This is a genomic window from Enterococcus sp. DIV0691, from assembly GCF_051711145.1.
GTDB classification, from domain to species: Bacteria; Bacillota; Bacilli; order Lactobacillales; family Enterococcaceae; genus Enterococcus_B; species Enterococcus_B hirae.
Map to the genome: position 1 here is coordinate 2,510,001 of NZ_JBIOLY010000001.1, position 115,343 is coordinate 2,625,343.

Consider the following 115,343-nt stretch of genomic DNA (forward strand, 5'->3'; position numbering starts at 1 on the left):
CGGTTTCAGGTTCTATTTCACTCCCCTTCCGGGGTGCTTTTCACCTTTCCCTCACGGTACTGGTTCACTATCGGTCACTAGGGAGTATTTAGCCTTGGGAGATGGTCCTCCCGGATTCCGACGGAATTCCTCGTGTTCCGCCGTACTCAGGATCCTCCTAGGTGCCTTCCAAATTTCATCTACGGGGTTTTTACCCTCTTTGACTGACTTTTCCAAGTCATTCGACTATCTGAAAGAACTACCATATCGGAGTCCTACAACCCCAATGAGCAAGCTCATTGGTTTGGGCTTTTCCCGTTTCGCTCGCCGCTACTCAGGGAATCGAATTTTCTTTCTCTTCCTGCAGGTACTTAGATGTTTCAGTTCTCTGCGTCTACCTCGAATGCGCTATGTATTCACGCAAACGTAACATCCTATAAAAGATGCTGGGTTCCCCCATTCGGAAATCTCTGGATCATAGCTTACGTACAGCTCCCCAAAGCATATCGGTGTTAGTCCCGTCCTTCATCGGCTCCTAGTGCCAAGGCATCCACCGTGCGCCCTTATTCACTTAACCTTATCAACCTTGCGGTTGGGTTTTGATCTTTCTTCTAGCGATAGAAGTCCGATCAAGAAAATAAGCAATTGAACTTATTAAAAAACTCATTCAACGCGGTGTTCTCGGTTTGTATTACTAATTTACTTCAAATATCCAGTTTTCAATGAACAAAAATATCTCTTTGAGAGTAAACCTCTCAAAACTGAACAAAGTGAAAAACAAACAGTGTAGTCTCCGTAATATTCCTTAGAAAGGAGGTGATCCAGCCGCACCTTCCGATACGGCTACCTTGTTACGACTTCACCCCAATCATCTATCCCACCTTAGGCGGCTGGCTCCAAAAGGTTACCTCACCGACTTCGGGTGTTACAAACTCTCGTGGTGTGACGGGCGGTGTGTACAAGGCCCGGGAACGTATTCACCGCGGCGTGCTGATCCGCGATTACTAGCGATTCCGGCTTCATGTAGGCGAGTTGCAGCCTACAATCCGAACTGAGAGAAGCTTTAAGAGATTAGCTTAGCCTCGCGACTTTGCGACTCGTTGTACTTCCCATTGTAGCACGTGTGTAGCCCAGGTCATAAGGGGCATGATGATTTGACGTCATCCCCACCTTCCTCCGGTTTGTCACCGGCAGTCTTGCTAGAGTGCCCAACTAAATGATGGCAACTAACAATAAGGGTTGCGCTCGTTGCGGGACTTAACCCAACATCTCACGACACGAGCTGACGACAACCATGCACCACCTGTCACTTTGCCCCCGAAGGGGAAGCTCTATCTCTAGAGTGGTCAAAGGATGTCAAGACCTGGTAAGGTTCTTCGCGTTGCTTCGAATTAAACCACATGCTCCACCGCTTGTGCGGGCCCCCGTCAATTCCTTTGAGTTTCAACCTTGCGGTCGTACTCCCCAGGCGGAGTGCTTAATGCGTTAGCTGCAGCACTGAAGGGCGGAAACCCTCCAACACTTAGCACTCATCGTTTACGGCGTGGACTACCAGGGTATCTAATCCTGTTTGCTCCCCACGCTTTCGAGCCTCAGCGTCAGTTACAGACCAGAGAGCCGCCTTCGCCACTGGTGTTCCTCCATATATCTACGCATTTCACCGCTACACATGGAATTCCACTCTCCTCTTCTGCACTCAAGTCTCCCAGTTTCCAATGACCCTCCCCGGTTGAGCCGGGGGCTTTCACATCAGACTTAAGAAACCGCCTGCGCTCGCTTTACGCCCAATAAATCCGGACAACGCTTGCCACCTACGTATTACCGCGGCTGCTGGCACGTAGTTAGCCGTGGCTTTCTGGTTAGATACCGTCAAGGGATGAACAGTTACTCTCATCCTTGTTCTTCTCTAACAACAGAGTTTTACGATCCGAAAACCTTCTTCACTCACGCGGCGTTGCTCGGTCAGACTTTCGTCCATTGCCGAAGATTCCCTACTGCTGCCTCCCGTAGGAGTTTGGGCCGTGTCTCAGTCCCAATGTGGCCGATCACCCTCTCAGGTCGGCTATGCATCGTCGCCTTGGTGAGCCGTTACCTCACCAACTAGCTAATGCACCGCGGGTCCATCCATCAGCGACACCCGAAAGCGCCTTTCAAATCAAAACCATGCGGTTTCGATTGTTATACGGTATTAGCACCTGTTTCCAAGTGTTATCCCCTTCTGATGGGCAGGTTACCCACGTGTTACTCACCCGTTCGCCACTCCTCTTTTTCCGGTGGAGCAAGCTCCGGTGGAAAAAGAAGCGTTCGACTTGCATGTATTAGGCACGCCGCCAGCGTTCGTCCTGAGCCAGGATCAAACTCTCATAAAAAGTTCGAACAATCTTACGATTGTTAAGCTCAATTGTTTGCTAGCATATTGCTTGCTTGTTAAAAATGTTTGTTGTCTTGAATCAATCAAGACGCCCTACACATTTGGTTTGTCTTTGCTTTGTTCAGTTTTCAAAGGTCTACTTGATTAAAAGCTAATCAGTTGAGATTGCCGTAGCAACTTTTATATCATATCAGAGCGACGTTTGTTTGTCAACTCTTTTTTAAAAGTTTTTTGACTTCGTTTTTCAGAAGTGTTTCAGCAACTCATTTATCATAACTCGTCATTTGTTATTTGTCAACAACTTTTTTAAAGTTTTTTTCGATGAAATCAAGCTTCGTAAGCTATTGATTTTTTACGACTTAGTTATCTTATCACCTTAAAAAGTAAATGTCAATGAATTTTTCTAAATAAATTTCACGATCTTTTTCTCTTTTTCAGCGACGTCAATTACTTTACCATTAAAAAAAAGAATGGTCAAGCTAAAAATTAATTTTAGCAGTACCTTACTTTATTTCTCTCTATTGGTCTAACCTACTTTAGTTGCCTATCTTCTTATTTAGACTCATCGGTACTTCAGACGATTACTGCAATGACTAACTATTTTCATGCTCAAACATCAAATATCTCTCATATCTTACTTTCGATACCGCACACCTTTATAAATAGCTAATGGCAAGATCACAAAAAGAAACAAGAGAAGAATATCGATCAGATATTGGTCGCTAAAAACATTTGTTAATGGCTGATTTGTAGTTAAAGAATAAAATGCGGGTAGCAAAATAATCGTGAAAAGATACGAGCCACTGATTTCCCAAAAATCTTTCCAAGAAAATTTTTTGTGTTTCATCGCTCCACCTCCTTGCTTTATATGAGAGAAATTCACTACTTGAATAGACATTTCTACGCTTCTATAATAGACAAAATCAGCTATTATAGCTAGGTTAACAATAATTATTTATTAAACAATGAAAAATAAGCTAATTTTCTATGAGTTATCCCCGTCTGATTTCTTCATACTAAAAAAGCAACGCAAAACAATTTTGTTTTACGTTGCTTTTGCTTGTTCTGGCTAAATTATTTTCTACAACGTTAATTATTCGCTGTATAAATCTCTAACTGGTGTCATGATGATGCGATTCAAGTCATTGATGATCGTGCTGAATTGTTGTTCTTTTTGCATCAAATCATTGATCACTTCTTCTGATTGAATTTTCATTGCCATTTCTTGCGCTTTCATTGCATCTTCATCGCTAAATTCTTGCCCGCTCATTTGTTTTTCTTGCAATTCGATTTGCATCGCTTGGAAATCTTTGAATAGACGATGTGCTTCTTCATTTGCTTTAACTTTTGCATAGGCTTCTTCTAAAGCTTTGAATTCTTGCAATTCGCGAATCTCGCGTTCGATTTGATTTGCGCTATCATAAATATTTGACATAGTTAGCCTCTTTTCTATAGATCGTTTAGTTTTATTGTACCATTTGTTTATCGTTTTTCATAGGATTACTGTCCTTGATATTTCCGCCAGAGATCTTTCGCAGCTTCACCTAAACCTCTTACGCCTTCTTTTACCATATCACCGATATTTTTCAGCCCATCTTTAGCTTGTTCCCCGTATTTATTCAGATTTTCTTTCCATTGTTCTGAGTTCTCATTGGTTTGCGTATTATTATTGACTTGATCAGCAGGGACTACTTTTCCGCCAGTCGCATATGCATCTGCTACAGGGAAAGGCTCTTGCTCAGTATAAGGAAGAATGCCTTCTGCGGCCGATTTGAAGACTTTACCAACCACATTCCCACTTGTTCCTGCTAAATAATGCAATTCACTAGATTCTTCATATCCCATCCAAGTTGAAATCACGACATTAGGCGTATAGCCAACAATCCATTGGTCGTTAGCTTTGGTAGGATCAAAATTGGTTTCAGTCGTTCCTGTTTTCCCTGCGACTGTGTAACCAGCCGGTTTAGCTGCAACGGCTGTCCCATTAGAAAAAGTCCCAAGCAGCATTGAAGTCATTTGATTAGCCGTTTCTTCTGAAATGACTTGTTTAGGTTTTTCATTGGTCTTGTCAACAATTACTGCACCCGTTGAATCCACGATTTTAGTAATCAGATGTGGTTTGTACATTTTACCAGCGTTAGCAAATGCACTGTAAGCTCCAGCCATCGTTAACGGCGAAACTCCCTTAGCTAAACCACCTAATGCTAAACCATAATACTTATCTGATTTCGATAGAGGTAATCCAAATTCTTCTGCTTTATCATAACCTTTTTGAAGACCGATTTCATGAAGCAACCATACAGCAGGAAGATTCAAACTTTCAGCAACCGCCTGATACATCGGTACTTCACCACGGTACGTCCCGTCGTAATTATGAGCTTTATAATAAGATAATGGTTCATCTTTCAAAATACTTGCTGGGGTGTATCCCGCTTCTAACGCTGGCGCATACACACTTAACGGTTTGATCGTTGAGCCAGGAGAACGTTTCATTTGTGTTGCAAAACTGAATCCTCGGAAAACATGTTCGCCACGTCGCCCTACCAGCGCCTCAACTCCACCAGTTTTAGGATCTAATGCGACTGATGCGGATTGAACCATCGCCCCATCCGCAGCGTTTGCCGGAAATAGTGCATTGTTTTGATACGTTGTTTCTAATTGTTTTTGATAATTTTGATCAAGTGATGTATAGATTTTGTATCCTTTGTTCATCACATCTTCTTCATCTAAACCATAATCATTGACTGCTTCATCAATCACGGCATCAAAGTAATAAGGATAGCGATAGCCTGATTCCGAATTATCATACGTATCTTTCACGTATTGTTTGATATCCACTTTGCTTTCCGTTTGGTATTGTTGTTTCGTGATCTTGCCGTTTTCTTCCATGACACTCAATACGGTGTTTTTTCGATTGTTGGCATTTTCTGGGTGATCGATCGGATTATAGATACCCGGACCTTTAAGCATCCCAGCTAACGTTGCCGCTTCTGCTAAATTAACCTGATTAGCATCTACCCCAAAGTATTTCCTTGAAGCATCTTGTACGCCCCATACCCCATTTCCAAAATAAGCATTGTTGAGATACATGGTCAAAATCTCTTCTTTGCTGTATTTCTTTTCAATTTCAATGGCTAAAAATAATTCTTTTGCTTTACGGTCAAAAGTTTGATCAAGTGTCAAATAAGCATTTTTAGCTAATTGTTGGGTAATTGTACTCCCACCTCCACCAGAAGTGCCACCTGAAAGGACCATCCGAACTGCTGCCCGAGCGATCCCTTTGATATCAAATCCATGATGCTGATAAAAATTGCGATCTTCGGTTGAGATAACCGCATTTTGGATATCTGGAGAGATTGCATTCAATTCCACATAAGTCCCTTTTTGAGCATAAAGGGTGCCTGCTTCTTCATTCTTTTTATCATAGATAACGGTAGACTGACTTAGCCCCGATTTTAATGTGGAGACATTTGCCTGTTTTGCTAAAATAAAAAGATAGATACTGACGATCAATACACAGATCAAGCCAATCAATAGGATCAGTTTATTGATATGATACTTTTTCCATATACGTTTTCGCCATCGATGGAATCGCCCTAAATAAGGTTTAATCCAATGCCAAAAACTGATCAAAGCAGCTTTTATTTTACTTAAAATGCTTTGAAAATCCATTTATTCTTCTCCTGTCTATTTGATTGAATCGCCTTATTCTACCACAGGTACGTTCTTCATTCTTCCTGCTTGAGATGTAGGCAAACTGTTTTTTTAAGTTTTGACGATAGTTTAGCATAAGAAGCATCAGAAATTAGTCACTTTTTTCTTAAATAAGTTTTAAAAATGGTACAATAGAGCTGCATTTTTACTAAAAGGAGTATTTTTATGGAAATCACGATCACGTTACCTGACACTCAGCCAACAACCACCATTCGAGAATTATTAGAACAAGAATGGCTCGTTCCAAGAAAAGTCCGCCACTTTTTACGTATAAGAAAAAATGTGTGGATCAATCAAGAACCTGCCTTATTTCATTTTGAAGTCCACGCTGGTGACCATATTACGTTACGTTTTGAAGAAACTGATTATCAATACCAAGAAGTCCAATTGGGTAAAGCTTCCTTCGTCCAACCATTATATGAAGACGATCATTTACTCATTGTCAATAAACCCGCCGGCATGAAAACTCATCCGAATGAACCAACCGAAAATGATACTTTATTGAATCACTTAGCTGCGTATTTAAAGAAAAAAGAGCAACGTCCTTATGTCGTGCATCGATTGGACAAAGAAACAAGTGGTGCAATTTTATTTGCTAAAAATCCCTTTGTTTTACCTATCCTAGGCAGAATGTTGGAACAAAAGAAGATTTATCGACGATACCAAGCACTTGTCTGGGGAACAATCAAAAAGGATTTGATTTTGAAAGACAAAATCGGTCGTGATCGGCACGATCGCAGAAAACGGGTGGTAGATCCTCATAAAGGTCAAACGGCTCTCACACATGTTTCCGTTGATCAAGTAGTGAATGGTCAGACTCAGGTTTACTGTGTTTTGGAAACCGGACGTACCCATCAAATCAGGGTCCATCTCTCTCACATTGGTCATCCCATTGTCGGCGATCCACTTTACCAAACACGGCCTGCGAACCGTCTCATGCTCCATGCGTTAGAATTACACATGTCTCATCCTTTCACGCAAGAAACCATTGTAGCAAAAGCCCTCCCTGGTTTATGGTAAAGACACTATTGTAAGGAGCAATCCACTACTGATCACAATCAAAAAAACGGCTAGGGACACACCTCTAGCCGTTTTTTATTACTATATATAGAATATATACACCTTATTGTTTACCATGTTCTTTTTCTGCTAAAAGCAAGCTGCCAATAATTCCACTCTCATTCGGCAGACCCCAGCGTACAATGTACTCATCTACTTGTGGCGTTTCCATGTACCCACCCATTAACTCAACGAATTGTTGTCGAATTTTATGCAACAAGTGATCTTGATTCATCACTCCGCCACCTAAAATGATTTTTTCAGGAGCTAACGTCAACGTATAATTGATCAATGCTTGAGCAATATAATAGGCTTGGATGTCCCATATTGGATGATCTTGAGGAAGTTCTTGGCCTTTGATTCCAGTTCGTGCCTCAATTGAAGGTCCAGCCGCTAATCCCTCCAAACAATCTTTGTGGTAAGGACATGTTCCTTCATAGGTATCCTCTGGATGACGTTTTACCCAGATATGCCCCATTTCTGGGTGGGCAAGTCCAGAAAAGATATCTCCTTCAAGGACCACACCGGCACCGATCCCTGTACCGACAGTCAAATAAATACAACTCTTTTTCCCTTGTGCGGCTCCTTTTAGCAATTCGCCGTAAGCTGCTGCATTCACATCTGTCGTCCAAGCCATCGGAATTCCGTAACGTTCTTGGATGCTGCCTAAAAAATTGTAGTTGCCCCATCCAGGTTTAGGTGTTGCCAAAACATACCCATAATTATCGGTATTTTTATCAATACCGATCGGACCAAACGAACCGATCCCTAACGCCTCTAGTTCATATTGATCAAAAAAATCAAATACTTGCTTTAGTGTTTCTTCAGGTGTAGTTGTAGGAATACTTACTCTTTCTACGATAACGCCTTCATTTGAAACGGCACAGATGAATTTTGTTCCCCCTGCTTCTATTCCACCATACATTGCTTATTCCTCCTCGAATCCGATTGTCCGAATTTCATAAGGTCTAACGGTCGGAGCAATCGTTTGCTCAACTGTTTCTTCTAGCAGATTCAATAATTCCCCTTGTTTCCCATTTTTAGTGATTTGTAATGGTGAATCAAGACCGGACAGATTAAACCCACGCACCACTACTTTATCACTAAATTTACTTCGTTTCAAAGCAGTAATTGCAAACGTTTCCCCTTCGCAAGTTAAATAGCTGTTTTCAGCTGGCAATGTTCCTGATTGAATCGCCATTTGCGTGGTAGAAAAAGGAATCTGTGCGCTATAAGCATGATGGTAACTAGCAAATTTTTCTTCTGGCTGATGCACTTCGATACTGTAGTTAAAGCAATGTACCCCATGACATTGGGCTTCTGGTGTTGGAAAATATCCCCAATCTCCTAATTCCCCTACACAACGTAGTAAAGTCACCGCAATCACACTGTCATCGATTACTTCATATTCATTTAATCCATAATTGCCAACTGTTACGCCATAATCGTTTCCTTCTAAATGAACGAACGCCTGTTGATGCTGTGGATTTGTTGGATTTTCCCAACTACTTGATACATCATTGGGACGGGTAACCACTTCAAAAATACTATCAGCTTGATGTTGTTTCACATGTAACTTTGTTGGGAACAACACACGTAAGCGATGATCATCCATTTGATTATTCACTTTTGTTTCAAAGTCGATTTTTTTGCTGTCTTTTCTTAAAGTGATAACAGTTGTTACTTCTAACACACGCTTTTCTTTTGAACGACCTGCTTTACGGTGACGAAACTCAATGACCATCTGTTGTTCTTTTGCTAAACGTTCATCAGCAGCTACTGGGATCAATAATTCCTGGGTAACTTTTACTTGTGCTAATTCACTCGTATCAGTAATGACTTCTACAGTACTTTGATCATTTTCCTTTGATAAAATAGGTTGGTCATTTTCAGGCTGTTTGAAGATATATTCATTTCCAATATCCCCAACATCTTCGAATGTCAATAATTCATCTAGTTGTTTGCCCGTCGTTTTGTCTTTCAACGTCAAGGTGCCATTCGATTTGACCTCTAGCCGAACTTGTTGATTTTCTAATACTCGTCCATCGTTTTGGATCATCGTCTCTTTTTCTTCTTTAGCTTTTCCTTCTATTAATACATACGTGTTCCAAGAAAAAGCTGGCATTTCGCTCACTGGTAAAGTGACCGTGATTTTTCTCGCCATGTAAGGAATCCTAAACCGATCTTTTGGCAGATCATAATCAAACGTCACAAATGTTTCTGATAGTAGTGCAGGGACTTCTTCCCCATTGGATGTTTCTACATGGTAGCTTTTTGGTGGTTGCTTTTCTAATTCTTCATATAATTTCTCAGGTATTCCTTCTGCAAAACATTTTCTTTCTAACTCAATCGTTATTTCTGCTTCACCAGTCTTTGCTGATCCAGCGGTGTTCATAACTAAGAAAGGATAGCTTTTTGCTGGTAAGTTGCTAGTGTCGATCGCTTGGGCTAGTTGTTTGATCGCTTCTTCTGCTAAATACTTCCCTACTTCATCTGCTTTTTCAAACCGTGTCATCATTTCTCGATGGACAGAATCAACCGAACACCCGCAAATACTGTCATGTGGATGATTTTGCATCAACGTTTTCCACGCATAATCTAATTGATCATGGGGGTATTTACCAGTAACTTCATAAGCCATCGTTGCTAATGGCTCAGCAATATTTTCAATTTGTCTTTGAACTTTAGTATTCCATTGTTTTAAATAGACACGTGCTGAAGCAGTATTCGCTAACGTATACCAGCCATCTGTTTCCTGACTGGTCAACTCTCCCTCAACGGAACCAAGTTCTTCTGGCAAGTCCTTTTGCACCGCTGCAAGATAATCGACAAAATTGGAATGGATAAATTCATACTCTGGATATAATTCATTCGCTAATTTGATTGCTGCTGTTACATCCTTTTGAACCGGTTGATGATCCACTCCATTCATCATCAACAGATGATTGGTTGATGCGTATTGCTCTGCATCTGCCAGCTTTTGGTCCCAAAAGGCTCTTGCTTTCTCTTTTTCAGCCGGGATCTCATTTCCATTACTGTACCAATTGGCAAACAGTAACCCAAAGATTTCTGTGCTATCTGGTCCTTTCCACCACATTTCAGAATATTGAGAAGAATAATTTTCTGCTTCCAAGACTTGATTATCAAAGCCAATTGGTTTTACGCCTCGTCCAAAAGCAGCAGCTGAAAGTCCTGCTTGTTTCATCATTTGTGGTGTTTGCCCCATATTTCCAAAAGTATCCGGGAAATAACCGAGCATCACAGGCGTTCCCCACTTCTTACTTTCTTCCATTCCAATCAACATATTACGGACATTCGCTTCTGAACTGATCAAGAAATCATCTTGTAAAATATAAAAAGGACCGATCCTTAATTTACCCGCATCAATTGCTCGTTGCACCGCTTCTTTCTTTTCTGGACGTACTTGTAAATAATCATCTAAAATAATCGTTTGTCCATCTAAATGGAAACTATTGAAATCTGGATCGGTTTCAAATAATTCCAAAAGATCATCCATCAATTCGACTAAACGCATATGATGCTGTTCATAAGCCATGTACCATTCACGATCCCAATGACTGTGTGAAATGATATATACTTTCTTTTTCATTTTATTCCTCCTATTTCGCTACTCGAATATCAAAGTAATCCATCACTAATTCACAAAACATCATGTTCGCCCAAGAGAACCATTCTCTGGTGTAGTTGTTTGGATTATCGACATCAAACCCCTCGTGCATCAAATGTGTACCAGCATCTGTCGCAACTAATAAGTCTAAAATCCGCTTTTTCTCTTCTTTATCTTCAGTGGTCATCCCTTCCATCGCTAATGCAATCGGCCAGATGTAATTTTCTGGAGTGTGAGATGATCCGATCCCTTTTGCATATTTCCCTTCATAGAAGTAAGGGTTCTCTTTACTTAGTAACGTTTTTCTCGTTGCCAAATATTGTTCATCTGTGGTAGAACAGTAACCTAAATACGGAGCAGCAATCAAATTAGGTACATTACTGTCATCCATAATAGAAGCGTTTCCTAATCCATCAACTTCATAAGCATAGATGGTTTCTCCTTGTTGGTTTTTAGTCAACGCATGGTCTTCGATTCCTTTTTGGATATCTTCTTTTAAACGTTTGGCTTCTTCAAGGATTGCTTTACTACTTGTTTCTTCCGTGAGAATGTTCGTAAAGATTTCTTCAATATAACCCAGCACTACTACAGCAAACATATTTGAAGGAACGAGGTAGCCATATTGACACGCATCATCGCTTGGACGAAAACCAGACCAAGTCATTCCAGTTGGTGCAACTGCACTTCCACGTCCATCGTTGACTAAGGTATCTTCTTTCCTCGTCGTATCTCTTTCGAAAGTATAAGGAGATTGATTGTGATCTTGTTCGGTTTTGAAGACATGTAAGGCTTTTTTGATTCCTTCAACAAACGAATCATTCAATTGGTCCGTTCGACCAGTGTTCTTATATAATAAGTAAGCTAATTGGATAGGATAACATAAGGAATCGATTTCATATTTACGCTCCCAGATCCAATCATTCATTTCAGTATGGTCACTTTGATGCCCTGCTCCATTTGCTTCTTCATTGAATGCGTTTGCGTATGGATCGATGTTGATATATTCAAATTGTTTTTTGACAAGCCCACTAATCATCGAAGCTAAGTCTTCATCTTCTTTTGCAATGACTAAATATGGACGGACTTGAGCGGTGGAGTCACGCAACCACATCGCTGGAATATCACCAGTTAATAAAAAAGTCGTCCCGTCTTCATGTCTTTTGACTGTCGTTAACAATGTATTGGCAAAGGCAGCAGAGAAATTCGTTGCCCAATCTGCATGCTCTTCCCCACATTTTGCAGTAATTTCATCCATAAACTGTTGAACTGACTTTGGTATATCTTTATATGCCATTTATTTTCCTCTTTTCTTTATTGATATATCATAAAAGGATTATACCTCGTCGCTTTACAATTGTCTACGCTTTCAAAATGAGATTTTTCTTATTTACTTTTAGTGGTTTTATGCTATGATCTTTATATGATATATCTTATAAGAAGGTGCTTTTATGAATCAACCACTATACCAACAAATCTTTCATGACTTACAACAAGCAATTGCTGATGGATCGTTACCTGTTGACAGCCAGGTACCTACCGAAAAGGAATTGTCCACCAAGTATCAAGTGAGTCGAATCACTTCTAAACGTGCATTAACTGAATTAGAACAATTAGGTCTGATTTATCGCGTCAGAGGAAAAGGCAGTTTTGTCAAAGCAACGACTAGTGATCTTAATAGAAACGATGCGATTAAAAATAGTCGCATCCTGTTCCTACTTCCCTTTTTATCTGACCTTTCTGTCGGAGATTTTACAAAAGGACTAAATCCAGTGATGCAAGAAAATCAGTTAGAGGTCATGATGACGACTGTTGATTTTCTGGCAAACAAAACGGCGAAGGAAATCATGCAAGAATTTGACGGAATGATTTATTATGCGTTTGCGACCGATCAACATCTGGATCTGCTCTTTGAATTATCATTGAAACAATTCCCAGTTGTTGTTTTAGATAAAAAAATCTATGAACTTCCTTTTCCAACTGTCCTTTCAGATAATTTCCAAGGTGGTTCTTTGGCTACGGCTCATTTGATTTCAAAAGGGCATAAAAAGATTGCCTATCTTTTTGGTGAACAGGCGCATCCACAATCTGTCCGACAACGATACTTGGGTTACCTGGAAGCTTTGGACAAAGCCAATTTGTCGTTTCATACAACTTTAGATGCAAAAGGCACTACGATTGAAACGTTACTGACCTACATCAATGAACATCAGGTCACTGCGTTTGTCTGCGAAAACGATCTGGTAGCTATTCAAACGATGAATCATTTAAAACAACAAGGCTATCGTATCCCAGATGATTTTTCGATCGTTGGATTCGATGATATCCAAGCAGCCGCTTTAGTTGATCCACCATTAACAACGATTGCTCAAGATTTCCACCAACTAGGAGAACTTGCAGGAAATGCTTTGATCACTTGGCTCAAAACAAATAACATTCCCGAAGATACGAGCCAACCAGTCTCATTTATCAAACGACACTCAACAAAGGAGATTTAACATGAACATTCAACACATTGATACTCGTCACGGTACAGCCAATCAAGCGAACTTCTCAAATGGGAACTGCCAGCCTTATACTGGTGTTCCTTTTGGGATGAACTACTTTGCCCCACAGACAACTGATCAAAAAGGTAGCTGGTGGTTCCATCCTGACGATCACACCTTCCAAGGCTACCGTTTGACCCATCAGCCAAGTCCATGGATGGGTGACTTCAGCTATTTTGTCTTCACTCCGATCAATGGGTTATTACCTGAGAATACCCTGTTCCATGCACAAAGTTCGTATCGTCCAGAAGAAAGCACATTCTGTCCAACTCATTTAACGATCAACCAATTACGTGATGGTATTCGCTCCACGTTGATCCCTAGCATGTACGGTGGTGTCCTAACCATTGATTACCACAAAAATGAGAGCGGTTTACTTTTGTCGTTTCCTGGTAAACATCAATTAGTTCTAAAAGATCCCTATACGATTGAAGGACAAGTCACTCATTTTGCAGGCGCCGAAGATCCTGATTTTACCTTCTATTTTGTCTTACATTTTGAACAGCCAATCCAATCAAAGGAATTGTCACAGTTAACAGCCGATGACGCTGGGTCGGTTCCGATTTATTTTGGCGACGTAAAAAAACAAGTCATTCGTTTCGGTACTTCCTTCATCAGTTCTGAACAAGCTTCATTTAATCTAGAACAAGAGTTACATCAAACACCTGATGACTATTTGCTGAATAGTTCACAACAATGGCAAAACTATTTTGACCGAATCAAAGTCGAGCATCATGATCCGCAACAGTTACGGACGTTTTACCACAATCTCTACCGTGTATTTTTATTCCCACAAACGTTCTATGAAATCGACTCGACCGGACAAAAAATCCATTATGATACCACTAGTCAAAGTGTAAAACCGGGTGTACTTTATACCAATAATGGTTTTTGGGATACTTATAAAACAGTGTATCCACTTTACTCTTTGATTGCTGTCGAAAAATATGAAGAGATGCTTGAAGGCTTTTTGAACAGCTATCGTGAAACTGGCTTTTTACCAAAATGGCTTTCGCCAGATGAGCGTGGACTCATGCCAGGAACATTGATTGATGCAGTGATTGCTGATGCCTCGGTTAAGGGAATCCGTAAAGATTTAATGGCTGAATTTCTCGAAGCAATGAAAAAAGGTGCTACGATCCAAAGTGAAAAACAAAATTACGGACGTCAAGGAACGACTGATTATCTAAAATATGGTTATGTACCAAATACTTACCACGAATCAATCAATCACACCCTTGATTACGCTTATAGTGACTTTTGTATCAGCCAAGTAGCCACCGGTTTGAATGAAGCAGCAACCGCACAACACTATCAAAAGCAATCTTTCAATTATCAAAATGTCTTTGATCCGGAAACCGGCTTCATGCGTTCCAAAGATCCCGAAGGAAGATTCCGTACTCCGTTTTCTTCCACACGTTGGGGTCAGGATTATGCAGAAGGTAGCGCTTGGCAAAGTAGTTTTGCTGTTTACCATGATTTTGCTGGTTTGATCAATGCTCACGGTGGACCAGATCAATTTGAAGAAAAACTGATTGAATTATGTAATCAAGCACCGACTTTTGAAGTTGGCGGTTATGGTTTTGAGATCCATGAAATGAGTGAAATGGCAGCGATCGAGTTTGGACAAGTTGCCATCTCCAATCAACCAAGCTTCCACTATCCTTATTTATTTAGTTATATTGGTAAACCCGAAATGGCACAACCATTGATCAAACAATTGCTGACACAAACATTCGATGATACCCCGACTGGTTATCCAGGAGATGAAGACAATGGGAGCATGGCAGGTTGGTATATCTTTAATAGTTTAGGCTTTTATCCTGTCACGCCAGGAACAGGTGAATATGTCATCGGGATGCCTTTAGTCGACAAAGCTGTGCTTACGTTGTCTAATGGTGAACATTTAACAATCGAAACAAGCCCTAATCACCCACAACAACAATTTATCCATGAGATCACAAGAAATGAAACTAGCTATCGCAAACTCTTCTTTACACATGAAGACTTGTTGACTGGTGGCACGATTGCTTATCAGTTGGGGATCGTTCCTACTAGTAAGAAACGTTCAAAATCAGATCTACCTTACTCCTTATCGGAGGCGAATGTATAACTCTAATTTTTTCTGAAAACGAAGAATCAGTAGTCTAGTTTTCATTGGTGGGAATAAGCAGAAAAAGTGAGGTTTCAATCCTTTGTTGGATGTTAGGCAAGTATGTCCTACCTCCTACTGACAATAAAAAAACATCCTTTGAGAATAAGCATCTCTCAAAGGATGTTTTTTGTGATCGTTCTTACCCTTCATTAAAAATCTCATGACTGATTTCATTGACAGATTTAGCAACCAAGATTGCTGAATAGACATCTGAATGAACATTTAAGATCGTACGCAACATACCAACCAGCCATTCAACTCCTCCAAAAATTGCAATGCTTTCAATGGGTAAACCCATTTGTGGAACGATGATTGCTAATGATACAAGTCCAGCACCCGGTACCACAGCATTTGCCAACGAAACAAAGGTAGCGACAATTGCTAAATAAATCATCTTCGTTAAATCAAAATCTACTTGGTACATTTGAGCGATCGTCATTACCGTCACAGTCATGTGTAGTGCTGAACCATTACTATTTAATGACATCCCTAAAGGTAACACCAGATGAGTGATTCGTTTGCTTAATCCAAGTTTGTATTGTGCTTCTTCTAGTTCCACAGGCAAAGTGATCGCTGAAGAAGTGGTTGCTAAAGCCACTAGCGACATGTTTTTCATGTTACGAATGACTCGTAACGGGTTTAAATGGCAAAAAAGAGTAATGATCAACAGCCAAAAACCTAAAAACAAGATCGTGCCTACACTATAAACCAGTAAATACTTCAACAACGGTACAATCACTTGGATCCCTAGTTGACTAATACTTGACGTGACCAGTGCAAAAATCCCGATTGGAGCCAAGCGCATCACATAATTGATTACTGTAATAATTACTTCGTTAAAATCAATCACCAGTTGGAAAAGCTGTGATTCAGGGTGTTTTTGTAAATAATGATTTAACGCTAAGCCAAAAAATAGCGCAAAAACAATGAGCTGGATAATCGTTCCTTGTGCGAGTGACTCAAAAATATTTTTAGGTACAAAATTGATGAGCGTTTCTTGAAGCGAAATCTCTTGGACTTGAATTGTTTCGTGTGATTCTCTTAAGCTGATTCCTTGTCCTGGATCAAAGAAAACAGCAATTACTATCCCCCAAGCAGCTGCTAAAAAGGAAGAAACTGCAAATGCAGCCATGGTCCTTGCTCCAATGCTTGTTAATTCTTTGAGCTGAATACCTCCGAGTGCTTGAATGATCTGTCCTAAAATCAATAAGGGGATTGCCATCTGCATCAGTCTTAAAAAGATTTCCCCAATTGGCTGCAATACAACGTTACTTTCAGGGAAAATAATTCCCACAATGATCCCAATGAATAAAGCTAGACTAATTTGCGTGATCATGGATAATTTTTTCATCGTCTTCTACCTCATTTGTCGAATCACTGGCATTAAAGAACTCTCCTAGTAGCTCATTTCTCATTTACCTACTATCTATATCGTGTAATGAACTACAAATTCTCCTATTTATCTAAGAACAACCGATTCTTGATGTGACTTATCCTAAGAGCTACTTTAGAGCTATTTTAGAACTACTGTCCCATCTGCGTTGAAAACACAAATTAGTATTTTTCAACCACGACAGACTTAGCTCAACTTCTCCCTTTTTATGATTCACTAGGTAACGTTTCTTCTTTTGCTAAAAATGCAAAGAGAAACAAACCAATGGCTAACAATACACAGGATAAGTAAAAGCCAACTTGCATTGATCCTGAAGTATCTGCTAGATACCCCGTTACATAAGGTGCTAGAATCGAGCCAGACATCCCGATGAAGTTGTATGCACTAAGGGACGTTCCTAATGCCGATTTAGGTGCATGCTTCGTTACGAAAGTTACCATAATAGGATCTAAGGCTAATTTGCCAGTCAATCCATACAAGATCAAGACCGAGATCAACAACGTTCGATTGGTGACAAAAGCAATCGCAAAGACTGAAAGAATTGCCAAAGGAACTAAAAGAAAAACTAATTTTTTTGTAGCACCGGTTTTATCATTGATCCGTGCAAAAAGGAGCGCTCCAGGAATCGATGCCCAAGGTACCAAAGAAGAAATAAAACCAACACTTGCTCCAGTAAAACCACGCTCAGCGATTAAAAACTGTGGTAACCAAGTAAGAATCACAAAATTGGCATAAATACTGGTAAAACAGAGAATGAACGCAGCCACTAAATTACGATTGCTAAAAATTTGTTTTAATGAAATTTTCTCTTTAGGACCTGTTTCTTCTTCTGGTTCTTCTCCTGGACGAATCACTTTTTCTTTTAAGACTGTATAGAACAAAAGCCCCACAATCAACGTGGGTAATGCCATAATAAAGAACGGTTTACTCCAAGATTCACCATTTTCTAATACTAATTTACTGGATAACAGATAACCCCCAGAAGTACCAAAAGCCATGCCGCTATTAATAATGGCATTTCCAATCGTTCGTTTACTTTTGGGGATTGCTTCAGTAGATAACGCAAATTGTGGGCCATAGTAAGCCCCTTGTCCAATTCCTGCAATTGCTCGAATAGTTAAAAACAATACGAAAGTAGTCGCTAAACCACTAAAATAAGTAGCTACAGCTAACAAAAGAAAACCAACCGTAATAATCATTTTTCGACCGATTTTGTCCCCGATTATCCCAAAAGGAATCTGTGCGATCGCATAAGTTAAGAAAAAAATACTATTTGCTAAACCTAGTTGAGTATTACTCAGACCAAACTGCTCACCAACCACTCCCATGATCGGATTGAAAATGGTTCGTGTTGCATACATGAGAATCCAACCGATGAAAAAAATAGCGACTACTTTGATCCAGTAGCTATTTCCTACCCTGACTGCTTGCTGTTGTTTGCTATTCTCCATGTCTCTTCCCTCACTTTTCGTTTTCTATTCCTTGTAAAGCTAATAACAGCCCAAAACATAAATCTTTGCCCGATGTGTGACCAATAGCCATCAATTTTGCGATCAATTGATCTAGTTTTCCATAGTCCGTTTGGGAAAGTGCGAAAATTAGTTGATAAAAGAAAGAATTGCTATAACCTTTCATAGAACTAATGATATAGGCCTTACTGACATCAGTTGTAGCTAATTCAGTCAGCTCAAGGGAACGCATCAAAGCGTCTCCTCGAGCATCTGAACAAATTGTCAACATGAGCAGGTAGGCGATTAAAATGTCATCACCACTTGGCGTTAATCCTTGTCCTCTTCCAATTAAATAGTGAATCAACTCCTGCCATTCTTCCCAACGCCAGTAATGATTTTTTTGACTCATTTTCTCAAAAAAATGACGAGTTCGATTATCAAGCGGAAGACCGATTTTATTTGTTAAGTGTTGTTCTTCTAACCTTGTTTTCAAGGTTACCTGTTGCGCTTTCGTCAACGTTAATTGGGTAAGATCCAAGGAAACGATCGTAGAGGGGATCAAATGTATTTTTTTGACGCCTGCTCGACTATAAATCAGCAATTCCTCTTCACTGATCCTTACTTGATTTCCTTGTTGGATAAATGGTAACAACTCCTGAAATAGGGAGTGAGGTAAATTAATACCAAAGCTAGAAAGATAATCATAGTAATCCGCTATATTGATCAACTGTCCGCCAATCTCAATATTAAATGACCGATTAAAGATACTGTGGATTTTCCCGATTTTCCCAAACTGATGCAACGGAATCAAATAATCACTGATTTTACAATTTTCTCTAGTCAATGATAATCCCTAGTTTCTCAGCATAGGCTTCTAACGCTTTTTCAAAACAAGCAAGTGGGGCTCTAACTGTTCCTGCACCAATTTGACCGACTCCTGGATTTTTATGAGCGATTCCAGTATTGATGACAGGAGTGATTCCAGTTTCTACCACTTTTCGGATATCAATTCCTAAACAAGTCCCTTGAAAATCCCAAGTTGGAATAGAAAAAGTAGCATTATGGGTGGCGCAGATCTTAGCCATTTCATTAGAAGTGGCAAGTGCATCCGCAAACCCTCCAGCACCGACAAATCGTGTCACGCCAGGAGCTGCAACCATCGCCATTCCGCCAACCCCGACCGTTTCCGTGATGGCACTGTCACCAATATCAGGATTCCCGTCTGCTTCACTAAAACCTGTAAAGTACAGTCCTTTAGGGGTATTTACCGGTGCTTTATGCCATGTATCTCCTGTTTCCGCGATTCGGATACCAAAGTCAACCCCATTACGTGTCATGGTGGTTACAATTGTCCCTTTACTGCCTTGCCGTGCACCATCAACCATGGCTTTCCCTGTTGCCATCATGATATTCAAGAAAAATTGATCCGTGTCCGCCAAGAACTTGATGACTTCGTATTTTTGTTTTTCTGCAATAGTCGTTTGGATAATCAATGGTGCGAGCTCTTTCAAAAAGTTCAACGAGGCAGCAATATTGCGTTGATGAAATTCATCCCCCATCGTGATAGAACGTGCAATCAACACATTTAGATTCAACCCATTGTCGGTCAGCGCCAGCGCTTCAGCAATCGTTGGTCCTAATACCTCTTTGATCCAATCAAGGCGGTCCACTACTTCTTGCGAATAGGCACCGAAACGAAGTACCTTGCCGATTCCTTCATTCAAAATACAAAATGCTCGATTTCCTTCTAATCGATTTTCTACAACAAAAACCGGCATATTACCAGAAGTGATTCCTCCCATCGGTCCAACAGCTTGTACATGATGACAAGGTATGAAGCGGACTTCATTCGCCTCAAATAATTTTTTGGCTTCTTCTTCGTCTTCTGCCCAACGTTCAAAGAGTGCTGCTCCAAGACAAGCTCCTTTCATCGGACCGGTCATTCCTTCCCAAGTAATGGGCGGTCCAGCGTGGAGTAACGTTTTCTTTGCTGGCTCATTTAACTCTGGAATCACTGATTTTGCTGGTACTACATCAATCAAGAATGGTTGCGCATTTTTGATTTTTTCTGTTACTTGTTGATTTTCTTCTTCTATTTTTTCGTTGTATTCTTCTAAGCTATCCAAAAGTTTGATCATTTTTTGATTACCACTTGCTCTTGGTCGCCAATTAAATTGAACGGTTTGTCCACCATAAGCAAGGATCGATTCAGTAAAACTTGGCAGACCAACGTTTATGATTCTTGGTTTTGTCGTCAGTAATTCCATGACACGTTCACTCGGTTGAGGAACTTCTACCGTTCTCCCAGTATAAGGAAGTAGTTCTTTATCTACTTCAGATAACGTGACACCCTTTAATAGGAGAGCTAAATGAACAGCTTTCGCATTGCTTTCAGTCACAAATACTCCTGCCTCTTGCAACCGATCTACAGCTGATTGACGATCTTGCGGATCATTGGCCGTGCCACAAACTGTCGCCACAAAATAAAGCAATCGCCCTGCTTTTTCAGCCTGCATTTGTGCTTCTTGGATCGCTGGTAGTAGCGCACCAACCATGTCTTCATGCGCTCCGTAGCCCAAAACGACATCAAGTAAGATAACGCCCGTATCTTGTGCCGAAGCATATTCCTGAATCTTTTGAATCCGCACTTCGGGATCGATCATTGGATGAGGTTTTCCTTGAGTATAGCGATCATCGCCTAAGTCAATCACTTCATACCCTTGCGATTTTAAAACATAGCCTTCCGTTTTCACTAAGCCACCAAGATCCAACGCTTCAGAGATCAGCATTCCTGCCTCTGCAGCTAAAGTCCCACCAGAATATAATCCTTTGACCACTTTTTCTTGTGGTAAAACTGGCACATCGGGTTTTTCTATTGATTGAAAGTAGTTTTTCTTGATTGCTTGCTCATTTGCTAAATCAACAGCGATTTGAGCAGTTTCTTCTAAGGTATGGGCTAAATAAACTTTTCCTTCATGGTTTGTTGGCTTTTCCCCTAGGAAAATCGCAACAACCGGTTTTGTGATGCTCTGTAATAATTGTACGACTTCATCGCGCACAGCTTTTGCAGGTGGCTTGGAAATGACACAGATCACATCGGTAGGTTCATGATGTTCCAAAGCAATAATGGCATCTTTAACGGTAGTTGCTCCGACTTTGTCACTGAGATCTCGCCCCCCTGTACCGATGGCATGGACCACGCCGCCACCTAGTCGATCAATGATCGTCGTCACTTCTTGGATGCCGGTGCCAGATGCGCCTACGACTCCAATATTTCCAGGTGCGACCACATTGGTAAAAGCAATGGGAATGCCAGAAAGAATCCCCGTACCACAATCTGGTCCCATCATTAATAACCCTTTTTGATGCGCTAGTTTTTTCAAACGTACTTCATCTTCAATCGCAATATTATCTGTAAAAGAAAAAACGTGTAAATTATTTTTCAACGCACGTTCCATTTCTGCTGCCCCATATTCTCCTGGAATACTGAACAAAGCAACATTTGCCTCTGGTAAAAGATCCAATGCTTCTTGCCAAGAAGTCACTGTTTGGTTATCTTTCGTAGTACTTTTTGCAGACAAATCAGCTAAAAACGTGTCGACTAGCGGGAGTACTTGATCCATTATTTCTGGGTCTTCACTTGAAACCACGATCATCAGATCATTTGGAGAGGCAGTTTTTGCTTCATCTGTTAACAAATCGGTATTATTTAAAATATCTTTATTCGCATCTGTTCCCATCATGATTTGACTCATGACCACTTGTTCAAGTGAGTTGATTTTGTTTGTTAAAAGCATCAGATTGATTGAATCTTGGTAATTATTTTTTAAAATGACTGTGTTTAACATCCTTCTCCTCCTCTTTCTTTTGACACTATTATTGTAGGACATTAAGAAAGTGTTTTCATCGGACGTATTTCTAAAAAAATGCTATAATTTTTATCCATAAAGGGGAAAAAGGAGGAAACGATGAAACTAAAAGAGCTTTTGACACTAGGTGAATTAAAAAAAGGCGAGATCCTAACTAAAGACATCGGTTTAGACAATGAAGTAACAACAGCGATGATCTTAGAAGCGATCGATATTGAGAATTGGAGTAAAAAAAATCAATTGATTCTCACTTCTTTTTACGCTTTAAATGATTTAACGGAAGCAGAGTTAGAAGATTTTTTTGTTAAAATGTGCCAAATCGAAATCAGTGGGTTGATTTTAAAGACAGACCGTTTTATCAAAACGATTCCTGACCGATTTATCCATCTATGTTTCAAGTACCGTATTCCTTTGATCAAGATTAAGCAAGAGGTCAGTTATGAAAAAATCCTTTTGACGATTTATGAACCTTTGTTAAATACCCAGTCCCATATACTCCGAACGTATTATGAAGTTCGTCAACGTTTCAACCAATTAGAACGCCAGTCTTCCTCTATTGAAACGATTATGGAGGAATTTTATCGAATTATAAAATTACCCTTTTCATTAAAATTGATCGACAAAGGAATCGAAATCAGCGATGGGAAGATTCCTCGAGATGCAATTGTTTTAGCACGAGAAACTTTGCGCAACACTGATTTCACCAAAAATGATTATTCCTTGTTAACACTATATGCCCATACCAACCCTCAAAAACACTATGCGCTTGAAGTAGCGATTTTCAATAATTATTCAGCAAACTGTTTACTTTTAGTCTATCTTCCAGATGATGTCGTCAAAGAAACTGATTTAGTGATTATCGAAAATGCAATTGATGCCCTCCAAGAAAAATTCAATACCGAAAGTCTCTTAAAAAAAGAACGTTACACCCGATTGAACAATTTAGCAGATGCCATTTTACAAAATACGCCTAAAAATCCTGATGAATTAAATAGTTTACTTCATGAAGTCCATATGTTGTCAAAAGATTCTTATCAAACTATTGTATTTCCGACAAAAGATACCCAAACACAATTAATGAAAACCCGGATCATTTCACTACTGCGAACCTTAAAGAAAGAAGCAATCTTCTTTGATCAGCATCACTATTCGGCTGTCTTATATAATTTCGATCAGGCGGATGGACCGATCACAAAAGCTTATTTGCAACGGGTCGTCCAAGACTTTCTCTTAGAAAATCCCTACTTAACTTTTGCGATCAGTAGCTTGAAACCCAAACAAGGAATCAAAGAACTGTTATTTGAATGTCTTGATATTCTGAATTTCAATCGAGATTTTTACAATGGTCCGATTGTGACATTAGCAGATATCGGTATCTTCAAACATTTTATTCAAGAAGAACAACTTCAATCCATCGAAGAAAGTCTTCCTCAAAACTTAGTGGCACTCGCTCAAACAAACTTTGATCTCTTTGAAACCTTTTACTGTTTTTTACAAAATAATCGTAACTATAAACAAACTGCTGAAAAAATGTTTCTCCATTCTAAAACTATTCGCTATCGTTTGCATAAAGTAGAGCAATTGCTCGCCATTGATTTTAACAACGCTTTTCAGATGGTTAACTATGAAATCGGAGCTTATGTAATCAAAATGAGACAGCGCGCACTGGAAAAGAAAGAATAATTGATCAATGAAAATCTGGTTGGTCTTAGAAAAATATCACTTACTAAAAAAGCCTGAACTTTTAATCTCCTTCGAAAAAAGGAATTAAAAATTCAAGCTTTTTTTATTGAGATGATTTGTCTCACTATCAAAGGAGCAGACTCAGCCAAAAAATCAGCCGTTTCACTAGCCTAAGAATTCAAACACATCTGCTCGATCATATAGTTTCAATACTTTCTCACATAAAAACTGAGTGAACAATGCTGCCGCAACTGGGACGACTAACCAGCTCAAAACAACAAGAGCCGGATTTAGACCTGCATCTAAAGAAGCTAAAGGACCAACTAAACCAACGATCCCAAAACCAGCCGAGGCAGGGGTTCCTGAAATAGACAACAAAGCAACTGGAATAGCTGTAATCACTGCACTGATCAGACAAGGAACGAGAATAACCGGTCTGCGAAACAGATTAGGCATCATCATCTTCATCGCTCCTAACGTAATGGCGATCGTCACTCCTGATTTATTGACTTTCCACGAGTTCACGATCAAAACGAAAGTCGTTGCTGCGACACCCATTGCTGCCGCTCCTGCTGAAACACCATCTAGTTGGATCGCCACTCCGATTGCTACGGTGGAAATCGGTGAAATGATCAAGAAGGCAAAAGAACAGCCAATCAAGATCGACATCAGTAATGGTTGTAGTGTCGTGAAATTATTGATGACCGTCCCGATGGCTGAGGTAATATCTGCCACATAAGGATAGAGATAAAACCCGATCACCCCTGCGCCTACACCAACAACGATCGGAGTCAACACAATCGCTACCGAACCAAACCGTTCACCAATCAGATAAATCAACCCAACTGCGATAGAAGCAGTGATCATCGTATTGATGATATCGCCTGTGCCAGCACCAACATACACACCTGTTTCACCAAGCTCAGGAGTAAACTTCACCACCCCTGACCCGACAAATGCGGCACCAGCCACCACCATCATCTTCATCGGTGCAAAACCAAATTGCAAAGCAATCAATCCACCGATAATCAACGGTGTCGCTAATTGGAAGATGACCGCCATTTGAGCAACAGCCATCGCAAAAGAAGAACCACTAAAGTATCTTAAAATCGCCCCTAATACTGCGTTAGGAATCAATCCGATGATAATCCCCGTTGCTGTACCAGCTAGTACTTTGTTCAGAAAAATCTTTGGTGACATGCTTTGTGCCTGTTCCATCAATTATCCCCCTTTATTTTACCTGCAAGCTATCTTCTTTCGCATGGATCAATTCTGTTAAGAAGTCACAATAAGGTGTTGCAATACCATATTTCTTCCCTTTTCTTGAAACCGCACCGTTGATGTAGTCGATTTCCGTCAAGCGGTGATTCTTGATCAAATCTTGATACATGGATGGATAATGTAATCCGATCGTTTCTGGATCGAAACAAGATTCACAATGAGCGATCACTTCTGGGATATCTAAGTGGATATTTTCAGCTTCTGCCACTGCCGCAAATTCACGAACAATCGTTTCCACCATCTTATGCGCAGTCGAAGTTTGACCTAACCCTGCCATGTTCACATCCAAAATCGTGCATAATCCATTCATCGTGCCATTCACACAAGCTTTACGGTAAATGGAATAATGGATGTTATCAGAGAATTTCGCATGTAAGCCTGATTCTGATAATTTTTCAGCTAGTGCTTTCGCTTGTTCTTCTTTGCCTTCTCCAAGATTTTGCAGCTCAATTGAACCACTTCCAAACAGTTTGACTTTTCCAGGTCCTTCTAAGCCCGCCGTCCACATGGTGTTACCAATATAAATGTTTGCCATTGGAACAAATTTTTCAATGATATCTTCATGTCCGATTCCATTCAATAAGCATAATACTTCCGTTTCTTCTTTGATCAATGGACGGATATCTGTTAGCATTTTTTCTAATTGCATCGCTTTAGTAAATAATATGATCAAATCTACCTGATCTTCTTCGCCTACTTCTGATTGAAGAACGACTGGTAACTTCTCAACTACTTCTTTGCCATTGAAATCTGCTTTTAACCCATGCTCTTTGATTTGTTGGACATGATCTGCCCAGCCGTCGATCAATAGTACTTCGTTTCCACCTTGATGTAACATCAGACCGAAACGGCTTCCCATCGCTCCAGCTCCTGCAATTGCAATTTTCATGTTTTATTCCTCCCTTTTGCCTTACATTATACCTATCTAAGATTTATTACACAATTTTATTCTATAGCTTAGCCTTCTTTTTACACTACTTTACGTGAAATCAGCTTGCCTAAGAGAAAAACGGGCAATCCTAAACTTCTCCGTTCAATTGGAAGTTAGTAGAAATAGATTTCAAATTACTTCCTTCCATCACTGCAAGCACAAAAAAACAAAGTAACCAAAAATCACTAGAAAGCTTTCGGCTACTTTGGCAATGATCGATTAGCAGTGATCCCTAAGACAAAAGCGAGCTTTCCTCTCATGCAAGAATAAAACCAACGCCCTCAACATTCACGGATCATTCTTCCGTTTCGACCAACATCTTCATTTTTAAGATGAATTCTGTAAAATTTTCTGCACCCGCTAACAATCGCACATTGATCGGATCAGAAACGATTTCGATAAACATTTCAAAAAAATCATTAAATTCTTTGGCTTCATCTTGTGAGATGGCAACTAAAGCTACGATTTGAACAGGATATTCGTCCCATTTGAGGGTTTCTTGCAAGGTCATAATCGAAAGGGCACTTTTTTTCGCCTGTTGTTCCAGCGAGTGGGGTACTGCGATACCTGATGGGAAACTGGTCGATGACATCGCTTCTCGTTTTTCCATCCTCTGGAAAAATTCTTCCTCCACATACCCTGTCACTAACAATCGATCAAACAATTTTTCTCGAATCATTTTAGGTGTCTGATCGGTCGGATCAAATTGATTAAAATAGAGATCTTCAATAATAAACCGATCAATCAAATGAAACATCTGTTTTCGCCAATTACTTTTTCGCTTGGCAGTCACCCGTTTTTGGATCTTTGCAAAATCTTTACGTGTCAAAATAGGATGGACATATACTGCGCCATTGATTTCGGTCACTCTGTCACGATCAGAAGAGACATACACGTCATTTTCTTGTACGCTTACCTCATGATGATCAACCGCCACGATCTCCACATCTTCCCCTAGCATACTACGAATATTTTGAACGTTTGTTTCTTCAAAATCATGGTAATTGTTGTGATCAACTAGCACTCGCAACTTTGGTCTTTTTTCTTTTTTGCTTTCTAAGTAAGCCCCGATGTGTAAAGCGATAAAAGAAATCTCATCCTCATTAAACCAAATCGCTAATTTTTCCTGTACCAACATCGACAAGTAAACCGCAATGTCATACGTTAACGGATAGGCTGTTTTAATATCTAAAAGGCTGCTATTCCGGGTGAACCGTTCATATTGAGAGCGATCATAAAGATTTTGCAGATGGATAGCTAATTTATTGAAAAAAGCTTCATCTTGTAAATCAATCAAATAGGTTTCTTTGACTTTCTCTAAAACTTCATTTAGTGTTTCGATCACTCGAGCTTCAACAATTTTGGACAAGGATAGCTCTTTGCGATTCGTAAGATATTCATTTTGTAATCCAATAAAAAGTAAGGATAACTGCTTGACTTCAGCATCAGAAAAATAAATGTGATAAGTGTTCGAAAGAAGTTCAGTAATCTCCACACACAATTGAAATTCCGTTGCATCATTTCTTAATGGAAAGTCCTTCACACTTTTCAAATCATTTCCTTGGCGGATCCGTTCAATACTAATCGCAAAATGAAGCACAATATTGTTCATCGAATAGCGATTAATTTTGATTTTGTGTGAAGCTAAGACATCATGGATGGTTTGCTCTAGATCAATAAGCGAAAGCGTACCAATCATATCTTGGACATGGTACTTTAGTTTTTCCTGGTAATCGCCTTCCTCATACAGTAATGAAATCATGTAACGCCTTTTATCACTTTCTGATCCTTCTAAATAAATTTGATTCGCTTTGATCGTTAATTTCAATTGTTTATTTTGAATCTCGTTACGTAAAAGCTGGATGTCATTTTTTAACGTTGACTCAGAGAGAAACATCGTGTCTGCCAGATCATAGAGATCAATGCCATGATTGCTTTTTAACAACGTCAAAAACAACTGTGATTGCCGGTCATTCGTTGTTTGGATCACTTGCTTACCCTGGGTAGGTTGTTTGATCCGATACCCTTGATTACTAGAAATAATTTGTTGCTCTGTCTCATTGATCTTTGTGATTTGATTACGAATGGTTCGAGTCGTACAGTTACAAAATGTTGCTAGTTCCGTCGCAGTGACCCAATGCTGCTGTCGTTTTGCAAGATACGCAATAATCTCTCTTTGCCTTTTCGTTGCCACTTTCTATCTCCCCCACACATGTGTTGCTATCCATTGATTTGCCACACTATCTCAAAAAAAGGTGGATACGAAGATCCATGTCTCGCATCACACCTATTCTTTAAACTGGCGACTTTACAAATTTTCTCCATTCGATTCAATCACATTTTTGTACCAGTAAAAACTATCTTTTTTGATCCGATCACCACTACCTTTTCCTTCATTATCCAGATCCACATAGATAAATCCATAACGTTTTTCCATTTGAGCAGATGAACAGCTGATAATGTCAATCGGCCCCCATGCACAATAAGCAATCACATTGACTCCATCATACATCGCACGTTTCATTTCTTCAATGTGACTAGCCAGATAATCGATCCGATAATCATCATGAATCTTGCCGTTTTCCAACTGGTCATACATTCCAAAGCCATTTTCTGCAATAATAATCGCTTTACCATAACGATCCCAATATTGCGACAGTGAATGATACAACCCTTTAGGATCCACTGCCCACCCCCATGGATTCGCTTTCAAGTTCGGGTTAGGTGTCACCGATGCAGGGTTCAAATCGTTTTTCTTGGAGTCGACCATTTGCGAATAATAATAAGAAATAGCCAGATAATCCATCGTATTCGCTTGTAAAATGGCTTTGTCTTCTTCAGTGATCTCGAGATGGATATTATTTTCAGCAAAATAATTCAACGCATACTGAGGATATTCCCCTCGAAATTGCACATCTGTATAGAAATACTCCATCCGATTACGACGTAAAGCCAAAATGATATCATCTGGATCGCAAGAAAATGGATAGGCAGTGCAATCTGCAACCATCGTTCCGATTTGCATTTCAGGGTTGAGCTTTTTCCCATATTCATAGATTTTAGCACTGGCAACGAACTGATTATGGATCGCTTGATAACTAGCTTCTTCGTAATGATCCACCGTATCATAAGGTATAGCAGTTGAATTGAATGGTTCAAATTGGATCAAGTTGATCTGATTGATGACGATCCAGTACTTCACTTTATCTTTGTAACGATCTAAAATTGTTTTTCCATATTTTACAAATAGATCGATCACTTTCCGATTATGCCAACCACCGTAGTTTAAAGTAATGTCTACTGGTGTTTCATAATGAAGCATCGTAATAATCGGCTCCATCCCTAACTCATGGATCTTATCAATCAATGCATCATAATAAGCCAAACCCGCTTCATTCGGTTTCGTTTCATCGCCCGTAGGAAAAATCCTCGACCAATCAATCGACGTCCGAAACGTTTTAAAGCCCATCTCTGCTAATAGCGCTAAATCTTCAGGATAGGTATGATAAAAATCGATCCCATGGCGTTTAGGATAATAGCCTTGTTCATCTGTCATATTCGCCTTCAACTGAGCCAAAGACATTCCTTTATGTTGCTCTTCCGCAATTTCTGCATTTGTTTTATCCGCATGGAAAACATGTAAATCAGCGAGGCTGATGCCCTTACCATCAACTTGATACGCCCCTTCTGCTTGGTTGGCAGCAATCGCCCCTCCCCAAAGAAAATCTTTTGGCATTTTGTATTCTTTAAACATGGAATACCTCCTATTTAGTTAATTTTTTTGAAAAGTTCCGAAACAACCGCACCATATGTTCACCAATCAATATCTCACTTTGTGCTGTCATCAACGTATCTTGCGCATGACAGAACAACGTAGAATAGCGGATCTGCTCTCCTGAAGCTTCCATTTGTAACGTATCTGTTTGCAATCCGTGAGCAATCACCACTTCTTTATGTGCCGATTGAATCAATTCTTCTGCTTCATCGAACGCCATTTCCTCCAGTGCATTCAGACCTTTTACCAGTAATTCACGAGCATTACCTGCATGGATCAAAATATTCATCGATAATTCGTTTAGGCTATCTGTTTCTTCCACAAACTGTTGTGACATACTACTACCTCCAATTATTGAGCCGTTGAAGCTTGCATTGCTTTCGCTTGCGCCGCTTCTTGTTCTTCAGCAATTTTTTCTTGTTTTAATAATGAACTATCATATGCTTTAAAAAATGGTAAGAAGATAAACCATGTAATAACAAAGATCAACAGACAGACGATGACCGCACGGAAATCTTGAGTGGCTAAATAAGATGTAAATGGATATGGCATGTACCACAACAAGAATGATTGACTAGGAATATTCACGAAGCCCATATTCATCACCACATAAGAAATCGTTGGTACGATCAGTGCGTTGATCCACATAGGAATCATCAAGTAAGGATTAAAAGCAATCGGTGCCCCAAAAACCAACGGTTCATTAATATTAAAGATCGAAGGAATAAAGACCGCTTTACCAATCGCTTTTAATTGTGCTGATTTACTTAGCAGCAACATCATCACAGACAAGGCCAAGGTAGTCCCCACACCACCCATTGATGAAAAAGCATAACAAGTTTCTTGAGTAGCAATGTTCATTGCTTGTCCACCATTTGCAACAGCCTCAGCATTAGCAGCTAATCCAGCCATATATACAGGATAGATAGCCGGCATCATCACCCAACCTGAAATACCGAACGTATATAAAAAGACTGGGATAAAAACGGATAAGACAAAACCTGGGTAAGATTGCACGATTTTTGCCAATGGACTGAATGCCCAAACGACCACTTCAAAGAAGTCAACATTCATTTGTACCGTGATAAACCAACCAACGATCAAGATAAACGTAATCGGCAATAAACTATTAAACCACCCCACCACGAAATCAGGGATCGGTGTATCTTCATCGAAAAATGATCTTTTAGCAGCAAAATTCATCACACAGGCAACAAAAAGACCAGAAATAATCGCAAGAAACATGCCTGTAGCGCCAAACCGAGAAAGAATAAACGTAGCATTTCCTTCAGCAGATACTGTGGGAAATAGTAACATCATGAATAACACTAATCCGGTAGCACCTGAAATCAGCTTTTGACCGCTGTTTCCCTTTTTTTCCATGAGATAATAAGGAATCAAAAAAGAAACAATCAAACCAAACATCCCAAAAGAAAAATTACTAATCATTGAAAAATCAGGTAAACCTGAAAAAATATTTTTTAGCAGAGAAACCACTGTAACTAAAGAACCAACAAAAACTAACGGCAAAGCCGCCATGATCGAATCTTGGATCGCCGAGACCCAAGGATTCTTGACAATTTTATTTACTTTTGGCGCAAATTTGTTCGTCATGAAGTCCATAATTTTATTCATCATTCGTTAGCCCTCCATACTTAAAATCAGATCTAGTGCCTTATCTCCATTTAAAGTGCCATAGGTTGCTTGTGGAATGACTGCTACTTTCACGTTCTTTCCTTCAATTTGTGCTTTGAGGTCTGCCAACATATAAGACAAATGCGGACCAATCAACAGATAATTGATCTCATTGATCCGTTCATCCAATTGCGACTCACTAGCCGCTTTCACAGTTACTTCTTCCCCTCTTTTTTTCGCTGCTTTTCGAATAGCAGCCGCCATAAATCCACTAGAAGCACCCGAACCACAAATCAACAAAATATTTTTTGCCATCTTTACCATCTCCCCTTTTTTTCTTACACGTTTAGTTTAGCTACCGAGGTATGCGCTTTCAAACTTACTTTTTTCCTAGGTAGCGGAAATTAATTAACGTGAGGTTCTCTTTTAGCTATTATAGGGTATACTCCTCTTAGTTACTCCACCAGTTCTGTTGAAAAACGAATCCTGATAGTTAGGCTCATATCATCAGCTGGCTAACATTCCTGTGAATATCCCCACTTCACTAAAAAAGAAAAACGTTCCCACAAAAAAAGAGAGCCTACCAGATTCATTCTGATCACGGCTCCCCCTCTATGCCATTTTTTGATTTATGCTTGTTATCAATAAACTCAGCATCCACTAATCATTCCTACCGTTACCTTAACCCAATGAAATCGGTTGAATATAATCTACCTGCCATTTTTGTTCTTTGTCTGAATAATTAAAATACCAGATCTGAGAAAAATATTGTCGCTGATGCTTGTACCCTGATAAGAGCAGGTTATTTTTTCGATCAATCGTATAATCATAGCAACTAAAATCAATTCGGATCGAGAAACTGTCTTCCTCTATTTGACGATAGTTCCCCAACTGTTGCAGGACGATTTTTTTAGTATGGTTTTTAATACCTTCTGCTTGATTCTTTTGTAAGACTTGTTGATGCTCCAAAAATAATTTTTTCGTATAATAGCGCGAGGCTTTTTCCATTTTTTCATGTTCCCAAGCGTTTTGAATCGCAAAGAAGCTGGTTTCGATCTCTGAAAGCAATCTTTTCTTCGCTTTCTTTTTCCCCGGCATACGAGAAAATAGCTCTCTGGTCACACTGTGCTGTTCTTTCTTCCTTTTAAATAAAGCAAACGCCGCAAAACCACCAACAGACGCCCCCATTAATACATAGTCCTCTACGTCACCGTATGAACTCGATCGATAATACCCTCGTGATCGTCCGATAATTGGCCGATCGTCATAAAAATGATGTCCGACCGAACTACCACCAAAACTTCCACCAGATCCACCGCTTCTCGTTGAGCCACCTCCATGTCCACCCGCTACTGCAAAGCCCTGTACTGGCAAAGCCAATAAAAAGAACAGACACAACAAACAAGCCAAATAATGTTTCTTCATGTTCCCCCACCCCATTCATCTTCTGTTAGCAACAATCTAACGCTGAAATCCCTCATTACTACACTAGCTCGGCAATTTCAGAAGCTATGTTATCAGTCCATTTATTTCATACGTTACTTTACAATAAATTGACTAGCAATAACTTAGTTATGAAAAAAAATTAATAAACGAACAAATGAATGTTGAATCTGGGGTTCTGCTTGTTAAGTGTTAATCAATGCATTAAAAGCAAGACTGCTAGAAGATGATCTATTCAAATTCTGTATTAACCATTGACTGGGTGAAAAAGAATGCTTATAAGCGTAGAATCTCTGTCGAATCTGAAAGATTGCCTTATCCAATAATCATTGATGAAACAAATTAAAAAAAACTGGATTTCTCTCTAAAAATATCAAACCATTTTTTCATTAAAGAATATTCAATTTTATGAATATGATTAACGACTTATATGTCATTTATGAGACTGATAGGCACTGGCAACTGTGAAGAAATAACTGACAGTTAAATGGACGTCTCACCTGTTATCACTTGATAGCTTTTTAAAATTTATAAAAAATGAACAGAAAGCGACTCCTTTTCTGTTCACTAATATGCGTTATTCTTATTTAATACGGTTGGATAGCCAAACCAATTTATTCATTAATATTCTAATAAATAAAAGTCATTCTTGTATTTTCTATTACACATATATTCTACAAAATAGCATAAAATTTCCTAATATAGCTTATACTAATCAATAATCTCAAGTGTTTCTCTATAAGCATATATATTTCTATAATTTTTTAACTCTTGAAAACTTTTGCACTCTGTAAAATCCTTCACTTTAAATGCTATCCTATCTCCCACTTTCATTGATTCTGCTTCAGGAAAATAGTTCGTGTTTAATTGTAACCAGTGATTTTCACCTTCTTTAAAAACTTCTCCTGTAGGAATTAAATTTTCAATTTTAGCGAAAACATATCCTTTGTTCTCCGTTATTTCACTAATTCTTGATTTCCATACTTTATCTCTGGGGATTAAATCTCTTAAATTCTTACAACATATCTCCGCATTATAAGCCAGTTCTGTCTCATTAAATGATAAAAAGCTATCCCTTAGAATATTTCTTACAAAATCTGTTAAACCCTTTTGACAACGGTCATCTCCAGTTAAAAATATCCCTTTGTCTTTACTATTTATACAACAGCTTAAATAGCTATAATGCTTTAAATCAAAATCAGGTAAAAATAATTGTGTGTACTGATTTTGATTGAGCCAAATAGCTCCCATTTCATTTAAACAAGCAGTACTTTCGAAATAGTCATCAGAAAGTAAAAAAACTGCATGTTTTTTTACTTTTATAGTTTTTTCGAGATAGTCAAAAATGTTATTGCCAACTGGTATTTCATTCATTTTATGAGAAGAATACAATAACATATCATTAGGAACTCCACAGCTTACCAATAGGTCTCGGATGAGATCACCATAATTTTTATTTTTAGAACTATGACTTAATAAGACAGTCGGATTACTTAGAGAAATAGTTTTCCCTTTAAATATTTCAAACATCATATTTTCTCCTTCTTTATATACTTAAACAATAAACATCCTTCGCTAAAATCGGATTTCCAACAGCTAAATTGTTTATTTTTATCAATAAACAAAAAGCTACGTATATACTTTTTCCACGTATTTATATAATGCAACCCACTATAAAAATACTAGAAAAATACTATTAAATAACTTTAAACTCATAAAAAGTTCTTTTGCCATCATAATCGTTCAACTTTATTCTAAAAATCAATCACTCGATGTTGTCTATTTTTTCTACTGTCATTCATCATGAACTAAATAAGAATAAAAAAACACCTAGTGATCTCACTAGATGTTTCGGTGTCCCGTCTTTTACAAATAAAAACGAATCTTTCAGTTTTTTGTCCTAGTACGAATATTTATGTTACGCAATTTTTTTCGAAACGAAACATTTGCCGATCAAGAAACGAATAAAAACAAAAAGATAGCTTACTAGACTGACAATAAAAGCAAGAATCATTGTAAAGGGATACTTAGAAGAAACTTCAATTACCGTTGTTCCTGCTTTTCCTTCAAATGTTGCTAATCCTTCATTGTTTTCAATCTTGGTATTTTGCCCATTCACTTTTGCTGTAGTTCCCCAGTAATCAAACATGGGTAACGTGATTTTTTTATCTTTAGCACCTTTGACTGTATAGACTATTTTGGAATCAGAAGCTTTATATGCTGCTGTTTGCCATTTATTGTCTACTCTTATTTCATGCTTTTGCACATGCTCCTTATATTTCATGGCTTCTAGTGGTGCATAGTCAAAGACCCCTCCAACACCTACAGTGATGTAACTACCTAGAGTGTCTTTATTCACCTCTAAATGGTCACCTAGTGTTGGCACTTTGTGATTATAATTGGCTTTAGTGGCTGCCGAAACAACAAACATGAAACAAACAATTGCTGCGATACTAAGTATTCTTTTTTTCTGACCAAATATCATCCTATTAAAAACAATGGATAAAATTAATGAGCCAAAAAGTACCTGAAACCCTAATATCCGCCAAGGAAATTGAAGCAATCGAACGGGTGTATTTTGCAATAGTGCCCATGGGACCAGCTTAGTTGATAATAACCAAGTAGCTACTGCAATCAGGTAAATCACTTTTTCCTTGCTCGTTAGCTTTTTAAAATACACAAGCGGAAGAATCAAGGAAACAATCCCGATAATTCCGATTGTAAAGGAGGCCAAATCATTATTCATGGCCCCAATCAAACTATCAGATACATTGATCGCTTGATTTTGCAGATCTGTTTTTCCTGGCTGATTGATGGATTGATACATGGTTTGCTTGAACATAGGATACCAAAAATAGGCCGTTAAAAGAATCGTCATTCCCACAGCTTTTGACATCTCCAACACCAAGCGAATGGTTTCTTCCTTATTTAGTTTATTCACAATCAGTTTGCCTATGATCATCATTCCAATGAAAAACGCACACATGAAAGTAGAGAGAACATGGGTATAAACAAGCAAACTCATACTGATTGCTAACGGGATCGCAGCTGTTGCTTCCTCATAGATCATTTTGTAAGCATAATACAAAACTACAGGCATAATCGTCAGTGCAATCGCTTCTGCAATCGCTGAACGATGGTAAATATCAATCGTTCGATAACTATAGAATGTATACAGACAGCTAAATAAAAAGGCAGCATCTACTCGCTTTAAAATTTTTTGACCATAATAAAACATCAATAGGATGGTACAAACATTCAACACCCATACGTATAAAATATAACTTACGATCAAATTATTGGTAATCCAATAAAAAATTACCGATGGAAAAAGGGTCAAGTAGGGGTAAAAATAGTTCACACCGCTGCCATAACTATTAAAAGTCGTAAAATTGATTGGTCCTGAGAATATAGAGGATAATCCTTTAATTCTGGAAAGATGAAATGCGATATCTCCTGTCGTAGAAATCGTTTGTGCATGCCTAAAATAATTCACAGAATAAAGACCCGCAATAAGTATTAATATAACAAATAAGAGCAATTTTTTCTTTGTTTTCATTAGTAACTCCTTTCAAAAAATCATAATAAGTATAACGTAATTATTGGAATTTTTCATAAATTTTTCTGTTTTATTTAGCAAATTATCCTTTCAGAAACAAAAAAAAGACTGAGACATCCATCTCACTCTTTGCTCTGGAAACAGATAAATGGTGTTCAAGCATCAGCTCCTTGAAATAAGCCTGAATTTTTCAAAACATGAGGAGCTGTTTCAAAAAATTCTTTCTTATTGTCATCGGAGCTAACCGATGCTTTCACAACCTCTTTTCCAAGAAATTTTCTTTCTAAGTTTGGAAGGACGTCTCCTCTAGCTATTCACAATCCGCTCGAAACCGTTCTTCAATTCATTATTCTCAGTTTCTTTGAAATACAAATAATTGTTTGGGTTTCCTTGATTTTGCTGAGTCACCATTACCTTAGGTTGATTTTGTTGGAAACCAAAGAAATACAAATGAGCTCCAGACGGTTTTGGATGATCGATATCAGAGTAGATCGCCACTAATTCAAATCCCGCTTGTCCTCTGCCATTTTCTGACCATTCTACGGTAACCGGTGTTTGATCAATCACCATAGACCATTGCCCATCAAAAATGTATTGTGGTACTTGCAATCCATAATAATTAGCATTCACATGATCATTGTAGCTTCTATACTGTTGTCCCATTTCCTGACCCCAAGTTGACATAAACGTAGCTAATTCAGTCGCCTTACTCGCATCCCAGCTATTTTTTTCAACTGGCTGACTACTTGGCGTCGCAGACTCTGCCGTTGTAGTTTGAGTTGACTCTGATGTACTCGTCGCCGTGGACTCTGTTTTTCCCTTTGTTTCTGATGAGCTGGATGATTCAGTCTTATCAGATTCTTTCGTCGTTGTTGAACCTGTCTTACTTGTTTTTGTAACAATAGTGTCTGTCGATTTACTTGAAGCATCTTTTGCCTGATCCGTTCCACAACCAGCTAGCACAAACAACAACCCCACAGCCAACAATATCCCCTTTTTCATTAATAAAACTCCTCCTTGATTGTTTCACTCATTCTAACAAACCAAACTTGAGATTATGCCGAAAATTTGAAAAATTATTTCTAACCAATCCCTCATCTGCAAACTAGAAAATTAGTTTAACCGTTACGAAATCAGAATCAGATACTCAAAAAAAGGTTTATGTAGATTTCTAAGGAGTAGTTTGCCATAGAAAATACTGATCAACTATAAAGAGACACGGAAAAACGCAATCCCTCATTTATCAATTATGACTAGTATCAAATACATCTAACTCTTTGTGCAGATATTCTCCGTAATTGCTGTAAATATACAAAACTTAAACCATTAGGCACAAGAGAAACAGCTAAAACAAATAGACTGATACAATTAACAAAAAATCCTCAACGTCCACCTTGTTTCTAGCGGTATCGTTGAGGAATACGATCATTGGTTGCTATTTCAAAAATGGCTGAAAATGGTGTCTCTAATAGACAATTTATTCACCCATGAAATAAAAGGCAACTCTATAAATTTTCTTTCTTTTCACGTTTGTTCTGCACTGCCATTCACTTTAGATCCCTTCATCAGAGGAACATTTTACTTTTTACTAAATTTTTTCTTCTCAGCAAATATCGAATAAAAGATAAATAAAAAAGTTCCAACGCTTGTTAGTAATGCAAGAATCATCGTTGGCGGATAGGTAGAGGAAACCTCAATCGTAGTCGTTCCTTCTTTTCCTTTAACCGCTACTAACCCGTCATCATTTTCTATGCTAGTCGTTTGACCATTTACTTTCGCAACGGTTCCCCAATAATCAAACACAGGTAACGTGATTTTTTGCCCTTGCGCATCTTCCACTGTATAAATGATTTTTGAATCATACGCTTTATGAGAACTATTTTTCCATTCATCCCCAACTTTTACTTCATGTTTTTTCAACTGTTTTTTGTATTTCAGTGCATCAGACGGTGCATAATCATAAAGTCCCCCTGTCCCTGAAGTCGTGTAATGCTTAATCTCTTTTTTTGTCATAATCAGACGACCGTTATAGGATTGGATTTTTTGCGTATAATTTATTTTCGTTACTACTGTTAGTGTCAAAAGCAGGAGGACGATTCCGCCAATCCACCATATACTTTTTTTCTGATCTGGTCTGCATTTCAAAAAGACCATCACCAAGATCAATGATCCGAAAAGCACTTGAAACCCTAAGATTCTCCAAGGAAATTGAATCAATTGGATAGGTGTATTTTGGAAAAGAAACCATGGAAAAACATTCGTCGATAAAAACCACGTAGCTACTGCACAAAAATAAATGACTCTTTCTCTTCGTTCAAATCTTTTCAAAAAGAAAAGCGGAAGGACTAATGACACGACACCAATCGTTCCCATTGTAAATGTCGTCAAATCATTAGTCATCGCACCAAACAAACTTTCAAAAATGTTCACTCCCCGCTCCTGAAGGTTTGTGCGGAAAGGACGATTGATGCTTTGATGCAGGACTTGCTGCAGCATTGGGTACCAAACATACGCTGTTAAGAGAATCGTCCAGCCGACAGCTTTTGCCATTCCAACAAACAAGTCCAAAACATTTTCTTTCTTTTTTCGTTTAGCCAAAAGTGAACCGATAAACAAAAGCCCAATAACTATTACGCTCATAAACGTAAAAAGAGCATGCGTATAAATAAGCAAACTCATACTAACAGCTAAAGGAATCACACAATTCTTCTTTTCAAAAAGAAGTCTATACGTGTAGTAGAGGACTACTGGCATAATCGTCAGAGCAATTGATTCTGAAATCGCTGAACGTTGGTAAATATCGATCATTCGATACCCGTAAAAAGTATAGAAACAACTAAATAAAAATGCCGCATCTACACGTTTAAAAAATTTCCGTCCGTAATAGAAGGTGATGAGTATTGTACACACATTCAGTACCCAAACATATAACATATAACTTAAGATCAAATTATGGGTAATCCAGTAAAAGATCACAGCTGGAAATAGGGTTAGATAAGGATAAAAAAAGTTGACCCCACCACCATAACTATTGAATGTAGTAAAATTGATCGGACCCGAAAATACAGAAGCCAATCCTTTGATCCTGGAAAAATGAAAAGCAATATCTCCTGTCGTTGCGATCTTTTCTGTATTATTAAAAAAGATAAAGGAATAAGTACTTGCAATAGCTATTAGCAGAACAAACAAAATGATTTTTCGATTGAATCTCATAACAATTTTTATTTCTCCTTTCATACGTCACTCTATTTGAAATGACTCAGTGATTATTCATTGGGTGAATCACTCTCATTTTTATCATTTCATATTAAAAGAGCTTGCTAGTTATGTTTATGACATACTTATTTTTCTTAACTAACATGAAATACACTATACCTAATCAGCAAGAAAATATTTTTTCTATTCTCTCACTCATTCATTATTTTTTTCATCTTTTGAATAATGAAAAGGTGTGATTATTTTCAACATATGAGTTAGTTACCTCAAAATCCATTATTAAATCCTAAGCTATCCATTGACGAATAGATGGTTTCATTGATCCCTTCTCGCTTCTAAACGACTGACAGATTTCAATTTATAACGTATGTGATTTTATCAAAAAACAACTAGTTTTGTCATTTAATAACCTATAACATAGACATGAAAAGGCTTCATCGAGTTGATGATTCAAAATATCGTTATTTTTATTTAAAGATTTATTTGGAACCTCAATCTTATCATTCACTCTAAAGCGATATTTAAGCAGTAGTACCTTGAAATAAGCCGAAACCAACAAAAAATAGATCCCTATCTCTAGATACCCATTGATAGACTTTATCGTGCAAATTTCATTAAGTAACGTACTTTCTTTCAAAAAAACGTAAAAAACATTTATTAAGATGTTGGAATATGAGTAAAAAACCAGGTTAACTCGTTCATGAGTTAACCTGGTTTGGTGGGTGGGGTGGTTATGGTGTGGGTATCGTAAATAAATGGTATTTATAAACCACTTCGAATGTGGGAATAGATGTATTTTATCTTCCCAGTTTACTTAGCATAACTTTCTTTCTATTTTAGATAATCAGGCTCCGATCACACCTATTAAACATTTTATTGAATTTTTTGAGAAAAATTGCTCTGACTTCTACTTATTGAAAAGTAGTTTTTAATGCTGTTTCCACCTCTTTGATCTGTTTTACAAATTCAGAATAGCTTGAAACCGCTTGCGGGATAAAAAAACGGTACGTAAATACTTCCCCTCCTAATCCATGTAACATACCTATTTTTTCATATCCTTGTTTTTCAGGACGAGGATCAGAGGTAGGTTGCAGAAAGCCGCCTTTCATTATATCTGCTTGATCTGAATTCATAATATGAATATATGTGACTAACTGATTATAGTCATTTCTAGTATCAAGATGTTTTTTGTATTTTGTATCAATTAGTATATTATTAAATGTAAAATCTGGATATCGTGGGGAACGGTTGGGCTCTTGAAATAAATGCATTGTTGCTAACCCTTTATCTCTGCCATAATGTTTCCACCCAGTGACTTTCCCAATGTATTCTTCCCATAGCCAAGACACATCGATAATGATCCCATGTATCTGATTTTTATCACTTCCAAATCCTGATTTTTCTTCCGATAAAATTTGGATACAGAGTTGTTGAAGAGCCGAATACTCCTCGTAATAGCTGTGTTTGACTTTATGAATAATATTCTCTTGAAGGATATCAGAACGATTGATTTTGGCATAATCAGGTGTGGCTTGTTTGATTAGAGTTACGTTTTCTTTTGTATCCTTATTTCCACTCAGCAAAAAATCGTATTCATTTATGATTTTTTCGATGGTATGGCGAATGAGCTGGGTTAGACGATTATTGTAACTAAACTCTCGTGTTCGATAAGCAACTTTCCCAACGAAAGGGACATTCGATCGAATATGTCTTGCAATGTCAATGTTCCCCTTGATATTAGCATTATTGTATTCTCGTTTAACATATTCTTTGTATAACCCTTTACGCATTGCTTCATTCAAATAATAAGGGAAAAGAAACACTAACAAATCATAGTAGGACATCTTTTTGGATGAGCTAAAATGATAATTAATGACATTATAATTCAAAACACGTTGAAGCATATAACGTAAAAAGTAATCTTCTTGATTCGCTTGATTGCTGAATCTGGAATGAATTTTTAATTCATCCGTTGAATCACTTAAGATACCGACAATATTACAAGTCCAAATTTTTCCATTTCTGGATTGGAATATCAAGTTATCTTCGCTTAGATCCTTGGATTGTTTTAACTGTTGTGGAAAAATAATAAAGTTTTCTTTCGATAAACTATCGAGATCACGATTTACCAAATTCGCAATGATAGGATGCTTTGCAACTGAGTCATTGATTTCTTGATTATCAAGTATGGGTTTCAGCTTCATCTGAATCACCGTCATTAAAATAGACCTCTTCTATCATTACTAATTTTTCTGCAGCCTGATGTTCACCACGGAAATAGTCTTTCAACAATGGATATAACTTAGTATTCCATAATTCTTCCATTGTTTCCTTACCATTATCAACACCTAAAAAATAACTAGCACCAATTTGGTAATCAGTGGATAATCCACCTATTTCTTCGGCAATGATCGCATCATTTAAACGCTTCATAAGCTTTTTCGTTTTCTCTTGAATCAGCATATTTTTTGCTGACATCTCTGCTGATATTTCTAAGAATGTAAACCGACGACGCATAGCAAAATCAAACGTATCCACAGAACGATCAATATCATTCATCGTTCCAATAATATAAACATTGTTAGGGATATAGAACTTTTCTTCAGGATTTGCATGGAGATTCGCATACTGTGTGTAAACACCTTCTTCATATCCACGATAACTTGGATCAATTGAGAAAAATAGTTCACCAAAAATCTTGGAAATTTCACCGCGATTGATTTCGTCAATGATAAATACGTAGTTTTGATTATTCGTAGAATCATTTGTTGAAGATATAAAGTTTTTTAAGCCAAATTCTTCTTTTAAATGCTTTACAATCGCTTTTCGATACGCATCAAATCCACCTTTTGGCGTACCAGGTAATCCGCGATAAACATTATATATTTGGTCATGATTCAAATAAATAGTAGTTTTAGCAGGATAAACTCCTTGAATTGCATTTCTTTCATAAGCTAGTAGATTACGTACCGGTTTACCAGACAATGTTTCAAGTTTATTATATCCCTCTCCCTCTATACTAGCTTCCATCACCGCATCAAAAAAATTAGCCCAAGCTTCTTCAAAATTATCTTGTCCATTTACGCTCTTTGTTTTCTTTGCTTTTTCAACAAAACTTTTAAAGCTTCCATCTTTTAAAGTAAAACTGACAACGCCATCATCTGAAGTTGTGGGACGTAACCCTTCAATAAAATCCGTATAATCATAACTAGGATGAAACTGGACAAACCCAATTCGGCTCTTTTCATCTTCGGTCAATTCATTGATTTGTGTCGTTCTACCATTAGAAACAACATCAGCTGCTATTTTTTTGGCAAGAAATGTTTTTCCTGTACCAGGAGCTCCACGTAGAATAAGGTTTTTAGCCATTACCAATTGATTAGAATAATGGCTTTGATAAGTACTCATCCTTATAACACCTTCTTTAGAATGCGATGGAAGTTTAGCGTCATCCATTACTACATTTCTATAACTCCAAAGAATAGTACTTAACAAATCTCCATCTAGTTCAGGATGCTTATTTGAGATCATAGTAGTAATATCAAAGTTTCGTTTATATGCACCACCATTTTGTTCTGATGAGACAAGCTTCTCCCAAACTTCTTTCTTGTCCTTATTCATATTGATACCAGAAAAAATCGGACCCTTGGAGTAAGCACATAATAGTTTCATTACCATAGATGGTCTACTATAAAAAGAATTATTATAGGTAAACGCATCATCCTCAAAAGATCTTGCTATTCCTGCTTTTATTATTGTAATTAAATCATTTTTTAACTTGGCAAATTTATCATCAAGAACATCTGCCAAAATAATTTCCTTATTCTGGTCACAATATGCTTGATGTTTTTTACTCCAATAAATACCGAATTTCCCCGCACTTCCACCTTTTATTCCAAGGTAGAGCTTCGCATATTTTCCATGCTCTAACTCATAACATAGTGATTTGTTTTGAGGCCCTTTCCCACTTACATATTCATCAAGAGTCATCGTGCTAAGTCTTTCAAGTGGCCATTCATCGAGGAACTCATTTGCTAACACATCATTCTTTTTTTTCCATGATTCGGCGTTTTTCAATAATTCTTCTTTATTCTCAAGATACCATTTAGAGAAATTATCTAAATTTACTTCTTCAAGCAAGTTATTCTGTTGTGTCAATGCATTCACCTCATCATCAATAGCTTCGCTTTAGTTTAATTTATTATATTTTTTAGTTGAAATTTTAACAGCTTTCATCATAACATCTATTTGTTGTCATTCAGTTTCTTTTACTCTTTCCTTTTACCTCAACTCATTCTCAAGAGGAATCAATTCATCATCTAACATTTTACGCCATGCTCGCTTCATTTCTTGTGGATATTTAAAAGGCTTCGCTTCTGGGTGTTTAGCTTTGTATCCTTCGTAATCCTTACTGCTGATAATTGCTTTCATATTAGGGATTTGAGTCTCCCCAAGCATATATTGCATATTCGAAGCATGTAACTCTTTTTCTGAAACAAACCATTCATTAGAAAAAGTATGAATCAACTGATCTCTTGCTTGCGTAAAGTAGTGACGTTTGATAACAAAAATATCATCTTTACTATCTAATGTTCCTAGGTCAAACGCATTTAAAATTTGACGATAAACTTCCTTCACACCTTCAGTTTTATTCAATTTCGTCAAAGCTTTCTCAATTTCTTCCCGGGCATCGGTACTGTTTGCCGCGTAAGTCCCTAGCAATTGATCAATATAAGTAGAATCAATATCGTACAACTTAATCGTATGTTCATTATAGAATTCAATCGTAGAAAAATCTTGGCCCTTGCCATCAGGTACTACCTTTTCTTCCATTAAAGAGCCCTTTATAGTCTCGTATACACCGATTTGTTCTTCTAAGAGTTGAATCTGATTATTCAAAGTCGGGGAGGTTGCCATATCATCATTGTAATCATCATAGGTTACTAATGCTTCATAGGCCCGATTTAATTCCTGAAATGCTTTGACATATTCTACACGTGTTTCAATCGGTGAATGCTCATCAATTGATTCAATCGGCGAAAATTCTTTTAACTTACTATACGCTTTTTTAAATCTTTTTTTCGATTCTTGATAATTTGGATAAATCAAGCCTGATTCTTCTTTTGCTTCTGAATACAATTTTGTTGCACCTGCGACATTCTTCTCCATTGTTGCTGGCTTGCGGAATGTAACGATTAATCCTTTTGTTTTTTCCGGGTACGTACGGTTAGTACGCGAAAAGGCTTGAATCAATCCAGCATACTCTAAATTACGATCCACAAATAATGTTTGAATCGTTGGCGCATCAAATCCCGTCAGTAACCGATCTACCACGATCACTAAATCAATTTGTTTCCCAAATTGTTTGAACTCCGCTCTTTTTCTTGCTAAACGATTATTGATATCCCCGTTATAACGTTCAATATCCGCTAATGACCATGCGGTATGGTAATACTGATTGTATTCCTCGATAATTTTCTGCATTTCCTTTTGTTGCGCACTAGAATCTTGGTTATTTTCCTCTAAAGAATACGTAATAGCGATACGTGGAAAATCAAGATCTTCCATCGTTCGTCCTTCACGAATGGGCTGATCTGGAAATTCTTTTGTTAACCAGTCAGGTTCTTTCGTCATTTCTTTGATCGCTCGATAATATTTTTTAGCCATGTCAATGGAACTTGTGGTTAAGATCGCAGACTTTGTCGGACGACCATTTCGAAAATCGAATTTCGTATAGGCGTTATCTGGACGAAATATTTTATGGATCACTTTCTGGATATGTTCCTCTACTTCAAAAGTAGCTGGTTCCAAGTAACTTTCTTTCTTGATAGGTTCCATTTGATCAATCATCTGATTGATCTGTTCTGGTGAATAGTCCACATATTTATCTACTTCTTTTAATTTACGGTAAATTTTATTCGCTAGCGAAGTTGGCTCAACTGTATCTTCATGCTCTACTTGAAATCCTAAAACGGAACCATCTTCCAGGGCATTCTTGATGGTGTAAGTATGCAACACCTCTCCATATTGATCATGGGTCGTACGTGCCAGTTGCCCTTTTGCTTGCTTCCGATTTTCAGGAAAAATTGGCGTACCTGTAAACCCAAACCAGGTAGAGTTTGGAAACATTTTTTTGATTTCTTCCATATTTTCAGCACTTAACGCCCGATGGCATTCATCGACCACAAAAACGATGTGTTGACTCATCAATTTTTGGAAGCGATTGGTCCCTTTTTTCTCTTCTTGTTTCTTCGCATATTTCAATGCCGCATCCAGTTTTTGACGAGTGGTAATGATCACGACATTCGCATTGGCATCTGCTAATAACGTCTCACTTAATTCTTTGGCGCTCCCCGTTCCTACAATCAAGCTATTCGCTTTGGCGTTTCCTGAAGAAATCCCCGTATTAAATTCCGAAGCAAATTTTGTAAATTCCGTTGTCGTTTGATTATCTAAATCTTTTCGGTCCACTAACATAATCGTCCGATCGATCCCCGATTTTCGTGCTAAAAGCTTAGTAGATACAAAGCTAGTCAATGTCTTTCCTGAACCAGTCGCGTGCCACACATACCCTGATTGATGTTTATTTGCAGCAATAAACAATGCTTGGATCGCATGGACTTGATAAGGATGTAACACCATGAGCGTTTTATTGTCTTGATCTTCACTAACGATCGTGTAATCCGCAATCAATCGATGAGCATCTGGAATATTTAATACTTGCTTACAAAATTCATACAAGTTCTCTACTTTTTTATTATCTTTCGTTCGCCAACTAAATAAAAACTTGCGATGTAAGTCTTTCGGTAATGCGTTCGCAAAATAACGAGTCGTTTGTTCATTTGACACAACGAACAACTGTAAAGTCGAAAAGATATTGTTCCGAAACATTCCTTCTTCTGCATATTTTTTGATTTGGTTAAATGCCTGATAAACGCCATCTTTAGCGGTCACTTGCTTCAACTCAACTTGTACGATTGGCAAGCCATTGATCAGTAACGTGACATCAAAACGGCGATCCCGTGCATCTGCACTACTTCCTTGTTTCGCAATTTGATGTACCACTTCATAGGTAGAGATTCCACCACCAATATCTTGGTTCGAATAAAGAACCAGTGAGATAGAGCCTAACTGCGAATCTTCCCGTTCAATCGTGATTCGTGCCATGCCATTTTCACCTTTCAACCATTTGGCAGCATCAAAAGGTGTTTGTGTTCGTAGTAACAATTCCGTTTTGATCGTTTCAAATTCCCGATCGGTCAAAGGAGAATCATTCAACTCTGCTTGATTGTTAAAAACAATTTTTTCTCGAAGATTCTGCCACAGATCCGCTTCTGATTTTAAATCTGGACGATACGTCCACTGATTATGCCCTTCTCCAAGTACACGAATCAACTGTTCTTCGACTTCCGCTTCCTCACGGTGACTAATTTTCATTTTTCTTCCCTCCTAAACAAACATCTTTTGCAAGAAGCCTTTTTTCGTTTCTTTTAGTAAATCTAACTTGCGTTGATGAAGAGCGATAGTGTCGTCGAGTTGTTTAAAGAAAGTGCCAATTTTTTGTTGTTCTTTTACGTCGGGAATAGTAATTAGAGCTTCTCTAATATCATTTGAATTAATACTTTCAAATGTTGACCCTGTGCTATATCTATTCCAATAGCCATTCTCTTTCATTTTTCCGAGTTGTTGGAAAATAAAATCATTTCCTTTAATGGCTGCAACTCCACGTCCCAAAACTACATCATACTCAGTTTTCCCAATGTCTCCCACTGGAGCGCGAACACTTAAAATCAGATCACCTTTTTCTGCTTGTTTTGTAACTTGAGTAGTCCAAACTCTTGGAACAACTCTATTGTTTTTCATATCTGCATTTCCTTGAACTAAAATATAATCGTTTGGATTATCTGTATAATTTTCTGAATTTGGGGATTGTCCCATAACAATCTGAACAACTTCCCCCAACTTACGCTGTTCCCAATCATCCGTAAATCCAGGAAACCGAATTTCTGGCACTTTTGCTCCGTCTTTAGGGAACATTTTTTGTAGAAAGCCTTTTTTCGTTTCCTTCAGTAAATCTAATTTGCGCTGATGAAGAGCGATGGTATCGTCGAGTTGTTTGAAGAAGGATCCGATTTTTTGTTGTTCATCCGAATCTGTTACAAATAATACAGTGTTCCTAATTGTTTTCAATCCTAAATTTTTAATTGTGGTACCAGTTAGATTATTAATAAAGTGTTTTCTCATCCCCGGTGTTTGCAGGTAAAAGAATACAAAATTTTTATCAAAATCAGACACTGTTAAATATGCAACACTTTTTCCTAACATTACTTTTTCATTGTTATACCAAGCTAAGTTTCCTATAGTACCATTTATAGACATCAAAATAGTATTAGCATTAAGTGATTTATCATCTTTTGATTGATCTGATTCATTAACAAATTTAGTTTCTTTAGTTATGTTTATTTTTCCATTTACAAGATTATTCCCATTTATAAAAAAAACATCGCCATCTTCTCTATAAATAGGAGTTCCATGCAATCCGTCACCAATTTTCGAGATCCCGTCTATCAACTTACGCTGTTCCCAATCTTCCGTAAATCCAGGGAATCGAATTTCTGGTTGTTTATCCTTACTCATGCTTAAACACCTCCAGCGCACCTTGTAACCACGCTTCATTTTCAGGTGTTGTTTGCAGGGAAGAGATAGCTTCTAAAAGTTCTTTTTCTAGCACTTGCTGTTCTTGTCGTATCTTCTTGATGTCATTTCCGACATGAACCATATCAATTGGTTCTTCTTCTTCGAAGGTATCCACATAGCGTGGGATATTTAAGTTATAGCCATTTTCTTTGATTTCCTCAAAGGTCGCTAAATGGGCATATTTCTCGACATCTTTTCTATCTGCGTAGGTTTCGAGGACTTTTTGAATATTCTCTTCTGATAATTTGTTTTGATTTTTCCCTTTGACAAATTCTCGACTAGCGTCAATGAATAATACATCTCGAGTTTGTCGGTTCTTTTTCAACACAATGACTGTGGTGGGAATGGATGTACCAAAGAACAGGTTCGCAGGCATACCAATCACGGCATAAATACTGCCATCTTCTAACAACTTTTGTCGAATGGTCCCTTCTGCCGCTCCACGGAATAAGACGCCGTGTGGTAAGACGATCGCCATCGTTCCTGTTTCCTTCAAATGGTAAAAACCATGGAGAAGAAATGCAAAATCCGCTTTTGATTTTGGTGCTAATTTTCCATAACGATTAAACCGAGAATCGTCTAAAAAGGTTGCATCAGCCGACCATTTTGCCGAGTATGGGGGATTCATCACCACTGCATCAAAGGTGTAAGGTTCATTCGTTGGCCAGTCTTTGTTTAGCGTATCACCATTACGGAGATTCATATCTTCGCCATCTACTCCATGTAGAATCAAGTTCATTTTTGCTAGGTTGTAAGTTGTGGTATTTAATTCTTGTCCATGATATTTGACGTTGTTTGGATGAGTTAAGTAGTTGCGAACGTTTAACATCAATGAGCCTGACCCCATCGTTGGGTCAAAAACGCTAAAGAATGGACGATCTTTTTGATCCAACGTCACGATTTGTGCCATCATATCAGAGACCATATGAGGGGTATAAAATTCGCCGGCTTTCTTCCCTGCTTCAGAAGCAAATTGACTGATCAAAAATTCATACGCATCACCGATCACGTCTCCATCATGTCCTAAAACATCTACGTCGTTCAATTTCTTGATAACTTCGGTAATCGTGACATTTCGTTGTTGCTCATCTGTCCCAAGTTTTTTCGATTGGAGATCCACATCATCAAATAACCCATTGAATTGGTCATAGGTCGTTGAAAGTTGTACAAATGCTTTATTTAAATCATTCAATTGAAAAATTGCTTGTTTTGCTTGATCTGCTAACACATTGAAAAGATACTCTGGTGAGATCGCATAACCTAAAATATCCACGATCGTAGCGATCAAATCTTCCTTTGACTCCTCATCTGAGAGTAACTCACGGTACAACTTGGTTTGTTTGGTTACGGTGTCATATTCTTTTAAGGATTCATCTGCTAAAAGGACTACTTGCTCCAACAAACGATCGGATAAATATTTATAGAAAATCAACCCCAACAAATAATTTTTATATTCTGACGCATCCATTTTGCTACGGAGATTATCTGCCGCACTAAATAATTTTTGATTCAATTCTGCACCCAAAAAGATACACTCCTATCTCTTGATTAAAGTATCTATACTATAGCTATATACCCTCCTATTTTAGCATACTCGCTTTTAGAAAACCCAAAAACTAAAGGAATAATCTTGTTCTTGTTAATAGGACACGTGAGGGATGTCTCTAACACAAAAATAGCCCATTCATCTGTATCAAAATGATTGGGCTTTATGAATATAATCTATTAAATTCATTACTTTTATAACTAATAAATTAAAGATACCGTTCTTATTTTCTGAAATTTATTGAGTGCTAAATACTTTTCTGTGACATACAATTAATTCTATTTCGAAAGTATGTTTTGTTTAAGTGATATAAATTCTTCTTCAGTAATAATTTTTTGTTCCAATAGACTATGTGCCTTTTCTATTTGTTTGATGATAAATTCACTTTTCATGCTATTTTCTGATAAATTAGATTCATTGACGATGATGTCTTCAACGTTTAAAATTTTCAAATCTTGTTTCAAATTTTCTTCGGAATAATTGATGCCTTTTCTCAATTCATTTTTTAGTTTTGTAGCCATCGGTTTCATTGAAAAATAGTTCAAACCTCCTGATACTACCCCACCTACAACAGGCACCATTTTGGAAACACCTTTTGCAAATGTTGCTTTTGTTAGTTTGGTCCCAAATACTGCAAGTACTTTCTTTATTACTGGATAATAGATGGTTTTTGTTAATGCTTTTTGCGGGATCTTTTTCAAAGCCTGTACCGATAGTTTTCCTGATAATACCCTAACAGCAGAGCTAGCAGTGGATACGCCTAACATGATACCTAGATATAAAATCAGCGTTTCCTTAGCTTCTTTAGTCAATTCACCTTGTTGATTCCAAATATCTTCATAACCATAGATGTAAGAAACTTCTTGTGCCAATTTTAAAGAATATCCGTAAAACTGTGTGATATCTGCTGGTATTGTTGCTGCCATAGCTATTCCTCCAGGTAATCCTGTAGCAAATGACAATGTACTAGATTGGGCAACGATAGAATAGATTCGATTATTTGCAGCTCGATCTAAATCATCTATAGATAAAAATGCTTGTGGGCCCTCTTCAATTAATTGATTAACATCTTCTACCTTGTCACCAAATACTTTAACTAAAAATTCTGAACGATTCACTTTTACGATAGGCAATTTTAGCGATTCATTTACTACTCTTAATGCCAAACTTTCATTATTTTCCAAACCTATTCCTTCCTCTCATTTATAAACAGTTCTTAGATAAACATATCTTTGTATATCAGATTCAGTTTCTATTTCCGATGAACATATTATATACCTCTATCTCGAATAAATTTATGAAAATATAAGCTAATTTCACTAGTGATTTTTCCTTTTAAATATCTCCTCACTTATGATAAGGCGCACCCGCATTGATTCGAAAAGCACGGTAGATTTGTTCGACGAGGATCAAGCGCATGAGTTGGTGGGGGTAGGTCATTTTTCCAAATGAGATTTGGGCGTTGCTGCGTTTCATGACGGCTTCGCTTAAGCCGAGTGAGCCACCGATGACAAAAGTGATCTGGCTTTTCCCTTGGATTCCTAGTTGGTCGATTTCTTTGGCGAAAGCTTCACTGGTTGGATTTTTCCCTTCGATTGCTAGTGCGTAGACGTATTCTTGTTCTTTGATTTTGCTCAAGATCCGCTCGCCTTCTTTTTCTTTGACTTGGCGCATTTGAGCTTCACTCAAGTTCTCAGGTGCTTTTTCATCAGGGACTTCGATTCGTTCGATTTTAGCGTATGCTTGCAGCCTTTTGACGTATTCATTGATTCCTTGGATCAAGTATTTCTCTTTTAGTTTACCGACTGAAATGATTTTGATATTCAATTGCTTTACTCCTTCATTTTTCCTCTTCATTGTTCGTTGTTCGTATTTCCTTCTTTTCTATTATAACGAAATGTTTGCTAAAAGAAAAAGCGAGTTATTTTTTATTTATTTAAAGATTCCCACATAGTTATGCACATCATCCACAGGTTTATCCACAGAAAAGGCGATGATTCTGGCTTATTTTATAAGTATTTCTTAAGCAAACGTATGTTTTGCACCGATTTATCCACGTTGTCCACATCTTGTGGATAAAAAAGGGTATTGTTTTTCTGCGAGTTTTCCGCTGATTTCTACACAGGATTTGTGGAAAACTTTTTTCTTATTTTTTCATCTGAACGCAATGATTTTTCCTAAAGTTTTTCATAAAAAGTTCATAGTCTCCAAGTAGACTAATCTTAACAAATAAGTCTATACTTAGAGATAGAAGAAAATGATAAATGGAGGCAGATCACATGGAGAGAAAAGATGTGACACCAAAAATGAAAAAGAATAATGGAATCTGGCGTAAGCTGGGTCTAGGCTTAGTCGGTGGAATTATTGGGGGCTTGGTAACGGCTGGTATTTTTTATGCTGTCATGGGTTCTGGAAACGCAGCGTCAAATTCGGGTGGTCATCAAAATTCAGCGGGCGAAACTGTCGTTGAGAATGTCAAAGTCAATGTCGATTCAGATATCACGAATGCGGTCGATAAAGTCCAAGATGCGGTGGTATCTGTTATCAATCTTCAAAGCCAAAATCAAGGGACCAACGGCTTTGGTCAACTGTTTGGCCAACAACAACAAGAAAGTTCTGATGATAGCAATCTAGAGGCTTCTAGTGAAGGTAGTGGTGTCATCTACAAAAAAAGCGGTAATTCCGCTTATATCGTAACGAATAATCACGTAGTGGAAGGCCAACAAGGATTAGAAGTTTTATTAAAAGATGGAACAAAAGTCAAAGCTGAATTAGTCGGGACGGATGCTTATTCTGACTTAGCCGTTTTGAAAATCAGTGCAGATAAAGTGAACAAAGTTGCTTCATTTGGTGACTCTAATTCATTGAAAGTAGGTGAACCTGCGATCGCAATTGGTTCTCCTCTAGGTTCTGAATATGCCAACTCTGTGACTTCGGGGATCATCTCTTCATTGAATCGCCAAGTAACCAGCACGAACGAGTCAAATCAAACGGTCAATATCAATGCGATCCAAACAGATGCTGCGATTAACCCTGGTAATTCTGGAGGTCCATTAGTTAATATTGAAGGTCAAGTAATCGGGATCAATTCAAGTAAAATTGCAAGTACTTCTGCTTCTTCATCAGGTGTAAGCGTGGAAGGAATGGGCTTTGCGATCCCAAGTAACGATGTAGTAAATATTATCAACCAACTTGAAAAAGATGGAAAAGTAACCCGTCCTGCTCTAGGGATCACAATGGTTGACCTTTCAGCCGTTTCAACCCAACAACAAGAACAAATCTTGAAAATTCCTGAGTCTGTGACAAATGGTGTGATTGTTACCAGCGTTCAACCGGCGACACCTGCAGAAAAAGCTGGCTTGAAACAATATGATGTCATTACAAAAATCGATGATACTGATGTTTCTTCTGGTGTAGAATTACAATCTGTCTTGTATCAGAAAAAAGTCGGCGATTCAGTGAAGGTCACTTACTATCGCGGAAAAGAAAAGAAAACAACAACAATTCAATTAACAATTGATCAATCCGCATTAAAACAAAGTCAATCAGAGAACTCTGGTAACTAATAACTAATTTCCTATACAAAAACAGCACGGTTGCTCGGCAACTGTGCTGTTTTTTGCTTATTTTGGAAATGCTTCGCCAATCACTGCATCTTCTGGTAAAACAAGGATCCCTTTTTCTTTCGGTGCATCTGGTAATTGTAATTCTTTCGCCGAACAAATCATTCCGTGACTTTCAACCCCACGTAATGTTCCTGGCCAAATCATCATTCCATCAGGCATCATAGCTCCTGGTTTGGCAACAACGACTTTTTGTCCTGCTTCAATGTTCGGAGCGCCACAAACGATTTGTAAGACTTCCTCTTTACCTACTTGTGTTTCAGTGATCGATAAGTGATCAGAATCAGGATGTGGTACGCAAGTTTTGACGTAGCCAACAACGATTTTTGGTTCATTTTCTTCTGTTAACGTTTCTTCAAAACCAGCTTCTTTGATCAAGCGGTTCAACTGTGCAATTTGTTCTTCTGTTAGTTTGACCTGTCCATTACCTTCGATCGTAAGATGGTCGGAGATATGGAAAAAATTCCAGCCAACGATTTGTCCTGTTTCATCTTTGATTTGAGCAACATTCCATTTACGGATGACCGTATTTTCGGTTCCATTGTCATTTGAGACGATGACCATCAAGGTATCTCCCACGTGCGCTTTATTATAAGCAAAAATCATGTTTTTTCCTCCATTATCCTTTGCTGACATTTATCTTAACAAAAAAAAAGTTTTTGTGCATGCTTTTTTTCATTCTTCAAAAAAAGTGCGAACAACTATTTTCTTAGTTATGGAATCGCAAGAATTTACAATAGCAACGAGCCTGTGAAAGATATCTTGCCCTTCACTCTAAAAAACGAGTAAACAGCATGCAAAAAATCGCTCTATCAGAAAATTTGCCGGAGAATCCCAAAAATAGGAGGAACTATTTTCGGATTCTCCGGCTTATTTCTTAGAGCTAGGCCTATCACTATCTCTTAGTTAACGTATTTAATTGTCGGTGTTGTTCTCCACTTCATCAGAGACAATCAAGACATCACATGGTGCTCGGCGGATGACATAGCTGGAAACACTACCTGTCATAAATCGTTCAACCGCATTTAATCCTGATTGACCGACCATGATCAAATCGATCGCATATTTTTTTGGTAAGTTGACTGCCATTGATTCTCTAACAGAACCATAAGCGACGATTCCTTCGATTTTTTGATAGTCAACTGTTTTTCCATAAGCTTTGCAGTCTTCGATCATTTGTTTCGCTGCTTCTGTTTGTTGGTCAACTAGCGTTTGATCTATTGGGACATAGCCCATGAAATTATAAAATTGTTGGTCGATCACATTTGCTACATAGACGGTTCCGTCGTTTCTTCGAGCAACCTCAACTGCTTTTTTAAAGGCAGAAAGTGCTTGCTCACTTCCATCGATCCCGACCAAAATATTTTTATATTCTTGTTCCATCCTGATCCCTCCTAACAAATATCCAGATGTTAGCCGTTCGTCACACGATTTAAAAAATCCTCGATTTCTTGTTTTGTTTTCCGATCTTTATTCACTAGACGACCTAATTCTTTACCGTCTTTGATCACTACAAAACTTGGGATTCCAAAAATGTTCCACTCAGCGGCTACATCTATGTATTTGTCACGATCGACTTCAATAAAACGCCATGCGGCAAAATCATTTTCTATTTCTGGCATTTGAGGCTTGATAAAGCGACAATCGCCACACCAATCTGCGGTAAAGAAAAAGACACTGTTCCCTTTTTCAACGTAACCTGCTAATTCTTCTAAGTTTTCTGGAATAATCATTGCTGTCCCTCTTTTCTTCTTATATTTAAATTATACACCTTTCTTTAAAAGTCACCAACTCCTAACCAGTCCTCACTTTTGTATTCAAAAAATTCAGATGCATCAACCAAAAAAACGATTCACCGATTTCCCCCGTATTTACTGACTGACGACAAAACAAGAAGACCTAAAAAGGAAGCCCAATAATAGGACTTCCTCTATTTCTGAACTTCTTAACTATTTATACTATCCTTCGCTTATCTCTGTTCCACGATCCATGGTTCTCGTTTCACTTCGTTTAAAGGATGTATTCTTATTTTCCGTAAACGATCGTATTGACAGTCGATTTGTCTAATCCTTTTAATGTTTGGATCAACATCTCTCTTGCTGCTTCAAAGTCACGAATGCTAAACATTGTTTGATGTGTATGAATGTAGCGTCCTACGACTCCGATCACCGTACTTGGGATTCCTTCGTTTTGTGTATGTGCCGCACCTGCATCTGTGCCGCCTTTTGAGACAAAGTATTGATATGGAATGTTGTTTGTTTCAGCCACGTCTAATAAGTATTCACGCAAGCGTGGTAACATGATCAATCCTGGGTCTTGGATACGCATCAACGTTCCTTCACCTAGATGTCCGAATGTCCCTTTTTTCGTTACCGTATCGTCTGCTGCTGAGCAATCGACTGCAAAGAATAAATCAGGTTTGAATTTGTTGACAGAAGCTTTTGACCCACGTAAGCCAACTTCTTCTTGCACGTTTGCTCCTGCGATCAATGTATGACCTAGTTTTTCATTTTGCAGCGCTTCTAACGCTTCTAACACCATTGTACAACCATAGCGGTTATCCCATGATTTACTGATGATATTTTTGCCATTAGCCGTTTTGATAGTTTCAGCGAATGGTACGATCGTATCGCCTGGCAATACGCCAAAGCTCATTGCTTCTTCACGTGATTCAAAACCAGCATCAAATAAGATATCTGTCACTTCCACTGATTTTTGGCCGCTTGTTCCACGTAATAAATGTGGTGGAACAGAAGAAGAAATACATGGGTAATTTTTGCCAGAAGAAGTCTTCAATGTGTAGCGTTGAGCAGAAACCACATACGGATTCCAGCCACCTAAAGGTACAACTTTGAATAAACCGTTGTCCTGGATTTGGGTTAGCATAAATCCTACTTCATCCATATGAGCCGCAACCATCACGCGTGGGGCATCTGCCTCTTCATGTTGGCGTAAGCCAAAGATTCCACCTAAACCATCTAGTTGTAATTCGTCCACTAAGGGTTCCATGTGCGCTTCCATATACGCACGAATGTCTTGTTCAAAACCACTTGTTCCTTGAAGTTCTGTTAACTCTTTGATTCGTTGAAATGTTTTTTCATCCATAATAAAGTTCGCCTAAGATTCAGACTATGCTCCTCTCAAATTTATAGTTGACTGACTAATTTGTATTACTCTTAGTCAATCACTCACATTTATTATAGCTTATTTTAATTGATAGCGGTTATTTATTTCTAAGAAAAACACAGAGTATGGTAGAATAAATGAAGATAATCTTTTTGGACAAAGAAGGAGGTAAGACGTATGTATTCTGAAGAATGTGAGTCAAATAATTTTAAAAACGGTCTTGCTATAGGTATCGGACTTGGTTTAATCAGTGGCATCACTTCAATGGTTTTGTATCAACGTAAGAAAACGTTATCAGCCGATCAAGTCTTAGAACAAGTCAAAGAATCATTCTTAAAAGAAGGCTCCATTGAGGGGTCTTGGATCTCATTTGAAAAAGAACCGACTAGAAAATTTGCGATCCATTCCAAAGCTTATCGTGGAGGGATTTCCCGCCTGGAAGATGGTGAAATCATTTGCTACGAATTTTTAGCGGATGCGTATACCGGCACCGTGTTAGAGATTTCAAGAAAAAAGAATGAATTGATTTAATAAAGCGAAGCCTCAGCCATCACCATTAACATAAAAATAGTGGTTTTATACGGGGCTTTTTACAATAGAAACAAAAAGAAGTGAAAATTCTCTCTAGGTACTAGCATTTAAGAATTTGATACAGTATTCTTAATAGAGATTTTGTTTTCTATGATTTAAGGAGAGTGAAAAATGGAACAACAAGAGAAAATTGCTGTTCTGATTCCTTGTTATAATGAAGAAGCGACGATTTCAACAGTCATTGCAGACTTTAGACGAGAATTACCGGAAGCAGAGATTTACGTATATGACAACAATTCGACTGATACCACCTATGAACTTGCCGTGGCGTGTGGGGCAATCGTCAAAAAAGAACCAAGACAAGGGAAAGGAAATGTCATTCGGCAAATGTTTTTTGATATTGATGCAGATTACTATCTCATGGTGGATGGTGATGATACCTATCCTGCCGAAGCGGTGCATGGATTACTGGATAAACTTCGCTCAGGTGAAGCAGATATGGTAATTGGTGACCGACTTTCAAATGGGACTTACTTTGACGAAAACAAACGTCCGTTTCATGATTTTGGGAATAATTTAGTGAAAAATACAATCACACGATTATATAAAACAAAAATACGAGACGTCATGACAGGCTATCGAGGATTTAATCGTATTTTTGTCAAAAGTTTCCCGATCATGAGTTCCGGATTCCAAATCGAAACTGAGCTGACGATCCATGCCTTAGACAAAAAATTCAAATTGGTCGAATTGCCGATCGATTACCGAGACCGTCCAGAAGGCAGTGAATCGAAACTGAATACATTTTCTGATGGATTTAAAGTGATCATGATGATCGTTAAAATGTGGAAAGACTACAAACCATTGATGTTTTTTGGCATCTGGACCTTTTTCTTTTTTGTATTCGGCTTATTTGCCGGTGTTCCAGTGATCCGAGAGTATATGCTGACTCACTTTATCACACGGGTACCTTCTGCTATTTTAAGTACCGGATTGATGATCCTTGCCTTACTTTCATTAGTTACTGGGTTGATTTTAGATACTGTTGTAACGAATGCCAAAAAAGAATATGAACTAAATCTCTATCATGTCTATCATGAATGTCGAAAGCAAGAACAACAGAAATAACGTAGAAATAACCAAAGAAACTAGCTGGGAAGAATCTAGCTTCTTTGGTTATTTTTTTGCTTTTTGATACGCTAGTTATTTAGCTGTCCGAATCGTCACAAACTTCGCTACTACATATTCTTCCACACCGTAAGTTCCATTTTCCCGACCAAAGCCTGAATGCTTGACCCCTCCAAATGGCGTAGCTGAATTTGAAATAGCTGTATCATTGACACCGACCATCCCATATTGGAGTTTCTGGCTAACATTCGCGATCGTGTGGATATTCGTTGAGAAGAAGTAAGAAGCTAACCCAAAGATGGTATCATTGGCATCTTTGATCACTTCCTCTTCTTCCTTAAACGCAATCAACGGAATCACTGGTCCAAAGGTTTCTTGATAAAAGATGTCCATTTCCTTCGTGACACCATCCAAAACAGTGGGTTCAAAGAAATAGCCATGCGCATACTCGCCTTCTGTCAGTCGTTGCCCACCTGCTAAAATCTTGGCTCCTTTATCTACGGCATCTTTGATTTGTTCTTCTACCTTTTCCACACCTTCTTGATTAATCAATGGACCTGTCGTTGGATCATCTAAGCCATTACCAACGGATACTTGTTTGATTTTTTCGACGATCAATTTCGTAGCTTCTTCTTTGATTGCTTCATGAAGAAAAATTCGATTAGGCGACGTACATACTTGTCCGTTATTGATGAATTTTGTTTTGATCAATTGATCAGTTGCTAATTCTAAATCTGCATCTGGAAAAATAATCAACGGCGCATGTCCGCCTAGTTCCATGGAAACTTTTTTCAACGTTGATGCTGCTTGTTTATTTAAGATTTGACCTACTTCTGTCGAACCAGTGAAAGTGATTTTTTGCACGTCTTCTGATTCGGTTAGAATTTTACCGATCGTTGAGGAGTCTCCAGTCACGATATTGACGACTCCTGGAGGAAAGCCAGCTTGATCAAAAAGCTCCATTAACGCCAATGCAGAAAGCGGTGTCGCTTTTGCTGGTTTTAAGATAACCGTGCAGCCAGCCGCGATTGCTGGAGATATCTTACGGATAATCATATTGGATGGAAAGTTCCAAGGAGTGATTGCACCTACTACTCCAACTGGTTCTTTACGTACTTGCCATTCATTGGTTGCCGGAGAAGGAATGATCTCGCCTAAGATTCTTTGCCCTTCGGCAGCATTCCACCGCAAATTTTCAACATTCGTGTTGATTTCTGAAGCAGCTTGTTTGAGTGGCTTTCCTTGTTCCATCGTCATGATCGTAGCTAAACGTTCACTGTCTTCTTCCACTAGATCTGCCATCTTGTTCATTAATTTTGCCCGTTGAGCAGGAGAAGTTTTTGACCACTCTTCAAATGCTTTCTTAGCGGCTTTGATTGCTTCGTGGGTTTCACTTTCTCCACCTTTTTGAACATTCGCTAAGGTTTCACCTGTTGCAGGGTTGATCACCTCGAAGGTACCTTCTGTTCCTGTCTGCCATTTGCCATTGATATAAAGACGAGTTTCGACTTTTGGTAAATCTCTTTTTGCCATGTGTCTCTTTCCTCCTTCTTATTCGGTACAAATCTACCCTAACACGGTTAAATTTAAAGCTCAAAGCATACGCATCAGATGACTTTCCTGCTTTTTGTTTTTAGCTGATTTCTGAATCTACTGCAGGTGTCATCATAGCTGATTCCCTTTGATTCGCTGCTCCTATCGATTCAGTTAAGCTCGGGATAGTTCCAAATTTCGCCTATCCAAAACCATTATATTTTCCACACTTTTAATGATTTTATTCGAAAATATTATAAGATAATAAAATACTTTATGTTGGAGTGAAAATGTGTGAACAAAGACAGATATAAACAATTGAAACAAGCAGAATTAGGTGCAATCATCAGTATTGTCGCTTATATCGTAGTCTCGATACTGAAGTTGACTATCGGGAATCTCGCAAATTCTGAAGCGTTAAGAGCAGATGGCTTAAACAATTTTACGGATATCCTAGCTTCAGTTGCTGTATTGATCGGTTTGAGAATCTCACGCAAACCTGCAGACACTGAACATCGCTATGGTCACTGGAAAGCCGAAAATATTGCGAGTTTAATCACTTCGTTTATTATGTTATTGGTTGGTCTGGAAGTCTTGTACTCTTCGATTCTCTCGATTACTGACAAAAAAATGGAATCACCTGATATGACCGCAGCCATTGTTGGGATTGTCTCAGCGCTGATCATGTACGGGGTTTATCTCTTTAATAAAAAACTAGCCACAAAAGTCAACAGTCCTGGTTTACTAGCTGCTGCGAAAGACAATCTTAGTGACGCGTGGACAAGTATCGGTACAGCCGTGGCAGTGTTTGCGGCCTCCTTCAATTTGGGTTGGTTGGACAGTGCCGCTGCAATCGTCGTGGGTTTATTGATTTTAAAGACAGCGGTTGATATCTTTAGAGAAAGCTCCTTTTCTTTATCTGATGGCTTTGACCAACAAAAATTAGAGCGCTACAAACAAGCAGTCAATAACATCCCGGAAGTCCAAAGCGTGAAGAGTATCAAAGGACGTACTTATGGTTCAAATACCTATGTAGATATCACTGTTACCATGGACCCTAATTTGACTGTCAAAGAAAGTCATGATATTTCTGATTTGATCGAACATACTTTATTTGAACAATTCCAAGTCCACGAAACGGATGTTCATGTCGAGCCTGTGGAGAAGTCTTGAATAGCTGATAAAAAATGAAAAAAGAATCATTCGCTTTTTTTGAAAAGCGAGTGATTCTTCTTTTTTAGCTTTCTACTAAATCATCTTCCATATCAAATTCTAGTTGTTTGGCAGCATTCAGTTGGTCACTATAATAACTCGCTAGTTCTTCCGCTGATTGTGGGGTCAAATCTTCAAATGAGAAAGTGGTGTAAGCTTCCTGTGTTTCTCGACACACTGAAGTAATCTGCAACCCTTGTTGTTGATCAACAAACATATAGTTTTCTCCTGGAATGAATGATTCCCCACCAGTTCTGATCCGAAAGCCATTAAAACTCATTTGATACATCTCAAAAATTTTCGAATCATAGGATAACTGACGATTGACTGTAATACTTAATGCTTCACTGTCACTTTCGATATCTCGGTTTTTACCGATCGTGATGGCATAAAACAAGCCATAAAGATTATAGACTGACCATACTAACGTAACAATATAACCAAATTCATAGCCTTCCCCACGAATCAATCGGTAAAAAGCAATGATACAAGCAAAAAGAATCCAGCAAAAAAGAACGATATGCGGGAACACCGTACGCCAATCAAATGCGTTACTCCCGACAATTTCTTTTTTCGTTACGTTGAATTTCTTTTGTGGTTTGAAAAATTCTTTTAATAATGCTCCTGTGTGGATCGGTGCCACAAAGCAATCATAAATGTGAGAACTCGTTAGATTTCTTATTTTAGGCACGTATAACCTAAAGGATAAGGTGATCATGACAAACGGCGGTAAAAAGAATAGTAACAATTGATGGTTGTTACTTCTAACAAGAAAAATATCAAAAACCATAAACAGCGTAGGAGCTAATAAAAAAATAATTTTCTGGAAAGAAGTAAACCAATACAAATAAGAGTTGTAATAACATAACTTTTGCATCAATGACAACCCTTTTAACTTTCGTGGCTTGAAGTGGTCAAAAATCTGCTTCGTACCTTGTGCCCAACGCGAGCGTTGGGAAGCTAGTTCTTTCGCTGTATAAGGGGTAATTCCCAATGCATAAGCCTTGTTGATAAAGAGGGTCTCGTAGCCGGCATTTTGTAACAACATTCCTGTCGCCATGTCTTCTGTAATACTATTCGTTGGAACCCCACCGATTTCTTCTAAAGCACTTCTTCTAATAATTGCATTTGTCCCGATATGGATCAGGGCATTTTCTCGAGAAAGAGCTGGCTCCAAAAAGCGCATAAATAATTCTTGCTCATTATAAAAGGAATTTCTTAAAAGCTGAAATGGATCTTTATTATAGAAGGTTTGAGGATATTGAACGAGTGCCATTTTAGGATTTTTGAAATAATTAACGGCTTCAAAAATAATATTTTTTTTGACAATAAAATCTGCATCCAATAGTAGTACGAGGTCACTAGTCGTTTGTGAGAGTGCATAGTTGATGTTGCCAGCTTTCGCATGCTCATTGCCCTCTCGTGATAAATAACCGATGGAAAAACGTTCTGCCATCTCTTTTAATTCCTCACGATGACCATCATCGCAAATATATATTTTTTTATTGGGATATCGTAACGCTTTGACAGCCAAAGCCGTGGCGATCACTAATTTACTATTTTCGTTATACGTACAAATAAACGCCGCAACACTTGGTTGAAAACTCTCGTCATAGGCCTCATAGAGATGTTCATTTGACAATTTATTCGAAAATAGGTAAATAAAAAAACCGTAGACAAATAACCCGATAAATTCTGCAATGTAAAGAATGATCCCAAATATTAAAGAAACAGAACTATCTATTGGTATGGTATAAAACAAACGCCATATCAAATAAACAACTAAAAAAGTAATCGTGATCTTTGAAAAAAGTTGTTTGACAAAATCATATTTTTTTGCCAATAAATACAACAATATAATTATTAAAAACAACCCCGTCAGATAGTACAATTCCACATTATCTCCTCCTTTATGTTTATATTAAACATTATAATGGTTATTATAAAAAACAGTTAGTAAACGGTTTCTCTGAATCATTTAGCTGTTTTTTTAAGATCATTTAGTTATGCACCAAAAAAAACTGTAGTAAAAGACGACTTTCGTCTTCTGCTACAGTCACTTGTTTGCTAGTCCTTTTCAGTTGCATCATTCACTTTTTCGTTCTGGACTTTTCCATGTGCCGCTTCCGTATCCTAAAATCGTTTTGATTGCTGGGATAAAGGTCGTCATGATAGTGATCGCATTGACCATCCAGAATAACAACATATACAATGGGGCAAATAACATATATTTCAATTTTCTTCCTTGATCGTCTACCACCAAAGATGCAATCAGTTGAAGGATGCCTGAGATCATTTCGAAACAAACAAACAGAAAACTGATCGTCAATGTCCGATAGATTTGTTCAAAATTTCCTTGATAAAGATAAATGCCCATTAAAATAATAAAAACGAAAAATGAAATACAAAAGAACAACGACCAAATAATACTAAAAGTTTGATCAATAAACATGAACGTCCTGCCGATATTTTCAAAAGGATGGAAGAGGACTTTTTTAAAATTCGTCAACCAGACTTCCGTCCCCCCTTTTGCCCAACGTTTTCTCTGACGATAAAGCATCGGCAAACTTACTGGAACTTCCATAAAAAATATGATGGTTGGCGCAAACACCGAGATCCAGCCATTCAACTGATGATCCCACGCAATACTGATATCTTCTGTTGCCCGATCTTGACGAAAGCCGCCAACATCGATCAATGCGTCTTTTCGATACATGGTATTTTCCCCACTGTACGCATAAAGACCGCCAAGTACACCTGCTTGTGTTCGTTTGATGATCCCTACGATGCTCGAAAATTCAACAGTCTGGGATTTTCCAAGTAAAGACGTACGATTTTTCACGTCCATATTGGCAGTAACAGCAGAGATATTTCTACCACCAGGGCGAATAAAGTAATTCACATAATTTGACAAAGCATCTGGTTCAGGTACCGTATCCGCATCATTGCTTAAGATCAATCGACCTTTGGCAAAAGCCATCCCAATATCAAATGCGTGAGCTTTTCCCTTATTTTTATCAATGCGGATCACTCGTAATTTGGGGTATTTTTTTTGTAAACGAGCTAATATTGCCGGGGTTTCGTCAGTTGAACCATCATCTGTCACTAACACCTCATAATTCCCATAATTGATTTTTGTCATTAAATAATCGATTGTGTCTTCAATCACCACTTCTTCATTGTGGGCCGGTACCATGATCGTGATAAACGGTTCGACCTCTGTCGGAATCTCCGCCCAATCAATGTGCTTATATTTAAATAAAAACGAATAGCATAATACCCCAATAAACCATGCAAAACTGCCAAGGATTGGATAAGAAACAAGGATAAAATAAATGATCGTAGCTACAAAATCCAGTAGTTCATTACCTGTATGAATGACTCTGACCATTAGAGTTCGACCCCCTCGTTTTTGTAGAGGTTTTCGATCAAATCTTTTTCAAGATTTTGCTCTTCTGATACTACGTAATAGCAAACCGCTTCACGCTCTTCCTTAGGTCCAAAGCGCATGCTGAATTCCGTTTCTAAAATATCTCGACGCTTTTCTAATTTTTCTTCATCATACATTTTTTCACTTCTTAGCATCGTTTGGTAACGACGATTATTCCAACGAGTCATGAATAAGAATAAAAGAACAAAGCCTAAAAAAGCAACCGCTAAAAATAGCAACAAAAAGGAAAACGTTTTCCGTTGTTCCGGAAACGAATGCCATTGCAATCCTCTCCCTTTCATTGAAGCCCGAAACGAAATAGTTACCCAGACGAATGGAAAAATCACGCCACACCATCCTAGAATCGCAACAATCCATTGCTTGATTTTTAACCGTCGATTTCCTTTGGCAAAAAACTTATCCTTAATCAAAAGAGTTGCTACTTCTTCACGTTTTATTCGAGTATTCATTTTTCTCCCACCTTTAAAAAATAAATTTAGTCCCCTTTTATAAAAACCTTTACATTTTTTTGATGATGACAGCTAGACGAACAATTCATCAAAATGACCAACTAGACCTTACTTATACTTTACTTTTATTGTATTTATTTAAATTTGTTTATTTAATAGTAGCTTGTTTCTTGAAATATGTATGAGATTTGATCTTGACGTTAAGGTTTTCTTAATAAATTAAAATAACTAAAATAATAAAAATATAAAACAAGTTATCATAGTGAGTCTCACTAAAGATAACTTGTTTTTTCTCTATTAATCTGTTACCAAAGAAATAACGACAGTTTTCATTGCTCGAGATATAGCCGTGTACATTTGCCTTCTTTCACGTGGGGTATTCGGTTCAGCTGTTAGATAAATCAGTACGTGATCAAATTCGAGTCCTTTAGAAAGACTCAACGGGCGTACTTGGATGTTCAGCTGGTTGTTTTGCTCTACTTTTTGCTGTAACATCGTGGCTTGCTGTTCTTCCAACGTAATGACTGTTAATTGTTCACCTGTGTGCTGTTGTCGTTCATTGACCTGACTGAGCCACTGATCGAAAGTCGCTGCAGTCACAAATTCCGGCTCTTCCCCATAAGGACGAACGGGAACAATAGCGATCTTTTCTTTTTCCCCTGAATATTGGGTAAAGAGAGTCGTGATTGCCCCGCTTGAACGATAACTATTCAATAAATCATATCTCGTCACAGATCGTCCAGCCGTTGAAAAATAGCTTTCAATTGCTTCAAAAGAAGTCGTGGAATTAAAAATCCCCTGATTTTCATCTCCTACGAGTGTAAAGCGAGCGTTGGGGAAGATGTTTAACAAGAGCAAAAGTTGCGCACTTGTATAATCTTGCACCTCATCGATCAACACGAACTTTTTGACTTGGGTGATTTTTTCGATCAGCAGATGGCGTACATGCAAACGTGCGACGCCTTCATCTAATGTACAAGGAGTTGTTCGCTGATACTTATTCCCAGTATAACTTTGATAAATCTCCTCAAATAAAAATTGTTCATCGACCCACGCCATCTGTTTGATTTGTTTCGTTACTGTTCGATATTTTCTTTGAAGCAATTGTTTGCCATAACTGACTAATTTCTCTGGCGATTCATCGGTGATCAACTGTTGGAAATACTGTTGTTGCATCTCTTCTGGTAAGGATAATAATTGATCTTTAATGGCGTCACTACCTGCTTGTTTCAGCAATTGCTTTTCCCAGTAGCGCAACAATCGGTCTTTAGTCGCTTGAAGTTTTTCTCTTAGATTCGGGTAATCGGGCGTGCTATCATAGATTTTTTTGATCACTTCTTTTGAGATCACGATTTTTTCCTTCTTTTTGATGGCTAAAAAGAAATCAGCCTGTTCAGTAAACAAGGAAGTCACTTGCTCGATCTGCTTCATAAATGCCTGACTTCTGAGAACTGCTGTCTGGTCATCCACATCCGTCTGCGTAATCCGTTGAAAATAAGCTTTTTCTGACTCAACATTCCCTAAAAAAAGTTGATCCACCAACTGAAGTATCGTGATATTCAACGGATTTTTTTCACCTAACGAAGGTAATACCTTACCGATATAATCAATAAATTGATGATTCGGCGACAAAATCAGCAAATCATCCGCAGAAAGTTGGTTTCGGTATTGATAAAGCAAATAAGCAATTCGTTGCATGATCGTTGAGGTTTTCCCACTGCCTGCAACGCCATTGACTAAGATATTTTGGCTTGTAGTGTCTCGGATGATCGTATTTTGTTCGGATTGGATCGTAGCCGTGATTGCCTTCATCTCTGACGTCTCACTTTGTTCTAAAGCATCAAGTAAGACATCGTCTTGGATTGCTACCGAGGTGTCAAAAAAGTGGAGCAATTGATCTTTTTTGATGATAAATTGACGTCGTTCATGGATCATTACCTCAATTTGGTTTTGATTCACTAAATAAGAAGACTGACCTAAATCATTGTTATAGAAAAGAGAAGCAATCGGCGAACGCCAATCATAAACCAAGGTTTCATCCTCATCATTAGTAAAGTTAGCCGTACCAATATAAAAAGCTTCGTGACTGTTTTTTCCCTGTGCTTCTTCCTCTAAAAAATCAATTTCGATCTTCCCAAAATAGGGACTCATCAATAGCCGTTCGATTTTTTTCAAAGTCTCATTAGCTGATTGGATCTTGAGATTCAATTGATCGATTTCGCGATTTTTCATCTCAATCAATGAATACGTATCAAGATTGTCTAAATAACTATCAAAATTGATCCGAATATCTTCGGACATCGTTTGTAACGAATCCCGTCCGTACGCACTGGTTTCTTGTAATAGTTGCTGATACTCTTCCTGCTTTTCTAGTAATTGCCGATAAACTGACCCTAGATAGGCTTCTTCTAAATTTCGTGTGTTGACCATACACATTCTCCTTTGATTCGAAGTAGTAGAACTAACCAGTCTAGCGCCATTTTACTAAGAATGCAAGGCAAAGCTCTATTTTTCTGGATAAATCAAGTCTTCTGGACGAACAGCGTGATACAAAGCAAAGGCGCCATCGAGATTTTGGACATGAAAGCCTGCTTGTTTCAAGATACGTTCTGCTAAGTAACTACGCAGTCCACTATGACAGCTGACAACGTATTCTTTCTCATGGTCTAATTCCGCCAATCGACAGCGTAAATCATTTAAAGGAATATTCAGCGCATCTTTAAAAGCACCGTTTTGCAACTCGCCTTCATTACGAACATCGAGTAAGATTTTTCCTTGTGCAAGTGCTTCTGGCAATTCATGCCATTGGATCGTCTCGCTTAGCCCTTCTGCGACATTCATGGCCACATATCCCAACATATTCACTGGATCTTTCGCAGAACCAAAAGGTGGCGCATAGGTAAATTCTAATTCCGGTAAATCAAAAATCGTTAGTTGTCCTTTGATGGCTGTGGCTAAACTATCGATTCGTTTATCAACACCTTTGGCACCGACTCCTTGTGCGCCATAGATTTCACCTGTCTTAGGATGAAAGATCAGTTTTAACAAAATATCTGTAGCTTCAGGATAGTAACTAGCATGGTCTTTCCCAGAAACATGGACTACTGAGAAAGGTAAGTTGGCTTGTTGGGCCATTCTTTCTGTTAATCCAGTAGAAGCGGCAGTAAGGTCAAAGACCCGCACAATTGACGTACCAAGACTTCCTCGATTGTTACGAACGATTCCCGCTATATTATCTGCTGCTTGGCGTCCTTGACGGTTAGCAGGAGAAGCAAGAGAAATCAATGCATCGGCACCTGTAATTTGTTGTTTGACAACGATGGCATCTCCCACCGCATAGATGGAAGGATCACTTGTTTGGTAGTGTTCATTGACTACGATCCCACCACGCAGCCCTGTTTCAAGTCCAGCCATTTTTGCCAATGTACTGTCTGGCTGAACGCCTACTGAGAGGATCGTTAAATCAGAATCGATCGTTGTGCCATCATCTAATCGTAACTGCTTGCCACCATGTTCAAAAGCAGTGACAGAACGTTTTGTTTGGACATGGACGCCTTGTTTAATGAGTTCATTTTGGATATGCACCGCCATTTCTTCATCTAAAGAAGGCAGGACATGTGGTGCCAGTTCTACAATTGAAACTGCCAGTCCACGTTTTTTTAAATTCTCTGCCATTTCCAATCCGATAAAGCCTGCCCCTACTACGACAGCTTTTTTGGGTTGTTCTTCAAGAGCAGTCATTACCATATCAATATCCGGTACATTTCTAACAGTATAAACATTTTTGGCTTCTGCTAATCCTGAAATAGCTGGTCTGACTGGTTTTGCCCCTGGGGAAAGAAGCAATACATCATAACTCTCCTGCCATTTTTTCCCGTCAGATAAAACTTCAACTTTCTTTTCATCTGGATAAACGGCTGTGACTTCATAATTGGGACGCACATCTAATTGAAAACGAGCAGCCAATGATTCTGGTGTTTGTACCAAAAGATTCTCTCTCTCACTGATCTCACCAGAGAGATAATAAGGTAACCCGCAATTGGCAAATGAGACATACGGTCCTTTTTCAAACACGACGATTTCAGCATCTTCTTTTAAACGACGTAATCTAGTAGCAGCAGACATCCCCCCTGCTACCCCGCCGACAATAACAATTTTCATTTATTTCCCTCCTACTGTTGGTTCAAACCATTGATTCATTCCACCACGTACATTGATAACATCATACCCCATTTTCTTCAACTCTTTCGTAGCTTGTTTGCTCCGCATTCCCGATTGACAGATGACATAGACAGGCGCTTCTTGTTTTCCTTTGAAACTTAGAATACGTTGAAGTGGAATATTTTTCGCTTGTCTGATATGCCCCCCTTGGTATTCCGCTGGTGTTCTTACATCGAGCAACTGAATAGAACCATTCAATTTTTCTTTTAATTCCGCTGTTGAGATTGATTTTACTGTTTGAAATAGTGACATCTTGATTTCCACCTTTTTTATTTTTGTAAATACCTTATGGGGTATATTCAACACAAAAAAGAGAGAATTGTCAACTATTCAAATTCTAGTTTTTTTAAATCGTCATAATTATTTACAAAATATACCTACATAGGGTATCATCTCACTAGAAGCATAAAGGAGGTTTTCAAATGGAAATCAATGACAAGAACATCATCAATCGACTAAAACGAACAGAAGGACAAATTCGCGGCATCCAAAAGATGATTGAAGAAGAGAAAGACTGTATGGCAATTATCACACAATTAAGTGCCGTTCGTTCTAGCATTGATCGTGTCATGGGAATGATCGTGGCAGAAAACTTAAAAGACTGTTTGGAGCATCCAGAAAACAGCGCAGAAGAGCAAGCCAAAAAGATGGAACAAGCAATCAACTTGATCATCAAAAAATAAGGAGAGACTCAAATGAAAGTTGTTTTTCATATCGATGAAACGAGAAAGTGGCATGAAACGATGAATAACGTCAAGAACCTATTGAAAATCGCTCCTGAAACGACGATTGTGGTTAGTGTCAACGGTGAAGGCATCACCGGCTACCTTGATCCAGCAAATGAAGAATTTCTTGCTTTAGGGGTTACCTTCCACGCTTGTGCGAATGCGCTACGTGGCAATCACATCAGTACAGAATCCTTGCCTGAAAAAGTCATCGTGGTACCAGCTGGTATTTTAGACCTCATTGAATTACAAGAAAAAGGCTATGCTTATATCAAACCTTAAGACTACTAGCTTCGAGAGTTAAGCAAGGTTCTCCTACAGAATTTAAAACAATGAGCGGAAATCCATCCCCTCATCAAGTAAAAGAACTCAAACCACTTCCTTGGTTTGAGTTCTTTTATTTGTATTTGAGACATTACTCTCTTAATTCAATAGTTTATGATATTCACGGATATACAAAATGAAGGATTGAAGCAAGCTATAAGTGATCAATCCAAAGATCCAATTGACCCAGATCGCAGGAAGTTCGGGAAACAACAGTAAAAGCACCATGCCTGCGTAAATGACCGCAGTTGCTAATTTCCCATACCATTTTGCTCCATCTAATTTCACATTTTTTCTCAATCCAATGATACCAGCAAAAAACATGAACCCTTCTTTGATAAGAAATAAACCGAATATCCACCAAATCATCGGTCGATACCAAGCCATGGAAAGGATCAAGACCAGTTGCGTCAACTTGTCTGCCACTGGATCTAATAATTTCCCCAATTCCGTGATTTGGTTGAACTTACGAGCAATAAATCCATCTAAAAAGTCAGTGATTCCTGATAGAGCAATCAAGATACCGGCAAGCATAAACGATTGCTCTAAAACAAAGTAAAAATAAAACGGCAAAAGAACCACACGAAAAATTGATAAGAGATTAGGGATCGTTCCTATTTCTTTTCGCCAATTCGAAGTCAGTTTCATCCATGACATCTCCCTAAATAAACTTTGTTCCATTTTAACCTAAATCGGTACAAGTGCCAATTTTTTCCCGTTGTCTAAAGTCATGAGTAGACCTCCGGCCAGGCTATTCTAATACTTGGATCGTAAAAACTACTGGAACGACTGTCGAAAAAAGACGAGAGCTATTGGCTATTCCTCTTTAAAACAATGTCTTCATTTAACCCCTAGTCTCTTTTTTCTCGTCGTTCTTTAGCTTCTTTGGCTAATTTTTTATGCGCTTTTTTCGATCCTCGTGCTAGATCTCTTTGCCATTTTCTAGTTTGAAAGTCTGTAAACAAATGGTCTAATTCATAACCGACTGGATATAACTTTTCTGCTGACATCTTTAACGTGAGACGTTTTCGTGGGACATTGATTAACTCTTTATCCAAGAAAATCGTAACCGTTTCTTCTGCTGTATCTTCATAAACTAAGGCTTCTTGTTGGTGGACCGCAGAATATACCCGATCCCCTTTCGAAAATTGCTGCACTTGTGTCTTCGTCCTAGGCACGTTTACTTTCGTTGTCTGAAACACTTTTTTGGTTGTCCGATAAGCTTTATGCTGGATATAATATTGGGCTTGTTCGATTAAGGTTTGCGAGATGTTCATTTTTTGAGCGATCCATAACGCTTGGCTTTCTCCTGTTTCCCCCACTTGAAGAAGGTATTTAGGTTTCAATGCTTCTTTATCAAATGCCATTGCGGCTGGAATAAAATCTTCATGATCATTCGCAAATTTTTTGATTTCGCCATAATGAGTAGTTGCAACGATCAATGCCCCTTGTTCATACATGGCTTCCATGATAGCAACTGCTAGCGCTGCTCCTTCATTAGGTTCTGTGCCACTGCCGATCTCATCAAGTAATACAAGGGTATTTCTACTCACCTTGCGTAACATCTCGGCAATATTTTGCATATGACCAGAAAACGTACTTAACGCATTCTCGATCGTTTGCTGATCGCCAATATCCACAAAAATCTCATCGAAAACAGCTAGCTCTGTTCCTTCGGCTGCCGGAACCTGTAAACCAAACATCGCCATCAACGTCAATAACCCCACTGTTTTTAATACGACGGTCTTACCACCTGCGTTTGCTCCAGTGATCACTAATCCTCGATAGTCTTTACCAAGTTCAAAATCTAACGGAACAGCCTTTCCTTGAATCAGTGGATGCCTCCCTTGTTTGATCTTGATGTATTCTGATTGATTGATCAGTGGTGTCACACCATGGATTTCTCGACTATACTTCCCTCTGGCGAAAATGATATCTAATCTAGTAATCGTTTCGATAATCAAATCGATTGCTTGTTCTTGTTCTGCTAAAGCACCAGTCAAATAAGCTAAAACTTGATATTCTTCTGCTATTTCTTCTGCTTTTAACAATTGATAATTCATACTCGCTTTTTCCACAGCCGTTGGTTCAATAAAGACGGTCGTCCCTTTATTTGACTGTTCAATAATCGTGCCTGGCACTTTATTTTTATAACTAGCTTTGATTGGGATCGTATAGTGATCGCCTTTTTGAACAATCATTGCTTCTTGGATCATTTCTTTGTTATGCGGATGTCTTAGAAACTTTAAAAGACGATCCTGGATTTCTTTTTCTGTTAATTGTAAATGTTTTCGTACTTTTCGTAAATTTCGTGAGGCCTCATCACTTACTTTTTGGTTCTTGATTTGTTGATAAATCAATTCTTCGACCATCGACAAATCAGGCATATTCTTACTATACACATGCAACAAGGGTGTTTGATATTGATTTTTTTCAAAAAAACGACGGATCATTCGACTACTTCTTAAAAAGTCTGCATACTCGATCAATTCAGTTGGTGTCAGTAAAAAGCCTTTTTTCACTTGGGAAGTCAACGCATCAATCCGTGTCAATCCCATAAAGGGAACGTGTTGCTGACTTTCTAAGATTTGTCGCGCTTCTTTTGTTTCTTCTTGGCGATTTTTGACTGTCTGTAGATTAGTTTGTGGGGTCATTTCTTCGATACGCTTTTTGCTATATTGTCCAATAGCTCGTTTTTTCACTTCTTCTTTGATTTGATTAAATTGTAATTTATCGATTGTTTGTTTCATATTCTCTCCTTTTTTGAAGAGATACCTGTCCTAAAATAAATAAGACCTAGGAAAAATAAAAAGATGAGGAACATCTCAAATAAGACGCGCCCCATCCCTCATTAATAGAATTGTTGGTTATGAAATGACAGGTATCATCTATAAGCATGCCAAATAAGCTTACGGCTCTATTGGCTATTCAACTTACTACGTTAGATACCTGCTACACTCATCAAAATACCTCATTCATCTAGGTTTTATTTATTTTCAAGTTCACTATAGCAAGTTTAGCTGACACTGTCAATCAATAACGAAAGCCCTTTTTTCATTCTGGTTAGTTCAATCAAGACCCATGAACAAATCTAAAAAAATTTTCTGGTCATCAGCAAAGCACCCCGTTGGTTTTGCGATCTTCAATAACCCATTTTTTAAAGCGCTGCTCTTTGTCAAGTGCTAAAAAACGGTAAAATAGAAGACCTATTTTACCGTTTTTTAGATTATTTATTAAGGAATAACACACTTTATCGCTTTTTTATACCATCAACATGTACATTCCCACAGCCACGACAGCTCCGACCATTGGCGCTACTACTGGTATCCATGAATAGCCCCAGTCTGAGTTTCCTTTGTTTGCAATTGGCAGAATCGCATGGGTCAGACGTGGACCTAGGTCACGAGCTGGGTTGATCGCATAGCCAGTTGGTCCACCTAGGGAAAGACCGATTGCTAAGATCAAACCTCCGACAGCAAAGACATTTGTACCATCGGCAAATGAGTTTTGCCCAAACGCTAATAATCCTAGTACTAAAACGAAAGTACCGATCAACTCGGTGATAAAGTTCGCTGGATAATTTCGAATGGCAGGACCTGTCGCAAATGTACCTAAAATTGCGCCTTGGTCTTTCGTCACACTCCAATGTGGTAAATACGTCAACCAAACTAAAACAGCACCGACGATCGCACCTAACATTTGCGCAATAATAAACGGAATCACTAGGTTCCAGCCAATTGCACCGGTCATCGCCATCGCTAAAGATACGGCTGGATTCAAATGAGCAGGTCCCATAAATCCGGAAATATAGACAGCCATTGTAACGGCTAGTCCCCAACCAAAAGCAATCACGATCCAACCAGAAGCTTGGGCTTTACTCTTGTTCAAGTTAACCGCAGCACATACCCCATCACCAAGTAAAACTAAAATCATCGTACCAATAAATTCTCCCATGATCTGCGTCATTTCTGCACTCATCTATTTTTCCCCCTTCAATTCACGTAGATCCGACTCTGCGATCAATTCTTCTAAATGAGCTTCTTGACGCTTCTTCTCTTCTGCTGACCAAGCGAAGTAAGACGCAATGGCATCAATGATCGGTTGTTTGATTGCATCAAGTTGATCACGTTCAAACAACAAGTGATTCGTGCGACGAATCAAGTAGTCGCCTGGTGCTAATACCATTTCTTCTTCTAACCCATAACGTAAACGAGCAGATTCAGCTAAACTTAGTCCTTCATACGGTGTCATTTCTTTTGCCAAAGCAAAAATCTTTTTCGCATTGGTTCCATAAAAATCTGCAATGTATTTTGCATCAGCTTCTGCTAAACCAGATTCAACTCCGATTTTTGTCAATTCTTCCACAGTTTCTTCCAGTTTCGTTGGATCAAAATCTCCACCGGAAACGGGATAATGTTTCGAATCGATTTCTTTTACTGACATCCGGTAGTCATCTTTCAACAACTGGCGGATTAATTTTAGTGCGCCCTCTGCCATCTTACGGTAGTCTGTGATCTTCCCACCTGATAGTGTCACCAAACCATCCGATTCACGTTCTAACGAGCTGCCTCGAGAAATCGAAGAAGGGGCTTTTTCATCACGGCTGTTTTCTAAATGATTCAATACGTCCTCTACTTCTAATCGAGAAGCCTTGTTTTCTTTATATTCAGTAACCGTATCAACGACTTTACTAAAGCTTTTATCTGAAATAGAGCCGTTGTCGCCACCGTTATAGTCAGAACCAGAATTACCGATCAATAATGGGCGTAACCCTGCCCAACTTGATTCGATATCTGCGAGGGTGATGTTTGCATCTGGGTAACGATGATTGATGACATCTAATAAATAGTCCACATCTTCTTGCGTTACTTTTGGATCTGTATAGTCCCCTTGATAGTCCGTATCTGTCGTTCCAAAATACGTTTTATTTTCTCGTGGAATGGCAAAAACCATTCGGCCGTCTTGTTTGCCCGTGTCAAAATATGTTGGTTGTGGAACAGGCAGTTTTTTAGCATCTACGACTAGATGAACACCTTTGGTTGGTCGCATCTTAGGTGATACCGCACGTTTGAAATTCAAGTTACGGATTTTATCGACCCATGGACCACTTGTGTTGATCACTATTTTTGCGTGGATTTCCACGACTTGATCCGTCAGCAGATCACGTGCTTTGACACCCACGATTTGATCTCCTTCATATAAAAAGCCAATCGCTTTCATTTTACTTACTAGATAAGCACCATCTTCTGCTGCTTTTTTGATGTTATCGATCACTAAACGTGAATCATTGTTCCGAAAATCTAGATAAACACCAGCGCCCTTTAACCCTTCTTTTTTCAAAAATGGTTCTCGTTCTAACACTTCTTCTGGCGTCAACGTATAGTTTTCATATTTTGTTCCAGTCACATTTGCCAATTTATCGTAGAGATCCATTGCCACTTTGACTGAAAACATATTAAACGTCGTTGCACCCTCATCTTCATAGATCGGTAGTAACATTGGATCAGGTTTTGGAATGTGTGGCGCAATCCCTTGGACCACCGCTCGTTCGCCTACAGTATCTGCTACAACTTCGACGTCAAAAGTTTTAAGATAACGAATCCCTCCGTGTACTAATTTTGTGGAGCGTGAAGAAGTACCTTCTGCAAAGTCTTGCATTTCGATTAGCCCCGTTTTGATTCCTGATGCTGCGGCTTGAAGCGCCACACCAGCCCCTGTGATACCGCCACCAATAATCAGCAGATCCAACTTTTCGTGTTGCATTTTTTCAATACTTTCTTGTCTTGTTCCTCTTGAAAACATGACATTCCCTCCCTTTACTCAAATGCTTGTGTTGCTACTACCGCTTTTTTCCAACCGCCATATAATTTTTCTCTACGCTCTTCAGGCATCTCTACTTCAAACATCTTGCCCGCTTCATAAAATTCTCTGATTTCATCTGTATCTTTCCAAAAACCAACCGCTAAACCAGCTAGAAATGCCGCACCTAATGCCGTAGTTTCCAGATTTTCTGCTCGTTGGATCGGAATATTTAAAATATCTGTCTGAAATTGCATCAAATACTCATTATTCGCTGCGCCACCATCGACCTTCAAGACTGGTATTTTGATCCCTGTGTCTTCTTGCATCGTATCAATGATATCTCTTACTTGGTATGCAATCGATTGTAAGGTTGCTTTGATAATGTCTTCTTTGGTCGTCCCACGTGTCAACCCAAACATCGAACCTCTCGCAGCTTGATCCCAATAAGGTGCCCCTAACCCAACAAATGCTGGCACGACATAGACTTCATCCTCACTTGTGGAACGTTTTGCTGCCTCTTCGGAATCACTTGCTTTTTGTAACATTTGCAACCCATCTCGCAACCATTGGATGGAAGAACCGGCTACGAAAATGCTCCCTTCCAGTGCATAGTAAACCTTTCCATTGATTCCATAACCAATCGTCGTTAATAGATTGTTCTTGGATAGTTGGGGTTCTTCCCCAGTATTCATGACGATAAATGATCCTGTACCATACGTATTTTTGACCATTCCAGGTTCAAAAGCCATTTGTCCAAACAAAGCAGCTTGCTGGTCACCAGCCATCCCAGAAATCGGCACTTCACTTCCATAGAAATGATACCCTTGTGTATAACCATAAATTTCCGAATTAGAAGTCGGTTTTGGCAGCATTGCTCGAGGAATGTTCAAGAGATCAAGGATTTCCTGATCCCAATCAAGATCGTGAATATTAAACAACATCGTCCGACTTGCATTGGAATAATCCGTCACATGTGCTTGACCGTCTGTTAATTTCCATACCAGCCATGAATCGATCGTACCAAAAAGCAATTCGCCTTTTTCAGCACGTTCTTGCGCTCCCTCTACATGGTCAAGAATCCAACGTATTTTTGTAGCAGAAAAATAGGCATCAATCACTAAACCTGTTTTTTTATGGAAAAAGTCTTGGTAGCCTTCCTTTTTTAAATTATCAGCAATTGATGCGGATTGACGAGATTGCCATACCACAGCATGATAAATCGGACGTCCAGTATCTTTTTCCCAGATCACCGTCGTTTCACGTTGGTTAGTGATCCCGATGCCTGCGATTTGATTCGGTTTGATCCCAGATTCAATAAATGCTCCTGCAATGACCGACTGTACGGAGTTCCAGATTTCATTCGCATCATGTTCCACCCAGCTCTCTTTAGGAAAATATTGCGTGAATTCTTTTTGTGAACTACCGATATGTCTACCTTTTTTGTCATAAATAATTGCTCGTGAACTTGTCGTTCCTTGGTCAATCGCCATGATGTATGTTGATTCTGTCATTCTGATCTCCTCCATTATCTGCAAACGCTTTCTAAATTTATCTTTATCTTACACCGATTCATTTTTTAGAAACTGCCAAAAAAACATTTATTTTCTGTTTTTTTGACAGTTTTTAGTTTTTTGCTTTTTTTTCTTCTTCGATTTTTTGCTTTAACCTTGCGATATCATAGCTTGAAGCAAACTCTGATAAATAATAATAATTTTGATGAGGATCTTCTTGATTAAATGTGATCACTAAATCATACTTTTTTCCTGGTCGTCGATTTTCAATCTCAATCCCACTGATTCCTTTTAGTTCTCTTAACAAAAATTGTTGAAATGCCACTCGATAAATCGGTAATGTTTCAATATCGATTCCGATAGTGACCGATTTCGCAATATAAAAATCGATCATCATAAGAATATTGGCATACTGAATCATGAGATAACTTAAAGCAGCTTCTTCACCTTGTTTAGCAGGTAGTTGTGTCAGCGTTGTTTCTTTCAATCGTTCGAGTAATTGACTAAGGGAGCGGCCTAACATCTTTTTCTGTTGTTGCAAGAGATGTTCTGGCTCATAGATCATCATGACTCCTCGAAAAAAATAAAACTCATTATCGATTTGAGCTAATTGATAACCGACTGCTTTTTCTTCCTTGATCTTCAACTTTCGTGGACGATAGTGCCACAACATCGTTTCTCTAATGTACGTATCTAATACAGCTGTTGGTAATTTTTTGCTTCGGGTTAAATCATATTGATAAAAATGTTCTTCTGATAACACAGCAAACGAGACAAAAAAACTGTAAAACATCAAAGGCTCATAGCCACTGATCTCAGCAGCTGTCCGACTTAAATAAAGCGAAATGACTGGATCAAGTGCTTGATACAAACGATCCTTTTGATAAAGTATTTTCTTTTCTTTCAATGTAGCAAACGTCGTTTTTTCACTCAATAGCCGTTTACGAGTAATCCCTAGCCAGCAGGCGATTTTACTAGCTGACTCTTGAGAGAATGTCGTTTCTAAGGCTCGCTCCAATCCTAAAATAAGTGGCGCTTTATCAGGCGTCTGTTGTAAGAAAAGGGGACGTTGTGATTCAGAGATAAATTGGAATAATACATAGTAGAAATAACGAACTTGCAATTCCTCGCCATAGAGTTGGCCATTTTTGATTTGTAGAGAAAATTCTTGCAGTAACTGATTCAATTCTTTGATCTTACGAAAGACAGAAGATTCGCTGATATTAAAAGCTGTCGCTAGACGAACGATCGATGCTTGGTGATGTTCTAATAAATAAACAAGCAGATTGAATTTCAAGCTTTGTTGAACTAAGAATAGAATGATTTTTTCTAAGCTGACATCTTCAGCCAACTCTAATGTGACTTGAAATTCATTTCTTTTGATTGCTACTTTCTTCCCCATCATCATACCGATCATTGGGATTTCTGCTATATATTGATCAAATGATGTTTTAGAAAGATTGACTTGTTCCCTTAATTGATTCGTTCCTACAGTTCCACCATGCAACACCATTTCCCTAAGAATCAGCACTTGCAACTGCTCTTTTTTCTCTAGTAATTGTTCAATCTTCATCGAGCGTATCAACCACCTTTATCAATTGAAGCGGCAACCGATATTCTGGCTGGAAGAATAACTCCCGTTCGAATAATTTCTCTAACGTCCAGCCTTCCTCAATAGCGAGAGTGAATCGATCCAATAAATCGAATATCTCCTCTCGACTTCGCAACTGCGCACCAAGTAATTGTCCCTTTTCATTGCACATCACTTTGATTTTCGCCGTTTCACTATTGGTCGCAGCTAAGCGGGCAAGCAAATATGTTTTACGGACAGTCTGCGGATAAAAAATACTTTCTTCTTCCGTTAGCCCAACACTTCCTAGAAAATAACCAAACCAATGATTTCCAATTGCTCGGTAGGTTCCCGGATCTTTCGTACGTTTGCCACTAATCGTTTGACTGACCACTTGTGCCGTGCGTAGTGCATTATTGACCAAAGAGACATACATTTTTTCTTGAGTCGGTTGGAACGTCACTTGGATCGCATCACCGATTGCATAAATATCCTTCGCTGACGTTTGCAAATACTCATCGACCCAAATCGTACCATCTTCATTTAGCTTCAACTGATCTTGCCAGAGATGATGGTCTGGACGCGTGTGATTCGCTAGCAGAACTAAATCATAGCTTTCTGTTTTTTGATCCGTCACTACGACCACTTGCTCGTTTTCTTCGAGCGTTTGCACTTGTTCATTGAAAAACAATTGGATATGCCGTTGCAATAACTCATGTGTTAACGGCTCAACCATTTCGGGGTCGAAATAACGGAACAACAATGTTGATCGGCTTTCATAGAGATGGATTTCTTTTTGCTGATGATATAACCCTTCTGCTAATTCAAGTCCTACTTGTCCCGCACCAATCACAGCAATCTTTTGTGCCTTCGCAAGACTTTGTTCCAAAGATTCTTTTAAGTGGATATCTTTAACAGAACGGATCTGCGTACTTTTGTTTCCATTTTTGAATTGCTGACTCGAACCCGTTGCAATCACCAATGTATCAAAAGTAAGCTGTCGCCCATTTTGGATAAACACAGTCTTCGTGGCTATTTCAAGTGAAACGACTTCCGTGCGTACTTGAACATCAATTGCGTATAGCGCTCGCAATTCTTCCTTAGTCAACCAATAAAGTTGTTCTTTACTTGTGAGTTGCTTTTTTAACAGTAAATTGAGTCCACTCGGTATAAACCCAATCTTGTCTTGTTTTTCCAAAAGTATGATTTCACTGTCAGGACAACTTTTTCGCAAAGAAATTGCTGCATAGATCCCCGCAAAAGAACCACCAATGATCACGATCCTCATCCATTTCCCTCTTTTCCAATAGCCTATTTGAAGAGTATCATGTAACCGTTAATGTTTCAAAAAATGTACTCAAAAACGAAGCAAATCTTCAATCATAAGAACAGCCGTGGTGTTAGATCAAGTAGGCAACTTTTGCAGAATAAAAAAATAAGTTCGATTTTGACAATAAAAATCAAAATCGAACTTATCTTCTTTTTGAGAAAGAACTATCGTCTCAGTCTCATTAATCTATTATTAACGAAGCATCAATTACAATAAACTTTTTGTACTCCACATCATAGATTGTCCATAAATATGCTCCAAGTCCTTCTCGCCCCCCATTATAATATTGGGTAAATTCATTATTCCAAAGATAGATTTCCAACCTTTTTTTTTCTGGAAAAAGTTGCTGGTTTATTTCAATAAAATCTTCCTTTTTCCCATATAAATTTTGAGGATTATCCATAAACGCATGTTCATATGTTCCTTTTTCTTCAAAAAATTCTTCGACAGATATTTTTTGCTATTCATTAACTCTGGATTTACTTGGATAGGATAACCTTTGACTTCATCAAATGAACGCAAATTAGTGTAAATAATCTTTTCCTCTCTTGTTTCCTGATACTTCTTTTCATATTCCCTACTAGTAAACTTTCCATCTTTTGTTTTAATCGCCCAAATTCTAAGCGCCCACAGTCTATTTTTGTAATTAAGAAAAGCTAATGCAGCTTCTTGATGACTTATTATCTTTTGATAATTCTCTTCATAAAAAAAAGCATAATTCATAGCAAAACCTTTTTTTCTGAAATTCTATGTTTCTTCTTCTAATAATTCCATTTCATCACTCTCCTATACTTCCCCATACTATTTTCCTTTAATTCCATCATAAAACCTTTTTAATTATAAAATTATTTAAAACTACTTTTTCACAAAAAAAGGAAGAACGAACTTCGAAAAAATCATAAGTATTACATTGTCACTGCTTTTCCAGATCTAAAAAGATATAAAAAAGAAACAAATACTTTGCTCTATGAATAATAGTGTCGTATGGAAGAATCGAACCACAAACAAACACCTGATTTCGTTGATTTTCCCTTAAAGAAAAGAGAGCCAAGGAAGTTCTACCCTTAACTCTCCTTTTTTAAACACTTTTTACCACCTATGGAATAATTAGGGCAATATCAATCACTGTAAATCGTTTTCTTTTTTTGTCATAGATTGACCATAGATACGCTCCATCATCTCTTCTGGGTTCGTTATACAAATTGGTAAAATCCGTATTCCATTGATAAATGACTAGCTCACTTCGATCAGGGAACAGAAGTTGATTGACTCGTTGGAAATCTTCGATTGTTCGATGGGTCTGGAGATAACTACAAAAAGCGATTTGGTATTCCCCACCTTTGGCAAAAAAAGTTGTGGAACTGATTTCATCAGCTTTCATCATTTCGGGATTGACCCGTATGGGAAAGCCGTCATAAGTATCAAACGAGGTTTCTTCCATATAAGTAAGCGTTACTTCTTCAGTTCGCTCGTAGAGTTGTGGAAATCTGATCAATAATGCTTCATGCTCTTTTCTAAGCTCTTTTATCATTTGGTAACGCTCTTGTTTGCGTTCTTCATAATCAATTTGTAGCTTTTTGAGATCTACTTTTCGTCCGACGGCTTGAAGATATTTGATTTCTCCTTGTATATCTCCTTTTATTTGGGCATCTACCTCAGCTTCTATTCTTGCTTCGACTTCTGGGGTTAGTGTGACCTCAACTTTTGGCACTTCGGCAAATTTTTGAGTTAACCCAGGTACAAATTTTGGTGTCCAAATGCACCATACCCGATTAAAATACGTGAGAAAGGCCAGTACTGCTTCTTGATGACTCGTAATCCCTTGGTTATTGTCTTCTTTAAAAAAAGCACAATGGACGGGTTCAATTAAATGATCGTTATGCTTATAATAGAACGTTTCTTTTTCTAGCAACTCCATTTCATCATTCCTTTCTTCCTTAGTTACTTTCTATGTATCCGCTTTTATTTTACCATGTTTTTTTACCTCTCATACTCCATAAAAAAATCAATTTTTAGACTTACGTTGTCCATTCTTTTTATTTTTTTATAGAAATAGAGGGCAAAATCTGAAGCGACTCCAAACAGTTAGACTAAAAAATCTAAATTTTGGAGGACGTTTCAGATTCCACCCTCTACTTTATAAAGTTTTCTTCTATTGTTAAATTGGATTGTTTTTTGGCAGACTTACTATAATGCTGTAATAAGAAGGCCTACGTCGGAACTGTTTATTTTCGTTTTTTGCTTAACTTTTTCCCTTAACAACTTACTTCTTCAAAGATTCAACGACTTTGATTCCTAATTGATGCGCAGATTGAGGATTCTGTCCGGTCAACAACTGTCCATCTGCATGTACGACCGCTGTAAAAGCTGGTCCTGCTTGATAGTTTGCTCCTTTTTCTTTCAATGCATCTTCTGTTAGAAAAGGTACTTTTTCCGTTGTTCCATTCGCTGTTTCTTCTTCGTTACTAAAACCAGTGACCGTTTTTCCCGCTAAAATCGGTTGACCAGAAACGTCAACTACAGGAAGTAATCCGACTACACCATGACAAACAGCTGAAACGATTCCGTCATTTTGGTAGATCGATGAAGCAATTTTTCCTAGATCCGTTGCTTCAGGAAAGTCCCACATGGTTCCGTGTCCACCGGTATAATAAATTGCACGATACTCGTTTGGGTCGACTTCAGCTGGACTCAAGGTGCTTCCTAACGCTCGGTTACGGAAATCTTCGTCCTGATAATACGTCCAATCGATTTCATCCATCGCTTCCAGACTCTTCGGCTCCAAAGGAACATACCCACCTTTAGGACTGACAAAATCAGCTGAGATATTATTTTTAACTAAAGCATCGTAAAAATGAGTCAGCTCACTCAGCCACAGACCTGTTGGACGGTCGGTTCCTTTATATTTTTCCACATTCGTTAAGACGATCAATACTTTCATTGTTCTCTCTTCTTTCTTTACTAGTAGATCTTCACTTATCTATTAGTATTTGATTGATAACGGATCTGTAAAAAATTATACAATGGATTAGGTAAATAGAGTTCTTGATATGCTTTTGCAAATGGTTTGGACACAAGTTCTGTATCGCGATTTTCCATTAATTTGACCGCCCATTCGGGATCAACTAATAGTTGCTGCCCGACTGCGACAAGTTCTGCATCAGATAAAACGGCTTCAACATCTTGGCGATTACGGACATTCCCTACACCCACTAATGGTATTTTTCCTTGCACTGTTTCATGGAGATAGTGAAGCATCGATTGCTCATTGTATTGCTCAGAACGAGCAACACGATCATACGTACTTAATGAAACATGAAGGTAATCCAATTTTGTTTCACGTAATTTTTCCATTAACCATATGGTATCTTCAAAACGGATACCAGGCGTTTCAAATTCTTCTGGTGAAAAGCGATAACCTACGATAAAAGGCTTTGTTGCGTATGTTTCGACAGCTTGAAACACACTTTTCACTACTTCATCAATAAAGCGATAGCGATTTTCTAAGCTTCCGCCCCATTGATCTTCACGACGATTAGAATGTGGCGAAAAGAATTGTTGGATCAAATACGTATTAGCACCGTGTAATTCTACACCATCAAATCCAGCTTCGATTGCTCTTCTAGTCGCTTCACCAAAAGCCTTGATCGTTTCTAAGATTTCGTCTTCTGATAAGGCACGTGGTGTTTCCGCATTAGGTCGTTCTGCAGGGATTGCGCTAGCCGAAACAGTTTGTTCGCCTGATAACGTTGCTCGACTCGTCATACGTCCGCCATGGAAGATTTGTACGATCGCTTTTGCCCCATTTTCTTTGATTGCCTTTGCCAAGTCACTGAGCCTAGGTATCATTTCATCATGGGCTATGCTAAGTTCACCGGGCCAGCCTTTTCCTATATCTTGCACATTCGCAGCCCCTGTAATAACAGCGCCTAGTCCTTTCGAACGTTCTTGGTAATACGTGATCTCATCTTCCGTAATCACACCATTATAAAAACTTAATTGGGTGGTCATAGGTGCCATCATCAAACGGTTAGGTAATGTCACACCAGAAGGAAAAGTGATTGTTTCGTTAAAATTTGCCATGGTGATTCCTCCATTCAGTTCTCTTCGTTTATTAAAACATATAATTAGTTGTGCATACAACTAACGAGATTAAAAAAATTTATTTTTTTTGTAGTTTTTCAGTGGCTGAATTGATTGCTTTAGATAAACCTTCACTTTCCGCAGATCCTAGAATCTCTTGATATGCATGATGTAGTTCTTCCCAACTACTATCGATTTCTTTTACAAATTCCCGTCCTTGATCCGTCAGATAAACTAATGACAAGCGTCCATCACTGACTGTTTTGATATAGCCTTTGTATTCCAATTTTTCGACAAAACGAGCAATCGTTGAAGGTGCAGAACAAAGTAATTGGGCGATATCCTTTTGTGGTAACCCATCTTTTTCTTTTAAAATTAATAAAATAAACCCATATGTCGGTGTCAAACCCGTTTTCTTAAATGCTTCATCTGCCATTTTATTCAACAGGCGATCTAATTTTTTCACACTAAAAAACAGACAATCATTTAACGCTTGTTCAATCGGTTTCTCCATGTTTTCTCCCCCTAATATCCGCGTAACATATCATAGTATGATTTTTGTTATTTGTCAAAAAAGGCTGTAGTAACAAGGGAAAACAAGAGCATGTAAAATTCCTAGAAAGAATAATATAACCTGTTTTAGGGGATATAAAAACGCAGAAACAAGATTCAAGCACCTTCAAACAATGAGCTGCACCAAAAATTTGAATAAGATAAGTAGAGAACAGATACGGCAAAAAATTGTCACTAGGTACCGCCGAATAAGAAAAAAATGCGACTGATTGGTATTGTTTATGCGCTGATTGGTTTATACTTTTTTCAGATAAACTACTTTGGCACCTAATAATGAGACACCGATATGCAAAGTTTCAGCAACTGCAGGTACGCTTTCACCAAAAGGCAATACGCTGACACGATTGATAATGACCCCTATGATAAATACAAGAACGGTCAGCCAAGTTCCCTTTTTTACCCATTGCTGGTCACTTTGTCTTTGATAGATTTTTACAGTTTGGGCACGTAACACGCCAAAGATGAACCCCAGCAAAACAGACAAAACAATAAGAATAAGTGTATGGTTAGTCTTAATGATTTCTTGCCAGTTGCTTATGATTAAATAAAGTCCAACTAATACAATGATGATTTCACTTTTCATCGTGTCTTTGATTGCTCTTTCTTTAAGTAATCTCTGTAAAAAAAAGAGAATCAATACTAACACAATGAGATAATTTTGTAGATGTTCCACGTTTTATTCTTCTTTCTTTCCTGAAATTCCTGAATGCCGTGTATTGATTATTTGGATTCGTTTATTTAACAATCGGGCTCGTAAAAAGTTCCTGATGATCAAACAAAGCCACACAATGAAATAGATACTCACAAAGGTTAGCGTGTATCTCTCAAAATGAACAGAAACACTTCCATTCAACAGCACCAACAAGAAATAACTAAAGGCATACGTACTAATAAAATGCAGCAGTATAATCTGAAGATAATTAAGCTTCTCAATTCGCTCGATCAGCGATACTACGCCAATAAAAGCCGAGAGAAAGAAGACAAAAAGAATCTCATTTCTCGTGATCTCATGGGTTTGTGAAACTAATTTGAACAGCAAGAAAGCAAAGCTTCCAATACCAATACTTCTCATCATACGTTGTATCAATTTCATCGGGCTCTCCTTTTCATCTTACCAGCTATCAGGTACATTTATTCTACAAGGTTTCCTTCTTGAAGCTAGTTTGATTGTCATTTCTTGCATTTTTCTTGTCACTTGTTGCGAAAAGTCTGATCGATTTTTTCTTTTAATGCTTTGGAAAAATAACGGCTAACGAGTAACTCTTCTGTATTTTGTAATGTGACATAGAGATTTCCATTTAAAAGCGACGAATTGATTTCTTTAACCATATAGATATTTAAAATAGTCGTTTTCGATATTTGGATAAATGGTTCTGGGAGTTCTTTCATTAACTGAGCTAGTGTCAATCTTCGCTCATACACTTCATTTTCCGTATAAAAGAAACATTTGCGATCAAGGTATTCGATATAAAAAATCGAGAATAAATCTAAATAGACATCTCTTTCTTTTTTATAGTCTCTCACTAAAATAGTTTCCACTTTGTATTTCTCTAAAATATCAGCAATCGAAGTTAAAAATGGTACCTTTTCATGAACTTGAAAAAGTACCATCTCCTCTTGTTTTTTTGGAATCAAATCAAACAATACTTTCATCATGGTCCTCACACTTGTCTAAATTTCTTTTATCATACTCTTTTTTGAGGTGTTCGGACAAGTCATTTATTTGCTCGTCTTCAAAACAAAAGCTTCATAAGGACGTAAATTCAGTTTGCCAGTTGGTATCTGTTTTTGTGGATAGTTTGAAATGACCAGTGTCATCGCTTGATCAGTCAATGTGTATGGCTGATTTTTTTCAGACATATTGCAAACGACTAACCATTGTTCATTATTCAACGTCCGATAATAGGCAAATACGTCATCGGGCGTATCTGTTACCAACTGATAATCTCCCCAGACGATGAGTTCATTGTTTTTCCGTAACTCGATCAATTGCTTATACGTATAAAAAATAGAATCTTTCTTTGCTAAGGCTGTTTTCACATTGATCATTTGGTAGTTTGGATTGACGTGTAGCCAAGGAGTTCCTGTGGTAAATCCAGCATGTTCACTATTATCCCATTGCATCGGTGTACGCGCATTGTCACGCCCTTTTGCATTGATCGAACACAAGATTTCTTCCGGAGTAAATCCTAAAGTTAACCGTTCATGATACATGTTGATCGTTTCAATATCTTGCGCTTCAGAAATATCCTTGATCGGGTAGTTTGTCATCCCAATTTCTTCTCCTTGATAAATATAAGGTGTCCCTTTCATCATATGCAGCAAAATCGCAAACATTTTGCCACTTTCTTCTCGATAATCTTGATCATTCCCCCAACGCGAGATGATCCTTGGCAAATCATGGTTATTCCAAAATAGACTGTTCCACCCTTCATTCCCTAAAGAAGTTTGCCATTTTGATAATACCTGTTTCAACTCAGGAATACTTAATGGTTTTAAATCCCATTTGTCTTTTCCTGCCTGTTGATCCAAACCGACATGCTCAAATTGAAAGATCATCGATAGTTCATTTCTCTTGGGATCAGAATAAAGCTTGGCAATATCCGTGGTTGCTCCCCAAGTTTCGCCCACTGTCATCAGATCTTTGTTTCCAAAAGTAGCTTGATTCATCTCTTGTAAATAGTCATGAAGTTTGGGACCATTACTTGTTATTTCTTGATCAGGTAACTTCCCAATCGTATCGATCACGTCCATTCGGAAACCACCGATTCCCTTGTCGATCCAAAAGTTCATCATCTGATAGATTTCTTGACGTAAATGGGGATTTTCCCAGTTTAAATCTGGTTGCTTTTTACTATAAAGATGTAAATAATACTGACTAGTTGTTTCATCAAACTGCCAAGCAGAGCCACTGAATATCGACCGTAATTGATTAGGCTCATTTCCATTGATTGGGTCACGCCAAATGTAATAATCCCGATACGGATTTCCCTTACTTTGACGAGCTTCGATAAACCAAGCATGTTCATCTGATGTGTGGTTGACGACGAGATCCATAATGATTTTTATTTCACGTTTCTTTGCTTCTGCAATCAGTTCCTCCATATCAGCCATCGTGCCAAATTCGGCCATGATTGCTTGATAATCACTGATATCGTAACCATTATCGTCGTTAGGAGATTCATATACGGGAGATAACCATATCGTATCGATCCCTAAATAATGCAGATAATCCAATCGAGCGATCACTCCTTGTAAATCCCCGACTCCATCCCCATTCGTATCTTGAAAACTACGAGGATATACTTGATAGACAACTGATTGATGCCACCATTTTTTCTCCATACTTTCCTCCATTGGTTAAAGATTATTGATCCCTCGCAAAAATTGTAACGCTTTCAAAAACGAGAGTAAATAGCCATTATTCTCCTTATTTCTTTCACCACGCCTAAACCTTGATGCTATCGTCTTTTACTTTCAGTTGTTACCGATAACAATTTTTTCCAAAAAAGAACCCTGGCATTTGTTTTCTCGCTAACAATAGCGAGTCTTCCATTTGCCAAGGTTCTTTTACTTGTCACACATCAAAAAATTAATCAACTAAATCAAGTTAACTAATGTTCAGTATCCACATGAAGCCAATAAAGACAAAGAATAACAGATACATGATCGGTGATACTTCTTTTCCGCGTTTTGCTGCGATCATAGTAATTGGATAGAAGATAAATCCTAATGCGATCCCATCAGAAATACTGTAAGTTAACGGCATACCGATCAAGATCAAGAAAGCTGGAATGGCGATCTCTAACTTTCCCCATTCGATTTGACGCAACGATTGTGCCATCAATACACCGACAATGATCAGTGCTGGTGCTGTTACTTGTGAAGTCACTACTGATAGCAACGGTGAAAAGAATAATCCGAATAGGAATAAGATCCCGGTCGTCACTGCAGTGATCCCAGAACGTCCGCCAACAGCGATTCCGGCAGAAGATTCAACGAAAGCTCCAACTGGAGAAGTTCCTAATAAAGAACCTGCAAGCATAGCGGTTGAATCAGAAGCTAAAGCTTTCCCGACACGAGGCATTTTGTTATCTTTCATAAAACCAGCTTGATTAGCTAAACCAACTAACGTTCCTGCTGTATCAAAGAACGTAACTAATAAAAAGGTTAATACGACTACCCACATTTGTAGTGAGTTGATGTCTCCGATATGTTTCAATGCAACTAAGAATGTTGGCTTTAAACTTGGTGCAGCCGAAACTAATTGAGAAGGCATAGGAATAAGTCCAGTCACTAATCCAAGAATCGTGCTAGCTACCATCCCGATAAAAATACCTCCTGGAACACGTCTTATCAATAAGATCGCTGTCACAACTAAGCCAAAAATCGTCAACCATGTTGAACCTACGCTTAGTGAACCTAACCCCACTAATGTAGATTCATTTGAAACGATGACTCCTCCCTCATTTAAGCCAAGGAAAGCAATAAATAAACCAATCCCACCTGAGATCGCATATTTTAAATCAGCTGGAATTGCATCAATGATCATTTCACGTAATTTGAAAATCGTGATCAAAATAAAAATCAAAGAAGCAACAAACACGCCTGCTAAAGCTGTTTCCCAAGGAATCCCCATTCCCAAACAAACGGAATAAGCAAAAAAGGCATTAATCCCTAATGCTGGCGCAGTACCAATCGGGTAACGTGCTAAGACCCCCATTAAAATACAGCCGATCGCACTTGCTAATGCTGTAGCCGTAAACACCGCACCTTCGTCCATTCCTGATGCGCCTAAAACTGTTGGATTGACAAATAAGATATACGCCATTGAAATAAATGTTGTAAAGCCTGCAAGTATTTCTCTTCTGACGGTGGTACCTAATTTTTCAATCTCGAAGTAGGAAAGTAGTTTTTCCTTCATCTTTCATCCCCCTAAAACCGAACATTTATAAAAAAGTCCCTCAAAATTTTGAATTATTTAAAAACAACGTGTTTAATCATATACTAAATCAGAACATAAGTAAACAAAAAAGTCGGATTTTAAGCAAAATCCGAACTTTAAGTTTTTTTGATCGTTATGTACTGATTTAACAGTTTTTTTAATAGAAAAGGAGCATTTCAAACAAAATAGCGTACCAAATCGGTTTGCTTTAGCTATTTTTTAGCTGCTCTTTTCCGATGCGTTTTTGTTCTTCAGCAATGAATCCCTTGATGTCACTTTCTGCCGAAAAATATTTACTAATTTCACTAGAATGAGTCAACGAATTCAAGCCGCCATATCCTGTATCTACCATTTTCCCCCAACCTTTTGTTGGCTTTTTCCCTGTCTTCAAGTTTTTCAGACGGATTTTTTCACTTTTTTCTTCTCGTCGTCTCTGTGAATATTCTTCCATTTTTGCGATTAGATTCATGACAGTCTCTCCTTTCCTTCAAAAATTTGTTATTCATTTATTTAAATTCCTTGTCCTGTGCATCTCCTTTTCAAACACCAGGACCTCTTCTGATTTCAAACATTACAACTTACCGATCACAAAATAGTTTCCTTCTGGATCAGAAAAGTTGAACGTCTCTACGCCATTGTTCTCCATGATTTCACCAGCATTCTCTATTTTTTGATAGATCTCCTCAAATTGATCCGTAAAGAAAATGATCGAAGGAGTCGTACCTAACACTTCTGGCGAAAATCGTTGGACAAAAACTTTTGGAAAAATCCCTAATTCAAATTCTGGTGAAAGTTGCACGATCGTACTTTGAAATTCTTCTGGTAACTCAATCGTTTCACTAACTGTTGCGCCTAGAGTTTCGACAAAAAATTGACTAAGCACTTCAACATTTTCTGCATAAAGCATGACTCTGGTTTTACCGATCATCTCTGATCCTCCTTTGATGGTGTTGATCCTTTTCATTAAGTATATCATGAAAGCGGATAATCAAAGAATTCTCGGTTTAAGAATCGAAAAATCCGACAAGATTTGACAGACTGTGACGATTCTTTGTCAGTTTGTCTTGTTTTGATAAGATTTGATGGCACAACAGCGAAACGAAACCATTCAAAACTACACTCGTTAGAGAAAATAAGATCACATAGAAAAATCCCTCGTTTTTCTATGTGATCTTATTGGTGGAGCTACTTTTCATTCCTACGTTTCGTTCCTACTTCAAATGTTCATTTCTGGATGTTCCATTGTTAGCGTAAATGTTTTCCCTTCTACGCCAAATGTTTGTTCCACGCGTTTTTTCAATTCTGTCATTGCTTTTGCGCCACGTGATGCTTGCTCTTTTGTGACTGATTCAATAATCAAAATGGCTTTAGTCGTGTCTTCCGTCAACATTGTCCGTTGCGCTTCTCGCCAGTTGAAACTGCGACAGATTGCTCCTTCGTTATCGTAATAAATGATTTCTTCTGGTAAAGCTGGTGCATCAGCTTCTGCTCCTAGAGGTAAAAAACTTTCACCACCATGAGCTTTTCCTAGATGAAGATCCCCTTTGATTTTTTCTTGATCTTCTCCTCCACATGGCACACCAAATGTTAGAGAAATACTGTTATAGATATCGACTAATGGGTTGATAGGGAAAAATTCACGTTCTTGGCTGGCTCTTTTTAATAACGCTTCAATTGATGAACGGGCTCCTTTTTTGGTTTTAAAACGTGAAAAAGCTTGACGCCATTGGGCAATGACTTCATTTTGACTGAATGTTTCTTCTGTCAAATATCCTCTTGCTTCTTTCGCTGCATCATTCAATAGTTGATGGAATTGTTCTTCTTTGGCTTTATCTACATGATTATCGATACCTTCGACTACCAAAACTTCAATTGTTGCTTCTGGAAAGACTTCCCAAAAATTTTGTTCTGCGATGATTTTTTCCATGTTTCTGCTCCTTTTATTTCTGTAAATTTTTGACATATAGATAATCTGTCTGAGCATCATCTCCCATATAAAAAATATGTTGGCTATGATGTTGGAATCCATGTTTTCTATAAAAAGCTAAGGCAGGATAGTTATGTTCCCATACTCCTAACCAAATCGCCTCTTTTTGTTTTTCTTGCGCTTTTTGCACAGCAAATTCGATCAATCTAGATCCAATCCCTTTAGATTTAAATGGCGATCGGACATAAATACGTTCAATCTCTAAAAATCCTTCTCCCATTGCTTCTGTTTGTGCTTGCCCTATATTTAATTTTAGATAGCCAGCAATCCGGTCATCTAGTACTGCCCAATAAAATTCTGACTGTTCCTCTTGTAGTTCTCGCCTCAATTTATCGAGCGCATAAGCTTCATCCAAATAGGTCGTCATCAATTCTTCACTGTTGTGTTCACCAAAGGTAGCTTGATAGGTCTCGATACTAATTGCCTGTAATTTTTCTACTTCCGTTTCTTTGATCCCTACGATTTCGATTGTTTTCACCGCTCCAGTCCTTTCAATAAATTCTTTTGTTTCCTTTTTTTATATAATGCCAATCTTCACTCACATTTTTCCGAACTTTTTGCAAAAGTGTGTGTAATTGCAAAACTTCTTGCTGGGATAACCCTTTGACAGCTACTTGATTGGAATAATGATGCTCTCGAAGGATAAACGGATAGACTTTTTTTCCACGATCCGTTGGGTAAAGTTTTTTTATCTTTTTATTGTTTTTATCTGGCATGCTTTTTATCAGGTCTTTTGCTATCAATTTTTTCACCGCACGTGCCGTTGTTGTTCGGTCAACGTTGATCATCTCAGCTAACTTTTCTTGAATAATGCCAGGATGTTCACAGATTCGTACTAAATACAGGTATTGTCCTCTTGTCAAATCAACTTCTTGAAACTCAATGTTACTAATCGAGTCCAAGGCACGGGCAATTGCTCCAATCTCTCGAATGATTTCGTCCATTTTAGCCCTCCCTTACCTAGCTTTAGTATGATTTTACTCTTTTTTATTGCATTTGCAACAAAAAATCACTAAAAATAAAAAAACTACCTTCCCTGATCAATCGCAATAAGGCAAGGTAGCTTTTTCTAAAATCAATAGTTGCTCTTTGGTCGTACGTTTCAGCGAGAGTTTTGGTAAATCATTTAAATGGAAGAATTTCATATTAGAAGTTTCATGGTTTGCCACAAACGTACCTGACAAGATAGCGCAAGAAAAAACAATTTTATAGTACTGAAAGGCTTGAGGGATGTCTGTGCGCAGATTCGTATCAAATATCGCTAATAATTGACCTACTTCTACCTCTAACCCAGTTTCTTCTTTGACTTCTTTACGTATATTTTCTTTAGGAGACAAACCAACTTCTGCAAATCCTCCTGGTAATGACCATTCTTGTGTTTTTGTATCTTCGATCAATAGAATCTTCTCGTCTTGTTTGATCCATGCACGTACGTCAACTTTTGGTGTTGGATATCCTTCATGCGCTTCTATTAGGCTTGTCCATTCTTCCTTTGTTTCCAATCCCACTTCACTCAGCAGCTTCAACGAGATTTCTTGCAGCTCTTCATATCGTTCTTTGTCAAACACGTCTTTCCCATAAAGCAATCCAGCTTGAGCAATCGCTAGTAAGCGGCGATAATCGTTTAGTCTGTTTTCCATTCTACTCACTCCTCTCACATAACTATCTTTTTACTTATTTTAGTATAAGTCAAATTTTTTAGCTAACTTCTACTTTAAATAAACGACGGCTGATTGAAGTAAAAAAATCCAAAAAACTCATCCTTTATTTGATATTGTGCCTTTTTTCATTATACTAATGGTAAGCGCTATCTAAAATAATCAGGTTTCATTATGAAGATACGGCGAAACGAGTGTTTTCCTCACTTGTCATACTTAACAAAGAAAGGTTGATCCAATGTATTCTTTAATGAAAAAAATCATTACTGAAAAAGATATCAAACGCCAAGTCTCTTTAGTGGAACTATTACTGAATCACTCGCAAATAACTGTGAACGAATTGGCCGAAGCTGTCAATACCACAGAGCGTACGATTTTTTCTGATCTTCAAACAATCAAAACTCAATTACCTAAAGGCTGGCTAATCAATAGTGACCAATCAGGGATTCAACTAAAAAACGAACAGAATCTCCTGACAAATGAACTGTGGGAAATTTTTCTGACACAGTCGATCAGTGTCCAATTATTGAAAGAATTATTAACGATTAAAGAAGTCGCTACCCCCACCTTTTTAGCACGTAACGGCTTGTCTTATGAAACATTGAATCGTCATGTCAAAAAATTGAATCAACAATTAGTCGTCTACGAATTACAGATTGAACAAAACCGCCACCGTTTGTCGTTTTCAGGTGAAGAAGAAACCATTCGGCTATTTTATCATCGGTTACTTATGCCGTTTACTCATAACAACTATTTCTTCGAGGATTACTCGATCCATGAATCTCACTACTTCCGATTTCTCAAACGTTTACGACAAGCTGAGTTAGCTGTTGACACCGAAGAGGTATTTGGGATTTGTTGGTTTTTTATCAACACGATTCGGATCAAAGCTGGTTGTCGAATCCCGACTTCATTGTTTTCTACCCAGGATCAATTATTTTTACTCTATGCTCCTGAATTAGAAAAACTGTACCGAACTGAAGGGGTCTATCTTAAAGATAAAGAAGCAGCGTTTGCTTTTTCCTGTTTTCTTGACAGCTGGAACTATAACAACTCTTACCCGCCTATGATCTTGGATATTTTACACCGTCACCCTGCAGAAACAAACATTCGTGAATTTGTAAATCGTCTATCAGAAAGCTTAGCTATCAAAGAGTTAGAACAAACAAACTTACCGGAAAATTTGATTTTACTACTCCTGAAATACTATGAATCACCGTTATTGATCGAACAAACAACCAAGCAATATCACTATTATTTAAAAGAATATGAACAAGAATACCCAGAGTTATATCCTCATAAATTCGCTTTGTTGCAACAAGTTAAAGAATCGACGAGCATGGTCAAAAAGGTCACCAATGAGACTTATTTCTTTTATTTACTTTCTTTATTGATCCAACAGACACTTTTAGCCGTGCAGCCGTATCAAGCAACGATTTATTTTATTTTTCAAGGGGAACCTTCATGGAAAGCTTTTTTGCAACAAGAATTAAATGCTTATTTAGGCAAACGAGTGATCTTGGAGCCAATTGAATTGAGTCAATTGTCAGATATCACTATCAAGAAAAATGATTTATTAGTTTCAAATATTCCGATCGATACGCCGCCAATGCCTGTCATTTATCTTTCAACGATCCCGACAAAAAATGAATTGGATCGTTTAAGTGACTTATCGTTGCGATCGTATTTGTAACTCACACTTAGTTTTTTTATGCTCTGTCTTAACATCGATCAATGATCAAGTAACTAACAAAAGCTTATAAATGTCTATTTGGTAATGGCCAAAGAGTACGTTTATAAGCTTTTATTTCCTGTTTGTGGTGGTACTTTTTACGTGGGTAACTCAGCATTTCGTTTTTTTGCGATCATCTTACTGATCCGCTTTTCGATCTCAACGATTACAAAAAGTAATAGAATATTTAGTAAGATCGGTAGTTGCTCTGTCAGGGAAAGACTTGTTGTCCCAATTAGCTGTTGTGCGATCGGTAAGTAAATCACTCCTGCTTGTAAGAGAATCAACATTCCGAGTGACAAGAACAACGCTTTGTTTTCAAATAAACTTCGATTCAATGAAGGATCAAGTAACTCGCGGCAATTGATCATATACACAGCTTGAGCAGCTACGATATTTTGTAAGAGCATGGTTTGTTGGAGCGCTTGTCCTTCAAAGCTCATTGCTAGTAAATAAGCAGGAATCATGATCAGCAATGACACATAAAAGATTCGAAACACACTGTAGCGGGTGAGAATCCCTTGCTTTGGATCTCTCGGTGAGCGACTCATCGTATCCTTACCAGCTTTTTCAAATCCTAAAGCATAGGATAACGTGATCGTAGTAACCATGTTCACCCATAAAATTTGGACAGGTGTCAGTGGTAACGGCTGGTTAACGAGTAGTGCCCAAATAATGACCAGTCCTTGGGCTAAAGCTGTTGGTAAGAAAAAATTGATTGTTTTTTGAAGATTGTCGAGAATCCTCCGCCCTTCTTTGACCGCTTTAGCGATCGTATGGAAATTATCATCACCCAATACCATGTCCGCTGCCTGCTTGCTCACTTCACTCCCTTTGATTCCCATAGCGATTCCTACATCAGCACGCTTCAAAGCTGGCGCATCATTCACACCGTCACCCGTCATTCCAACGATTTCTTCATTTTTTTGAAGAGCATCCACGATCCGTAACTTGTGTTCCGGTGTCGTTCGGGCAAATACATCTACTGATTTCACTTGTTTCGCTAGTTCTTCATCTGATAAGCGATCAATGTCAATTCCTTCTAACACGTTTTTTGTGTGTTTGAGACCGATTTGTTCAGCAATTGCCTGCGCAGTGTCTTTATGGTCTCCTGTGATCATTTTCACCGAGATCCCTGCATTTTGACATTCTTTGACTGCTCGGATCGCACTCTCTTTTGGTGGATCGATAATTCCTGCAATCCCTACAAAGGTCAGTTCATTCAATTGATCATGTCCTAATTCTTGATCAGGAGCAAGTGTCTTATAAGCAAAGCCTAAGACTCGTTGTCCTTTTTGAGCGAGTTTCATCGCTTCCTCTTGCCATTTTCCGACTTGTTTCGGTGTCAAGTTCGCTTTTGCTAGTAATACTTCCGGTGCCCCTTTGACATAAACAATCGCATGTTCCTGTTTGTCATGCATTGTTGCCATGTATTTATAGCTTGAACTAAATGGGATTTTTCCTTTGACTGGCTCCAAAGGTAGTGATGCTTTTGCCGTGTAACGCAGTAAAGCAAGTTCGGTCGGGTTTCCTGTTAATTCGGCCACGTTTTGATTTGCTTTGGTTTGGATCTCTTGGCAGTTTTTCATGATTGCCAACATGGTTTCTTCTTGATCCGTCACTGTTTCGACAACACTCATTTCGTTTTTTGTCAGGGTTCCTGTTTTATCCGAACAAATCACGGTCATAGAGCCAAGGGTTTCCACAGAAGGCAAACCTTTAATAATCGCTTGCTCTTTAGCCATTTCGTTCACACCTAAAGAAAGGATCATCGTGAGTACTGCTGGTAAACCTTCCGGGATCATCGAAACGATCAAAGCAATAATCGTTGAAAATAAGAAGTTCATTTCCAAGCCATATCTAAATGTCGTGAAAAAGAGTAAGAACAAGCTAAGGAAAAGAATCCCACGAAAGATCTGCTTGTTTAGTTGGTTGATTTTTTTAACGAGTGGTGTAGTTTGTTGTTGGACTGATTGTAGTGCCTGATTGATTTTCCCGATTTCAGTGGTATCTCCCGTTTCGATGACCACACCAATCGCAGTCCCTGTTTGAACTAAGGTACCAGAAAATGCCAGATTCTTCTGATCTCCGGTTGAGACGGTTGTCGTCAATCGTTCGCTGGTCTTTTCAACTGCTTCCGACTCCCCCGTCAATGCGGCTTCTTCTACCATGAAGTCATGGACCTCAATCAAGCGAACGTCTGCAGGTACAACATCGCCTGCTTTCAACGCTAACAAATCACCTGGTACTAATTCCTTAGCTGGAACCAATTCTTTGATCCCTTCTGTGAAAATCACCGCGTTCTGTCCTAAAAGTTTTTCTAAGCCGTTTAACGCTTCCTCAGCCTTTCGCTCTTGCCAATAACCAACAAAACTATTGACGAGAACGACTGCCAGAATAATACTTCCTTCAATCACTTCTCCTGTAAAAAATTTTAACAAAGAAGCAACCAATAAGATAATCATCAATAATTCTGTCAAATGCTTCAAAAACTTTCGTAATGGACTAACTTTCTTTTTTACTTCTATATGATTATAGCCGTTTTCTTTTAAACGACTGATACGCTCATCTTGGTTTAGCCCATCTGGAGTCGTTTTGAGTGTCTTCATCACTTCTTGGGCTGTTTCTTTATACCAGACCATCGCAATCCCTCCTCTTTCGGTTGTGATACTTTTATTATAGGTAGGAGAGACTTGATTTAACGTCAATTATTTCAGAGGGCCCTGAAAAAAATAGGGGAAAAATATCGAATCATTTTGGAGCGGTCTGACGAATCCGTTGATAGATCAAGTTCAAGGCACCAAACCAAACAACGGAAACTACGGGAATCACACGAGTAGTTGGTTCAAAAAACAAACTGATTCCTACCAAACCAAAAAAACATAGAATGAGTCGATCTTTCCATTTTTTCAACTGACTTTTCGTTAATTTTAGATGGGCAAATAAAATAGCTGACCAGACAAATAAGAACGAAATCGTGGTCATGCCTGCAAGTAATTGAAATAAAATCCGACTATCTGATACAAAAAAGTGTAAACAAAGTCCTAATAAAAACATGCCTCCAGTAAATAAGATACCGTGCAAGGGCACACCTCGAGAAGATAATGTTAGAAACCATTTTGAAAGATTTTTTTCTTTTGCCGTATTATATAAGATACGACTCGTACTATAAATGGCACTATTCGTGGAAGAAAGGGAAGCAACCAAGATGATCAAGTTGATGACTCCTGCCCCTTTGCTACAATGAATGAACTGTAACATCGTGACCAACGGACTTTCTTTTAAATCTAAAGTTTGCCAAGGAACGACTAACAAAATCGCCACGATCGTTCCAATATAGAAAAAGAGGATACGTGCGGGTAAGCATTGGATCGCTTTTTTAAGGTTTTTCTGTGGATCTGCTGTTTCGCCCACCGTTAAACCGATCATTTCAACTCCGGCAAAACTAAATAAAACCATTGGAAAAGCAGCAACTAAGCCGGTTAGTCCAAATGGAAAAATGGTTTGGAGCTGATCAAAATTTTCTCTGACACCAATTCTTGGTGACTTGAAGTACAAAAAGCAAACGCCAATCCCTAAAAGAATAAATAATAAAATCCCAAAAATCTTGATAGTTGAAAACAAGGATTCCAACTCACCAAACCAACGAACCGCAACTACGTTAATGATCACTAAGGCAATAAGTGCGAAGATCCCACTGATTAAGGGAGAAAGTGCTGGTAACCAAAAGCGGATATATAAACCAATTGCTGTCAATTCGGTCAATCCAGCACCCATCCAACATAACCAATACGTCCAGTTGACTAAAAATGCCCATCGTTCGCCTAAATAGTATTGGATGAAATCGCCGATCGATTGAAACTCATTATTGGATAAAAAGAGCTCACCCATCGCATACATCAACCCATAAATAGCGAGACCGCAAACAAAATAAGTAAGCAAGACAGCAGGTCCCGCCAACTTGATTGCTTTGGCAGAACCTAAGAATAGTCCAGTCCCGATCGCACCTCCTAGCGCAATCATCTGGATATTCCGGTTCGTCAAAGTTTTCTTCATTGTGGTTCTTTCCATCTTACTCACCTTTTCTTTATTCTTGATTCAATTTTTGTTGGACTTCTTGTTCCCATGATGGTTTTCTGATTTTATCAATACATAATGGGGCAATAAATAAGATCAAACTAATCAACGTTACTGCGATAAAGTTGATCAACGTTCCAGCTTGCATCGTCAAGCCTACTGAACAGCCAATTGCTGCAAAAAGAACAAGTACAACGATCCATGCACCTAAATCACCCTTGCCACCTTTTTTACCGATTCTAAATGGTCGGGCAAGTTCAGGTTTGGCTTTTCTTAATTTCAAAATAGCAATCCCCATAATGACATATACAATACAATAAATCACTGTCGTGGAGTTCACTAACATCAGAAATGCCTGATTGACACCTGGTATCAACAAATAAAACAAAGCAAAGATCGAAATAATCGTTGATTGTGTTAAGATCACTGATTTTGACACATCAAATTGGTTCGTTTTCCAAAAATTGAATTTTGGTGGATATGCTCCTTTTCTCGCACTTGCAGTGACTGTTTTGGCTGGTCCTGAAGCCCATGCAGATAATTGGACAGCTACACCTACAAAGACTAATAGACTGAAAATATTAACGATGATATGTGGTAATCCTAGAATCTGACAATAGATTGAGATGGATTGCGCAATATTATTCAACTCCATTTGGCCTTTAGGTACCACATTTGCTACGACTAACGCATTCAACGTATTCACAAAGAAGAGAAAAATCAATGCAGCAAAGATCCCTTTAGTATAAGTTTTTACAGGATTTTTCAAACGGGTGATGTAGACAGAAGACATCTCGATCCCCGTAAAGATAAACATGATTGGTGCAAAGTAAACGAATGATTTCGCTGTTTCGGCATCAGGAATCAATTTAGCCCAAGAAAAATGACCTAATGTTGCATGTGGTTGGATACCGACTTTGATCCATGAAAAAATACCTAAAAGAAGCATAATTGCTAATGGAATATATAGACCTAACCAAACACCGATCTTCCCACCAATTTTAGCCATATCAAATTTCAAATTTAATAATGTAATGATCCAATACACGACTAGAATAACGATCAAAGTAAATTTACTGTTCAACCCTAAAGGAACGTTATCAATCATATTACCCAATAAAGGTGCTAGCGCTGAAGCGACCATTACCATCCCTGGAAACATTTGGACCCATAAAAGCCATGAGACAACAAAGCCCCATTTTCGTCCTAAAGAATTTGAGACCCAGAGTTCTGGTCCACCTTTTTGGGGAAACATCCCAGCAAATTCACCTGAGATCAACGAAATAGGAAAAGCATAAAATAATACCGCTACAAGCATATAGAAAAGCATCGTCCAACCCGTGGCTGCAACATCAGGAATGTTCCGAACACTAGCAACTAAGGCACAAGTCATACCGATGAATGTCAGTGTAGTGATTTGTGAAGTTTTCGAATCTGTCATTGTTATTTTCCTTCTTTCCATCAACACAGAATAAACTATCTAATTTGAACGTTACAGGGGGGAAAAGCTATGAACGAAAAAAATTAATGGCAGTATTTCATTTTGAAAAAGAACTGCTTGCGTTTACCCGATTACTCACTAGTCTTCAACTATCTGAGTTTGACATAATCTTGATCTCTTGAATCGGAAAAGCGTTTGAACATCCACTCTTTCTACTCTGAATACAACAATTCAACGTGCATCATCTATCTTCTTTGATCATAGCTTCCTGTAACACCGTTCTTCACTAGACAGTTTATCGGTTAATTTTTATTGTTATAAGATTTCATTGAGTGTCTTTTCCATGGCTTTGGTAATGCCTTGCGTATAGAACTCGAAAATCTTGTCATCATTAAGATATGGTGTCATAATTGCCGCTCTTAGCAATGTCACTTTTTGTTCTTTTTGCCATTCTTCTTTCGAAAGACCTATCCGTTCAATGAAAGGAAGTGGGGAATCTCCATATTCTTCTTTCATAAAGGTCGTATGTGAAGTAATGAAATGTTCACTATAAACATCCCCTTCCATATAAGAAGAACGATTGAACATTTTTTCATTCAATTCATTGATCGTTTTTAAATCCGTGCATCCTTTGACTTTAAATACCCAATTGACCATATTAAAATCTGGATGATTCAAAGGATAAACTTCAATCGTTTTCCCTTTGATGGTAAAGCTCAATTGTTCTAAAAATGCTCGGAATCGTTGAGCTGCTTCAATCGAGGCACCAATCAATTGACCATAACCAGTAATGTTCAATGGCAATACACGATGAGCAGTCCAAACAGCAGCAGCCGTTGCCCCAGCTTTTGATCCTTCTAAAATATAGGCGCCTAACATGTCCGGTGCTTTTACTGATTTTTCAAAAACATAAGGAGCAAAATAGGAAATAATGTTACGCATTTCTTTGTGTTTGATTACGATACCTCCAGCAGCATAAGGAACATAGCCCATTTTATGCGGATCGATCGTGACCGAATCTGCCTCAGAGATTGCTTTGAACCCATCGTAAACACTTTGATCAATGGAAACATCATAATTAAATACATGATGTTCTTCAAAAAAGTCTGGCAGAGATTCATAAGGTACAAACTCGCCTGCTTCATTTAAGAACAATGCACGTGCATATCCGCCATAAGCTGCGTCAACGTGAAGATAGAAATAAATTCCTTCTTTGTATAATTTTTCTCGCAATTCGACGATTTTATCTACACTATCCACTTGGCCTTCTTCCGTAGTCCCAACGACCGCTACCACACCTAGGACTGGAATTTTTTGTGCGGCTAATTCACGGATCGTTTTTTCTAAAATAGCAACATCCATACGATAATCTTCTTGAACTGGGATAGCGATCATTTGATCTAACCCAATCCCGCAAATGTCTAAAGCTTTCATCCATGAATAATGCTTCGTTTGTGGCACTAACCATTTGCCAAGTTCTTGGAGGTGTTTCCCACTACGAGATGAAGCTGCTTTGACAGCATCTAATTCTTCATCACTGAAGGTTCCAACCATTTCTAAGATTTCTTCGACAGAAAGATTCAATAGTTCCCAATCTGTTTTATCTTTGACTTTTTCAGGATAAACTTCCTTCACTGCAAGGGGAATAGATTTGATACAACGTGCATACCAAAGACCTTCAAGGTTTGCGATCGAGCCATCTGCTGTAATATGGCCCCAGCCACCGGTCATATTGAATAAATCAGCAAAATCTTGCCCTACTTCTGCCTCCATTTGTGAAGTTGCCATAGAAGATTCCAATGCCACATTATTCGGATTCCAAAGCATAGCAAAGTTATAAGCAAGCAAGGCAGGCATCAATGTCTCAGCGTTCATTTGCCCCCAATAACGCCCAGCAGAATGCCAAGGGATTGATCCTGCACGCATCCGTTGACTGACTTCATCCAAGACTTCCACCATATGCTCACGAGTGGCGATATATCGAGGTGCTTGTTTGTCGGCTTCACTAATGGCTGCAACGTCACCAGGAAGATAATTCTCTCTCCAGCCTAAATGTTCATCGACCATCTTGTTCAATTGCATTTTGTAAAATGCGCCATTTTCTGATTTGTCGCCAATAAAGACGGCTTTGATATCCATATCTTTCATGTCTATTACCTCCATATTGTTCTCGTTGGCCAACGATTTTGTAACTGCAGATGAAACCATCCATCTGTATCACACTACTGACTATAGAACAAAAAATGAGATAATTTTTTTTATAACATTGTAAAATAACCCCTTTTTTTAGAAAAAAATAAAGAAAGTCTGATTTTTCAGAATTTTCTACTCATAATAACGAATATTTTATAAAAACATGAGATAAAAAACTGTTGTTTCTTAAGTGTGTTTAAAAATAAATACGTATATTAAAAAAATAATTATTTTATTTATCCGTTTACTCATCCATTTTTTACTTTTGTTGTATTTTTTTCACAAGAATTTTTTCTCTTTATATTTTTATAAAACATCGTTTTATAACAAAAAAGCTTGTCAAAACAAGCTTTTTCATTCATATGAAAAAAAATAAAGGTGTTTTAAACTTTAAATCATGGCATAATGAATGGTACATTGTTCAACCATCTACAAAGCGGAGGAGTTTTAATGTTTGAAGACTATTTGGAAAAAAATATTTTACGCCAGTTATTTCTTTGCGGTCAATTCTATCACAAAAAAGAAATCGATTTAGACGAACTATCCCATTTATTACAAGTCTGCAAAACAACATTACTCAATGACATCAAAGCGATTCGAACTGAACTCAAGGATGAGATCATCTATAGCCACCGAGAAAAAGATACTTGTTCCTTGTATTTTGACCCTACGATCCCTCGTTTTCGCCTGATACAAAAATTAGCACGCCCTTCTTTATTTCTTAAAACTTGTCAGTTATATCTTGAAAATGAACCTAATTATCTCCAACTGACTGAAATCGAGTATATTTCTGTTAGCAAAGCGTATTCATTAAAAAAACAAGTACTTGCTTATTTTGAAGATTGTGACATTCAAATCCAACACCACTCTCCACGATTTACGGAGATCGAACGTCGTTTATTATTATTGAATGTGACTTATCGAACGGGCACCTTGAAGATCCCAACACTTCCAGCAGACTACTTCCTGGCAATAGATGAATTTATCGAATCGGTAACCTTTAATAGTAGGCGTATCTACGATAAAGACAATCGTGAGATCTTACGTATTGGATTGTTGATCAGCTATTTGTCTCAAAAAAGGCATCCCTTATCGATTGAACAAGATTTTATAGCCGAACTTCAAAAACGCCCCATTTATCAATATGTGATGGATGCATGGCATACAACTAAACTAAAACATTATTATCAAGAAAATGAAGTATACTTTGCTTTGATCTTATTTAATCTCAGTGATTATGGCTTCAATTCTTACCAAGCAATCGAAGAAGACTTCTGTCACCTCCATCAAGTTTTCATTGAAGATAGCCAATCAATCAAGCAACTGATTACCCAGTTTGAAAGCTATTTCAATCGAAAATTCATCGGTAACCGAGCATTCGAACGCGCTTTAATTCGTTTGATGCGCACCGCATGGGATAATTATCAACTCTTTGTACCTGAAAAATTTTATCTTTTGTCCCCAGAACAGCAATCCTTATTAGCCGAAATACAGCCTTTATTCAACCAATGGTTAGCCCAATTACCTTATAGACTACGACTTAAAATCAATTGTTTGGAAGCTTTCGTTATTGAATTAAGTGGCATTTTACGCATTAATAAAACAAAACTCCACGTCCGTATCGTTACCAACTCAGACGTAAAATATCTGATTTACCGAGAAGCCTTAGAGTCCGTCACTACTTTCGATATGGAAGTCGATCCCGTTGTTTATCAGCACTTAGACGAAGCAATAAAAAGTGCTGCACAACAAGAAAACACTCGGATTTTATGTGAAAAAACTCTCTATACGCCAGAAGCAGAACAGTTTCCGACAATTGTTCCCGTTTCCGTAGACACAATTGAAAAATCGATTGTCTGGGCAGTTCAAGCAGTTCGATAAGCCGTGCTGGGAAAAACCGGCGTATGCTTCACTGAAAGCCAGCTTCCAGTGAAAAAACCAAGTTGTTAGCACAACTGTTTAATAACGTTCGTTCTATAAGCTGGCCGATGTTAGGCAATTAAAAAGCAAAACAAAAAATCTCAAAACATGGAAAGTTGTTTTGAGATTTTTTCTATATTGCAAATGTTTCTATGTTGGCACACCATTATAAACTAGTTGAGTGATACTTATAACTTATTGTCGTGCATCCGAGCCGATTTCTTTATTTAAAAAGAACGAAATGATCGTTCGGATCACAACCAAAGCAGCTAACTGGAAGACATCTTCCAAGGTTGGTTTGATAATGGACTCAATGATACCAGCTGAGATCAGGACTTCTAAACTCAACAAGATATAGCCACCTAACATTTTTTTGATTGCATTGTTTTGGTTAATCCGCTCTGCTTTGATTCTTCGTTCCGTAAAAGAAAAGTAGAGAAAATCTTTGATAGCTAACCAAGCACCCCAGAGAATGATTAAAATAGCAAAAACGTCTAATACGATGACTAATTGTTCCAAATAAGGGGCAAGTTTCTCGATCAAATTAATTTCCATTATGTGTTCCTACCTTTACTTGCTTTTTATCTTGTGTTTCTAAATTCAAGAAATAGGAAATAATCGTTCGAATAATGATGATCACTGCTAATTTTAAAATATCTGTCCAAGTTGGTTTGATAACTGATTCAATGATATCTGCTACCACTAGCACCTCTAGACTCAGCAAAATATAACTAGCCAATAATTTGCGTACTTCCGCATTTCGGAAATTACGCTGTTCGTAGTCTTTTTTCAGTGGGTGCCAGTCAAAAAGATTTTTTAAGACTAAAAAAATCCCTACCAGCAAAATAATGATTGAAGCAATATTTAAAATTGCGATCAACCAGTCCAAATAAGTTATCAAATTTGTATCAAACATCTCACTGTCCCCTCTCACATTCATTTTAGTTCACGAACAAATGCCTACTGTTTGATGATAGAGAAAAAGCACGAAATTAGCAAATCATCTTTTCTTTGAGAAAATGAATTCGTTTCAATGTTGATAAGACTGAACAATTGCGTCCTGTTCCGTAAACATACCCATTCATTTTTAAAAGGCACGATTCCCCCTTTCAATGATCAAAACTTAGCAGATTCAACAACTGAAGACACTTTCCTATATATAAGTAAAAAAAGAGCCTACTTTTCATGATAAAGTAGGCATCTTCATTCATTCAAAACAACATAACTCTAAAGCTACCTCTTATCATAGTTGATGAGGTCAGCACTCAAAATAACACAAAACTAAAACAGCGATCGAGTAAAGCACAACGCTTCTACATTTTGGAAACATTCAAAACAACATAGCTCTAAAACTCTGGAGAAATTACAGAACCAACTCAAACAGTTTTGGAAGCATTCAAAACAACATAGCTCTAAAACTAACCACATTTATAATATATCATGTAATGAGTTTTGGAAGCATTCAAAACAACATAGCTCTAAAACCTCGCAGAAAAATTTTTTTCTCACAAGATCTCGTAATCGCGCTACTCGTCCATAGCAAAACTTTCGTCTTGAATGCTCATTCATGCTGTTTTTTTGTTATTTTGATTGTTCTTATTTTACCACATTTCTTCACACAAAAAATAGTCTTGATCTAAAACAGTTTGCTTCAATCCTTTTATTTTTCGTGGTTCGATAAAAAGGACAGGCATATGACACAAAGAAATGTATTCCTGTAGTTCAGCCATTTCTGTGGTTGTTAAGTACGCTCCAACATTGATAAAAACCAAGCATTTCTTTTTCACTAGATACTTATAAATCTGTAAAATCTCCATTATTTTTTGAAAAATTGATTCTGGTTGCGTCGTAATTCTTATTTTTAATGCTTTGAATAGCTCAACCATACTCATTTCTTCACAGACTAAATCTAATTCATGTTCTAAGAGTTCCTCACTAATCCATTCCTGAACCTTGGTGGTTAATTGATCAATCCTTGATTTTAGTTCGATGTTTTCATTTAATTGTTGCTCTAAGTCAGCATAGATCAGCTTCAATGTAGTCGGAGCTTGGCTATCAAAACTTAAGATATCCGTCACAACCATCAATTCTGATGGTTTGAGTAGCTGTAATTTATCATTGAAAAACTTTAACATGCTATTTTCACCATACTGGTAAACTCCATGAACGACTTTTGAAAAAACTTCCACATCTTCAATTACAAAAATCAGCGCTTTTTCAAAGCTTATCGGTTGTTCTAATAAAGAAAAGTTAAGGTTCATCCTCCACATCCTCTCCTAAAAAAATGACTCGTTCGTCTGAATTAGCTGGACTCAGGTCTTTTTCCCCACACAAATAAACCATTCGTGAAAATTGTTTTTCAGTGACCGTTAGTAAGGTAACTAAGCCCTTTTTAGGATGATGGGATTTAATCGACCGAGCATCGCTTGATTAGCAGTACCGTTCAACAACAACTTACTATATACTGAAAATTGATGCATGATAAAGCCTTCACTCAGTAAAAACTTTCTGAACCTTCGATAAACTTTTCGATCATCGCTCGTCTCTGTCGGCAGATCAAAGATTAATAACATTCTCATGTAACGATAACTCATATTCCGAAATAAGGAACTCCTTTCCCTTCATTATTCAATGTTTTAATCGTTTTATTGGTGTAATCCGTCACGATATTCGTTAAGAACATTTCTTTTTTCCCATATAAATACTTTTGTGAAAACAAATCAAACAGCCTTCTTTTGATAATTGGGAAAGGTTGATCACGATATGTATAAACAATTTGATCAACTAGCGGACGAAATGGTTCCATCAAGTCACTTGCTAGATTAAAATCATTAAATTGGTTCGCATGTTTTAAACCGAATTGTGTCATACAACCATTTTTAACGATTTCTCTTGCAAACAAACTCATTAGCAGCGTATAACCATAATCTAACCCCGCATTGATTTCATTCGACTCCTCCCGCGTGAATTGATTACCAAACAACGTTTGAAAGTAGATTCTTGCCGCATGTCCCTCACGATTTGTCGGATCAAATGTTTCCAATTCTTCTGATAACTTGGAAAGCGCAGATGCCTTTTCAACAAAATCATTTTCTTGTAAAAAACGACATTGGTTATGGATCTTTTGGGCAATGATCGTTGTCCAAACTACGCCCTTCAAGTCCGATTCCCACTGAATTTGTTTAGATAACTGCAAACTACTATCATGTCGCCCATAATAGGAGAATAATTGCGATGACGGCAATCGCTTGTCATCGCAAAATATCACTAAGATTTTTTCATCTGTTAAACGCTTCAACAACATTGTCGTGATCGTGATATCGGTTGTTTCTAAAATAAGGATATCGATCTCAGACAAATGGATTTTTTCCGTTTGTTGCGCATTTTTAAACATCAGATGATTATTTGCATAAGTCAGTTTAGAATGGGTATTGATTACTACTGTTCGCCAGCCCATAAGTCACCCATCCTTATCCTCGTTTCGTATAAACCAGTGACCGACTGGTAAATGATCGTAGCATCCCAAATCTCCGTTAAGCTGGTATAACGTTTTCGAGGGATCGTTACTCCGAAAAATTTAAAGTCTGCTGGAGCACCTATCGCATTGAACTGTAACAACTGCAAAAAGGATTGTGCGATCATCGAAATCTCTCCATATTTGTTTTCTTCATAGAGTTCTTGAATTCGCTCTATGTTTTTATCCGCAAGTGTATACTTTTCTGCAAAAGCGAGAACTTCGGTTAAGATGGCTGAGAAATCAGAAAGATGAGTATTGACGTAATCAAAACTTTCTTGATAGGTGATTTTGTCATAATGTTGCGCATGGTATAACAAGGTTACTAATTGGTCCGATAAGATGAAAGGATTCCCTTTTTGCGACTCCTTGTGACTTGCCAGGAATCTTCTGCGCCCATTATCAAACTCAAACAAGGTATATTTTGGCAATTTGATAAACTCTGTCACCTGAGGAAAGCCTTTGTCTTTTAAAAATGTAGTCGGATCTTTTTCAAAAGCCGCTTGTTCCATGATGGTAATTCCTTCAATTGCCTTGGTTTTCTTTTGTGTCTTCCCTTTGGCATAAACAAACGCAATGGCATAGGCAATGACTGGACTTCCAAAACCACCGTACTTCGTCACATCCCAATTATTTTTCCGTTCGATCAGTTTATCAGGTTTTTCTTTTGAATTGACCGTTTCCTTATAGAAACCACCTTTTTGTTGTTCGACTTTTTTCACTACATTCACTTGATGGGAGCTAAGAACTTTTTTGATCCGTGGGAGATGATGGCTTTTTTCCCAATAAATTTCCCCATTTTCATCGCAAAACGGTTCGTCTGATTCAAGGAAATTTAAAATATTGGAATAAAATTCTTTTTTAGCGGTAGCTTTATTTTCTCTTGCTAAACTATATTTGACATACTTTCCATAGACAAATTCAGGTGCTAATTTAGGGTACCGTTTTAACAAAACATTCGCAATGAAACCATTTAAATACGCATCATGCGCATGATGATGTGGATTGATCTCACGTACTTTATAAAGCCCAAAAGTTTGTCTGAATTGGCTCGTCAATGTTGCTTTTAGCGTAATAATCTGTACCCCATCACAATCTGTTCCTTCCTCTTCCTGATTAAACGATTGATGTAAAATATTCGCAACATGTTTCGTGATTTGTCTCGTTTCGACTAATTGCCGCTGAATAAAACGGGCTTTATCCTCTGGTGTCAGTTCAATTTTGGTTAAATACGCATATTTTTTTGGACTAATCAATTTGGCTTCTTTCAGTTGATTCCAAAAGATCCGTTGCTCGTTGACTATTTGTTTTTTCGGCACATCGTCTCGCTTCTTTTGATTTTGTTTCCTAGCAACTAACACCTTGTTATCAATAGAATTATCCACAATAAAACTTCTCGGTATGATATGATCCACTTCGTATTGGTGAAGATTCTCGATTTCTAGCGGTTCTCCCGTATACATATCTCTGCCATTTTGCAAATAGTACAGGTACAACCGTTCTTTTTGGAGCGCTTTGTTATCTGTTGGCTGTTCTTTTAATAACGTGCTTCCTATCTGTTTCAACCCATTTTCTAAAGCTTTAAGACGTGGTTTCGTCCGATGCGTTTTTTGGTTTTCTCTTGCCATTTCGATCACGATATTCTTTGGTTTGTATCCAATGATCGCAATCAGTTCTTCCACGATTTTAAGACTTTGCCAAATTCCTTTTTTGATCGCCGGACTTCCTGGTAAGTCTTGTATGACGTCAACTAATGATTTATGTTTAGAAAACACCGTTGCTTTTGCAATTTCTTCTTTAAAAGATAAATGCTCATCATTGATCAGCTGCATCAAATTACGGTTACGGTTAGCCGGGACGTCATCATCGTTGATTAGATAATCAAGGATCGTTTTATTCGTTTTTCGATCTCTGATGCCATGGATCAATTTAGCTGAGAATCTTCCCCAGCCAGTATAATGTTTTCTTGCAAATTCTTTGAGCAACTTTTCACCGAAGACCTCTTGATACTTACTTAATTGATGTTTAATCATTTGCCGGTCTTCAAAAATGGTGAGTATTTTTACGATATCCTCAAAAATCGGTTCCATTTCGGGTTGTTCCAACCACTCTTGCATGGCTTTTTGGTTTGTTTTTGCTAATTTCATAAAATCATGATACGTGCTATACGAAGCATTAAATGCTTTTTCAATACCAAAAATCTGGGCATTTTCAATATGGTAATGCGTATACAAAAAGTTTTGTAATTTTTTGACAGTGATTTTCCCTCGCTCTTTTTGAAACAACTGTTTAAAAATCTGCTGTTTCTCATCACCTGAAAAATACTGTTTCACACCTCGTTCATCTTTATAGCTCACTTTGGTTAGTTCATTGAAAATCATATATTTTTGATAAAGTAAGCTATTTTTAGGAAGTACTTTTTCTGTCGGTAAATACGTATCTTGCTTTGTCATTCTTTGAATAAAACGCATCGCTGATTTTTCGATATCTACGACTTCTGAAAAATTCCACGGATTGATTTTTTCAGCTGTTTTCCGCTCGATCCAAGCAAAAGAACTAGCCTCTTGTTCTTTTGCCAAAGGACCGACATAATAAGGGATTCGAAATTTGAATAACGCAATGATTTTTGGTCCTGCTTCTTCTAGAAATGGATAATGTTTTTTTTGTTGATCAATGATCGCTTTCAATTCTATTAGATGTACTTGATGAGGAATAACCCCATTGGTATAAGTACGTTGTTTCAATAAAAAGGTTTCTTGATCGATTTTTTCTAGAAAAGGCTCACTTCCTCCTACCCCACTTAGCTCTTTTTTGACGAATTTATAAAATTCTTCTTGGGTTGTTTTTCCTTTGATATAACCAGCATAACCATTTTTGGTGGTATCTTTGAAAAAAAACGTTGCTTTTTGCGGTACGTTTTCTTTCACGAATTGTTTGAATTTTGCCAAATCAGCTTTATGCCGTTCATACCGTTCGACCATCCCTGAAGACAGTTTTGCTTGCGTATGTTTGACAGTTGAAGAAATAATCTCTGATAATAAGATCGCATCATGGACTTTCTTCGCTTGCAAAAAGATATCTAGGTACTCATCACCGATTTTTTCTAACAAAGACTCCAGATCTTCTTCATAGGTTTCCTTTGAAAATTGGAGTTTTACTTCTGCTTCCAAATCAAATATACGTTTAAAGTTCGCTTGATTCCCAACGATCAATTTTAAACATTGAGCAAAAAAGCTGTTGATTTTTTCTGTAGGATAATATTTGAGGATTTCTTCCACTTTTTTCGTCTTCGATAATTTATCTGTCAAAATAGTTAAAACGGGTTGGTGAACGATCAGTGGTTGATCTGATTGTTTGCCATACTGTTCTAAAAAAACACGAAAGCTTTCTTCAATAGAGGTATTCTCCGTATCCAAGTCTCCTTCAAACAAAAAATGACCACGATATTTCAATAGATGAGCCAATGCCAGATAAACCAATCGGAGATCTTCTTTTTCCGTTGAATCGACTAACTTTTGGCGCAAATGATAGATTGTCGGATATTTTTGATAATATTCTTTTTCTTCCTCTAACGTGGGGAAAATCGATGCTGGTTTGTATTGTTTTTCTTCTGGAACTAAGAAGCTTTCTTCCAAACGTACAAAAAAGCAGTCATCTTGTTTGCAGAGTTCTTCAGCAAAAAGATCTTGTAATTTGCTGAGTCGATATTTTCTGCGAGCCAATCTTCGGCGATTCGTTCGCTTAGTTCTTCTAAACTCCGCTGTTTGACCTTCATCAAATAATCGTGCGCCCCAAAAATTTTTTTTGATTTTCTTTTTTTCAGTATTTCCGTGAACGCTCATTTTCCTTTTCATTAATTGATAATCATCTGTTAGTACCGCCCAGCCCACAGAATTGGTTCCTATATCTAAACCAATCGTATAGTCCTTTGTCATTCACTATCCATCCCTTCTTTTAACATTTACACAACTTAGCAAGTTGTCTTCTTTACAATTGCCAACCATCATGAATAGTTAGACAAAGTGATTTTCTTTTTCTACTTGTAACTCTTTGGTATTATGCTATAATCAATTTGTTGGTAGCATTCAAATCAACATAGCGAGTTAAAATAAGGCATTGTCCGTTATCAGCTTTTAAAGCAAGCACTGTCTCGGTGCTTTTTTATTTTGCCTTTTTTTGTTATATATAGGATTTTTAACAGTTTTACTATAACACAAAATTTTTATGCGATTTTTATTTTTGAAAGCATTTTATTTAGAATTTTGATTTTAAAATCAAATCTAATGAAACTTTTTTTAAAAAATAATTCTAATTACCTAATGTTTTATCAAATATAAAATAACGCAAATCTCTTACATATCTTTTCATTGCTATCTGGCAAACCATTCTTTCCAGATTTTCTGCCAATCTTGATTTCCTTCCCAAGCTTTCCATTTTTTCAGCTGACCAACTTTTCGATTCCATTGACTTACTTTTGCTCAAAATTAGACACTCTGTTCAATCTGTCCAAAGTTCGGATATTTGGTTACCCTATCATTTGGCAATTAGAATGAAAGGTTCTATCCTTTTACATAGAAGGACGAGAGAAAAAACAAAGGAGGAATATCTTATGAGTAAAAAATGGATCAAACTAGGTATTGGACTAGGCATATTAACTTTGGGTGCTGTTTATCTTGGTAAAAAGACAGGCTTGTTAGAAGATGATCGTCATTTGTATGATGAATTTGAATCGATCTAGTCAAAGAAACGACTCGTCAGACTGTTCACTTGTAAAATACTGGAGGAATCACAATGAGAAAAAGTAAAGCAATAATGATTGGCGCTGGAATCGCCAATATGGCAGCTGCTGTTTATTTGATTCAAGAAGGAAACTGGCGTGGTGATCAGATTACATTTTATTCTTTAGATGACCATGGCTCCAATGATGGTGCCCCAACGGATACCGTTGTCGATGAATATTGGAATAAAAATCATCCCTTAGAAAACAAAAAGGGCTATATCGCCCGTGGTGGACGTATGCTCAATTACCGAACATACGTGGATTTGATGGATCTCTTAAGCCGAATCCCCTCTGTCACCGAACCAGGAATGACTGCGGCTGAAGATACTAGAGATTTTGATGCAAAACACCGAACATTTGATAAAGCACGTTTGATGGAAGGCGGCAAAGGGATTATTGACGGTGGCAAACTAGGATTTAACAATAAAGATCGTTTGTTATTGACTAAGCTGATCGCCATGCCTGATTCAGAAGAAGAAAAATTAGATAATGTCACAATTGAAGAATACTTCAAAGATGATCCTCACTTCTTTGAGACAAACTTTTGGTTTATGTGGGAAACAACTTTTGCTTTTCGTACTCGTAGTTCTGCCCAAGAACTTCGTCGCTATATGCATCAAATGATTTATGAATTTACACAAATCGAACATTTGGTAGGAGTAAACCGAACTCGCTATAATCAGTATGAAAGTATCATGTTGCCATTGATCAATTATTTAAAAGACCAAGGATGTCAAATCATTTTGAACCGCCGCGTAGTCGACTGGGAATTCAAAGAAACTCCAATGCAAGATGAAATTACAGTGACTGGCTTAAAAATGATCAACACGTTAACCAATGAGGAAGAACACGTCGTGGTTGACGGTGATACGGGTGTGCTTTTCACTAACGGATCAATTACTGATTCGGCTACACTAGGTGACTACGATACACCAGCTGTTGAAAATATGGATTATGGTGCTGCTTCTAGCTTGTGGAAGAAAGCCAGTGAACGTTTCTATAATTTAGGTAACCCTGACAAATTTTTTGCCGATCGTGATGCCAGCGAATGGGTTAGTTTCACTTTAACAACTAAGGATCATTTGCTTTTAAATGAAATTACTCGGATCACGACACAAGTCCCTGGTAATGCATTGAATTCATTTATCTCCACTACACCAATCACGCCACTCGGACAAAAAGATGTCAATATGTCGATCGTCGTTCATCACCAACCACATTTTACTTCACAAAAACCAAACGAAACCGTCATTTGGGGATATTTCTTATACCCTCGACGTCGTGGAGAATTTGTGGATAAGCAATATATCAAGATGACTGGGAAAGAAATGTTAGAAGAACTGATCGGACAACTTTCGAAAGTCGATCCTGGTCCTGAAAATATTCGAACGAAGGAAACCGAGATTTTTGATAGCGTTGTGAATAATATTCCTGTATATATGCCTTATGCTTCTGCATTATTTAATAATCGAGCAAAAAGCGACCGACCAAAAGTGATTCCTCAACACTCAACGAACTTGGCATTTACTGGAGAATTTGTCGAACAACCTTATCAAATGATCTTTACGGAACAAAGTGCCGTACGCTCTGGCGAGATCGCTGCTTTCCATTTTGCTGGTATTCCAATGTCACGTCTTGTTAAAACTCCAAGATATGACAAAGATATTCCTACATTGATGCGTGCTGCTAAGAAAATGTTTGAATGATCGATGCAATAAGGTAGCAACAAGGAACAACCGCAACAAAAAATGACTGTCACTTCCTGGTAACGGGAGTGACAGTCGTTTTTTAGTATTTCATCATTCAACGAATGATTTTTATTTAGCTATTATCTTAGGCTTTTTTTAAGGTACTGCTTCCAGTTTTCAGCCACTTTTTACTTTGCCGTTTCTGCAGAAGCTTACTTCCCCCGCCGAATAATACAGCACAAAACAAAAGAATGCCCCCAATAATCGCTGGATACATCAGTAGATCTT

The 115,343-nt window shown here is 37.9% G+C and carries 88 protein-coding genes, 2 rRNA genes and 1 pseudogene (2 of these 91 cut by a window edge); 14 read left to right on the forward strand and 77 right to left on the reverse strand.

Features of this window, described 5'->3' with window-relative positions; all coding sequences use genetic code 11:
* The 5 genes from IGJ11_RS11520 to IGJ11_RS11540 form a co-directional block, all read right to left on the reverse strand.
* A 23S ribosomal RNA gene (locus IGJ11_RS11520) occupies window positions 1-556 on the reverse strand; it reaches 2,358 nt to the left of the window's first position.
* Between the two features lie 232 nt (window positions 557-788).
* Window positions 789-2,348 (reverse strand): 16S ribosomal RNA (locus tag IGJ11_RS11525).
* Together the 16S and 23S rRNA genes form the textbook arrangement of a ribosomal RNA operon.
* Before the next feature lie 636 nt (window positions 2,349-2,984).
* Window positions 2,985-3,197 (reverse strand): hypothetical protein, encoded by a 213-nt coding sequence (locus IGJ11_RS11530; RefSeq protein ID WP_010720912.1) that lies wholly within the window; start codon window positions 3,195-3,197, stop codon window positions 2,985-2,987.
* A 246-nt stretch (window positions 3,198-3,443) separates the two neighbouring features.
* Window positions 3,444-3,785 carry a YlbF family regulator gene (locus IGJ11_RS11535; RefSeq protein ID WP_010720913.1) on the reverse strand — a complete coding sequence of 114 codons (342 nt, stop codon included), beginning with the start codon at window positions 3,783-3,785 and terminating at the stop codon, window positions 3,444-3,446.
* 65 nt (window positions 3,786-3,850) lie between these two features.
* Window positions 3,851-6,022: a PBP1A family penicillin-binding protein gene (locus IGJ11_RS11540; protein ID WP_034867921.1), complete on the reverse strand. Its 2,172-nt coding sequence runs from the start codon at window positions 6,020-6,022 to the stop codon at window positions 3,851-3,853.
* Between the two features lie 207 nt (window positions 6,023-6,229).
* On the opposite strand from IGJ11_RS11540, the gene IGJ11_RS11545 reads away from it, so the two are divergent.
* Window positions 6,230-7,084 carry an RluA family pseudouridine synthase gene (locus IGJ11_RS11545; RefSeq protein WP_207432706.1) on the forward strand — a complete coding sequence of 285 codons (855 nt, stop codon included), beginning with the start codon at window positions 6,230-6,232 and terminating at the stop codon, window positions 7,082-7,084.
* 103 nt (window positions 7,085-7,187) lie between these two features.
* On the opposite strand, the gene IGJ11_RS11550 is transcribed toward IGJ11_RS11545, so the two are convergent.
* The 3 genes from IGJ11_RS11550 to IGJ11_RS11560 are packed head-to-tail and all read right to left on the reverse strand — an operon-like array spanning window position 7,188 to window position 12,045.
* Complete coding sequence (locus IGJ11_RS11550) at window positions 7,188-8,048, reverse strand: ROK family protein (protein WP_207432703.1); 861 nt, start codon at window positions 8,046-8,048, stop codon at window positions 7,188-7,190.
* Window positions 8,049-8,051: 3 nt separating this feature from the next.
* Window positions 8,052-10,733 (reverse strand): alpha-mannosidase, encoded by a 2,682-nt coding sequence (locus IGJ11_RS11555; protein WP_207432700.1) that lies wholly within the window; start codon window positions 10,731-10,733, stop codon window positions 8,052-8,054.
* A 10-nt stretch (window positions 10,734-10,743) separates the two neighbouring features.
* Window positions 10,744-12,045 (reverse strand): glycoside hydrolase family 125 protein, encoded by a 1,302-nt coding sequence (locus IGJ11_RS11560; protein ID WP_207432698.1) that lies wholly within the window; start codon window positions 12,043-12,045, stop codon window positions 10,744-10,746.
* Between the two features lie 154 nt (window positions 12,046-12,199).
* Between IGJ11_RS11560 and IGJ11_RS11565 the strand changes: the two genes are divergently transcribed.
* A complete protein-coding gene (locus IGJ11_RS11565; protein ID WP_207432696.1) occupies window positions 12,200-13,246 on the forward strand; it encodes a GntR family transcriptional regulator in 1,047 nt (348 codons plus the stop codon).
* Window positions 13,194-15,407: a GH92 family glycosyl hydrolase gene (locus IGJ11_RS11570; RefSeq protein WP_207432734.1), complete on the forward strand. Its 2,214-nt coding sequence runs from the start codon at window positions 13,194-13,196 to the stop codon at window positions 15,405-15,407. Before IGJ11_RS11565 ends, IGJ11_RS11570 begins: the two co-directional genes overlap by 53 nt.
* A gap of 181 nt (window positions 15,408-15,588) precedes the next feature.
* Here the strand turns inward: IGJ11_RS11570 and IGJ11_RS11575 are convergent, their stop codons facing one another.
* The 4 genes from IGJ11_RS11575 to fdrA all read right to left on the reverse strand — a co-directional run bounded on the left by IGJ11_RS11575 (window position 15,589) and on the right by fdrA (window position 22,141).
* Entirely contained in the window at window positions 15,589-16,800 is a 1,212-nt protein-coding gene (locus IGJ11_RS11575) for a dicarboxylate/amino acid:cation symporter (protein ID WP_207432694.1), read from the reverse strand.
* 248 nt (window positions 16,801-17,048) lie between these two features.
* On the reverse strand, window positions 17,049-18,293 hold the full coding sequence (locus IGJ11_RS11580) for an MFS transporter (RefSeq protein WP_063627563.1): 1,245 nt from the start codon (window positions 18,291-18,293) through the stop codon (window positions 17,049-17,051).
* 10 nt (window positions 18,294-18,303) lie between these two features.
* Complete coding sequence (locus IGJ11_RS11585; RefSeq protein WP_242697187.1) at window positions 18,304-19,137, reverse strand: DUF2877 domain-containing protein; 834 nt, start codon at window positions 19,135-19,137, stop codon at window positions 18,304-18,306.
* Entirely contained in the window at window positions 19,130-22,141 is a 3,012-nt protein-coding gene (fdrA, locus tag IGJ11_RS11590) for a DUF1116 domain-containing protein (RefSeq protein WP_207432692.1), read from the reverse strand. Before fdrA ends, IGJ11_RS11585 begins: the two co-directional genes overlap by 8 nt.
* A 120-nt stretch (window positions 22,142-22,261) precedes the next feature.
* Here fdrA and IGJ11_RS11595 point away from each other — a divergent pair, with 120 nt between their 5' ends.
* A complete protein-coding gene (locus tag IGJ11_RS11595; RefSeq protein ID WP_207432691.1) occupies window positions 22,262-23,845 on the forward strand; it encodes a PucR family transcriptional regulator in 1,584 nt (527 codons plus the stop codon).
* Between the two features lie 165 nt (window positions 23,846-24,010).
* Here the strand turns inward: IGJ11_RS11595 and IGJ11_RS11600 are convergent, their stop codons facing one another.
* The 19 genes from IGJ11_RS11600 to rlmH all read right to left on the reverse strand — a co-directional run bounded on the left by IGJ11_RS11600 (window position 24,011) and on the right by rlmH (window position 51,755).
* The gene (locus tag IGJ11_RS11600) at window positions 24,011-25,063 is read right to left on the reverse strand and encodes a PTS sugar transporter subunit IIC (RefSeq protein ID WP_207432689.1); all 1,053 of its coding nucleotides are present in this window, start codon (window positions 25,061-25,063) and stop codon (window positions 24,011-24,013) included.
* Between the two features lie 13 nt (window positions 25,064-25,076).
* Complete coding sequence (locus IGJ11_RS11605; RefSeq protein WP_034700421.1) at window positions 25,077-26,015, reverse strand: 2-dehydropantoate 2-reductase; 939 nt, start codon at window positions 26,013-26,015, stop codon at window positions 25,077-25,079.
* Window positions 26,016-26,352: 337 nt separating this feature from the next.
* Complete coding sequence (locus tag IGJ11_RS11610; RefSeq protein ID WP_207432687.1) at window positions 26,353-28,251, reverse strand: BglG family transcription antiterminator; 1,899 nt, start codon at window positions 28,249-28,251, stop codon at window positions 26,353-26,355.
* A 114-nt stretch (window positions 28,252-28,365) separates the two neighbouring features.
* A complete protein-coding gene (locus tag IGJ11_RS11615; protein WP_251850038.1) occupies window positions 28,366-29,811 on the reverse strand; it encodes a glycoside hydrolase family 1 protein in 1,446 nt (481 codons plus the stop codon).
* Window positions 29,812-29,821: 10 nt separating this feature from the next.
* Window positions 29,822-30,169, reverse strand: a complete 348-nt coding sequence (locus tag IGJ11_RS11620; protein WP_010720932.1) for a PTS lactose/cellobiose transporter subunit IIA — start codon at window positions 30,167-30,169, stop codon at window positions 29,822-29,824.
* A 14-nt stretch (window positions 30,170-30,183) separates the two neighbouring features.
* Entirely contained in the window at window positions 30,184-31,467 is a 1,284-nt protein-coding gene (locus IGJ11_RS11625; RefSeq protein ID WP_242697191.1) for a PTS sugar transporter subunit IIC, read from the reverse strand.
* Window positions 31,468-31,473: 6 nt separating this feature from the next.
* Window positions 31,474-31,791, reverse strand: coding sequence for a PTS sugar transporter subunit IIB (locus tag IGJ11_RS11630; protein ID WP_196763502.1), 318 nt, complete (start codon window positions 31,789-31,791; stop codon window positions 31,474-31,476).
* A gap of 357 nt (window positions 31,792-32,148) precedes the next feature.
* The gene (locus tag IGJ11_RS11635; protein WP_178306368.1) at window positions 32,149-32,892 is read right to left on the reverse strand and encodes a hypothetical protein; all 744 of its coding nucleotides are present in this window, start codon (window positions 32,890-32,892) and stop codon (window positions 32,149-32,151) included.
* 729 nt (window positions 32,893-33,621) lie between these two features.
* Entirely contained in the window at window positions 33,622-34,440 is an 819-nt protein-coding gene (locus IGJ11_RS11640; protein WP_051641781.1) for a toll/interleukin-1 receptor domain-containing protein, read from the reverse strand.
* 388 nt (window positions 34,441-34,828) lie between these two features.
* A complete protein-coding gene (locus IGJ11_RS11645) occupies window positions 34,829-36,469 on the reverse strand; it encodes a hypothetical protein (protein WP_207432682.1) in 1,641 nt (546 codons plus the stop codon).
* Between the two features lie 306 nt (window positions 36,470-36,775).
* The gene (locus IGJ11_RS11650) at window positions 36,776-37,471 is read right to left on the reverse strand and encodes a DUF4767 domain-containing protein (protein WP_207432680.1); all 696 of its coding nucleotides are present in this window, start codon (window positions 37,469-37,471) and stop codon (window positions 36,776-36,778) included.
* Between the two features lie 576 nt (window positions 37,472-38,047).
* Entirely contained in the window at window positions 38,048-39,682 is a 1,635-nt protein-coding gene (locus IGJ11_RS11655) for a hypothetical protein (RefSeq protein WP_207432730.1), read from the reverse strand.
* 914 nt (window positions 39,683-40,596) lie between these two features.
* Window positions 40,597-41,889, reverse strand: a complete 1,293-nt coding sequence (locus IGJ11_RS11660) for a 5-methylcytosine restriction system specificity protein McrC (RefSeq protein WP_096708718.1) — start codon at window positions 41,887-41,889, stop codon at window positions 40,597-40,599.
* Complete coding sequence (locus IGJ11_RS11665; protein WP_242697185.1) at window positions 41,867-43,843, reverse strand: McrB family protein; 1,977 nt, start codon at window positions 43,841-43,843, stop codon at window positions 41,867-41,869. The genes IGJ11_RS11660 and IGJ11_RS11665 overlap by 23 nt, the downstream gene beginning before the upstream one ends.
* Before the next feature lie 123 nt (window positions 43,844-43,966).
* On the reverse strand, window positions 43,967-47,122 hold the full coding sequence (locus tag IGJ11_RS11670; RefSeq protein ID WP_207432678.1) for a type I restriction endonuclease subunit R: 3,156 nt from the start codon (window positions 47,120-47,122) through the stop codon (window positions 43,967-43,969).
* Between the two features lie 12 nt (window positions 47,123-47,134).
* Window positions 47,135-48,322: a restriction endonuclease subunit S gene (locus IGJ11_RS11675; RefSeq protein ID WP_207432677.1), complete on the reverse strand. Its 1,188-nt coding sequence runs from the start codon at window positions 48,320-48,322 to the stop codon at window positions 47,135-47,137.
* Window positions 48,315-49,907 carry a type I restriction-modification system subunit M gene (locus IGJ11_RS11680; RefSeq protein WP_207432675.1) on the reverse strand — a complete coding sequence of 531 codons (1,593 nt, stop codon included), beginning with the start codon at window positions 49,905-49,907 and terminating at the stop codon, window positions 48,315-48,317. Before IGJ11_RS11680 ends, IGJ11_RS11675 begins: the two co-directional genes overlap by 8 nt.
* Before the next feature lie 299 nt (window positions 49,908-50,206).
* Window positions 50,207-51,112, reverse strand: coding sequence for an EcsC family protein (locus IGJ11_RS11685; RefSeq protein WP_207432673.1), 906 nt, complete (start codon window positions 51,110-51,112; stop codon window positions 50,207-50,209).
* A 163-nt stretch (window positions 51,113-51,275) separates the two neighbouring features.
* Window positions 51,276-51,755 carry a 23S rRNA (pseudouridine(1915)-N(3))-methyltransferase RlmH gene (gene rlmH / locus IGJ11_RS11690; protein WP_002317110.1) on the reverse strand — a complete coding sequence of 160 codons (480 nt, stop codon included), beginning with the start codon at window positions 51,753-51,755 and terminating at the stop codon, window positions 51,276-51,278.
* Window positions 51,756-52,207: 452 nt separating this feature from the next.
* Here rlmH and IGJ11_RS11695 point away from each other — a divergent pair, with 452 nt between their 5' ends.
* Window positions 52,208-53,494: a S1C family serine protease gene (locus tag IGJ11_RS11695; RefSeq protein WP_010737045.1), complete on the forward strand. Its 1,287-nt coding sequence runs from the start codon at window positions 52,208-52,210 to the stop codon at window positions 53,492-53,494.
* 57 nt (window positions 53,495-53,551) lie between these two features.
* Here IGJ11_RS11695 and ytpR read toward each other — a convergent pair whose 3' ends face one another.
* From ytpR to pepA, 4 genes are all read right to left on the reverse strand, one after another.
* Window positions 53,552-54,157 carry a YtpR family tRNA-binding protein gene (gene ytpR, locus IGJ11_RS11700; RefSeq protein WP_010737044.1) on the reverse strand — a complete coding sequence of 202 codons (606 nt, stop codon included), beginning with the start codon at window positions 54,155-54,157 and terminating at the stop codon, window positions 53,552-53,554.
* Between the two features lie 309 nt (window positions 54,158-54,466).
* Window positions 54,467-54,934, reverse strand: coding sequence for a universal stress protein (locus tag IGJ11_RS11705; RefSeq protein WP_002317107.1), 468 nt, complete (start codon window positions 54,932-54,934; stop codon window positions 54,467-54,469).
* Window positions 54,935-54,963: 29 nt separating this feature from the next.
* Window positions 54,964-55,284, reverse strand: a complete 321-nt coding sequence (locus IGJ11_RS11710; RefSeq protein ID WP_002317106.1) for a thioredoxin family protein — start codon at window positions 55,282-55,284, stop codon at window positions 54,964-54,966.
* Window positions 55,285-55,576: 292 nt separating this feature from the next.
* The gene (gene pepA, locus IGJ11_RS11715; RefSeq protein ID WP_010720947.1) at window positions 55,577-56,656 is read right to left on the reverse strand and encodes a glutamyl aminopeptidase; all 1,080 of its coding nucleotides are present in this window, start codon (window positions 56,654-56,656) and stop codon (window positions 55,577-55,579) included.
* Window positions 56,657-56,854: 198 nt separating this feature from the next.
* Between pepA and IGJ11_RS11720 the strand changes: the two genes are divergently transcribed.
* A complete protein-coding gene (locus tag IGJ11_RS11720) occupies window positions 56,855-57,208 on the forward strand; it encodes a PepSY domain-containing protein (protein ID WP_002317104.1) in 354 nt (117 codons plus the stop codon).
* A 171-nt stretch (window positions 57,209-57,379) separates the two neighbouring features.
* Entirely contained in the window at window positions 57,380-58,336 is a 957-nt protein-coding gene (locus IGJ11_RS11725) for a glycosyltransferase family 2 protein (protein ID WP_002317103.1), read from the forward strand.
* 75 nt (window positions 58,337-58,411) lie between these two features.
* On the opposite strand, the gene IGJ11_RS11730 is transcribed toward IGJ11_RS11725, so the two are convergent.
* Complete coding sequence (locus tag IGJ11_RS11730; protein WP_088745602.1) at window positions 58,412-59,869, reverse strand: NAD-dependent succinate-semialdehyde dehydrogenase; 1,458 nt, start codon at window positions 59,867-59,869, stop codon at window positions 58,412-58,414.
* A gap of 294 nt (window positions 59,870-60,163) precedes the next feature.
* Between IGJ11_RS11730 and IGJ11_RS11735 the strand changes: the two genes are divergently transcribed.
* Entirely contained in the window at window positions 60,164-61,042 is an 879-nt protein-coding gene (locus IGJ11_RS11735; RefSeq protein ID WP_010737041.1) for a cation diffusion facilitator family transporter, read from the forward strand.
* Window positions 61,043-61,106: 64 nt separating this feature from the next.
* Here IGJ11_RS11735 and IGJ11_RS11740 read toward each other — a convergent pair whose 3' ends face one another.
* The 6 genes from IGJ11_RS11740 to IGJ11_RS11765 form a co-directional block, all read right to left on the reverse strand.
* Window positions 61,107-62,978, reverse strand: coding sequence for a glycosyltransferase (locus IGJ11_RS11740; protein ID WP_207432639.1), 1,872 nt, complete (start codon window positions 62,976-62,978; stop codon window positions 61,107-61,109).
* A 189-nt stretch (window positions 62,979-63,167) separates the two neighbouring features.
* Window positions 63,168-64,472, reverse strand: coding sequence for a glycosyltransferase family 2 protein (locus IGJ11_RS11745; protein WP_251850027.1), 1,305 nt, complete (start codon window positions 64,470-64,472; stop codon window positions 63,168-63,170).
* On the reverse strand, window positions 64,472-64,981 hold the full coding sequence (locus IGJ11_RS11750) for a hypothetical protein (protein ID WP_207432638.1): 510 nt from the start codon (window positions 64,979-64,981) through the stop codon (window positions 64,472-64,474). Before IGJ11_RS11750 ends, IGJ11_RS11745 begins: the two co-directional genes overlap by 1 nt.
* 297 nt (window positions 64,982-65,278) lie before the next feature.
* On the reverse strand, window positions 65,279-67,411 hold the full coding sequence (locus IGJ11_RS11755) for a HelD family protein (RefSeq protein ID WP_207432636.1): 2,133 nt from the start codon (window positions 67,409-67,411) through the stop codon (window positions 65,279-65,281).
* Between the two features lie 75 nt (window positions 67,412-67,486).
* The gene (locus IGJ11_RS11760) at window positions 67,487-69,142 is read right to left on the reverse strand and encodes an FAD-dependent oxidoreductase (protein WP_207432634.1); all 1,656 of its coding nucleotides are present in this window, start codon (window positions 69,140-69,142) and stop codon (window positions 67,487-67,489) included.
* Window positions 69,143-69,454 carry a rhodanese-like domain-containing protein gene (locus tag IGJ11_RS11765; protein ID WP_063627589.1) on the reverse strand — a complete coding sequence of 104 codons (312 nt, stop codon included), beginning with the start codon at window positions 69,452-69,454 and terminating at the stop codon, window positions 69,143-69,145. It lies immediately after the preceding gene.
* Between the two features lie 170 nt (window positions 69,455-69,624).
* Between IGJ11_RS11765 and IGJ11_RS11770 the strand changes: the two genes are divergently transcribed.
* Window positions 69,625-69,885 carry a metal-sensitive transcriptional regulator gene (locus IGJ11_RS11770; protein WP_010737033.1) on the forward strand — a complete coding sequence of 87 codons (261 nt, stop codon included), beginning with the start codon at window positions 69,625-69,627 and terminating at the stop codon, window positions 69,883-69,885.
* Between the two features lie 12 nt (window positions 69,886-69,897).
* On the forward strand, window positions 69,898-70,209 hold the full coding sequence (locus IGJ11_RS11775) for a DsrE family protein (protein ID WP_010720957.1): 312 nt from the start codon (window positions 69,898-69,900) through the stop codon (window positions 70,207-70,209).
* Between the two features lie 141 nt (window positions 70,210-70,350).
* On the opposite strand, the gene IGJ11_RS11780 is transcribed toward IGJ11_RS11775, so the two are convergent.
* The 24 genes from IGJ11_RS11780 to IGJ11_RS11895 form a co-directional block, all read right to left on the reverse strand.
* The gene (locus IGJ11_RS11780; protein ID WP_181915139.1) at window positions 70,351-70,899 is read right to left on the reverse strand and encodes a CDP-alcohol phosphatidyltransferase family protein; all 549 of its coding nucleotides are present in this window, start codon (window positions 70,897-70,899) and stop codon (window positions 70,351-70,353) included.
* Between the two features lie 203 nt (window positions 70,900-71,102).
* Window positions 71,103-73,001: an endonuclease MutS2 gene (locus IGJ11_RS11785; protein WP_207432632.1), complete on the reverse strand. Its 1,899-nt coding sequence runs from the start codon at window positions 72,999-73,001 to the stop codon at window positions 71,103-71,105.
* Window positions 73,002-73,512: 511 nt separating this feature from the next.
* Entirely contained in the window at window positions 73,513-74,229 is a 717-nt protein-coding gene (locus IGJ11_RS11790; RefSeq protein WP_010720960.1) for an MIP/aquaporin family protein, read from the reverse strand.
* Window positions 74,230-76,053: a type 1 glycerol-3-phosphate oxidase gene (glpO, locus tag IGJ11_RS11795; protein WP_010737029.1), complete on the reverse strand. Its 1,824-nt coding sequence runs from the start codon at window positions 76,051-76,053 to the stop codon at window positions 74,230-74,232.
* 14 nt (window positions 76,054-76,067) lie between these two features.
* Window positions 76,068-77,564, reverse strand: a complete 1,497-nt coding sequence (gene glpK, locus IGJ11_RS11800; protein ID WP_010720962.1) for a glycerol kinase GlpK — start codon at window positions 77,562-77,564, stop codon at window positions 76,068-76,070.
* Window positions 77,565-77,676: 112 nt separating this feature from the next.
* Window positions 77,677-79,137 (reverse strand): helix-turn-helix domain-containing protein, encoded by a 1,461-nt coding sequence (locus IGJ11_RS11805; RefSeq protein ID WP_178306354.1) that lies wholly within the window; start codon window positions 79,135-79,137, stop codon window positions 77,677-77,679.
* Window positions 79,127-80,422 carry an FAD-dependent oxidoreductase gene (locus IGJ11_RS11810; protein ID WP_207432630.1) on the reverse strand — a complete coding sequence of 432 codons (1,296 nt, stop codon included), beginning with the start codon at window positions 80,420-80,422 and terminating at the stop codon, window positions 79,127-79,129. Before IGJ11_RS11810 ends, IGJ11_RS11805 begins: the two co-directional genes overlap by 11 nt.
* 223 nt (window positions 80,423-80,645) lie before the next feature.
* Window positions 80,646-80,867 carry a hypothetical protein gene (locus IGJ11_RS11815; protein ID WP_438772580.1) on the reverse strand — a complete coding sequence of 74 codons (222 nt, stop codon included), beginning with the start codon at window positions 80,865-80,867 and terminating at the stop codon, window positions 80,646-80,648.
* A complete protein-coding gene (locus tag IGJ11_RS11820; protein ID WP_242697184.1) occupies window positions 80,816-81,187 on the reverse strand; it encodes a hypothetical protein in 372 nt (123 codons plus the stop codon). The genes IGJ11_RS11815 and IGJ11_RS11820 overlap by 52 nt, the downstream gene beginning before the upstream one ends.
* 373 nt (window positions 81,188-81,560) lie before the next feature.
* Window positions 81,561-82,382 carry a hypothetical protein gene (locus IGJ11_RS11825; protein WP_207432628.1) on the reverse strand — a complete coding sequence of 274 codons (822 nt, stop codon included), beginning with the start codon at window positions 82,380-82,382 and terminating at the stop codon, window positions 81,561-81,563.
* 345 nt (window positions 82,383-82,727) lie between these two features.
* Window positions 82,728-83,405, reverse strand: a complete 678-nt coding sequence (locus IGJ11_RS11830; protein WP_207432626.1) for a type 1 glutamine amidotransferase domain-containing protein — start codon at window positions 83,403-83,405, stop codon at window positions 82,728-82,730.
* 35 nt (window positions 83,406-83,440) lie between these two features.
* Window positions 83,441-84,547, reverse strand: coding sequence for an NADH-dependent flavin oxidoreductase (locus IGJ11_RS11835; protein WP_207432624.1), 1,107 nt, complete (start codon window positions 84,545-84,547; stop codon window positions 83,441-83,443).
* A 79-nt stretch (window positions 84,548-84,626) separates the two neighbouring features.
* Window positions 84,627-85,061 carry a MarR family winged helix-turn-helix transcriptional regulator gene (locus tag IGJ11_RS11840; protein ID WP_207432622.1) on the reverse strand — a complete coding sequence of 145 codons (435 nt, stop codon included), beginning with the start codon at window positions 85,059-85,061 and terminating at the stop codon, window positions 84,627-84,629.
* Between the two features lie 294 nt (window positions 85,062-85,355).
* Window positions 85,356-85,793 (reverse strand): hypothetical protein, encoded by a 438-nt coding sequence (locus tag IGJ11_RS11845; protein ID WP_063627598.1) that lies wholly within the window; start codon window positions 85,791-85,793, stop codon window positions 85,356-85,358.
* Between the two features lie 3 nt (window positions 85,794-85,796).
* Window positions 85,797-86,213: a DUF3021 family protein gene (locus tag IGJ11_RS11850; RefSeq protein WP_010720973.1), complete on the reverse strand. Its 417-nt coding sequence runs from the start codon at window positions 86,211-86,213 to the stop codon at window positions 85,797-85,799.
* A gap of 98 nt (window positions 86,214-86,311) precedes the next feature.
* Window positions 86,312-86,773 carry a LytTR family DNA-binding domain-containing protein gene (locus tag IGJ11_RS11855; RefSeq protein WP_010737019.1) on the reverse strand — a complete coding sequence of 154 codons (462 nt, stop codon included), beginning with the start codon at window positions 86,771-86,773 and terminating at the stop codon, window positions 86,312-86,314.
* Between the two features lie 66 nt (window positions 86,774-86,839).
* Window positions 86,840-88,465 carry a glycoside hydrolase family 13 protein gene (locus tag IGJ11_RS11860; protein ID WP_207432615.1) on the reverse strand — a complete coding sequence of 542 codons (1,626 nt, stop codon included), beginning with the start codon at window positions 88,463-88,465 and terminating at the stop codon, window positions 86,840-86,842.
* A 265-nt stretch (window positions 88,466-88,730) separates the two neighbouring features.
* Window positions 88,731-90,044, reverse strand: a complete 1,314-nt coding sequence (locus tag IGJ11_RS11865) for an NCS2 family permease (RefSeq protein WP_010737017.1) — start codon at window positions 90,042-90,044, stop codon at window positions 88,731-88,733.
* A 229-nt stretch (window positions 90,045-90,273) separates the two neighbouring features.
* Window positions 90,274-90,534, reverse strand: coding sequence for a hypothetical protein (locus IGJ11_RS11870; RefSeq protein ID WP_207432613.1), 261 nt, complete (start codon window positions 90,532-90,534; stop codon window positions 90,274-90,276).
* Between the two features lie 102 nt (window positions 90,535-90,636).
* Window positions 90,637-90,993, reverse strand: coding sequence for a VOC family protein (locus tag IGJ11_RS11875; RefSeq protein WP_010720978.1), 357 nt, complete (start codon window positions 90,991-90,993; stop codon window positions 90,637-90,639).
* A 288-nt stretch (window positions 90,994-91,281) separates the two neighbouring features.
* Window positions 91,282-91,992, reverse strand: coding sequence for a B3/B4 domain-containing protein (locus tag IGJ11_RS11880; RefSeq protein ID WP_207432610.1), 711 nt, complete (start codon window positions 91,990-91,992; stop codon window positions 91,282-91,284).
* Window positions 91,993-92,005: 13 nt separating this feature from the next.
* Window positions 92,006-92,530 carry a GNAT family N-acetyltransferase gene (locus tag IGJ11_RS11885; RefSeq protein ID WP_010737014.1) on the reverse strand — a complete coding sequence of 175 codons (525 nt, stop codon included), beginning with the start codon at window positions 92,528-92,530 and terminating at the stop codon, window positions 92,006-92,008.
* A gap of 13 nt (window positions 92,531-92,543) precedes the next feature.
* Window positions 92,544-92,996: a MarR family winged helix-turn-helix transcriptional regulator gene (locus IGJ11_RS11890; protein WP_053766210.1), complete on the reverse strand. Its 453-nt coding sequence runs from the start codon at window positions 92,994-92,996 to the stop codon at window positions 92,544-92,546.
* 96 nt (window positions 92,997-93,092) lie between these two features.
* Window positions 93,093-93,692: an NUDIX hydrolase gene (locus IGJ11_RS11895; RefSeq protein WP_010737012.1), complete on the reverse strand. Its 600-nt coding sequence runs from the start codon at window positions 93,690-93,692 to the stop codon at window positions 93,093-93,095.
* Window positions 93,693-93,948: 256 nt separating this feature from the next.
* Here IGJ11_RS11895 and IGJ11_RS11900 point away from each other — a divergent pair, with 256 nt between their 5' ends.
* The gene (locus IGJ11_RS11900) at window positions 93,949-95,403 is read left to right on the forward strand and encodes a helix-turn-helix domain-containing protein (protein WP_010720983.1); all 1,455 of its coding nucleotides are present in this window, start codon (window positions 93,949-93,951) and stop codon (window positions 95,401-95,403) included.
* A 137-nt stretch (window positions 95,404-95,540) separates the two neighbouring features.
* On the opposite strand, the gene IGJ11_RS11905 is transcribed toward IGJ11_RS11900, so the two are convergent.
* The 4 genes from IGJ11_RS11905 to tdc form a co-directional block, all read right to left on the reverse strand.
* Window positions 95,541-98,084, reverse strand: coding sequence for an HAD-IC family P-type ATPase (locus IGJ11_RS11905; RefSeq protein ID WP_207432608.1), 2,544 nt, complete (start codon window positions 98,082-98,084; stop codon window positions 95,541-95,543).
* Window positions 98,085-98,193: 109 nt separating this feature from the next.
* Window positions 98,194-99,513 carry an amino acid permease gene (locus IGJ11_RS11910; protein ID WP_178287120.1) on the reverse strand — a complete coding sequence of 440 codons (1,320 nt, stop codon included), beginning with the start codon at window positions 99,511-99,513 and terminating at the stop codon, window positions 98,194-98,196.
* 16 nt (window positions 99,514-99,529) lie between these two features.
* The gene (locus IGJ11_RS11915; protein ID WP_063627606.1) at window positions 99,530-100,960 is read right to left on the reverse strand and encodes an amino acid permease; all 1,431 of its coding nucleotides are present in this window, start codon (window positions 100,958-100,960) and stop codon (window positions 99,530-99,532) included.
* 315 nt (window positions 100,961-101,275) lie between these two features.
* The gene (gene tdc, locus IGJ11_RS11920; RefSeq protein ID WP_010720987.1) at window positions 101,276-103,108 is read right to left on the reverse strand and encodes a tyrosine decarboxylase; all 1,833 of its coding nucleotides are present in this window, start codon (window positions 103,106-103,108) and stop codon (window positions 101,276-101,278) included.
* A gap of 495 nt (window positions 103,109-103,603) precedes the next feature.
* Between tdc and IGJ11_RS11925 the strand changes: the two genes are divergently transcribed.
* Entirely contained in the window at window positions 103,604-105,034 is a 1,431-nt protein-coding gene (locus IGJ11_RS11925; RefSeq protein WP_207432606.1) for a helix-turn-helix domain-containing protein, read from the forward strand.
* Between the two features lie 234 nt (window positions 105,035-105,268).
* Here IGJ11_RS11925 and IGJ11_RS11930 read toward each other — a convergent pair whose 3' ends face one another.
* The 6 genes and pseudogenes from IGJ11_RS11930 to cas9 form a co-directional block, all read right to left on the reverse strand.
* On the reverse strand, window positions 105,269-105,628 hold the full coding sequence (locus IGJ11_RS11930; RefSeq protein WP_063627609.1) for a DUF1622 domain-containing protein: 360 nt from the start codon (window positions 105,626-105,628) through the stop codon (window positions 105,269-105,271).
* On the reverse strand, window positions 105,618-105,989 hold the full coding sequence (locus IGJ11_RS11935) for a DUF1622 domain-containing protein (RefSeq protein WP_010720990.1): 372 nt from the start codon (window positions 105,987-105,989) through the stop codon (window positions 105,618-105,620). Before IGJ11_RS11935 ends, IGJ11_RS11930 begins: the two co-directional genes overlap by 11 nt.
* 685 nt (window positions 105,990-106,674) lie before the next feature.
* A complete protein-coding gene (gene csn2, locus IGJ11_RS11940; protein WP_126342973.1) occupies window positions 106,675-107,334 on the reverse strand; it encodes a type II-A CRISPR-associated protein Csn2 in 660 nt (219 codons plus the stop codon).
* Window positions 107,324-107,667 (reverse strand): annotated as a pseudogene (gene cas2, locus IGJ11_RS11945) (CRISPR-associated endonuclease Cas2). Before cas2 ends, csn2 begins: the two are co-directional and overlap by 11 nt.
* A complete protein-coding gene (gene cas1 / locus IGJ11_RS11950; RefSeq protein WP_207432604.1) occupies window positions 107,664-108,530 on the reverse strand; it encodes a type II CRISPR-associated endonuclease Cas1 in 867 nt (288 codons plus the stop codon). The pseudogene cas2 and the gene cas1 overlap by 4 nt, the downstream one beginning before the upstream one ends.
* Window positions 108,512-112,522, reverse strand: coding sequence for a type II CRISPR RNA-guided endonuclease Cas9 (cas9, locus tag IGJ11_RS11955; RefSeq protein ID WP_207432602.1), 4,011 nt, complete (start codon window positions 112,520-112,522; stop codon window positions 108,512-108,514). Before cas9 ends, cas1 begins: the two co-directional genes overlap by 19 nt.
* Window positions 112,523-113,196: 674 nt before the next feature.
* Between cas9 and IGJ11_RS11960 the strand changes: the two genes are divergently transcribed.
* On the forward strand, window positions 113,197-113,325 hold the full coding sequence (locus IGJ11_RS11960; RefSeq protein WP_010720995.1) for a hypothetical protein: 129 nt from the start codon (window positions 113,197-113,199) through the stop codon (window positions 113,323-113,325).
* A 53-nt stretch (window positions 113,326-113,378) separates the two neighbouring features.
* Complete coding sequence (locus tag IGJ11_RS11965) at window positions 113,379-115,073, forward strand: oleate hydratase (RefSeq protein WP_010720996.1); 1,695 nt, start codon at window positions 113,379-113,381, stop codon at window positions 115,071-115,073.
* Window positions 115,074-115,200: 127 nt separating this feature from the next.
* Here IGJ11_RS11965 and IGJ11_RS11970 read toward each other — a convergent pair whose 3' ends face one another.
* Window positions 115,201-115,343, reverse strand: partial view of a hypothetical protein gene (locus IGJ11_RS11970; RefSeq protein WP_251850022.1) — the end only. Its footprint extends 742 nt past the window's final position; only the last 143 of its 885 coding nucleotides appear in the window; its start codon lies off the right edge, out of view; the stop codon is at window positions 115,201-115,203.

Coding starts and splice junctions, on each gene's coding strand:
- IGJ11_RS11530 (WP_010720912.1), bottom strand. CDS start 3,197: ATGAAACACAAAAAATTTTCTTGGAAAGATTTTTGGGAAATCAGTGGC.
- IGJ11_RS11535 (WP_010720913.1), bottom strand. CDS start 3,785: ATGTCAAATATTTATGATAGCGCAAATCAAATCGAACGCGAGATTCGC.
- IGJ11_RS11540 (WP_034867921.1), bottom strand. CDS start 6,022: ATGGATTTTCAAAGCATTTTAAGTAAAATAAAAGCTGCTTTGATCAGT.
- IGJ11_RS11545 (WP_207432706.1), top strand. CDS start 6,230: ATGGAAATCACGATCACGTTACCTGACACTCAGCCAACAACCACCATT.
- IGJ11_RS11550 (WP_207432703.1), bottom strand. CDS start 8,048: ATGTATGGTGGAATAGAAGCAGGGGGAACAAAATTCATCTGTGCCGTT.
- IGJ11_RS11555 (WP_207432700.1), bottom strand. CDS start 10,733: ATGAAAAAGAAAGTATATATCATTTCACACAGTCATTGGGATCGTGAA.
- IGJ11_RS11560 (WP_207432698.1), bottom strand. CDS start 12,045: ATGGCATATAAAGATATACCAAAGTCAGTTCAACAGTTTATGGATGAA.
- IGJ11_RS11565 (WP_207432696.1), top strand. CDS start 12,200: ATGAATCAACCACTATACCAACAAATCTTTCATGACTTACAACAAGCA.
- IGJ11_RS11575 (WP_207432694.1), bottom strand. CDS start 16,800: ATGAAAAAATTATCCATGATCACGCAAATTAGTCTAGCTTTATTCATT.
- IGJ11_RS11580 (WP_063627563.1), bottom strand. CDS start 18,293: ATGGAGAATAGCAAACAACAGCAAGCAGTCAGGGTAGGAAATAGCTAC.
- fdrA (WP_207432692.1), bottom strand. CDS start 22,141: ATGTTAAACACAGTCATTTTAAAAAATAATTACCAAGATTCAATCAAT.
- IGJ11_RS11595 (WP_207432691.1), top strand. CDS start 22,262: ATGAAACTAAAAGAGCTTTTGACACTAGGTGAATTAAAAAAAGGCGAG.
- IGJ11_RS11600 (WP_207432689.1), bottom strand. CDS start 25,063: ATGGAACAGGCACAAAGCATGTCACCAAAGATTTTTCTGAACAAAGTA.
- IGJ11_RS11605 (WP_034700421.1), bottom strand. CDS start 26,015: ATGAAAATTGCAATTGCAGGAGCTGGAGCGATGGGAAGCCGTTTCGGT.
- IGJ11_RS11615 (WP_251850038.1), bottom strand. CDS start 29,811: ATGTTTAAAGAATACAAAATGCCAAAAGATTTTCTTTGGGGAGGGGCG.
- IGJ11_RS11620 (WP_010720932.1), bottom strand. CDS start 30,169: ATGTCACAACAGTTTGTGGAAGAAACAGATAGCCTAAACGAATTATCG.
- IGJ11_RS11625 (WP_242697191.1), bottom strand. CDS start 31,467: ATGAATAAAATTATGGACTTCATGACGAACAAATTTGCGCCAAAAGTA.
- IGJ11_RS11630 (WP_196763502.1), bottom strand. CDS start 31,791: ATGGTAAAGATGGCAAAAAATATTTTGTTGATTTGTGGTTCGGGTGCT.
- IGJ11_RS11635 (WP_178306368.1), bottom strand. CDS start 32,892: ATGAAGAAACATTATTTGGCTTGTTTGTTGTGTCTGTTCTTTTTATTG.
- IGJ11_RS11640 (WP_051641781.1), bottom strand. CDS start 34,440: ATGTTTGAAATATTTAAAGGGAAAACTATTTCTCTAAGTAATCCGACT.
- IGJ11_RS11645 (WP_207432682.1), bottom strand. CDS start 36,469: ATGAAAACAAAGAAAAAATTGCTCTTATTTGTTATATTAATACTTATT.
- IGJ11_RS11650 (WP_207432680.1), bottom strand. CDS start 37,471: ATGAAAAAGGGGATATTGTTGGCTGTGGGGTTGTTGTTTGTGCTAGCT.
- IGJ11_RS11655 (WP_207432730.1), bottom strand. CDS start 39,682: ATGAGATTCAATCGAAAAATCATTTTGTTTGTTCTGCTAATAGCTATT.
- IGJ11_RS11660 (WP_096708718.1), bottom strand. CDS start 41,889: ATGAAGCTGAAACCCATACTTGATAATCAAGAAATCAATGACTCAGTT.
- IGJ11_RS11670 (WP_207432678.1), bottom strand. CDS start 47,122: ATGAAAATTAGTCACCGTGAGGAAGCGGAAGTCGAAGAACAGTTGATT.
- IGJ11_RS11675 (WP_207432677.1), bottom strand. CDS start 48,322: ATGAGTAAGGATAAACAACCAGAAATTCGATTCCCTGGATTTACGGAA.
- IGJ11_RS11695 (WP_010737045.1), top strand. CDS start 52,208: ATGGAGAGAAAAGATGTGACACCAAAAATGAAAAAGAATAATGGAATC.
- ytpR (WP_010737044.1), bottom strand. CDS start 54,157: ATGATTTTTGCTTATAATAAAGCGCACGTGGGAGATACCTTGATGGTC.
- IGJ11_RS11705 (WP_002317107.1), bottom strand. CDS start 54,934: ATGGAACAAGAATATAAAAATATTTTGGTCGGGATCGATGGAAGTGAG.
- IGJ11_RS11710 (WP_002317106.1), bottom strand. CDS start 55,284: ATGATTATTCCAGAAAACTTAGAAGAATTAGCAGGTTACGTTGAAAAA.
- pepA (WP_010720947.1), bottom strand. CDS start 56,656: ATGGATGAAAAAACATTTCAACGAATCAAAGAGTTAACAGAACTTCAA.
- IGJ11_RS11720 (WP_002317104.1), top strand. CDS start 56,855: ATGTATTCTGAAGAATGTGAGTCAAATAATTTTAAAAACGGTCTTGCT.
- IGJ11_RS11725 (WP_002317103.1), top strand. CDS start 57,380: ATGGAACAACAAGAGAAAATTGCTGTTCTGATTCCTTGTTATAATGAA.
- IGJ11_RS11730 (WP_088745602.1), bottom strand. CDS start 59,869: ATGGCAAAAAGAGATTTACCAAAAGTCGAAACTCGTCTTTATATCAAT.
- IGJ11_RS11745 (WP_251850027.1), bottom strand. CDS start 64,472: ATGGTCAGAGTCATTCATACAGGTAATGAACTACTGGATTTTGTAGCT.
- IGJ11_RS11750 (WP_207432638.1), bottom strand. CDS start 64,981: ATGAATACTCGAATAAAACGTGAAGAAGTAGCAACTCTTTTGATTAAG.
- IGJ11_RS11755 (WP_207432636.1), bottom strand. CDS start 67,411: ATGGTCAACACACGAAATTTAGAAGAAGCCTATCTAGGGTCAGTTTAT.
- IGJ11_RS11760 (WP_207432634.1), bottom strand. CDS start 69,142: ATGAAAATTGTTATTGTCGGCGGGGTAGCAGGGGGGATGTCTGCTGCT.
- IGJ11_RS11765 (WP_063627589.1), bottom strand. CDS start 69,454: ATGTCACTATTTCAAACAGTAAAATCAATCTCAACAGCGGAATTAAAA.
- IGJ11_RS11770 (WP_010737033.1), top strand. CDS start 69,625: ATGGAAATCAATGACAAGAACATCATCAATCGACTAAAACGAACAGAA.
- IGJ11_RS11775 (WP_010720957.1), top strand. CDS start 69,898: ATGAAAGTTGTTTTTCATATCGATGAAACGAGAAAGTGGCATGAAACG.
- IGJ11_RS11780 (WP_181915139.1), bottom strand. CDS start 70,899: ATGAAACTGACTTCGAATTGGCGAAAAGAAATAGGAACGATCCCTAAT.
- IGJ11_RS11785 (WP_207432632.1), bottom strand. CDS start 73,001: ATGAAACAAACAATCGATAAATTACAATTTAATCAAATCAAAGAAGAA.
- IGJ11_RS11790 (WP_010720960.1), bottom strand. CDS start 74,229: ATGAGTGCAGAAATGACGCAGATCATGGGAGAATTTATTGGTACGATG.
- glpO (WP_010737029.1), bottom strand. CDS start 76,053: ATGTTTTCAAGAGGAACAAGACAAGAAAGTATTGAAAAAATGCAACAC.
- glpK (WP_010720962.1), bottom strand. CDS start 77,564: ATGACAGAATCAACATACATCATGGCGATTGACCAAGGAACGACAAGT.
- IGJ11_RS11805 (WP_178306354.1), bottom strand. CDS start 79,137: ATGAAGATTGAACAATTACTAGAGAAAAAAGAGCAGTTGCAAGTGCTG.
- IGJ11_RS11810 (WP_207432630.1), bottom strand. CDS start 80,422: ATGAGGATCGTGATCATTGGTGGTTCTTTTGCGGGGATCTATGCAGCA.
- IGJ11_RS11815 (WP_438772580.1), bottom strand. CDS start 80,867: ATGGATAATCCTCAAAATTTATATGGGAAAAAGGAAGATTTTATTGAA.
- IGJ11_RS11820 (WP_242697184.1), bottom strand. CDS start 81,187: ATGAATTATGCTTTTTTTTATGAAGAGAATTATCAAAAGATAATAAGT.
- IGJ11_RS11825 (WP_207432628.1), bottom strand. CDS start 82,382: ATGGAGTTGCTAGAAAAAGAAACGTTCTATTATAAGCATAACGATCAT.
- IGJ11_RS11830 (WP_207432626.1), bottom strand. CDS start 83,405: ATGAAAGTATTGATCGTCTTAACGAATGTGGAAAAATATAAAGGAACC.
- IGJ11_RS11835 (WP_207432624.1), bottom strand. CDS start 84,547: ATGGCAAATTTTAACGAAACAATCACTTTTCCTTCTGGTGTGACATTA.
- IGJ11_RS11840 (WP_207432622.1), bottom strand. CDS start 85,061: ATGGAGAAACCGATTGAACAAGCGTTAAATGATTGTCTGTTTTTTAGT.
- IGJ11_RS11850 (WP_010720973.1), bottom strand. CDS start 86,213: ATGAAATTGATACAACGTATGATGAGAAGTATTGGTATTGGAAGCTTT.
- IGJ11_RS11855 (WP_010737019.1), bottom strand. CDS start 86,773: ATGAAAGTATTGTTTGATTTGATTCCAAAAAAACAAGAGGAGATGGTA.
- IGJ11_RS11860 (WP_207432615.1), bottom strand. CDS start 88,465: ATGGAGAAAAAATGGTGGCATCAATCAGTTGTCTATCAAGTATATCCT.
- IGJ11_RS11865 (WP_010737017.1), bottom strand. CDS start 90,044: ATGAAGGAAAAACTACTTTCCTACTTCGAGATTGAAAAATTAGGTACC.
- IGJ11_RS11870 (WP_207432613.1), bottom strand. CDS start 90,534: ATGAATCTAATCGCAAAAATGGAAGAATATTCACAGAGACGACGAGAA.
- IGJ11_RS11875 (WP_010720978.1), bottom strand. CDS start 90,993: ATGATCGGTAAAACCAGAGTCATGCTTTATGCAGAAAATGTTGAAGTG.
- IGJ11_RS11880 (WP_207432610.1), bottom strand. CDS start 91,992: ATGGAAAAAATCATCGCAGAACAAAATTTTTGGGAAGTCTTTCCAGAA.
- IGJ11_RS11890 (WP_053766210.1), bottom strand. CDS start 92,996: ATGGACGAAATCATTCGAGAGATTGGAGCAATTGCCCGTGCCTTGGAC.
- IGJ11_RS11895 (WP_010737012.1), bottom strand. CDS start 93,692: ATGGAAAACAGACTAAACGATTATCGCCGCTTACTAGCGATTGCTCAA.
- IGJ11_RS11900 (WP_010720983.1), top strand. CDS start 93,949: ATGTATTCTTTAATGAAAAAAATCATTACTGAAAAAGATATCAAACGC.
- IGJ11_RS11905 (WP_207432608.1), bottom strand. CDS start 98,084: ATGGTCTGGTATAAAGAAACAGCCCAAGAAGTGATGAAGACACTCAAA.
- IGJ11_RS11910 (WP_178287120.1), bottom strand. CDS start 99,513: ATGGAAAGAACCACAATGAAGAAAACTTTGACGAACCGGAATATCCAG.
- IGJ11_RS11915 (WP_063627606.1), bottom strand. CDS start 100,960: ATGACAGATTCGAAAACTTCACAAATCACTACACTGACATTCATCGGT.
- tdc (WP_010720987.1), bottom strand. CDS start 103,108: ATGAAAGATATGGATATCAAAGCCGTCTTTATTGGCGACAAATCAGAA.
- IGJ11_RS11925 (WP_207432606.1), top strand. CDS start 103,604: ATGTTTGAAGACTATTTGGAAAAAAATATTTTACGCCAGTTATTTCTT.
- IGJ11_RS11930 (WP_063627609.1), bottom strand. CDS start 105,628: ATGGAAATTAATTTGATCGAGAAACTTGCCCCTTATTTGGAACAATTA.
- IGJ11_RS11935 (WP_010720990.1), bottom strand. CDS start 105,989: ATGTTTGATACAAATTTGATAACTTATTTGGACTGGTTGATCGCAATT.
- csn2 (WP_126342973.1), bottom strand. CDS start 107,334: ATGAACCTTAACTTTTCTTTATTAGAACAACCGATAAGCTTTGAAAAA.
- cas1 (WP_207432604.1), bottom strand. CDS start 108,530: ATGGGCTGGCGAACAGTAGTAATCAATACCCATTCTAAACTGACTTAT.
- cas9 (WP_207432602.1), bottom strand. CDS start 112,522: ATGACAAAGGACTATACGATTGGTTTAGATATAGGAACCAATTCTGTG.
- IGJ11_RS11960 (WP_010720995.1), top strand. CDS start 113,197: ATGAGTAAAAAATGGATCAAACTAGGTATTGGACTAGGCATATTAACT.
- IGJ11_RS11965 (WP_010720996.1), top strand. CDS start 113,379: ATGAGAAAAAGTAAAGCAATAATGATTGGCGCTGGAATCGCCAATATG.